Here is a 111,739-nt window from a genome sequence, read left to right as displayed (position 1 = left end):
CGGCGCCTTCGTGCTCGGCCTGCTGCTCGAGCGGCTGCTGCGCGCCGGCCCCGACGACGGCGCTCGCCGACGGGCCCGACTGTTCGTCGGCACCGGCGTGCTCGGCGGGTTCACCACCTACAGCTCGCTCGCCACCGAGACCGCGCAGCTCGTCGGGGCGGGCGGAGGCGACCTCGCCGTCGCCGGGCTCTACGGGCTGCTGAGCCTGGTGTTCGGGGTGCTCGCCGCGGCGGCCGGCATCCGGGCCGGCGCCCGTCTCGCCGGACGGGCCTCGTGAGCCCGCTGCTCGTCGTCGCCGTCGCGGTGGCCGGCGGGATCGGTGCCGCCGTCCGCTTCGTCGTCGACGGGCTCGTCAAGGACCGCCTGGGCGCGGCCTACCCGTGGGGAACGACCGTCATCAACGTGTCGGGCTCGTTCGCGCTGGGGCTGCTGACCGGCCTCGCCCTGCAGGGGGTCGTCGCGCCCGAGTGGAAGGCCGTCCTCGGCACCGGCCTGCTCGGCGGGTACACGACGTTCAGCACCGCGAGCGTCGAGACGGTGCGACTGCTGGCCACGGGGCGACGCGGGGCCGCGGTCGCGAACGGCCTGGGCATGCTCGTCGCGTGCGTCGGCGTCGCGTCCCTCGGCCTGTGGCTCGGCTCGCTGGCCTGAGCGGGCCCCGGCTGGCCCTGCCCACTCGACCCGCGCCTCCCGGGGGAGGCGCGGCACGAGTCAGGCGTGCGTCTCGCGTTCGTGCCCGGCGTGGTCGGCCGGCTCGAGCTGGAACGTCGCGTGCTCGACCGAGAAGTGGGCGGCGAGGCAGCGGTCGAGGGCGTCGAGCGTCTCGTCGACCTTCATGTCGCAGAACACCTCGCGTTCGACGACGACGTGCGCCGAGAACACGGTCGCCCCGCTGGTGATCTGCCAGGCGTGGACGTCGTGCGCAGAGACGACACCCGGGGTGTCGCCGATGTGCGTGCGGACGGACTCGAGGTCGATGTCGCCGGGTGCCGAGCCGAACAGCACGCGGATCGCCTCGCGCAGCAGCGACCACGCCCGCGGCACGATCATCGCGGCGATGATCAGCGACCCGACCGAGTCGGCCTGCGTGAAGCCCGTGGTCAGCACGACGACGGCCGCGACCACGACGGCCGCCGAGCCGAGCAGGTCGCCGAGCACCTCGAGGTACGCGCCACGCATGTTGATCGAGTGCGTCGCCCCGCCGCGCAGCACGAGCAGCGCGGCGACGTTGGTCGCGCCGCCGACCAGGCCGACGACCAGCATGGGCAGGCCGAGCACCTCGTGCTCGCCGACCGCGACCAGCCGGGACACCGCCGCGACGGCGACCGAGAGCGAGACGGCGAGCAGCACGAGCCCGTTGACGAACGCGGCGAACACCTCGGCGCGTCGGTAGCCGTAGGTCTGGCGCCCGCTCGCGGGCCGGGCGGCGACGATCGTCGCGACCAGGGCGATGACCAGCCCGGCGAGGTCGGACAGCATGTGCCCCGAGTCGGCCAGCAGCGCGAGCGAACCCGAGAGCCAGGCACCGACCAGCTGGGCGACGAGGCCGAGCGCGACGATCGCGATGGCGAGGCGCAGGCGACGCCCGTCGGCGGCGACGTGTCCGTGACCGTGGTCGTGGCCCATGGGCGCCTTTCGTCGGGTGGTGGCCCGGGGTGCCGGACCGGCGTCGAATCTACCGTCGCCCAGCGACCTCCGCCGTCGATCCGCCCAGTCGATAACGAGTCTCGATCCCTGCAACGGCGGCGATCCGACCCCCGCGTGCCGCGGTCGACCACCCCGGACGCCGGACGAGGAGGCGCGGGTCGACCCCGCCTGGGAACTCGCGCCCCCTGCATGGTTCAGTGAGGCATGACCGACTCGACCGAGACCTCGTCCGCCCGCGTGGGGGACCCCGCCCGCGCCTCCTCGTCGCTCGTCGCCGTCACGGGCGCGACGGGTGCCGTCGGCGGGATCGTGGCCGCGCACCTGTCCGAGCGCGGCGTCCCGCTGCGACTCGTCGTGCGCGACGCCGCGCGGGCACCTCGACTCGACGGGGCCGAGGCCGAGGTCGCCGTGGCGACCTACGGCGACCGCGAGGCGTCGGTCGAGGCCCTGCGCGGCGTCGAGACGCTCTTCATGGTGTCGGCCGCCGAAGCCCCCGACCGGGTCGACCAGCACCGCGCGTTCGTCGACGCGGCCGTCGAGGCGGGCGTGCGGCACGTGGTCTACACGTCGTTCGCCGGGGCGTCGGCCGAGTCGGTGTTCACGCTGGGACGCGACCACTTCGCGACCGAGCAGCACATCCGCGCCTCGGGCCTCGGCTTCACCTTCTTGCGCGACAACTTCTACCTCGACTTCGTCCCGTTGTTCGCGGACGAGCAGGGCGTCATCCGCGGCCCGGCCGGTGACGGGCGCGTCGCGGCCGTGGCCCGGGCCGACGTCGCGGCCGTCGCGGCGGTGGTGCTGCTCGACCACGAGTCGCACACGGGCGCGACCTACGACCTGACCGGGTCCGAGGCGTTCACCCTGACCGAGGCCGCCGCACGGCTGACGGCCCTGGGCGGACGCTCGTTCACCTTCGTCGACGAGACCGTCGACGAGGCGTACGAGTCGCGACGCGTCTTCGAGCCCGAGCCGTTCCAGGCCGACGCCTGGGTCAGCACCTACACGTCGATGGCCTCGGGCGAGGTGGCGACGGTGACGACCGCCGTGCGCGACCTCACCGGCCGCGACCCGCTGACGCTCGAGGTGCTCTTCGCCGGGGGAGTGCGGGGTTGAGTCGGGAGGCGGCAGGCGTCAGGGCACCCGCCGCGACGACAGTACGCCGCTGACCCCGAGCACGACGACGGCCGCGGCGACGCCGATCATCGGGATCTGCCAGTTGCCGCTGACGTCGTGCAGTCCGCCGATCGCGAGCGGGCCGAGGGCCGCGATCGCGTAACCGCCGCCCTGCACGAGGGCCGACAGGCGCCGCGCCTCGACGTCGGTCGACGCCATGCGCACGATGACGATGAAGATGATCGTGATGCCCCCGCCCTGGGCCGCCCCGCCGAAGACCGACCACAGCAGCCAGTGCTCGGGGGCGAAGAGCAGGCCGAGCGGCATCGCGGACCAGAACACGGCGATCAGGCCGATGACCACGGCCGGCCGCACCCGCAGTGCCAGGAACGGCACGCCGAGGGCGCCGACGACGGCCAGGATCTGGAAGACCGACGAACTCGCGCCCGCGGCCTCGCGCGTCAGCCCGACCTCGTCGCGCAGCAGCGTGGGCATCCAGGCCGTCAGCCCGTAGTAGCCGAAGGCCTGGCCGGCGAACGCGAGCGTCAGCCCCCACGTCGTCGCGCGACGCAGCAGCGGGGTGGCGGTGCGACGGCGCTCTCGGGCGTCGGCCTCGGCCTCGCCCGGATCGACGACGTCGATGCCGCCGGTGAACACGTCGGTGGCCGAGGAGGCGCGGTGCCGGTCGTCGACGTCGGCCTGCGACCCCGGCACCACGGCCACGCTGCCGCCGAGCACCGCCACGCGGGGCCCGACCGCGACCGACCAGACCACGGCGGCGAGGACGGCCAGGAGCCCCCACGTGACGAGGGCCAGGGGCCAGCCCACGACCGAGGCGATCGGCGCCGTGGCGAGCGAGGTGATCATCGACCCGACGTTGAGGGCCGAGGTGTAGATGCCCGTGACGAAGCCGGCGCGTTCGGGGCTGAAGTCGCGGCGGATGACGACGGGCAGCACGACGTTGCCGATCGTGATGGCGATGCCGATGACGACGGTGCCGACGTAGAGCCACACCGTGCCGCCGGCCGTCCGCAGCAGCGTGCCGAGCAGCACGCCGGCCAGGCCCAGGGTGACGGCCCGTTCGGCACCGATGCGGCCGATCAGGGCCGAGGCGAACGGGCTCGCCACGGCGAAGCAGAGCACGGGGATGCTCGTGAGCAGCCCGGCCACGACCGCGGTGAGCCCGAGGTCGGCACTCATCTGGTCGAGAACGGGGGCCGGGGCCACGATGGGCCCGCGCATGTTCAGCGCGATCAGGACGATCGCCAGGGTGAGCAGCCAGGCGGCCGGCGACCGGACGACGGTCGCGGCGCGGGTCACGCGGCGCCGCGCAGCAGCGTGACGCCGAGCAGCTCGGCCAGCTGGTCGACGTCGTCGACGACGGCGATCGCCCCGACGTGCTCGTCGGGCTCGCCGTAGCCCCAGCCGACGATGATCGTGGGCACGCCGTGGACGGCGGCGCCCTCGACGTCGTGGTGGCGGTCGCCGATCAGCACGGGCCGCGAGACGTCGGCGCCCCGCGCTCGCAGTCTCGTCAGGGCCTCGGCGACGACGTCGGCCTTGGTGTTGCGCACCTCGTCGTCGGAGGCGCCGGTGATGACGTCGAGGTAGCGGTCGAGGCCGTGGGCCCGGAGGATCGCCGTGGCCGGCGTCTCGGGCTTCGAGGTCGCGGTCGAGGTCGGGATGCCGGCGGCGTGGACGGCCGCCATGAGGTCGGGGACCCCCGGGAAGACCTCGCCCTCGAGGGCGCCGTTCGCCAGGTAGTGCGAACGGTAGAGGCGCATCGCCTCGACCAGGCGGTCGCCGTCGAGGCCGAGGCGCACCTCGAAGCTCTGGGGCAACGGCGGGCCGACCCAGGCCATGAGGTCGTCGGCCGAGGGGACCGCGAGGCCGAGACGGTCGATGGTGTGCGCGAGGCTGGCGGTGATCGCGGGCGCCGAGTCGGCGATGGTGCCGTCGAGGTCGTAGAGGACGGCCGTGTAGGGGAGAGTCATCGCCCTCAGCTTACGGAACCGCGTCAGCAGGTGATCGTCCGCAGCGGCCACGTCGCGACGTCGGTCACCGCGGAGCGGCTCGAGGTCTGGCGGCGCACCGCGGCCTCGCGAGTCGGCGTGCCCCGGGTCGGGTCGTCGCGGGTCGGGTCGCCGTCGGCCCGGCTGCCCCGGGTCGACGGCGGCGCCATCGTCTCGAACGACCACATCGGGTCGTCGAGGCCTCGGGTCAGGGACTCGAACACGGGTGTCGCCTCGCGCTCGGCGGAGAGGGTGTCGAAGATGGGTGAGGTCACGGGTTGCTCCTGCGGTCGATTCGTCGTAGGAGAAATATAACCCTGATATGTGACGCTCACAAGGGTTCGTGCCGACCGATCAGAAGAGGCGCGAGTGCGAGTCGTCCAGTCCGCGCATGGCGTCGTAGTCGAGCAGCAGGGTGCGGATGCCCCGGTCGTGAGCCAGCGTCCGCGCCTGCGGCTTGATCTCTTGGGCCGCGAAGACGCCGGTCACCGGGGCGAGGTGCGGGTCGCGGTTCATCAGCTCGAGGTAGCGCGTGAGCTGCTCGACCCCGTCGATGTCGCCCCGTCGCTTCAACTCGACCGCCACCGCCGCACCCTTCGCGTCGCGCGCGAGGATGTCGACCGGGCCGATGGCCGTCATGTACTCGCGCCGGACCAGCGTGTGGCCCTCGCCGAGCAGGTCGATCTGCTCGGCGAGCAGCTTCTGCAGGTCGGCCTCGACGCCGTCCTTGGTCAGGCCCGGGTCGACCCCCATCTCGTGCGACGAGTCGTGCAGCACCTCGTGGATCGACACCGCCAGGATGTCGGCGGTCTTCGCCTGGGTGACCTTCCACAGCTCGACGACGCCGGCGGCGCGCTGGTCGTCGTCGGGTTCGACCGAGCGGATCGTGCACGGCGGGCTCATCCAGTTGAGGGGCTTGTAGCTGCCCCCGTCCGAGTGCACGAGCAGGCTGCCGTCGCTCTTGATCATGAGGAGGCGCGTGGCCAGGGGCAGGTGGGCGGAGAGCCGACCGGCGTAGTCGACCGAGCAGCGGGCAATGACGAGGCGCACCCGACGATCCTAGGGCGCGGTAGCACCCGACGAGATGACGCTTGACGAACATGCAAATGTGAAATACGTTCATTCCAGATGGTCGGCAGGACGACCTCACCCCGAACTCGACCCGGAGGAACGATGAGCACCCCGATGCACTCCACCAGCACCAGCACCAGCACCCGCACCGCGACCCGCACGCCCGTCCTCCACGACGCGGGCGAGCTCGTGCTCGTGGACATCGCCCGCGGTCGGTACGCCCCCGGCGACACCCTCGACCTCGCCACGATCGTCCGAGAGCACGGCGTCACCCCCGGCGACGTCCAGCTCGCCTTCTACGAGCTGCGGCGGATGCGCGTGGTCGTCCGGGCGCCGTTCAGCCACGCCCACGTCGTCGTCTGGCACCGTCGCTTCAACGAGGTGCTGCTCGACGATCTCGTCCGCATGATCGCGATCGCGGCGACGCGGGCCCCGTCGTTCGAGCAGCTCGACGAGCCGGCGCACCGGGTGCCCGCCTGCGTCGCCCACGGCCTCGAGCTCGAGCCCGACGTCGCGCACTTCCTCGACCTGGCCCGCTCGATCGTCCAGGTGCTGTCGCCCTCGGCCCGACAGCACGTCCTCGACGACGTGCTGCTGCCGCTCGAGATCCTCTGCAGCACGAGCGCCGTCGTCGCCCACGGCATGACCCCCGCCCTCGGCGCGACCGTGCGGGGCGCGATCGTCGACCTGATGGAGGTCGCGGCCCACTACGGCGACTGGGCCCAGGTGCCCGCGCTCGCGGCGGACTACGTCACGGCGCTCGGCCTCGACGAACCGCGCGTCACCCAGCACGACTGAGGCGATCCGGCCCCCGAGGCGTCGTCGGCTAGGCTGCGGCACCATGAGCCGGGCAGAGGGCGACGACGCCAGACCGACCCTCGCGTCGGTGGCGCGGGCCGCCGGCGTCAGCGCGAGCACCGCCTCCTTGGCCTTCAGCGGCACCGGCCCCGTGTCGGACGAGACCCGCGCGCGGGTGCTCGCCGCGGCCGACGCCCTCGGCTACGCCGGCCCCGACCCGCGGGCGAGGTCGCTGCGCCGAGGTCGGTCCGGCATCGTCGGCGCCGTCCTCGAGTCGACCCTCAGCACGGCGTTCCGCGACCCGATCAACGTCGCGATGCTCGACGGCATCGCCGACGTCACCGGGCCGGCCGACGCCTCGCTGCTGCTGCTCACCGAGACCGCGGGCGAGCGCTCGCGGCTGCTCGACGCCCCCGTCGACGCCGTCGTCCTCTTCGGCTGCAGCACCCGCCTCGACGAGTCGGTGTCGATCATGCGTCGCCGGGGCATCCCCGTGGTGTCGATCGAGGCCCCGCCGACCGAGGGCGTGCTCGACATCGCCGAGGACAACGTCGGGTCGTCCCGCCTCCTGGCGCAGCACCTGCACGACCTCGGCCACCGCCGCGTCGCCGTCGTCGCCCTCGAGCTCGGCCCCGGTCGGTCGACCGGCGACACGGACGACGAGCTGACCGACGAGCGCGTGGCCCGGGGCACCTCGTGGCCGACGCTCGAACGGCTGCGCGGCACCCGCCAGGTCTTCCCCGGCGTGCGCGGACTGGCGACGCGCGGCAGCTGGACGAGCGAGGGGCACCGGGCGGGACTGCGCCTGCTCGACGTGCCCGAGGCCGAGCGGCCCACGGCGATCGTCGCCCAGAGCGACCTGCTCGCCTCGGGCGTCATCGCGGCGGCGCACGAGCTGGGCCTGTCGGTGCCGGGCGACCTCAGCGTCGTGGGCTACGACGGCGTGCGCCTCGACGACCCGCGCGCCGCGGACCTCACCACGGTCGTGCAGCCCGCCGTCGAGAAGGGCCGCGCGGCCGGTCGCGCCGTACTCGCCCTGCTGGCCGGCGAGGCCGCTGCGGGCACGACCTTCACGAGCGTGTTCCGGTCCGGCTCGACGACGGCGCCACCCCGGCGCTGACGACGGGCCCGGTGGGTCGCACCGGCCCGTCCGCGCCGGCCCGGCTCAGTCCTTCCCGACGACCATCCACCGGTCCGACCGCGCCCGCAGCCCGAGCGTCACGGCGCGGACGCCGATGTACCCGAGGCCGAAGGCCAGCCACAGGGCGACCGTGCCCTGCGCGCCCGGCTCGATCCGCGCCTCCAGCGGGATCAGGATCGCGAGGTACACGACGGTGTTGAGGACTCCGGCCAGCGCCAGGTAGCGGGCGTCGCCCGCGCCGAGCAGCACGCCGTCGAGCACGAAGACGAACCCGGCCAGCGGGATGCCGACGGCCATCGCCAGCACGACCCGCGGCAGCAGCTCGCGGACCGCGTCGTCTCCGCTGAAGACGGGGGCGAGCAGGGGCGAGACCGCCGCCAGCAGCACGCCGAGCAGCAGGCCGCCGCCGACGCCGAACAGCATGAGTCGGCGGGTGATCGCCCGCACCGCGTCGCGGTCGCCCCGACCGAGCGAGTGACCGACGAGCGCCTGACCGGCCACGGCCAGCGCGTCGAGGGCGAACGCCAGCGTGCTGAACAGCGTGAGTGCCACCTGGATCGTGGCGAGCCCCGTCACCCCCGAGGAGGCGGCGGCCCAGACGGTCGCGATCATCGCGACCCGGAGCGACGCGTTGCGCACGAGCAGCCACGCCCCCGAGCGGGCCGTCCGGCCGACGCCGGCCAGCCCCGGGCGCAGCGGAGCCCCGACCGCCCGTGCGGCCCGGACGGCGATCACGACGTAGACGGCCGCCATGCCCCATTGCGCGACGACGGTGCCGGCGGCCGAGCCGGCGACGCCCCAGCCGAAGACGTAGAGGAAGACCGCGTTGAGGCCGGCGTTCGCCGCGAAGCCGACGGTGGCGACGACGAGGGGCGTCCTCGTGTCCTGCAGCCCGCGCAGCAGCCCCGTCGCGGCGATCACGAGCAGCATGCCCGGCAGGCCGATCATCGACACGGTCAGGTACGTCGCGGCGGCGTCGACGACCGCGGGGTCGGTGCCGAAGAGACCGACGAGGGGGCGGGCGACGACGGCCCCGACGCCGGCCAGGACGACGCCGATCAGCAGCGCGAACCACAGGCCGTCGACGCCCGCCCGGATCGCCCCGGGGCGGTCGCCTGCACCGAGCCGCCGGGCCACGGTCGGCGTCGTCGCGTACGCCAGGAAGATCAGCAACCCGAGGGCGGTCTGCAGCACCACGCTCGCGATGCCGAGCCCGGCGAGCGGGACGGTGCCGAGGTGCCCGATCATCGCCGTGTCGGTCAGCAGGAACAGCGGCTCGGCGATCAGCGCGCCGAGCGCCGGCCCCGCGAGGCCGACGATGCGGCGGTCCCAGGGCGAACGGAGGCGCGAGGTCGTCGTCGACGACGGCTCGGCGGGGTCGGGCGCCACCGTCAGTCGGTGCCCCGGGCCCGACCCACGGCCGACATGAGGTGGTAGACGACGATGGCCGCGACGGTGCCGAGGATGATGCCGCCGAACGTCGCGCCGCCGAGGGCGAGGGTGAAGTCGGCGATGCCCATGATGAGGGCGATGCCGGCGGTCAGCTGGTTCTTCGGGCGGCTGAAGTCGACTTTGTTCTCGACCCAGATGCGGATGCCGATGACGCCGATCAGGCCGTAGAGCGCGGTCGTGACGCCGCCGAGCACGCCGGGCGGGATGGTGAAGATCACGGCGCCGATCTTCGGCGACAGGCCGAGCACGATGGCGACGACGCCGGCGACCCAGTACGCGGCGGTCGAGAAGACGCGGGTGGCGCTCATCACGCCGATGTTCTCGCCGTAGGTGGTCGTCGCCGAGCCCCCGCCGAGGCCGGCCAGCACCGTGCTGAGGCCGTCGGCGAAGAGGGCGCGACCGGTGAGCGGGTCGAGGTTGCGCCCGGTCAGCTGGCCGACGCCCTTGACGTGGCCGACGTTCTCGGCGATCAGGGCGAGCACCACCGGCAGGAATCCCAGGTAGACCGGCAGCGCGCCCGGGTCGAAGGCGGGGGCCGTGAAGGTCGGCAGGCCCACCCAGGCCGCGTCGCCCACCGCACCGAAGTCGACCTCGCCGAGCAGCAGCGCGGCGACGTAGCCGACGACGACTCCCACGAAGATCGACAGGCGGCCGAGGAGGCCCCGGAACAGCACGGCGCTGAGCACGACGGCGGCGAGCGTGATGATCGCGGTGAGCGGGGCCTCCGCGAAGTTGTCGCGGGCGGCCGGGGCCAGGTTGAAGCCGATCAGCGCGACGATGGCGCCGCTGACGACCGGCGGCAGCAGCGCGTCGATCCACCGGGTGCCGGCCAGGTTGACGATCACGCCGACGATCGCGAGCAGCACGCCGACCACCACGATGCCGCTGAGCGCGAGGGGCATGCCGCCGACGTCCTGCGCCGCCGCGATCGGTGCGAGGAACGCGAACGACGACCCGAGGTAGCTCGGCAGCCGGTTCTTCGTGATGATCAGGAAGAGCAGGGTGCCGATGCCCGAGAAGAGCAGGGTCGTGCTCGGCGGGAACCCCGTGATGATCGGCACCAGGAAGGTCGCACCGAACATCGCGACGACGTGCTGGCCGCCCAACCCGATGGTGCGCGGCCAGGTGAGTCGTTCTTCGGGGGCGACGATCTCGGTTGCGTCGACCGTTCGTCCGTCGCCGTGCAGCGACCAGGGGAGTGCCATGCCCAGAACTGTAGCGGCGGGGCCGCCGTAGGCTGGCGGGCATGACGAGCGACGCACTGAGCAGCGGAATCCAGACCGACGAACTCGACCCTGCGGTCCGCCCGCAGGACGACCTCTTCCGGCACGTCAACGGGAAATGGATCGACCGCACCGAGATCCCCGAGGACAAGGCGCGCTACGGCTCCTTCTACCTGCTCGCCGAAGAGGCCGAGAAGGCCGTCCACGAGATCGTCGTCGAGTCGCAGTCGGCCGAGCCCGGCACCGAGGCCCGCAAGGTCGGCGACCTCTTCACCAGCTTCACCGACGAGGAGCACGTCGAGGCGCTCGGCGCCGCACCCCTCGAACCACTGCTGGCCCAGGTCGACGAGGTGACCGACGTGACCTCGTTCACGCGCCTCCTCGGCTCGCTCGAGAAGCAGGGCGTGCCGAGCGTCGTGCAGCTCTTCGTCGACAACGACCCCGGCGACCCCGAGCGCTACGTCGTGTTCGCCGAGCAGGGCGGGCTCGGGCTGCCCGACGAGTCGTACTACCGCGAGGAGAAGTTCGAGTCGGTGCGCACCGCGTACCGCGCCTTCGTCGAGCAGATGCTCGACCTGGCCGGGCTCGACGAGGCGAGCGCACGGGCCGACCGCGTGGTCGCCCTCGAGACCGACCTGGCCTCGCACCACTGGAGCAACGTCGCCACGCGCGACAGCGACAAGACCTACAACCTGATGCCGTGGGCCGAGTTCGACGCGCTCGCCGAGGGCGTCGACCTGACGGTCTGGCGGGACGCCGTCGGCGGGCCGGCCGGCGTCTTCGACGAGCTCGTCGTGCGCGAGCCCTCGTTCGTGACCGGCCTGGCCACGCTGCTGACCGACGACCGCGTCGACGTCTGGCGCGACTGGCTGCGCTGGCAGATCGTCCGCTCGACGGCGGCCTACCTGTCGACGCCCTTCGTCCAGGCCAACTTCGGCTTCTACGGTCGCACCCTGACCGGCACCCCCGTGCAGCGCGCCCGCTGGAAGCGCGGCGTCTCGCTCGTCGAGGGCGCGCTCGGCGAGGCCGTGGGCCGCATCTACGTCGAGCGGCACTTCGCGAACGAGGCCAAGGCCGCGATGGACGTGCTCGTCGCCCACCTCGTCGAGGCCTACCGGCAGAGCATCTCGCAGCTCGCCTGGATGACCGACGAGACCCGCGCCCGCGCCCTTGACAAGCTCGAGAAGTTCACGCCCAAGATCGGGTTCCCCGAGAGGTGGCGCGACTACTCGGCGCTCGAGATCGACCCGACTGACCTCGTCGGCAACGTGCGGGCGACCGCCGCGTTCGGGTTCGACCGCGAGCTGGGCAAGATCGGCAAGCCCCTCGACCGCGACGAGTGGTTCATGACGCCGCAGACCATCAACGCGTACTACAACCCCGGCATGAACGAGATCGTGTTCCCGGCGGCGATCCTGCAGTTCCCGTTCTTCGACGAGACCCGCGACGCGGCCGCCAACTACGGGGCGATCGGCGCCGTCATCGGCCACGAGATCGGCCACGGCTTCGACGACCAGGGCTCGAAGTACGACGGCGACGGCAAGCTGACCGACTGGTGGACCCCCGCCGACCGCGAGGCCTTCGAGGAGCTGACCTCGTCGCTCATCGCGCAGTACGACGCGCTCGCCCCGAAGCAGGTGCCCGACCACCACGTCAACGGCGCCCTGACCATCGGCGAGAACATCGGCGACCTCGGCGGCCTCTCGATCGCCTGGAAGGCCTACCTGATCTCGCTCGACGGCACCGAGCCGCCCGTGATCGACGGCCTGACCGGCGCCGAGCGGTTCTTCCTCAGCTGGGCCCAGGCCTGGCAGATCACGCTGCGCGACGAGGAGGCCGTCCGGCTGATCTCGATCGACCCGCACTCGCCGAACGAGTTCCGGTGCAACCAGATCGTCCGCAACATCGACGAGTTCTACGACACCTTCGGCGTGACCGAGACCGACGCGCTGTGGCTGCCGACCGAGGAGCGCGTCACGATTTGGTAGACCCCGGGCCCGGCCGCCGCGCCCGACGCGGGGGCGACGACGGAGACCACGAACCGCGTCACGGCGGCGGTCGCGCGCTCGAGTCGTTCGCCTCGTCGTTCGCGGCGCTCGGCGACCTGGCGCTCGCGGGCGGGCAGGTCTCGGCGTCGGTCAGCGACCTCGACTCGGGCGACGACCTGCTGAGCGTCGACGAGCACCTCGCGTTGCCGGTCGGACAGCTCGGCGCCGTGCTGCTGCTGATCGAGGTGTCGGCCCGCATCGAGGACGGCACGCTGCGTCCGCTCGACGAGCTCGAGCGCCCCGGAGCCCCCGGCGACCAGGGCCCCGGCGGCCTCTGGCCCTACCTGCGGCGCTCGCGCCTGCCGGTGACCGACGCGGCCACCCTCGTGGGGGCGTTTCGCGACGCGGCCGCGATCGACGCCCTCATCGGCCTGGTGGGCCTGGCCGCCGTCCGCGCCCGGGGCGAGTCGCTCGGCCTGACGAAGACCGCGTTGCTCGACGTGACGCGGTCGACGCGCGGCCCGGACGACGCACCGGCCCTGGCCGTCGGCACCGCCCACGAGCTCGCCGGGCTGGCGGTCTCGCTGGCCCGCGGCGAGGTCGTCGACCGCGCCGTGTCGAACCGGGTGCTCGGCTGGTTGTCGCTCGGCGCCGACACCTCGCTCGTCGCGGCACCGTTCGGCCTCGACCCGCTCGGGCACCGGCGGCTCGACCACGACCTCCAGATCGTCCACGCGACCGGTGGTGACGCGGGCGTGCGGGCCGAGCTGGGCGTGCTGCGCGGGCCCCGGCGCAGCGTCGCCTACTGCGTCGTCGTGACGTTCGACGACCTCACCCTCGCCCACCGCCTCCGGGCCCTCGAGGCGCTCCGCGCGGTGGGGACCGATGCGCTCGAGTACGTGCACTGACCCGCCTCGGGCCCTCCGCGACCCTGCCCTGCCCTGCGCGGTCGGCCACCCCGGCGACCCGTGCCCGGGTCAGTCGACCAGGTCCAGCGCCCGCAGGCGGTCGAGCGTGGCGACGCCCGCCGGGGGGCAGCGGTCGGCGTCGGCCGACGTCACCCAGTGCACCGCGCCCACCTCGGCCGCGGGTGCCGGCTCGGGGCTGGTCGGGGCGAGGTCGGCCGCGAAGACCGTCATCGCCACCTGACGCCCCTCCGGCTCGCCGTGCGCCTGCGTCACGACGGTGAACAGCTCGGCCACGGTCGCCGGGTCGAGCTCGACGCCGACCTCCTCGCGCGACTCGCGGACGAGGGCCTCGGCCGCCGTCTCGCCGGGCTCGAGCTTGCCGCCCGGCAGGTACAGCACGTCGCGGCCGCGAGCGGTGACCATGAGCATCCGCCGGTCGCGGACGAGGGCGAGCGCGCTGACGACGATGGTGTCCATCAGGCCATCTTCGGGCACGACGACGACGGGCCGGCGCACGGCCGACCGGCGGGCGGTCAGCCCGCCGAGGCCTGACGGTCGTCGTCGACGGCACGCAGGCTCGAGGACGAGGAGGCGCGGCGCGCGTCGGTCACGCCGAACAGCGCCTCGAGGCCGTCGCGGAACTCGTCGCCGCGGCCCTCGCGGGCCAGCTCGCGCGCCCGGACGGACGGGGTGTGCAGCAGGACGCCGGCGAGGTGGCGGAGCGCCGACTCGGTGCGCTCGGACGAGTCGCCGCGCGACCGGGCCCGCTCGATCTCGGCGTCGAGCAGGTCGAAGACGTGCTTGCGCAGCGCGACGACCGAGGGGGTGAGCGACTGTTCGGCGGCGACGGCCTGGAACTCGGCGGCCGCCGACGACACGAGGGCGCGGGCGTCGTCGGCCGCACTGAGCTGGGGCAGCGGGGCGTGCAGGCTGATGGTCTCGAGGTCGAGCAGCTCGACGCCCTCGACGCTCGAGACGAGCGGGTCGACGTTGCGGGGCAGGCCGAGGTCGATGACCAGGCGGCGGCCGCCGGGGTGCACGACGTCGCGGGTGACGACCGGCTCGGTGGTCGAGGTGCAGGTGATCAGCACGTCGCTCCAGGCGACGGCGGTCGCGAGGTCGTCGTAGGGCGTCGCGGCGTGCTTGAGTCCGAACCACTCGGCGCGACCCGAGCCCGAGTAGACGGCGAGCTGGTCGGCGCCCCGGTCGCGGAGGGCCGCGACGGTGGTGGCCGCGTACTGGCCGGTGCCCACGATGAGGACGCGCGCCTCGGACCAGTCGGTCACGCGCGAGGACGCCAGCTCGAGGGCGAGGCGGACGAGGGACCGACCCGCGCCTCCGACGTTCGTCTGGTTCTTGATGCCGCGCGAGGTCTGCGACGCCTTCTGGAAGAGCCGCTCGAGGTCGCGCGAGGTGGTGCCGTCGTGACGGGCGCGCTCGAGCGAGCGTCGCACCTGGCCCGAGATCTCGTCCTCGCCGACGACGACCGACTCGAGGCCGGTGCTGACGGCGAACAGGTGCTCGACGACCTCGTCGCCCGTGATGACCCGGACGCTGTCGCGCAGGTCGTCGGCCTCGACGCCGCTGGCGGTGCTCATCGTCTCGATGGTCGCCTCGACGGCGAGGGCGCTGCCGGCGGTGAGGGGCTCGTCGACGTCGAGGTAGGCCTCGAAGCGGTTGCAGGTCGCGAGCACGACGGCGCCGCTGACGAAGTCGCTGCCGTCGACCAGGGTGCCCACCGCCGAGGGTGCGCCGATGCTCAGCCTCTCGAGGAGGTCGAAGCTGGCGTTCCGGTGGGACGCCGTGAGGCAGATGAGCACTGGGTGATCCTAACTCTGATCGGCGTTTTCGGCTGGGCGTTGACTCGACGTCGAGTGGCCGGGAATGCCGCACGACGGTTGCAGCTTGCAACACGAGGGCCCGGCCTCGCATTCCGACCGGGCCCGCCCCGCACCGACCAAGGAGACACCATGACCTCGACCACCAGCATCCAGTGGCAGCTCGTCGCCCGCCCGCACGGCGAACCGACCCCCGACGACGTCGCCCGCGTCGAGGTGACGCTGCCCGAGCTCGCCGACGGCGAGGTGCGCGTGCAGAACGAGTACCTCTCGGTCGACCCCTACATGCGCGGTCGCATGAACGACGTGAAGTCGTACGTGCCGCCGTTCGCCCTCGGCGAGACCATGACCGGCGGTGCCGTGGGGCGCGTCGTCGAGTCGCGCTCGGACGACCTGGCCGTCGGCACGGTCGTGCTGCACGAGCAGGGCTGGCGTGACGTGGCCCAGGGAGGCGCGGCCGCGTTCCGTGCCGTGCAGCCCGTCGACGGCGTGCCCCTGTCGGCGTACCTGGGCGTGCTCGGCCTCACCGGGCTCACGGCGTACGTCGGCCTGACCGAGATCGCCGGCATCCGCGAGGGCGACGTCGTCTTCGTCTCGGGCGCCGCCGGGGCCGTCGGTACGATGGTCGGCCAGATCGCCCGGCTCAAGGGCGCCTCGCGCGTCGTGGGCAGCGCCGGCTCGGCCGAGAAGGTCGACCTGCTCACCTCGAAGTACGGCTTCGACGCCGCCTTCAACTACCGCGACGGCGACGTCACCGAGCTGCTCGCCGAGGCCGCGCCCGACGGCATCGACCTCTACTTCGACAACGTCGGCGGCGACCACCTCTCGGCCGCCCTCGCCTCGTTCCGCACCGGCGGTCGCGCCGCGCTCTGCGGTTCGATCGCGAACTACAACTCGACCGGTGCCCCGGTCGGCATCACCGGCCTGACGAACATGGTCACCCGCGGTCTGACCATGAAGGGCTTCACGCTCGGCGACTACCGCCACCTCGCCCCGGCGTTCCAGGCCGAGATGGGCCCGTGGCTCGCCGCCGGCGACGTCGTGTACGACGAGACCGTCGTCGAGGGCGTCGACAAGGCGTTCGACGCCTTCACCGGTCTGATGCGCGGTGACAACGTCGGGAAGATGGTCGTCAAGGTCTCGTGACCCGCGCCTCCTCGACGCGACGCGCCTCGTCGACTCGGCGCCCAGCGGGCGATGGGAAGATCGTCCCCGTGACCCAGAACCCCGCCCTGCCCGATCAGCACCCCCTGGCCACCGGCCTCACGACCCGGTCGCCGCTCGTCCGCGCGCTACGGGGCGACCGGCCCGAGACCCTGCCGGTGTGGTTCATGCGCCAGGCGGGGCGCTCGCTGCCCGAATACCGCGAGCTGCGCGTCGGCACCAAGATGCTCGACGCCTGCCTCACCCCCGACCTGGCGAGCGAGATCACGATGCAGCCGGTGCGCCGCCACGGAGTCGACGCGGGCATCTTCTTCAGCGACATCGTCGTGCCGATCAAGCTGGCGGGCGTCGCGGTCGACATCGTGCCCGGTCGCGGGCCGGTGCTCGAGACGCCGATCCGCACGGCGGCCGACGTCGCGGCCCTCCGGCCGATCGACCAGGAGGCGCTGGCGCCGATCGCCGCGGGCGTCGCCCAGACCGTCGCGCAGCTCGGCAGCACGCCGCTGATCGGGTTCGCCGGCGCCCCCTTCACCCTCGCCGCGTACCTCGTCGAGGGCGGCCCGTCGAAGGACCACATCCGGGCCCGCGCCCTGATGCACGGCGACCCCGAGACCTGGGACGCCCTGCTCACCTGGGCGGCCGACGTGACGGGTGCGTTCTTGCGCGCGCAGGTGCTCGCCGGCGCCAGCGCCGCCCAGCTCTTCGACTCGTGGGTCGGCTCGCTGTCGCTGGCCGACTACACCGCGCACGTCGCCCGCCACTCGGCCCGCGCCCTGTCGCACGTGGCCGACCTCGACGTGCCGCGCATCCACTTCGGCGTCGGCAGCGGCGAGGTGCTCGCCGCCATGCGCGACGTGGGCACCGACGCCGTGGGCGTCGACTGGCGCATCCCGCTCGACGAGGCCTCGCGCCGGCTGGACGGGGCGACCCCCGTGCAGGGCAACGTCGACCCGGCGATGCTGCAGGCGCCCTGGCCCGTGCTCGAGGCCCACGTGCGCGACGTCGTCGAGCGCGGTCGGGCGGCCCCCGCCCATGTGCTCAACCTCGGCCACGGCGTCAGCCCCGAGACCGACCCCGACGTGCTGACCCGCATCGTCGAGCTCGCCCACACGCTGTGACCGCGCCCGTCGCCACCCCGGGCGGCGCCGTCGACGTCGCCGTGGTGGGCGGCGGCATGGGTGGCATCGTGCTCGCCCGCGACCTGGCCGCCGCCGGGCTGGGCGTCGTGCTCTTCGAGGCGTCCGACCGGCTCGGCGGCGAGGTCTCGCGCCACGTGGTCGCCGGCATCGCCCTCGACGCCGGGGCCGAGAGCTTCGCGACCCGTGGCGGCACCGTCGCCGGCTTCGCGACCGAGCTCGGCCTGGGCGACGACATCGTCCTGCCCGACCCGCGCGGCGCCTGGCTGCACGAGGCCGACGGCGAGTCGTTCCCCATCCCGCGCACGGGGCTGCTCGGCATCCCCGGCGACCCGACGGCGCCCGACGTCCGGGCCGTGGTCGGCGAGGCCGGGGTGCGGCGTGCGCTCGCCGACGCCGAGCTGCCCGCCGAGGTCGGCTCCGAAGAAACCACGCTGGGGGGTCTCGTGCGCGCCCGTATGGGCGACGCCGTCGTCGACCGGCTCGTCAGCCCCATCGTCTCGGGGGTCCACTCGCTGCACCCCGACCTGCTCGCCGCCGACCGGGTCGCCCCGGGGCTGCGCTCGGCCCTGCAGCGCGAGGGCAGCCTCGCCGCCGCCGTGCTCGGGTTGCGCGCGCTCGCCCCGGCCGGTTCGGCGGTGGCCGGCATCCGGGGCGGCCTGGCCCGGTTGGTCGACCCGATCGTCGCCGACCTCGAACGCCTCGGAGTCGACGTCCGCCTCGGCACCCGGGTCCGGTCGATCGACGAGACGGGCGTCGAGACCGTCGGCGGTGCGCACGTCCGGGCGCGACGGGTCGTGCTGGCCGTCGGAGACCACGACGCGGTGGCCCTGACGACCCGCGCCTCCTCGGTGCCGCCCGGCGCGATCACGCTCGCGACCCTGGTCGTCGAGCGCCCCGAGCTCGACGCGGCCCCCCGCGGCACGGGCGTCCTCGTCGCCCCCGGCTCGACCGGCCTGCGCGCCAAGGCGCTCACCCACGCCACGGTCAAGTGGAGCTGGCTCGCCGATCTCGCCGAAGGGCGCCACGTGCTGCGGCTCAGCTTCGACTCGCCCGTCGTCGACCGGGGCACACCCGACGCCGAGGTGCGCGACGCGGCGCTCGCCGACGCCTCGACCCTGCTCGGCGTCGACCTCGCCGACCGCCACCTGGTCGGCTTCGGCCGCGCCACCTGGGACTCCCCGCGCCGGGCCGAGGCGGCGGCCGCGACTGCACCCGTGGTCGAGGTCGTGCAGGCAGGAGGCGCGGTGGCGGGCCGCGGGCTCGCCGCGATCGTCGCCCACTCGCGTCGTCAGGCCGCCACCCTCGTGGCGTCTCTCACGTCGCCCCCGCCGCGCGACTGATGCCTCGGGGTCGGTCGGGTTCGGTCCGGCGCGGGCGTCCGGCAGCCCGCTCGGGCTACATTGGACGGACGTGTGCGGCACATGCCGTCGCGCGTACGACCACGAATGGAGTCCCCGTGCGAGGCAAACTGATCTTCGTCGCCGGAGCCGCTGTCGGATTCGTGCTCGGCGCCCGCGCCGGTCACGACCGGTACGAGCAGATCACCGAGAGGGCGTCCAAGGTCTGGAACAGCCGGGCGGTGCAGCGTCAGGTCGTCAAGGGCCAGGACTTCGCCGGCGCCAAGACGGCCGACGGCGTCGACGCCGTCGTCACGGGCATCACCCGCGGCATCTCCAAGCTCTTCGGCGGCGGTCGCAAGAAGTGACCGACTCGACGCGCAGCGACAAGGTGCGGCACAAGACGAAGCCGCGGTCGCTCTTCGCCCTCGTGCAAGACGTCCCGTCTCTGGTCACCGACCTCGTCAAGGGCGAACTGGCCCTGCTCAAGTACGAGGTCATCGGCACGCTCAAGGCGTTCGGCATCGGCGCGGGGTTCCTCGTCGGGGCCCTGGTCTTCGTCTTCGCGATGCTCGGCGTGCTGCTGACCGGCATCGTCCTGCTGCTCGCCATCTGGCTGCCCGGCTGGGCCTCGGCGCTCATCGTCGCGGGCGTGCTGCTGCTCGTGGCCGCCCTGCTCGCGTTCCTCGGGTACAAGGCGATCAAGAAGGGGCTGCCTGCCGTCCCCGAGAAGACCATCGCCAGCCTCAAGGCCGACCTGAAGGCCGTCAAGGGCGTGGGCTCGATCCCCGGCGCCCGCCTCGACGAGCGCTGACGCGCCTCCTCGACCCTCCCGCCTTCCCCGTTCCCGACAGGAGCCCCATGAGCGACAGCAGCGAAATCCAGGCCAACATCGACCGCACGCGCGCCGAGCTCGCGGCCACTCTCAACGAGCTCGAAGACAAGCTGAACGTGCCCAAGCAGCTCGGCATCGCCGGCCACCGGGCCAAGTCGTCGTTCGACCGCGACAAGACCCCGTGGCTCGCCGCCGCCGGGGCGGGTGCGCTGGCCGTGGCCGGCGTCGTCGTCGCGGTCGTCAAGCGACGCTGACCGGCTGCTCGGCTCGTCCCCAGCCCGGGCCCCGGCCCCGTTCGCTCGACCGGGAGCAACCTGGTTGGGCTCCCAGCGAGCCGAGAGGGAGAATGACTGCATGAGTTCCAGCGCCGACGCGGCAGCGCCCGTACTGCCGACGTCCGAATCACCCGCAGCACCCGCACAGACCGACGCCGACGAGGCCTCGTCGAGCACGCCGCCCCCGGCCGAGCGACTCGGCTACACACTCTGGGCCGTGCTGCGTCGCGACCCCCAGAACCCCTACGCCCCCGAGCTCGACGACGTGCCGCAGCTCGACGCGGTCGTCGACGCCCTCGCCGGCCTCGGCGTCACCGTGCGCGGCTTCTACGACGTCAGCGCGCTGCGTGCCGACGCCGACATCATGATCTGGCTGCACGGCGAGGTGCCCGAGGCCGTCCAGTCGGCCTACCGGCAGTTGCTGCGCACCGACGTGCTCGGCGGCCTGCTGCCCACCTGGAACGCCATGGGCATGCACCGCGAGGCCGAGTTCTCGCGCAACCACAGCCCGGCCTTCATGCGCGGCAAGGCGCCAGAGACCTGGCTCACGGTGTACCCGTTCGTCCGCAGCTACGAGTGGTACCTGCTGCCCGAGGCCGAGCGGCGTCAGATGCTCGCCGAGCACGGCAAGCAGGGCTCCGAGCACCGCGCGGTGCTGACCAACACGGTCGCCAGCTTCTCGCTCGGCGACTACGAGTGGATCCTCGCGCTCGAGGCTCCCGAGCTCGTCCAACTCGTCGACCTCATGCGCGACCTGCGCTACACCGAGGCCCGCCGCCACGTCCGCGAAGAGATCCCGTTCTACACGGGCCGACGCATCCCCACCACCGACATCATCGAGGTCTTGTCGTGACCGACACCAGCCACATCACCAACGGGCAGCTCGTCCGCAACGCCACCCCGGCCGCGGCCGCAGGCCCCGAGCACGTCTCCGAGCCGACCGACTACGACGCCATCCTGCTCGCGGGCTTCGGCGGCCCCGAGGGGCAGGACGACGTCATCCCGTTCCTGCGCAACGTCACGCGCGGTCGGGGCATCCCCGAAGAGCGGCTCGAAGAGGTCGCCACCCACTACCGCCACTTCGGCGGCGTCAGCCCGATCAACGAGCACAACCGCGAGCTCAAGGCCGCCCTCGAGGCCGAGCTGGCGAGCCGCGGCATCGACCTGCCGGTGATCTGGGGCAACCGCAACTGGCAGCCGTACATGGCCGACGCCGTGCGCGAGGCCGACGAGCGCGGGTTCCGCAAGCTGATCGCCGTCGCGACCAGCGCCTACTCGTCGTACAGCTCGTGCCGCCAGTACCGCGAGGACTTCGCGATGGCGCTCGACGCCACCGGCCTCGAGGGCACGATGCAGATCGACAAGGTGCGCCAGTTCTTCGACCACCCCGGGTTCGTGCAGCCGTTCATCGACGGCGTCCGTGACGCCCTCGTCAAGGCCCGCGCCGAGAACGAGGGCCTCGACCTGTCGACCGAGGTGCAGGTGCTGTTCGCGACGCACTCGATCCCGTCGACCGACGCGGCCAAGAGCGGCCCCGAGGCGCGCGGCTTCGACGCCGACGGCGCTTACGCGGCGCAGCACAAGGCGGTCGCCGAGGTCGTCATGGCCGCGGCCGAGGCGGCCCTCGACCTCGACCTGCCCGAGGGTGGCGGCACGACCGTGCCCTGGCAGCTCGTCTACCAGTCGCGCAGCGGCCCGCCGTCGATGCCCTGGCTCGAACCCGACATCAACGACGCCATCGACGACCTGGCCGGCGGGCCCACTCGTGCCGTCGTCATCGTGCCGCTCGGCTTCGTCAGCGACCACATGGAGGTCATGTGGGACTTGGACAACGAGGCGATGGAGACCAGCGAGAAGAACGGCTTCTGGGCGACGCGCACCCCCACGCCCGGCATCGACCCGACCTACGTCGCCGGGCTCGTCGACCTCGTGCTCGAACGTCGTGACGGGGTCCCGGCCGAAGACCGGCCGCACGTGACCGACCTCGGCCCCTGGTACGACGTGTGCCGCCCGGGCTGCTGCGAGAACGTGCGACTCGGGTTCAAGCCGGCCCTGTCCGGTCTGGCCCCCTGACCCGTGGCGACCATCCGCATCGGCACCCGGGGCAGCGCGTTGGCCGTCGCCCAGTCGACGACCGTGGCCGACCGCATCGCGGCCGCGACGGGGCGTGACGTCGAACTCGTCCGCATCAAGACCGAGGGCGACCGGTCGCAGGGTTCCGGCGAGTCGCTCGCCTCGCTCGGTGGCACCGGGGTCTTCGCCAGCGCCTTGCGCGAGGCCCTGCTGGCCGACGAGTGCGACGCGCTCGTCCACTCGCTGAAAGACCTGCCCACCGCAAACCACCCCGGTCTCGTCATCGGGGCGACCCCCGCCCGGGCAGACGCCCGCGACGCCCTGTGCGCGCGTGACGGCCTCACCCTCGAGGGGCTGCCCGAGGGCGCCCGGGTCGGCACCGGCTCGCCCCGGCGGGCCGCCCAGCTGCGGTCCCGCCGCCCCGACCTCGAGGTGGTCGACATCCGGGGCAACGTCGACACGCGCCTCGGGCGGGTCGGAGACGACCTCGACGCCGTGCTGCTGAGTGCCGCCGGTCTCGGCCGGCTCGGCCGTCTCGACGCCGCGACCGAACTGTTGGGGCTCGGCTTCTGGCCCAGCGCGCCCGGTCAGGGCTCCCTGGCCGTCGAGGTGCGCGAAGGCGACCCGAACGAGTCGCTCGCCCGAGGGCTGGCCGCCGTCGAAGACGTGGACACCCGGCTCGTGGTCACGGCCGAGCGTGCCGTGCTGGCCGGTCTCGAGGCCGGTTGTGCCGCACCCGTGGGCGCCAGCGCGGTCGTCGACGCCGGGCTGCTGTTGCTCAGCGCGACGGTCTACAGCCCCGATGGCAGCAGGCGACTCAGCTCGTCGCACGCCGTCTCGCTCGACGACGGTCCGCTCGTCGCCCGCCTGGCCGACGTGCACGAGGTCGCCGGCCGCGTGGTCGACGAGCTGCTCGACTCCGGTGCCGCCGAGTTCGCCCCGCTCGGGGGCGGACCGTCCGGCGGTGACCCCCTGGGCAGCGCCTCGTGACGGCCGACAAGCCCCTGAAGGGCGTCCGCGTCCTCGTGCCGCGCGGCGGCAAATGGGGCGACGGAGTCGCGGCCTCGCTCCGATCGCGCGGTGCGGCACCGGTCATCGCCCCGCTCATCAACTTCGCCCCGGCCGAGACCCCCGAGCTGCTGGCCGCGGCGCTCGCCCGTCTCGAGGCCGGCGTCTACGAATGGCTCGTCGTCACCAGCGCCACGACGGTCGACGTGCTGGTCGGCAGCGGCATCCGGCCCCCGGCGTCGACCCGCGTCGCCGCCGTCGGCGAGACCACGGCCTCGGCCCTGGGCCTCGCGGGCGTCCGCGTCGACTTCGTGCCCGAGGGTGACAACTCCGCCCGCGGGCTGGTCAAGGAGTGGCCGGCCGACGAGGTCACCGGTCGCGTGCTCGTGCCCCAGTCCGACCTGGCCGAACCGACGCTCGTCGCCGGGCTGTCGGCCCGGGGGTTCGACGCCGAGTTCGTGTCGGCGTACCGCACGGTCGGCGTGCCCGTGTCGGACGAGGTGCGCGACGGCGTCGCCGACGGCTCGATCGGCGTGCTGCTCGTCACCTCGGGCAGCGTCGCCCGCCAGATCGCCGCCCAACTGGCCCCCCTGCCCGCGGCCACGCTCGTCGCGTGCATCGGCCCGCGCACCGCCTTCGACGCCCGTGCCGCGGGACTGCCCGTGCACCTGATCGCCGAGACCCGATCGGCGGCCGCCCTCGTCGAGGCCGTGGTCGACCACGCCCTCGACGGCCCGACCGCCGGAACGCCCCCCACCGAGAAGGACTGATGTCCGATTTCCCCCGCGTGCGGCCCCGCCGCCTGCGCGCAACGCCTGCCCTGCGCCGCCTGACCGCCGAGACCCGCCTGCACCCCGCCGACCTCGTGCTGCCGATGTTCGTCCGTGAGGGCATCGACCAGCCCAGCCCGATCTCGTCCATGCCGGGCGTCGTGCACCACAGCCTGTCGAGCCTGCCCCGGGCGATCGAACAGGCGGCCGAGGCCGGCGTCGGCGGCGTCATGCTGTTCGGCGTGCCGCTCGAGAAAGACGCCGTCGGCTCGGGGGCGACCGACCCCGAGGGCATCCTCAACGTGGCCACCCGCGTGGCGGTCGACGCCGCCCAGGGTGCTCTGGTCGTGCAGACCGACCTCTGCCTCGACGAGTTCACCGACCACGGCCACTGCGGCGTGCTCGCCGCCGACGGCTCGGTCGACAACGACGCCACCCTCGTGCGCTACGACGAGATGGCCGTCGTGCAGGCCGAGGCCGGCTCGCAGCTGATCGGCATGAGCGGCATGATGGACGGCCAGATCGGCTCGGCCCGCGACGCCCTCGACGAGGCCGGATTCGGTGGCACGGCACTGCTCGCCTACGCGGCGAAGTACGCGTCCGCCTTCTACGGCCCCTTCCGCGAGGCCGTGCAGTCCACCCTCGTCGGCGACCGCCGCACGTACCAGATGGACGCCGCCAACGGGCGCGAGGGCCTCCGCGAGGTCGACCTCGACATCGCCGAGGGTGCCGACGTCGTCATGGTCAAGCCCGCCATGAGCTACCTCGACGTCCTCGCCGAGACCGCCGCGACCAGCACCGTGCCGGTCTGGGCGTACCAGATCAGCGGTGAGTACGCGATGATCCACGCGGCCGCCGCGAACGGCTGGATCGACCTCGACGCCGCGTCCTACGAGAGCGTGCTCTCGATCAAGCGGGCCGGTGCCGACGCGATCCTGACGTACTGGGCCACCGAACTGGCCACGCGCCTCCAGAAAGAGCGGTTCTGATGACCGAGCAGAGCAACGACACCTACTTCGCCCGCGCGAAGCGGTCGATCCCCGGCGGGGTCAACTCGCCCGTCCGCGCCTACGGTTCGGTCGGCGGCACGCCGCGGTTCCTCGTCGGAGCGAAGGGCGCGTACGTCACCGACGCCGAGGGGCGCGAGTACGTCGACCTCGTCGCGTCGTGGGGCCCGGCCATCCTCGGCCACACACACCCCGAGGTGCTCGAGGCCGTGCAGCAGGCCGCCGCACGCGGCCTGTCGTTCGGGGCCTCGACGCCTGCCGAGACCGAGCTCGCCGAACTCGTGCGCGAACGCGTCGCCGTCGACGACCAGCGCCCGATCGGCAAGCTGCGCATGGTCTCGACCGGCACCGAGGCGACCATGACGGCCATCCGGCTCGCTCGCGGCTACACCGGCCGCGACCTGCTCGTGAAGTTCGCCGGCCACTACCACGGCCACTCCGACTCGCTGCTGGCCGAGGCCGGCTCGGGCGTCGCGACCCTGTCGTTGCCCGGGTCCGCCGGCATCACGGCCGAGACCGCCGCCCAGACGCTGGTGCTGCCCTACAACGACCTCGACGCGGTCCGCGCGGCGTTCGACGAACACGGCCCGCGCATCGCCGCCGTCATCGTCGAGGCGGCCGCCGCCAACATGGGCGTGCTGGCGCCGCACCGCGGCTTCAACCGCAGCCTCTCCGAGATCACGCGTCGCCACGGTTCGCTGCTGATCGTCGATGAGGTGCTCACGGGGTTCCGGGTCGGCCGAGCGGGGTGGTGGGGCCTCGAGGCCTCGCAGGTCGTGCCCGACGGCGCCGGCTGGCAGCCCGACCTCGTCACGTTCGGCAAGGTCGTCGGCGGTGGCCTGCCGCTCGCCGCGCTCGGTGGTCGGGCCGAGGTCATGGACTTCCTGGCACCGCTCGGCCCGGTGTACCAGGCGGGCACCCTGAGCGGAAACCCGGTCGCCGTGGCCGCCGGGCTCGCCACCCTGCGGCTCGCGACGCCCGAGGTCTACGCCCACCTCGACGCGGTGTCCGACACCCTGTCGCGAGCCGTCTCCGAGGCCCTGTCGGCCGAGGGCGTCGAGCACACCGTGCAGCGCGCCGGTTCGCTGTTCTCGTTCGCCTTCACGGCGACCCCACCCACGAACTACGACGACGTGCGGGCACAAGAGACCTGGCGCTACCCGCCGTTCTTCCATGCCATGCTCGACGCCGGGGTCAACCTGCCACCGTCGGTCTTCGAGGCGTGGTTCGTGACGGCCGCGCACGACGACGAGGCCGTGTCGCGCATCGTCGAGGCCCTGCCTGCCGCGGCTCGCGCGGCGGCTCGCGCCGTCGTCCCCGGCTGAGCTCGACCGACGACGGCTCGGCCCGGCTCCCCTCGGCCGCGCCCGGCTCCCGTAGGCCTCGCGATGGCTAGGCCGCGTGGCCGCGTGGCCGCGTGGCCGCGTGGCCGCTGGACCCGCTGGACCTGCTGGACCTGCTGGACCTGCTGGACCTGCTGGACCCGCTGGACCCGCTCGACCCGCTCGGCCCGCAGCGTCTTGCACGACGAACGACGCCGCCACCTCTCGGGTAGCGGCGTCGTTCCCGTCTCGGGCCACCGTCGCGGGTCGGCCGTGATCGACCCGCGAGGGTCTCAGGCGGGGAAGGTGCCCTGCTCGCGCAGGCCGTCGAGCAGCTGCATGGCGTAGTCCTGCGTCTCGGGACCGACGAGCACGGTCGCCGCGGCCTCGCCGTCGCCCTGGTCGATCGCCCCGACGAGCGAGTCGGTGAAGGCGACGGCGTTCTCGACCGAGAACGCCGGGCCGGAGAGTCGCAGGATCAGCGCCGTGCGCGCACCCACCGTCTCTTCCATCCGGGTGAGCGAGGGGCTCGCGGCGTAGCCCACGAGTCCGTCGATCAGACGCTTGAACTCGAAGGCGTGGTCGGACTTCTTCGCCTTGAGGGCGGACGTGACCGACTTGGCCAGCGCCCGGAACTCCTTGCGCTGGGCGTCGTCCATCGTGACGGCGGCCCGTCGGGCGGCGAGGCTCCAGACGCCCAGCGCGGCGTGGAGGGTGTCGTCGACCTCGGTCATCGACGGCTGCACGACCCGCGTGTAGCGGTTCGCCTCGATGTCGACCAGGCCGAAGTCGCTGAGCTTGGCGATGGCCTCGCGCACGGGGGTGCGCGAGACGCCGAGCCAGCTGACCAGCTCGTCGTCGTTGAGTCGTTCGCCCAGCTCGAGCGTGCCGTCGCCGATGGCGGCCAGCAGCTTGTCGAAGACGACGTCGCGCAGCAGTCGGCGCGGTGCCGGGGTGGTCTCGGGGGTGGGGATGGGCATGGGCTCCCTCTCGGATGCTCGGTCGTGGGCTGCGGCCGTCGTCGGGGCGGCCGCTCGGGTCAGGGGCGTCGGGACTCGACCGGGTAGAGGCCGGAGGCCTCGACGTCGCTGAAGAACTCGGTCCAGCTCTCGGGCTGGGTGCGGATGAGGCGTCCCACCTCGGTGGCGTCGCGGTCGGCGAAGGCCGTCCGCAGGTCGCGGCTGAAGGTGAGAGCCGCGTCCCAGGGGAAGAACCCGGCGGCGAAGGCCCGGCGCACGAGCAGCAGCAGTCGCGGTCCGCTCGCCAGCGACAGGCGCACGAGCGAGGGGCTGCCCGCAGCCGAGAGCAGCAGCTCGTTCATGGCGTCGAGCGCCACGGCGTCTTCGGGCTCGCGCTTCTCGAAGGCGGCCACCCGGGCGTCGAGCACCCCGAGCACCGTCGAGAGCTGCTGGTCGGTCAGGGCGGGGGTCGCGCGCTCGGCCGACATCGCCCAGACCTGATAACCGATCTCGACGGTGTCGACGAACTCGGCCATCGTGGGGGCGACGATGCGCGTGTAGCGGTTGGCCTCGATGTCGACGATGGCCTGGTCGGCCAGCTTGGCGATGGCCTCGCGCACGGGGGTGCGGGAGACACCCAGCCAGGCGACCAGCTCGTCGTCGTTCAGCCGTTCGCCCAGTTCGACCGTGCCGTCCATGATGGCGACGAAGAGCTTGTCGTAGACGACGTCGCGCAGCAGGCGACGAGGGGCGGGAGGCGCGTCTGAGGTCTGGGGGATGGGCATCGGGGCTCCTGAGCTCGGGTCGTCGACGGCTCCCTACGCCGCCTGGGGGTGCATGTCGCACCTTCCATGCCCGACAATCTATCGCGTATCCGGTACTTCAGGCGAGAGGTCCCGGCAGGCTCGGAGCAACGGGTCAGGCACCGACCCTGACCACGGTGCGCCCGCGGGTCTCGCCGGCGAGCACCCGTCGACCGGCGTCGACGACGTCGGCCAGGTCGACCTCGGTCGTCGCGGTGTCGAGCAGGTCGAGGTCGAGGTCGGTGGCCAGGCGCCGCCAGGCCGTGCGCCGGAGGGCAGGAGGCGCGTCCACCGAGTTCACGCCGGCGAGCGTCACGCCGCGCAGGATGAACGGCAGCACCGTCGTCGGCAGGTCGGACCCCTGGGCCAGGCCGCACGCCGTGACGACGCCGCCCCACGAGGTCTGGGCGAGGAGGGTGGCGAGGGTGCTGCTGCCGACGCCGTCGATCGCCCCCGCCCATCGCGCCCGTTGGAGGGGTCGCCCCTCGCTCGCGAGCTCGGCGCGGTCGATCACCGACGTCGCCCCGAGCGACCGCAGGTAGTCGGACTCGGTCTCGAGCCTGCCCGACGAGGCCGTCACCGAGTAGCCCAGACGGCTCAGCAGCATGACGGCCACCGAGCCGACGCCCCCCGCCGCCCCCGTGACGACGATCTCGCCGTCGCCCGGTGCCACGTCGCGTTCGAGTCGCAGCACGCTGAGCATCGCCGTGAAGCCCGCCGTGCCGACGGCCGCCGCCCGACGGGGCGAGACGTTCTCGGGCAGCACCACGAGCGACTCCGCGGCCACGACGACGCGGTCGGCGTAACCACCGTCACGGGTCTCGCCGAGACCCGCCCCGTTGACGACGACCAGGTCACCCTGCGCGACTTCACCGGAGGCCGCGACGACGCGCCCCACCACGTCGATGCCCGGGACGAGGGGGTCGATCTTGGCCACCCCGGGGTCGCCGCGCAGGGCGAGGCCGTCTTTGTAGTTCACCCCCGACCAGAGAACCTCGACGAGGACCTCGCCGTCGTGGGGTTCGGGCTCAGGACGGTCGAGCAGGGCCGGGCCCCGGCCCTGCTCGACGACGACGGCACGCATGGCTGGAGGCTACGCGCCCTCGGTGGTGCGGGGGCGCGAGGCCGGGACGCCGTCGGCGGACCCGGTGCGGGCACCGAGGAACCCGCCGAGCGCGCTGACCAGGTCGAGCCCGGTCGTGGCCTTCACGACGTCTTGCAACTGCGTCATGTTGTTCGCCACCGACTTCGTCAGTTCGTTCGCGCCGTCGGTCGAGACGACCGTGAGGGCGTCGATGTTGCCCATCGGGGCCGCCATCTCGCGAGCGATCTCGGGCAGGCGCGAGATGACCTGCGAGGCGAGGGCGGCCTGCCCGAACTTGCCCTGGGCCTCGGCCAGGGCGTCGACGGCCTCGGCCTCGGCCAGACCCTTGGCCTTGATGGCGGCGGCCTCGGCGCGACCGGCCGCCTCGACGGCGGCCGCCTCGTTCTCGGCCGCGTTGCGGGCGGCGTCGGCGAGCTGCGTGCGACGGAAGGCCTCGGCCTCGACGGCGGCGTTGGCGGCGTCGCGCTCGGCCTCGGCGTTCTGCACCGACGCGTAGGCCGCGGCCTCGGCCGGCTGACGGACCTCGATGTTCAGGCGTTCTTGGTTGACCTTGGCCTGCTCGGCGACGGCGATGCTCTCTTGCTCGGCGACGAGCTTGTCTTGCATGGCCCGGGCGAGCTCGCCCGCCGCGGCGGCCTCGGCCTGGGCCCGGTCGGTCTCGGCCTTGATCTGCGCCTGGCGGACGTCGAGCTGCAGCTGGCGCTCGGCCGTCTGCTGTGTGTTGCCGATGCGGGCCAGGGCGGCGATGCGCTCGGCCTCGGCTTCGGCGACGTCGGCGTTCTGCTTCGCGACGGCGGCCTCGGCTCGACCGCGGTCGGCGAGGTAGGTGCTGCCGGGCGTCTCGATCTCGCGGATGTTCATGGTCTCGATCTGGAGGCCGAGTTCGGCGAGCTCGCCCTTGGTCTCGTTGACCGCGTCGGCCGCGAGCCGCGAGAAGTTCTTCACCAGGTCGTCGACCGGCTGCCCGCCGATCAGGCCGCGGATCGAGCCCTCGAGCGACTGCTGCACGATGACGGGCAGCTGCTGCTGCTGCAGCAGGTAGCGCTGGGCCGCGCGGCGGACGCCGTCCTCGGTGCCGGTGACCTTGAAGTTGACCGTCGCCTTGACCGCGGTGCGGATGTAGTTGGCGTCGATCGCCTGCACCTCGACCGGGGTCTGGTACTGCTCGAGCGAGAGCTTGAACCCCTCTTGGAAGATCGGCCAGACGAACGTGCGGCCGCCGATGATGACCTTCTGGGGGCTCGAGATGCCGCCGCCCTCGGAGCGTTCGGCACCACGGCCGACGACGATGAGCGCCTCGTTCGGCGGGACGCGGCGGACCCGACTGGCGACGAACGACAGCAGGGCGAGCACGATGACGACGGCGACGACGATGGCGACGACGCTGACGTTGGAGGAGATGAAGTCCACGGGGCTTCCTTTCAGTTGGTCTGGGGATCACCGGGTGCCGGGTCGCCGAGCGGCGCGACCTCGACCCGCGGGCCGTTCTCGGCCACCACGCGGACCCGGACGCCGCGCTCGATGCGCTCGGCGCTGGTGGCCAGTCGGCGCTCGAGTTCGCGGACGCCGTCGAGGCGCACCTCGCCCCCGCCGGGGCCGGTGGCCTCGGTCGTGACGCCGACGAAGCCGACCGGCGACCAGTGGCCACCGCTCTCGCGACGGGTCACCCGACGCACGACGAGCTGGATCAGCACGAGCGCGGCGAGGGCCATGCCGACCGCGACGGCGTACGTCCACCCCGGCGCGAGGTCGGTCTGCGACGTGACGACGCCCGCGAGCCCGAAGATGGCCAGGGCTGCGCCCAGGGCGACGCCCGACACGAGCCCGTCACCGACGTCGAACACGTCGAGCAGGTCGCCCACGACGATGCTGACGAGCAGGAGCAGGAGCCCGATCGCCCCCACCACGATGAACGTGATCATGCGTCGAGACTGTCAGAGTCCGGCCGCGAGCACATCGGCTGCGCGACGGACCCGGGAGCGGTGAGGGGGTCGCCGGGCCTGGGGACGAGCCGTCGGCCCGCCCGGCGCCGCCCGGCCCCACCTCACCCGAAGAGGATCGCGGCCTCGTCGTAGCGGTTCTGCGGCACGACCTTGAGGCTGTCGAGCGCCTCCTCGAACGACACGTGCACGATCTCGGTGCCGCGCAGGGCGACCATTCGGCCCCAGCGCCCCTCGACGACCGCGTCGCTCGCGGCCATGCCGAGGCGGGTCGCGAGCACACGGTCGTACGAGGTGGGCGTGCCGCCGCGCTGGATGTGGCCCAGCGTCGTGGCGCGGGTCTCGATGCCGGTGCGCTCCTCGATGACGGGGGCGAGGCGCTCGCCGATGCCGCCGAGTCGCGGCCGCCCGAACGCGTCGAGGCCGCGCTCGGAGTGCACGTCGCTCTCGTGGTCGGGCACGAAGCCCTCGGCCACGACGACGAGCGGGGCGCGCCCCCGGTCGTAGGCAGACTGCACCCACTCGACGATCTGGTCCATGCTCGTCGCCTGCTCGGGGATGAGGATGGCGTGGGCGCCCGCGGCCATCCCCGAGTGCAGGGCGATCCAGCCCACGTGGCGGCCCATGACCTCGGCGACCATGCACCGGCTGTGCGAGTCGCCGGTCGTCCGCAGACGGTCCATGGCGTCGGTCGCGATCTGCACCGCGGTGTCGAAGCCGAACGTGTAGTCGGTGGCGCCGAGGTCGTTGTCGACGGTCTTGGGCACGCCGACGATCTTGAGCCCGGCGTCGGTCAGGCGCTTGGCGGCGGCCAGGGTGCCTTCTCCGCCGATCGCGACCATGGCGTCGATGCCGAAGCGCTCCATGTTCTCGGCGATGCGGTCCACGCCGCCGTCGCCCTCGAAGGGGTTGGTGCGGCTCGTGCCGAGGATCGTGCCGCCCTGCTTGGCGATGCCCTGGATCTCCTTGCGGGTGAGGGGCATGACGTCGCCGTCGACGACGCCGCGCCAGCCGTCGCGGAACCCGACGAACTCTTGTCCGTGGATCTGCGTGCCCTTGAGCACGGCTCCGCGGATGACCGCGTTGAGACCGGGGCAGTCGCCGCCGCTGGTGAGAATGCCGATTCGCATCGAGGGGCTCCATCGCATCAAGGGGCCCTGTCGACGGGCCGAGGTCGAGTCCCATCATGGACCACGAGGAGGCGCGGCACCCGTCCGCGACGCCGGTCGCCTCGCGGCCGGGGCGCGCAGGCGGTCGTACTACCCTCGCCTGCATGAGCAACGAGCAGCCGGCGCGCCCGCCGTCGCCGTGGGCGCGCTTCGCCCGACCCGCGTCGGGCGAGCCCGAGCGCCGCGAGTTCCCGTTCGGTCCGCCTCGGCCGGTGCACCCCGAGGCGACCCCGACCGACCACGGCTGGCCGCTCGACGCCCCCGTCGCCCCGCAGCCTCCCGGCGCGCAGCAGCCGTTCCCGTCGCCGCCCGTCGGGCAGCTCTCGGGCTCGCCCACCTGGGGCCCCGACGGCCGCCAGGCGTGGACGCCCACGGCGGAGCCCGCGTCGGCCACCGGCGTCGCGACCGACGCCCGCCCCGAGAACGCAGGCCTGGGTTCGTACTTCTTCCCCGCGGACGACGACTGGTCGTCGTCGCCGCCCCGGTCCGACGACGGGGGGCGAGGCCTCGCCGTCGCGGCGGTCGTCTTCGGCGTCTTCTTCGCGCCGCTCGGCCTGGTCTTCGGCATCGTGGCCGCCCGCCGGGCACGGGCCGCAGGCCGCCCGGCCACCCTGGCCCTCGTCGGCGTCGTCGTCGCCTCGGTCGTCATCGTGCTGAGCATCGCCTGGGCCGTCTCGGCCCTCGACTACTACTCGCAGCTCGCGACCGCGTGCGCGCAGCTCGGTCCGGGCGACTACGTCAACGACGACGGCCAGACCGTCACCTGCGGCTGACCCGGCGGGGCAGGCGCGCGAGCCGTCCCGGACGACCCGCGCGCGCCTCCTCGGCTACAGCGTGACGGTGCCGGTGTCGGCGACGTTCTTCGGGTGCCCGCCGGTCACGGCGGCCTTGGCGTACTTGAAGAGGGTGACGGCCTTGGGCTCGTTGCTGACCCAGTACTCGGCCGTGTCGACGTCGACCTCGAGCAGCGCCACGCCCGGGTCGTCGCGGCCCTCGTCGAACCAGGCCTCGGCGCCGGGCGTCCACAGCTCGTCGATGAGGGCGGGGTCCTTGACGACCGACGCCGTGCCGGCCAGCGAGAGGTAGCCCTTGCCGGTCTCGACGGCGACGTTCACCTGAGGGTGCGCCGTGACGTCGTCGACCTTGGGGGAGGGGTCGCGCGTGAAGAAGTACACCTTGCCGTCGAAGTCCCGGTCGACCAGGGCGAGCGGACGGCTCACGAGGTGGCCGTTGCTGCTCTGGGTGGTGAGGATGCCGATGCGGCCCGCGTCGAGGACCTCGCCGATCTTGCTGCTGTCGTTGGTCTCAGTCATGCCGCGGACCCTACGCCCGGGGCGTGGCCGTGGTCCCAGACCGCCGCGTGCACGCGTCACGGGGTACGCCGGGTAGGGCATGTATGCCCTATGCTTTCATGCGACATGTGACACACGCCGACGAGGAGAGGTCGACATGCCCGTCCCCACCACCGCCGAACACGCCATCCCGCGACGTCTGCACAAGGACGCCGTCTTCGACCACCTCGTGGCGGCGATCCTCGACGGGTCGCTGGCCCCGGGCGAGCGCCTCCGCGACGTCGACCTCGAACGCTGGTTGGGCGTCTCGCGGACTCCCATCCGCGTGGCGCTGGCGAGACTCGCCGGCCTGGGGCTCGTCGAGACCGGCTCCACGCGCGAGACCCGGGTGGTGCGACGTGGCGCCGGGGCTGCCGCCGACGTGCTGGCGACGGGCTGCGTCCTGGCCGGCCTCGCGGTCGTCGACGCCTCCGCCACCCGGGGGCGCGCCGTCATGGCCGACCTGACCGAGGCCCTCGACGGCCTGCCCGACGGCACGCTCGACGGCCTGCCCGACGGGCTGCAGGCGGCATCCCGCCTGACGGGCGTCGCCGGGTCGAACGAGCTGCTGCGGCGGCGGCTCGAGACGACCGGACTCGTCCTGCGCCACCACCTGCCCGCCCTCGACCGCGAGGCGGGCGACGCCGTGCTCGAGGCCCTCGGCGACCTGCGCGCGGTCCTCTCCGCGCCTTCGCCGATCGACGCGGCGACACGTTCCGGCGACACCACGGGCGGCGCCACCGACGGCACCACCGACGACACCGCCGGGGCCGACGTCGCGGCCGTGCTGGCCGGGCTCGCCACCCGCCTGACCGCGACGGCGGGCCCCCGCCCCGTCGCACCGGACCCGACGTCGCCCACCGTGATCGGGCCGGGCCGCCCCACGTTGAGCTCGGGCGTCCACGCCGTCCTCTCGCGGGCCGTGCTCGACGGGGTTCTCTCGCCGGGCGAACGCCTGGTCGACGACGAGCTCATCGCGTGGCTGGGCGTCTCGCGGACACCCATCCGCACCGCCCTCGAACGCCTCGGCGACGGGGGGCTGGTCCAGCTCGCGGCGAACCGGTACACGCGGGTGGCCCTGCCCGACGCCGACGCCCTCGACGACGCCCGGGCGCTCTACGCGCACCTGCTGGCCTGGTCGATCAACCGTCCGGCGGCCGACGGCGGCCCCGACCCCGCCGAGGTCGACCGGCTGTTGACGAGGGTGCGCCCCTGGGCCCGGCGCGTCGAGGGCCGTCCGCTGACCGCGGTCTCGCTGCGTCCCGCGTCGACCGTCCTGCGCCTCCTGGCGGCGGTGCCGGCGTCGGGTGCCCTGGCGCGGACCCTCGACGACGTCGGGCCCCGTCTCGGCCACGCGGTCGTCAGCCTGGGTCTCGAGTCGCCCGTGGGTGCGTGGCAGGCCTTCGAGACCAGCGTCCGCGCGGGGCTGACGCGCTCCGACGGCACCCGCGGCCGGGCCGTGACCGCGCTGCTCGACGCGCTCGCACCCACCGCCGCCGCGACGCCGACGAGCGAACCGTGAGCGTCGGCGGGCCGGGTTATCATCACGGCGTGCCCTCGTCCGTCCACGCTCCCGTCGCCGACCCCCGCCCGGTCCGGCGCGTCGACGACGTCTACCGACCCGAGGCTCCTGTCGACGTGCGCGCCGCGCTCCGGCCGTTGGGCCGGGGCAGTGGCGACCCGACGTTCCGCGTCGACGGCGACCGCGTGTGGCGGGCGTTGCGGACGCCCGAGGGGGTCGCGAGCCTCGTCGTGTCGGCGAGCCGCGCCTCCTCGTCCGTGGCGATCAGTGCGTGGGGGCCGGGCGCCGAGTGGGCCGTCCACCACGCCCCCGAGATGCTCGGGCGGGGCGACGACTGGTCGGCGCTCGACGTCTCGGGCAACGCGTTCCTGGCGGCGGCGCGGCACCGCTCGCCCGGCCTCCGGCTCACCCGCACCAACCAGGTGCTGCAGATGCTCGTCCCCGCCGTCCTCGAGCAGAAGGTCACGAGCGTCGAGGCCTGGCGTGCGTGGCGCGAGCTCGTCCGACGGCACGGCGAACCCGCGCCCGGCCCGGTGCCCGAGGGGCTGGTCGCCCCGCCCGACGCCGAGGGCTGGAGGCGCGTGCCCAGTTGGGAGTGGCACCGCGCGGGGGTGGGCCCCCAGCGCTCGGCCACCGTCATGCGGGTCTGCGCAGTGGCACCGGCCCTCGAGCGCACCCTCGCCCTCGGCCGCGGGGGCGACGAGGTCTCGCGGCGCCTGCGCTCGATCCCCGGGGTCGGCGTGTGGACGGCGGCCGAGACGACCCAGCGCGCCCACGGCGACCCCGACAGCCCGAGCGTCGGCGACTACCACCTGCCGGCCCTCGTGGGGTGGGCGCTGATCGGCCGCCCGGTCGACGACGACGGGATGCTCGAGTTGCTCGAGCCGTGGCGCGGTCAGCGCGAACGGGTCATGCGACTGATCACCGGCAGTGGTTTCGCGAAGCCGCGCTTCGGCCCGCGCATGACCATCCAGGACCACCGCTTCCACTGAACGGGGCCCGGCCCACGCGACCTCGGTCAGACGGCGGAGCGGGCGCAGTCGCTGGTGTCGGCGTCGTCGGCGGCCCCGACCTGCTGGTCGAGGCGGCTCGTGCGGTCGCCGGTGCCCGGGCCGACGACCCCGTCGGGCGACGCGTCGGTGCCGATCGCCTCGAGCACCCGGTGCGAGAAGTCACGCACGACGTCGTCGTCGCCGGCCAGCACGTCGGTGAAGTAGCGCTTGATCGCGGCCGTGTGGCCCCGGGTCGCCGCGAGCATGGCCCGGCGGCCGTCGGGGGTCAGCTCGACCCACGTGCCGCGGGCGTCCGACGAGCACTCGGTCCGACGCACGAGGCCCCGACGTTCCATGCGGGTCACCTGGTGGCTCACCCGGCTCTTCTCCCAGCCGATCTGCTCGGCGATGTCGCGGACGCGTGAGCGCCGGTCGCTGCTGCGACCCAGCCCGACGAGGATCTCGTACTCGGGTGCCGAGACCCCGGAGTCGCTCTGCAGGCGCACCTCGAGCGCGCGGTCGAGTCGCCGTCTCATGACGTAGAAGGAGTCCCAGACGACCCACTCCTCGTCGGTGAGTTCGTCGGCCATTCGCCCAGTGTAGGGACGGTGGTGCGGCATATCCTCGACCCATGTCCGATGTCCAGGCCGACGAGGTCACGCAGCAGACCGTCGAGACAGCCCGCCGTTGGTGGGACGCCGCCCGCGCCGTCCCGGTGCAGGGCTCCGCCGCCCGGCTGGCCGAGGTGCTGCGCGACCCCGAGGGCCTCGACTTCGCGCGGGGGTTCGCCGACCGCGTGGTGCGCCCCGAAGACGACCGGGTGGCCGCCGCCGCACTCGACGCGCTGAGCCGCCGGACCCCGGCCCTGCTGCCCTGGCACCTGCGGGCGGCGATCTCGTTCGGCGGGGGCTTCGGCCCCATCGCGCCTCGACCGATCATGCCGGTCGCCCGCCGGGCGCTCCGCCACATGGTCGGCCACCTGCTCGTCGACGCGCCACCCGAGAAGCTCGGGCAGGCCCTGGGCGCACTGCGACGTGACGGCGTCCGGCTCGACGTCACGGCCTGGGGGCCCACGGTGTCGGGCCCGGCCGAGGCCGACCGACGGCTCGCCGCCACCACGGCGCTCGTCGAACGGCCCGACGTCGAGCGCGTCACGACGACCGTGCGCGAACTCGTGGGGCCCACGTCGCCGTGGGCGTTCGACGAGACGAGCGACCTGGCGGTCTCGAGGCTCGGGCCCCTCGTCGACCTCGCCGCGACCTCGGGCACCCTCCTCACGTTCGGCGTCGACCGTCACGCCGACGTCGACCTGACCATCGACGTCTTCACGCGCCTCCTCGACCGGCCGGGTCACGAGTCCGACACGGCGGGCATCGTCGTGCAGTCGTACGTCCCCGAGGCGCTCGACTCGCTGCGGCTGCTGACCGACTGGGCCCGGGCGCGCGTCGACGGTGGCGGCGCCCCGATCACGGTGCGGCTGGTGAAGGGCGGGTCTCGGCTCGACGAGATCGTCGACGCCCGCCTGAACGACTGGCCCGTCGTCACCTTCGACGCCAAGCACGAGACCGACGCGAGCCACCTCCGGCTGGTCGACTTCGCCCTCCGACCCGAGAACGCGGCCGTCGCGCGCGTAGGGCTCGCGGGGCACGACGTCTTCGACGTGGCCCACGCGGTCACGCTCGCGCGTCGCCAGGGCACCGAGCACCTGCTCGACGTCGAGCTGTGGTCGGGGCTGACGCCCGGCCTCGCCGAGGTCCTGCGGTCCGAGCTGCCCGGCCTCGTCCTGCAGGTGCCGGTGATCGACCCCGACCGGTTCGACTCCGCGGTGCGGCACCTCGTCGGCCGGCTCGACGCGCTCGCCGACCCCGCCGGGTTCCTGGTGAGCACCCTCGACGTCGACCACGAGGCGGCCTTCGCGCGAGAGACCCGTCGGCACGAGCGGGCCCTGGGGGCGGTCGACGAGCTGACGACCACCCCACGTCGTCGACGTGACCGCTCCGGCCCGCTCGACGAGGGCGCCGACCACGTCGTCGACTTCGTGGCCGAGGCCGACACCGACCCGTCGCTCGACGGCAACCGGCGCTGGGCCCGCGGCGTGCTCGGGCGGGCCCGTCGGTCGACCGCCGGCGTCGACACCGCCGACGCGGCGCCCACCCTCGAGGCCGACGCCGTCGAGGCCCTGACGACCCGCGCCTCCCAGGCGGGCGCGGCCTGGGGCGGGCAAGAACCGGCCACGCGGGCCGAGCTGCTCGACCTCGCGGGCCGCGAGCTCGCGCTCCGTCGCTCGCGACTGATCGAGGTGTCGATCAGCGAGTCGGGCGCGACCCTGTCCGAGGCCGACCACGAGGTCGGTGCCGCCGTCGACGCCGCGCACCGGCTGGCCGGCCTGACCCGCGACCTGGCGACAATCGTCACCGCCGAGCACCGGCCTCCGCGCCTCACGGTCGTGCTGCCCGACCCCGTCACCCCCGTGGCCAGCACGGTCGAGGCGACGCTCGCCGCGTTCGGGGCGGGCAGCGCGGTCGTCCTCCGGCCGCCACGCAGCCGCCGGCGGACGGTCGCCGTCGTCGCCGAGGCGCTCTGGGCCGTCGGCGTGCCCGACTCGCTGTTGGCACTCGTCGAGGCCGACGACGCCGACGACCCCGACGGCTCCGACGGCTCCGTCGACGACCGCGCGCTGCTCGTGCACCCGTCGGTCGACCGGGTCGTGGGGCACTCGACGGTCGCCGCCGTCGTCGCCCTCCGCGAGGCGCGCCCCGAGCTCGACCTCGCGCTGCGGACGACGGGGGTCACCTCGATCGTCGTCACCCCGGCCGCCGACCTCGAGCGCGCCGCCGCCGACGTCGTCACGAGCGTCGTCGACCACGCCGGTCGCGGCCACGGAGCGCTCGACCTCGTGATCGCCGTCGGTTCGGTGGGCCACGGCACGACGTTCCCGCGACTGCTGCGCGAGGCGTTCGAGGCGGTCGCCGTCGGCCCGGCCGACCTCGTCACGACCACGGTCGGCCCGCTCGGGGCCACGCCCACGGGCACCGACCTCGACGCCCTGACCGTGCTCGGCCCCGGCGAGTCGTGGCTGATCGAGCCCCGGCCGCTCGACGAGACGGGGTCCCTGTGCTCGCCCGGGGTGCGCCTCGTCGTCGACCCCCGGGGCGCCTTCGCCCTGACGCCGCACGCCGTGCCCGTCGTGGGTCTCGTCGTGGTCGAGACGTTGGCCGAGGCCGTCGCCCTGCAGAACGCCGAGAACGGGGGCGACGTGGCGGGCCTGCACACGCTCGACGTCGACGAGGTCGACGAGTGGCTGCACACGGTGCGCGCCGGCGACCTGGTGGTCGGCCGCCCGACCACCGCGGCCCGGGTCCGTCGTCGCCCAACCGGGGGCTGGGGCCGGCGCGCCCTGGGCCGAGGGCTCAAGCCGGTCGGCCCCCACGCCCTCGTCGGCCAGGGCTCGTGGCGCCACCTGCCGCACGAGCCCCGTCCGTCGCTGCGGCTGCACGACGTCTCCGAGGGCGTGACCCGTCTCGTCGACGCCGCCCGCCCGACCCTGTCGTTCGAACAGTTCGACTCGCTCCGCACGGCCGTCGAGAGCGACCAGCACGCCTGGGAGGCCGAATTCGGCCTGGCGCGCGACGTGTCGGGGCTCGTGGTCGAACGCAACGTCCTGCGCTACCGCCCGCACCCGGTCACCGTGCGACTCTCGGCCGACGCCGACCCGGCCGGGCTGATCCGTCTCGTGGCCGCCGCGGCACGAGCGGGGGCGGCCCTGACGATCAGCTCGGCCGTGCCGCTGCCGGCCGGGCTCGTGCACCTGTGGCGCGCCTCCTCGTCCCCGGTCCGGGTGCGCGACGTCGTGGTCGAGAGCGACGCCGCGTTCGTCGCCCGCGCCGCGGCGGGGGCCCTGCAGGGCGAGGCGGCCGACCCGGCCGGCCCCGACGTCCTCGACCTGCTGGCCGAGGCCGCCGGCGGCGAACCCGCGTCGCGCGAGGAGGCGCGGGTCGACGACTCGAGGCCCGTCGCGTCGCCCGAGGCGGTGCGGGCCTACCGCGGGCTGCGCATCCGCCTGGTCGGCGGTGACCCGGCGGCCCTGGCCCGGGCGGTGCAGGGCAGCCCCGACGTGACCATCGTGTCGGGCGAGGTCACCGAAGAGGGCCGCATCGAGCTGCTGACCTTCGTCCGAGAGCAGTCCGTCTCGATCACGGCCCACCGCTACGGCCGACTCGAGCCCGCGCTGGCCGACCTCCGTCTCTGAGGTGCGGCCCGGCGGGCGACGGAGAGCGGGTGCTACCGGGTGCGGCCCGGCGGCGTCCGGCGCGGCCCGGCGTGGCCGACGGCGGCCGGCGTCAGGCCGAGCGGCGGCTGATCAGCTTCGACAGGACGATGGCGCTGCGGGTGTGGTCGACGTTCGGGGCGTTGCGGACGCGCTCGAGGGCCTCTTCGAGCGAGGGGATGTCGCGGCTGCGCATGTGGACGATGGCGTCGGCGCTGCCGGTCACCGTGCCGGCGTCGACGACCTCGGGCACCGTGCCGAGGATGCGCTGCAGTTCTTGGGGCGAGACAGTCCCCCGGCAGAAGAGCTCGACGTAGGCCTCGGTGCCGAGCCCGTCGACGGCCGGGTCGACCTGGACGGTGAAGCCCTTGATGACCCCGTCGGCCACGAGCCGGTCGACGCGACGCTTCACGGCCGAGGCGCTGAGGCCGACCGAGGCGCCGATGTCGCCGTACCCGGCGCGGGCGTTCTGGCGCAGCAGGTCGATGATGCCGTAGTCGAGGTTGTCCACCCGACCACGATACGCCCGAAAACTGCATGAAGGCTTACAAATACGCAAGAATAGTGCGTCGGAGCCCGGCATCGTGCGCGCCAGCGATGTGACACTGATCCGGTGAGCCTGACGATCGAACCCACCGACCTGCCCGACGCGACAGCCCGACGGGACGCCGCCCGCGTGGCGAGCCACCGCACCGTCCTGATGTGCCGACCGGAGCACTTCACCGTCAGCTACAAGATCAACCCGTGGATGGACCCGGCCCAGCCTACCGACACGGCACGGGCCCTGGAGCAGTGGCAGACGCTCTACGACACCTACGTCGGCCTCGGCTTCGACGTCGAGCTGATCGAACCCGAACCGGGTCTCCCCGACATGGTCTACTCGGCCAACGGCGGCTTCGTCCTCGACGGCGTCGCCTACGGCGCGCGGTTCACCTTCCCCGAACGGCAGGCCGAGGGCCCGGCGTACATGCGATGGTTCGCCGCGGCCGGCTTCGAGGTGGCCGAGCCCGCCGAGACCAACGAGGGCGAGGGGGACTTCCTGCTCGTGGGCGACGTGATCCTCGCCGGCACCGGGTTCCGCAGCGACTCGAGCTCGCACGACGAGATCGGCCGCGTCTACGGCCGCGAGGTGGTCAGCCTCACCCTCGTGAACCCGAGCTTCTACCACCTCGACACCGCGATCGCCGTGCTCGACCCCGAGCCCGTCGACGGCCGGCACACCATCGCCTACCTCGAGAGCGCCTTCGACGACGCGTCGCTCGCGATCCTGCGCACGCGGTTCCCCGACGCGATCCTCGTCAGCGAGGAGGACGCGGCCATCCTGGGCCTCAACTCGTACTCCGACGGCCTCAACGTCGTGATCGCCGCCCGCGCGAAGGGCTTCGAGCGCCAGCTGCGTGAGCGCGGCTACAACCCGATCGGCGTCGACCTCTCCGAGCTGCTGCTCGGCGGCGGTGGCGTCAAGTGCTGCACCCTCGAACTTCGGCGCTGACGACCGGGCCGGGCGATCGGCAGGGCTCGCGGTCGGGCGACCGGATCGGACGCCCGGCGTCGCCCCGCCGTGCTCGACGGTGTCGTTAGGCCTGCGGCCGGACGAACAGGTAGACGACGCTGCGACCCGTGCGGTGCTCTTGTCGGATCTCGTAGCCCTGGTCGCGCAGCTGACGCAGGTCGGCCTCGCTGAGCACGTCGACCGACAGCCGCGCGATCCACAGCCGGTCGACCGACGACAGGCGGTCGGCGAGTTCGGCGGCGTCGTCCTCGTCGTCGAGTCGCAGCGTGACGTCCGAGTACGAGCCCGAGGGCAGCCCCGAGCGGACGAAGGCGACGTCGTCGAGTTCGGCGAAGCGGCCGGGGTAGGCGTAGACCGCCTGGCGGGGGCGGGTCGAGACCGTGCCGGTCGCGTCGAGCAAGAACGCGTCGCCCGGTCGGGCCTGGCTCTCGATGTAGCTCGAGAGCTGCGAGAGGTCGCTGCCGCCGCCCTTGCCGGTCGGCAGGCGCTGCAGCACGTACGTCGGGGCGGAGGCGACGACCAGCAGGGCGACGAGGGCGATGCTGATCCACCGGCGACGGAAGCCCGTGACGGCGACGGCCAGCAGCAGGCACATGCCCGGGGCCGAGAACGTGACCAGCCGCGACGTGAACACGGGCGAGAGGGCGAGCCCCAGGGCGAGCAGCATCCCCGCGGGCAGGGCCACCCAGAGCGCGCCCAGCAGGACGACGCTGCCGGGCGTCCGCGACCGGTCGCGCAGGCGCGTCCCGAGCAGGATCAGCAGCGCCGCCGAGATCACGGCGAACGCCAGTCCGGTGACGAACCAGGGCTCGACCAGCATCGTGAACCACGTGATGTCGGCGCCCGTCGACGGGTCGGCCTCGCCGAGGAGGCGCGATCGCTCGGCGAGGACCGTCCCGATGACCGGGGCGGTCGCGAACAACGCGGCCCCGGTCGAGACCGACCAGCCGAGGAGGCGGTGGCGGGCTCCGCGACGCCGGCGCTGTGCCGGCGCCAGCAGCAGGAACACCCCGTGCACGACGATGATCAGGCCGAGAGGCACGAACGTGGCGATCGAGCCGGCGAGGACGGCGCCGTAGCCGATCCACCACCGCCGTCGGTGCCGCCGGGACGCGACGAGCAGCAGGACGGTCACCCACACGGCCAGGGCGGCCGAGAGGGCGTAGGGCCGGGCCTCGGCCGCCTCGAGCGTGAACCGCGGCAGCACGGCGAAGAGGGCGGCGGCGATCAGGGCCGTGCGACGCGTCGTCAGCATCCGAGTCAGGACGAGCACCCCCGCGGCACCGGCCCCGACGAAGACGGCCGAGGGCAACCTCGTCACCACCTCGGCCTCGCCGAAGGCACCGATCCAGAAGTGCATGATCAGGTAGTAGACGGTGTGCACCGCGTCGCGCTGGTCGACGAAGGCCAGCAGCTGACCGAGGGGCAACCGCGCGACCTGCAGCGTCGTCGCCTCGTCGCTCCAGTACGAGGGCACCCAGCTGGCCGCCGCACCGAGCAGCAGCGCCGCGAGGCCGGCCACCAGGGGGTCGAGCCAGCGGCTGCGCGGCGGGACGACGGCGGGGTCGTGGCCGATGCTCACGCGACCGCCCGGCGACGAACCGTGGTGGCTGCCCCGTTGAACGAGCCAGGCCCGTGAGACGAGTAAGCCCCGTTGAACGAGCCAGCCCCGTTAAACGAGTCAGGCCCCGCCTGAGCGGGGCCTTCTGTGGCTGGACACGGCATCGATCCGTGGACCTTTCGATTTTCAGTCGAACGCTCTACCAACTGAGCTACCCAGCCGTGAGGGCGAGAAGCCCCCAGGCGATGAACTCGCCTTGGCGACCCTGACCGGACTTGAACCGGCGACCTCCGCCGTGACAGGGCGGCGCGCTAACCAACTGCGCTACAGGGCCAAACTTGCTGCTGTGAGACAGCGTACTCGATGTTCTCTTGTGGTTGGTGCAGGTGGTGCGGTGTCATGGTGCTCGGCGCTGGTGACCCCAACGGGATTCGAACCCGTGCTGCCGCCGTGAAAGGGCGGTGTCCTAGGCCACTAAACGATGGGGCCGTGTCCGAGGACGTCATAGCAACCGATCACAGAGCATACGGATGATCGGGGCCAAAAGCAAAACGGGGCGACGCCGGGTCGGCGGACGCGCCTCCTCGTCCCCCGTTCTGGTCACGCGACTCGCCCGCCACTCCGCCGCGATTGCCCGGGGACGGCCCACCCGGCGGCTAGTTTCAAGTCGTTCTTGAGAGTTCGGGCCCGCCCTCGGGTCGGCCCGCCCGCGCGCGCCGTCCACCCGGTGCTGTACGGGACCGCCCGCCCGGGTTAGCGTGTGACCACACGGCGACCACCGGCACGACGGACTCGACGCCGTCACGACGAATCGGACCCATTCGATGCCCCACACCCGCCGACCCGGCCGAGCCCGCCTGGCGAGCCTCACGTCGGGCCCCCTCGCGCCGTCCTCGCGACTGGCCCGGGTGGTCGTCTCGATCGCCGCCGCGTCGCTGCTGCTCACCGCCGGAGTCGTCGGCCTGCCCGCGTCGTCGGCCAGCGCCGCGACCTACCCCTCGTGGGAGGACGTCCAGAAGGCCCGGGGCGACGAGGCCGCGAAGCAGTCCGAGATCACCAACCTCGAGGGCATCCTCACGCAGATGCAGTCCGACCTCGACGCGAAGAACACCGAGGCCGAGAAGCGCGGCGACGAGCTGCAGAAGGCCCAGTCCGCCTACGACGACGCCCAGTACAAGACGGCACAACTGCAGTCGCAGGCCGACGCGGCCGACACGGTCGCCGCCGCGAGCGAAGAGCGCGCCGGCCAGCTGGCCGCACAGCTCGGGCGCTCGGGCGGCACGAACGGCGTCAGCGGCAGCCTGATCGCCGACCCGGGCGAGGCGGGGCAGCTGCTCTACAAGCTCGGCGCGATGAGCAAGCTCACCGAGCAGGCCGACGGAATCTACGCGCAGGCCACACAGGACCGCAACACCGCCCAGGGGCTGAGCGACCAGGCCGCCGTCGCCGAGGCCGCCCTTGCCGTGCTGGCCGACAAGGCCCAGCAGGCGCTGGCCGACGCGAACGACGCCGCCCAGGCTGCCAGCGACGCGCTCGACGCGCAGCAGGAGAACCAGGCGCGGCTGCAGGCCCAGCTCGAGACCCTGAAGACGAACGTCGACCACACCGAGGCCGAGTATCAGAAGGGCGTCGAGGAGTCGCGTGCCGCCGCCGCGGCCGCCGCGGCGGCGACCAACGGCACGGCCCTCGGCGTCGTCTCGCCCCAGGGGTGGACCCGCCCCGCCGGCGGCAACATCTCGAGCGGCTTCGGCATGCGGGTCAACCCCGTCACGCACGCGTACATCCTGCACGCCGGCACCGACCTCGCCGCGGGCTGCAACACCCCCATCTACGCGGCCACCGCGGGCGTCGTCACCTACGCCGGCTGGTACGGCGGCTACGGCAACTTCGTGCTCGTCGACCACGGCAACGGCGTCACCACCGGGTACGGCCACCAGCCGAACGGCGGCATCATGGTGAGCGTCGGGCAGGCCGTCGGAACCGGCCAGCAGATCGGCCACGTCGGGTCGACCGGCAACTCGACCGGCTGCCACCTGCACTTCGAGACCCGCGTCGGCGGCGTCGCGCAGAACCCGCAGCCGTTCATGTCCGACCGGGGCATCCGCCTGTAGGCGTCGTCCGCGGCCGGCGGCACGACGAAGGGCCCGACACCACGTGGTGTCGGGCCCTTCGTCGTGCCGGGGTGCGAGAGGTCAGTGACCCTCGTCGGCGAGCTTCTTGATGCCCGCCTCGACGATGGCCTCGGCCTCGGCGGCGTCGCCCCAGCCCTCGGTCTTGACCCACTTGCCGGGCTCGAGGTCCTTGTAGTGCTCGAAGAAGTGCTCGATCTCCTTCCGGAGGTGCTCGGGCACGTCGGTGACGTCCTGGATGTGCTCCCAGCGCGGGTCCTTCGCAGGGACGGCGATGACCTTGGCGTCGCTGCCGCCGTCGTCGGTCATGTTGAAGACGCCGACCGGGCGGACCTTCACGCCCACGCCCGGGAACAGCGGGTAGTCGAGCAGCACGAGCACGTCGACGGGGTCGCCGTCGAGGCCCAGGGTGTTCTCGAAGAAGCCGTAGTCGGTCGGGTAGACGAACCCGGTGAACAGGACGCGGTCGAGGTAGACGCGACCGGTCTCGTGGTCGACCTCGTACTTGTTGCGGCTGCCTTTGGGGATCTCGATCACGGCGTCGTACGCGGCCATGGGTGTGCTCCTTGCGATGCGTCGTTGGGGTCCGACCCGACGGGTCGGCGGTGTCGCTAACGTTACAAGATGCCCGACAGACCCCGCCTGACTCCCGCGACGGCCGACGTCCGACGTGCCGTGCGCGCCTCCTTGTCCGGTCACCGCGAGGGCGACCTCGTGCTCGTGGCGCTCAGCGGCGGGCCCGACTCGCTGGCGCTCGCGGCGGGCGTGGCGTTCGAGGCGCCCCGTGCGGGGCTCCGCGCGGGGGCGGTGGTCGTCGACCACGACCTGCAGGGCGACTCGCGCACCGTCGCGGCCCGCGCGGCCGAGCAGGCCCGTGGCCTCGGGCTCGACCCCGTCGTCGTCGTGCGGGTGTCGGTCGGCACCGAAGGAGGCCCCGAGGCCGCGGCCCGCACGGCCCGGTACGCCGCCCTGGCCTCGACCGCCGCCGAGCACGGGGCCCGCACCGTGCTGCTCGGCCACACCCGTGACGACCAGGCCGAGACGGTGCTGCTCGGCCTGACCCGCGGCAGCGGCGCGACCAGCCTGAGCGGCATGGAGGCGCGGTCCGGCCTCTACGCCCGGCCCCTGCTCGGCGTCGGTCGCTCGACCACGGCGGCCGCGTGCTCCGACGCCGGCCTCGAGGCGTGGGCCGATCCGCACAACGACGACCCCGCCTTCACACGGGTGCGGTTGCGGCAGACCGTCCTGCCGATGCTCGAGCGCGAGCTCGGGCCGGGCATCACCGAGGCGCTCGCCCGGACCGCCGACGCCCTTCGCGAGGACTCCGCCGCCCTCGACCACTTCGCCGACGAACTGGCCGAAGAGCTGGCGGACCACGCCGAGGCCGGCATCTCGCTCGACGTCCGAGGCCTCGCCGCGAACCCCGCGGCCCTGCGGCAACGGCTGATCCGGCTCGCGGTGCAGGGCGAGTTCGGCGTCTCCCTCTCGCGGGCGCAGACCCTCGAGGTCGCCCGGCTCGTGACCGACTGGCACGGCCAGGGGGCCGTGTCGCTGCCGGGCATTACAGTTGTACGCACCGGAGGCGCGCTGCACTTCTCGGCGACCGGCGCCTCCTGAGATCCCCCCCTCGGCACCCCACGACCCCTGGAGCACGACACCACCATGGAACTCAGCGACATCGAGGCCGACCTGACCAGCGTGCTCTACACCGAAGAGCAGATCCACGCCAAGATCGCCGAGGTCGCCCGGCAGGTCGAGGCCGACTACGCCGGCCGCGAGCCGCTGCTGGTGGGCGTGCTCAAGGGCGCGGTCATGGTCATGGCCGACTTCTCGCGCGAGCTCAAGCTGGCCGCCTCGATGGACTGGATGGCCGTCTCCTCGTACGGCTCGGGCACCAAGTCGTCGGGCGTCGTTCGCATCCTCAAAGACCTCGACAGCGACCTGCACGGTCGCGACGTCATCATCGTCGAGGACATCATCGACTCGGGCCTGACCCTGTCGTGGCTGCTCGAGAACCTGCAGAAGCGCGGCGCGGCCTCGGTCGAGATCTTCGCGCTCTTCCGCAAGCCGGCCGCCGCCAAGGTCGCCGTCGACGTCCGGTACGTCGGCTTCGAGATCCCCAACGACTTCGTCATCGGCTACGGCCTCGACTACGACGAGAAGTACCGCAACCTGCGCGGCGTCGGGGTGCTCGCGCCCCACGTCTACAGCTAGCGGTCCGCCCCTCGGCGGGGCGGATCAAGCCCTCGGCGAACACCCATCCGGCGCATAGCGGCTCCGATGTACCCTTTTGCTCACGTTCTTCCTGCAGAAAGGTGTCGGGCGTCGCCCGTACTGACATGGACTTCAAGAAACTCTTCCGCGGTCCGATCATCTACATCGTGATCGCGGTCATCGGCATCGGCATCGGGTGGAGCCTGATCAGCGGTGCCGGCACGACCCAGATCTCGACCCAGAAGGGCCTCGAGGCCATCCAGGGCGACCAGGTCAAGTCCGCCACGATCTTCAGCAACGAGCAGCGCGTCGACCTCGTCCTGAAAGACGGCGACAAGGCCGAGCAGTTCTACTACGCGACGCCGCGTGGCTCCGAGGTGGTCGACGCGATCAACGACGCGAACCTCGAGAACTTCGACGACACCGTCACGCAGACCAGCTGGTTCATGTCGCTGCTCGGCATCCTGCTGCCGTTCTTGATCATCGGCGTCATCTTCTGGTTCTTGCTCTCGTCCATGCAGGGCGGCGGCAGCAAGGTCATGCAGTTCGGCAAGTCCAAGGCCAAGCTCGCGTCGAAGGAGACGCCGCAGGTCATGTTCACCGACGTCGCCGGCGCCGACGAGGCCATCGAAGAGCTCGAAGAGATCAAGGAGTTCTTGAAGGAGCCCGCCAAGTTCCAGGCCGTCGGGGCGCGCATCCCCAAGGGCGTGCTGCTCTACGGCCCTCCCGGCACCGGCAAGACCCTGCTCGCCCGTGCCGTCGCCGGCGAGGCAGGCGTCCCGTTCTTCTCGATCTCGGGGTCGGACTTCGTCGAGATGTTCGTCGGCGTCGGCGCCAGCCGCGTCCGCGACCTGTTCGAGCAGGCCAAGCAGAACAGCCCGGCGATCATCTTCGTCGACGAGATCGACGCCGTCGGCCGCCACCGCGGTGCCGGCATCGGCGGCGGCAACGACGAGCGCGAGCAGACCCTGAACCAGTTGCTGGTCGAGATGGACGGCTTCGACGTCAAGACCAACGTCATCCTGATCGCGGCGACCAACCGTCCCGACGTGCTCGACCCGGCCCTGCTGCGTCCCGGTCGCTTCGACCGCCAGATCGGCGTCGACGCCCCCGGCCTCGACGGTCGCAAGCAGATCCTCGAGGTGCACGGCAAGGGCAAGCCGCTCGCGGCCTCGGTCAACCTCGAGGTGCTGGCCCGCAAGACGCCCGGCTTCACCGGTGCCGACCTGGCCAACGTCCTCAACGAGGCCGCCCTGCTGACCGCACGGTCGAACGCCCAGCTGATCGACAACCGCGCCCTAGACGAGGCGGTCGACCGCGTGATGGCCGGCCCGCAGCGCCGCAGCCGCATCATGAACGACCACGAGAAGCTCATCACCGCGTACCACGAGGGTGGTCACGCCCTCGCGGCGTCGGCGATGCGGCACACCGACCCGGTGACCAAGATCACGATCCTGCCCCGCGGCCGTGCCCTCGGCTACACGATGGTCCTGCCCCTCGAGGACAAGTACTCGGTCACCCGCAACGAGCTGCTCGACCAGCTGACCTACGCCATGGGCGGCCGGGTGGCCGAAGAGCTCGTCTTCCACGACCCGACCACGGGCGCCTCGAACGACATCGAGAAGGCCACGGCCACCGCTCGCAAGATGGTGACCGAGTACGGCATGAGCAACAAGGTCGGCTCGGTGAAGCTCGGGCAGGCCTCGGGCGAGATGATGATGGGCCGCGACGGCAGCTCGCGCGACTACTCGGAGAACATCGCCGAGACGGTCGACGCCGAGGTGCGCGTCCTGCTCGAGCAGGCGCACGACGAGGCGTGGCAGGTCATCAACGACAACCGCGACGTGCTCGACTTCCTCGCCCGTGAGCTGCTCGAGAAAGAGACGCTCGACCACGACGAGCTCGCCGTCATCTTCAAGGACGTCAAGAAGCTGCCCGAGCGCCCGCAGTGGCTCTCGAGCGACAAGCGCCCGGTGTCCGACCGTCCGGCGATCCCCATGCCGACGAAGTCCCCGGTCGACGCCGAGGCCGTCGACGGTGGCGTCGACTCCGAGCCGACCACCAAGCCGGCCCGCACGCGCCCGCCCCGCACGACGCCGGGCATCGCCACGGCCTGACGCACGATCGGCCCGACCGGCTGCGCCACGGCGCAGCCGGTCGCTAGCCTGAGGGCTCGTCCCCAGCACCGAACGGAGGTACCGCCCCGTGACCGACCAGTCCGGCGGAACCCCCGCCGCACCCTCCGAGGCACCGCTCCGGCGGCCCCGGGGTCGCGAGCGTTACCCGGCCGACGTGGTGGTCGACGCACCCCCGGCGTCGGCCCGGGTCACCGACGACGAGACGGCCGAGGGGATCGTCACGCAGGGGCGACTCGTCCTGGCCCTCGACGAGACCGCGGCCGTCCGCCCGCCCGCCCAGTTGCCGCCCGTGACGCACACTCCCGCGACCACGCCGGCGTCCGGTTTGCCGTCCGGGACGCCCACGACGCGTTCGGCGGATGCCGGCTCCGAGATGTCAGAGACGGCGACGGGCGAGGCTGCCGCGTCGCCTGCGACGTCCGCGGCGGAGACCCCGGCCGTGGCCGCCGTGACCGCTGCGCCCGGCCCGACCGCGATCGCCGACCCCGAGTCCGTGCCAGTCCCCGACCGAGTCGCCGCGACCCGGTCCGGGCGTCGGCTCGTGGCCGGCGGCCGGTTCGAGGGGCCGTTGCACGAGCGGTCGTTCGACGACGTCGGCCCCGCGGTCGAGGCCCGGGCACGACCCGAGCGGCAGCGCGAGGCGTCGCACGCGGCACCGGTGGTGCGTGATCGGGGCGCGACCGGCCCGGGGTCGCACGCCGCGCCTCCTGCGTCCGAGCTCCGGCGATCGCGCGACCGCGCGGTGCGGCGCCGACCGGGGCCCGTCGTGATGGGGGTGCTCAACGTGACGCCCGACTCGTTCAGTGACGGCGGACGGCACCTCGATGTCGACGCCGCCCTCGCCCACGCGCGGACGCTCGTCGCCCAGGGCGCCGACGTCGTCGACGTGGGCGGCGAGTCGACCCGGCCCGGTGCGGCCCGCGTCGAACCGGCCGACGAACTGCGACGGGTGCTGCCCGTGGTCCGCCGGCTCGCGTCCGAGGGTGTGCGCGTCAGCATCGACACGATGAACGCGTCGACCGCGGCCGCCGCGGTCGAGGCCGGTGCCGAGATCGTCAACGACGTGTCGGGCGGTCTCGCCGACGTCGACATGGCGCGGGTCGTGGCCGAGAGCGGGCGCACCTTCGTGGTCATGCACTGGCGCGGGCGCCTCGACGGCTCGGGTCACGCACCCTCCGCCGCGTCGCGCGACTACGACGGCGACGTCGTCGGCACGGTCGTCGACGAGCTCGCCGCCCGCGTGGACGCCCTCGTCGCCCAGGGCGTCGACCCCGCCTCGATCGTGCTCGACCCGGGCCTCGGCTTCTCGAAGGTCGGCGCGCAGAACTGGCAGCTGCTGGCGCACCTCGACGTGCTCGGCCGGCTCGGGTTGCCCGTGCTCGTGGCGGCGTCGCGCAAGCGCTTCCTGGCCGACCTCGTGCCCGAGGGCGCACCGCCCGCCGACCGCGACCCCGCGACCGCCGTCGTCAGCGTGCTGGCCGCGCAGGCCGACGTCTGGGGCGTGCGCGTGCACGACGTCGCCGGCACCCGGGCCGCCCTCGACGTGCTGCAGGCCTGGACCGAGGGTGCCGCCGCACCCCGTCGACCGGCGAGGCACGCGTGAGCGGCCGCGCGACCGGACCCGACGGGCTGCCCGACGCCTCGCCCGAGGACGACGGCGTCGAAACGCCCGAGAGCGCCTCGAGCGACGTGCCCGGCTCGGCGAGGGGGCCGGTCGCCCTGCGGGCGCGGGGCCTCGACGTCCTCCGCCTCGAGGGCGTCCGGGCCACCGGACACCACGGCGTCTTCGACCACGAGCGTCGCGACGGGCAGGAGTTCGTCGTCGACGTCGTCGTGCACCTCGACACGGCCCCCGCGGCCTCGGGTGACGACCTCGGCGAGACCGTGCACTACGGGGTGCTGGCCGAAGAGCTGGTCGCCGCCGTCGAACGCGACCCCGTCGACTTGATCGAGACCCTCGCCGAGCGGTTGGCCGCCGTCGTCCTCGCCCACCGGGCGGCCGTCGCGACCGAGGTCACGGTGCACAAGCCGGGCGCCCCGATCACGGTGCCGTTCGGCGACGTGTCGATCACGATCAGCCGGGAGCGCGCGTGACCGGGCCGGTGCCGATCGGCCAGCACGCGGCCGTGCAGCACTCCACCGGGCCGGTCCCGGCGCCTCGCGAGACCGAGCCGCGCGTCCGGCGGGCCGTGATCGCCCTCGGCTCGAACCTGGGCGACCGCGACACCCTGCTGCGCGAGGCTGTGCGGGCCGTCGACGCGACCCCGGGCGTGACGGTCGTCGCGGCCTCGGCCCCGGTGTCGTCCACCGCCGTGACGCTCGACGGCCCCGACCCGACCAAGCCCACCTACCTCAACGCGGTGCTGCTGGCCGACGTCACGCTCGACGACGACGCCCTGCTCGACGCCCTGCAGGCGATCGAGGCGACGCACGGACGCACCCGCGACGTGCGCTGGGGCGACCGGACCCTCGACCTCGACGTCGTCGCCCTCGACGACGAGCGCATCGACACCGAGCGCCTGCAGGTGCCGCACCCCCGCGCCGCCGAGCGCGCGTTCGTGCTCGAGCCCTGGCTGCAGCTGGACCCGGAGGCGCGGCTCGCGGGAGCAGGGCGCGTCGCCGACCTCGCGTCCCGCCTCACCGAGCACAGCCGCCCCGTGCCCGGGGCGACCTCGCTGCTCGGCCCCGCCCCCGACCCCGAGCCCGTCGGCGCCCCCGATCCTGCCGGCGCCCCCGACCCCGCCGACGTCCCCGACCCCGCCGACGTCCCCGACCCCACCCCCGACCCCAGCCCAGGAGCCCCGTGAAGCACACCCGCCCCTCGACCCTGGTCGGCCTGGTCATCGTGGCCGTGGCGGCCGGGTTCGTCCTCGACTCGGTGCTCGTGGCCATGCGGCAGCCGTCGATCGTCCTGCCCGCCGCCACCGGCCTCGTGCTGCTCGGCATCGGAGCCGTCGTCGTCTCGATGGCCGTGCCGGTGCGACGGGTGGCCCAGGGCTCGATCAAGGAGCGCGTCGACCCCTACTACGCGACGCGCGTGCTGCTGCTGGCCAAGGCGAGCAGCCTGGCCGGCGCCCTGTTCGGCGGCTTCGCCGGGGGAGTGCTGCTGTTCGTCCTGTCACGGGGCGTGGGGCTCGCTGTAGGCTCCCTCGTGCCCACGATCGTCGCCGTCGTCGGCGGCGCCGGGTTGCTCGCGGCCGGCATCGTCGCCGAGCGGATGTGCACCGTCCCGCCCGCCGACGACGAGCGCGGCTCGGGCTCGGGCACCCAGGCGGTCTGACCGGCCGCGGCCACGCCACCGCACGACACCGACGCCGACCGGAAGAGACGCCGACATGGACCGACTCGACATCCCCGACGCCCAGTGGACCGGCGTCTCGCCGAAGTACGTCTGGCCCGAGCTGATCGGCTACCTCGTCACCGGCCTGATCGTGGCCGCCGCGACTGCCCCGCTCTGGCTGATCGGCCAGTGGTGGACCTACGCGATCACCGCAGTCGTCGTGGTCGTCACGATCGTCGTGGCCGCCCTCACACCCCGCCGCGTCCGGGCGATCGGCTACCAGCTGCGCGAGGACGACCTGCTGCTGCGCAAGGGCATCCTCTTCTTGCGGGTCGTGGCCGTGCCGTACGGCCGCATGCAGCTGATCGACATCAACCGCGGGCCCGTCGTGCGCGCGCTCGGCCTCAGCGACCTCAAGTTCGTCACCGCGGCCGCGGCGTCGGCCGTCACGATCCCCGGCGTGCCCGCCGACGAGGCCGAGCGGCTGCGCGACCGCCTCGTCGAGCTGGCCGAGTCGCGTCGGGCCGGCCTGTGAGCGACCCCCGCACCGGGTCGGACGGGAGCGGGGCCCGACCCGCGCCTCCCGAGGTCGCCGCCCTCACCGACGGCGAGTGGCACCGCCTGCACCCGGCGACCCCGCTGCTCAAGGGCGGCATCGCGCTCGTCGCGGTGATGGTGATCCTGTTCAACAACGCGCGCGAGTACGTCGTCGAGTTGTTCGTGCCCGGCGGCCGGCGCGGCGACGAGGGCGACCCGTTCGCCTACGTCGTCGACCAGGGGTGGCTGGGGTTGCTGCTGCTCGCCGTGTTCGTCGTCATCGCGCTCTTCGTCGGCGGGGCCTGGCTGTCGTGGCGGATGAACACCTTCCGGGTCGGTGACGACGTCGTCGAGGTGCGCAGCGGCATCGTGTTCCGCACGAACCGCCGGGCCCGCCTCGACCGCATCCAGGGCATCAACATCCAGCGCCCGCTGCTCGCCCGGGTCTTCGGCGCCGCCAAGCTCGAGGTGAACCAGGCCGGGCAGGACGCCAACGTGAACCTCGCCTACCTGCGCTCGGCCTCGGCCGACGACCTGCGCCGCGAGATCCTGCGGAGGGCAGGAGGCGCGCAGCAGAAGCACGCGCCGGTCACGACCGAGGGCGGCCCGGCCGACGCGACGACCGCCTCGCACGCCGGTCCGACGGCATCGGCCACCCTCGACCCGGCCTCGGCCTCGGCCGGCCCCGGCACGCACGCCCCGCACCGCCCGGGCTTCGGCGGTCTCGTCGAGCAGCGCGCGAACGAGTTCCTCGCGCCCGAGCTCGACCCTGACGAAGCGCCGCCGCAGTCCGTCGTCGAGCTGTCGCCCGGGCGGCTGATCGGGTCGATCGTGCTGAGCGGGTACACGCTCTTCCTCGTGGCGGCGGTGGTCGCGATCGCCGTCAGCGTGATCACGACGGGCGAGTGGTTCCTGCTCTTCGCCCTCTTGCCCGCGGTGCTCGGCTCGGGCGGGTTCTACGTCAACCGCATCACGAAGTCGTTGCGCTACACGATCGCCGGCACGCGCGACGGCGTCCGCATCGGCTACGGGCTCTTCTCGACCTCGAACGAGACGCTGCCGCCCGGACGCATCCACTCGGTCAAGGTCAGTCAGCCGCTGCTCTGGCGCCCGTTCGGCTGGTGGGACGTCAAGATCAACCGGGCCTCGCGCTCCAGCACCAAGGGCGCCGCCGGGCAGGAGAACACGACGATCCTGCCGGTCGGCGACGAGGAGGACGTCCGCCGCGTCCTCGAACTGATCCTGCCCGAGCTGGTCGGCGTGGCCGCCGTCGGCGTCGCCGCCGAGGAGGCGCGGGTCGACTCGACCGCGCCGGCGGGCGTCCCCGAAGCGGTCGCCTCGTCGACCGAGCACACCCTCTCGCTCGTCGAGGGGGGCCTCCGGTCGAGCGGCACCGACGGCGGCTTCACGGTGTCACCCCGGCGGGCCGCCGTGCTGCGCTGGTTCTCGTGGCGGCGCAACGGGTTCCGCTCGGCGCCGGGCGCCCTGCTGCTGCGCAAGGGTGCGATCTGGCGTCAGCTCGTCATCGTGCCGCTGCCCCGCGTGCAGAGCGTCGGGCTGGTGCAGGGCCCGCTGCGTCGCCGGCTGCGGCTCGCGACCGTGCACCTGCACACCGTCCAGGGGCCGATCGTCGCCGAGATCGGCGCCCTCGACCAGGACGACGCCCTCGGCTTCTTCACCACCGCCAGCCGCGAGGCCATCGCCGCCGCCCGCGCCGACCGCAGCCACCGCTGGAGCGAGGAGACGCCGTGACCGACCCCCGCAGCTCCGACCCCCGCGCCCCATCGCGCGGCGGCGACCGACGCAGCGGCCGCCTGGGCGTCGGCATCGTCGGTGCCGGGCGGGTCGGTCCGGTGCTGGGCGCCGCGCTCGCCGCCGCGGGGCACGCGATCGTCGGCATCTCGGCCGTGTCCGAGCGCAGCCGCGACCGGGCCGAGGCGATCCTGCCGGGCGTGCCCGTGCTGACCGTCCCCGAGATCGTCGAGCGGTCGGAGCTCGTGCTGCTCGCGGTGCCCGACGACCAGCTCGCCGACCTCGTGCAGGGCCTGGCCGCGACGGGCACCTGGCAGCCGGGCCAGCTCGTCGTGCACACCTCGCCCCGTCACGGGCTCGAGGTGCTGCGGCCCGCGCTCGCCGCCGGGGCGATCCCGCTCGCGATCCACCCCGCGCTCGCCTTCACCGGCACGACCATCGACCTCGTGCGGTTGCGCGACGCCTGGTGCGCCGTCACCGCCCCCACCCCCGTGCAGCCGATCGGGCAGGCGCTCGTCGTCGAGATGGGCGCCGAACCCGTCGTCGTCGCCGAGGCCGACCGGGAGCGCTACGCCGAGGCGATCGCGACCGCCACCGAGTTCTCGGCCGCGATCGTCCAGCAGTCGGTCGGGCTGCTGACCGAGCTGGGCCTGCCCGAGCCCGGCCGCCTGCTCGCCCCGCTGATGCGGTCGGCCATGGACGCCGCCCTCGGCGAGGCCGGCGGCTCGGCCGGCCCCGGTACCATCGACATGGCCTCGTTCGACGACGGCCCCACCGCGTTCGGTGACCCGCGCGCCTGACCCGGCCCGCGCCTCCCGCCCCCTCCACCACCCCAGGAGCACCTGACACATGACCGCCGCGCCCGATCCGACCACCACCCCCGACGACGAGGCCGCCACCGCCGCCCGCGAGGCGTCGGAGCAGAAGCAGGTGCGGCTCGACAAGCGCGCCCGCCTGCTCGAGTCCGGTGTCGAGGCGTACCCGGTCGGGGTGCCGATCACCGACACGATCGGCGCCGTGCGGGCCCGGTACGCCGAGCTCGAGACCGACAGCCGCTCGGGCGACGTCGTCGGCCTGGCCGGTCGCGTCGTGCACGCCCGCAACACGGGCAAGCTCTGCTTCGCCGCTCTGCAGGCGGGCGACGGCAGCCGCATCCAGGCCATGGTGTCGCTCGCCGAGGTGGGCGAGCAGCGCCTCGCCGACTGGAAAGATCTCGTCGACCTCGGCGACCACGTCTTCGTGCAGGGCGAGGTCATCTCGTCGCGTCGCGGCGAGCTGTCGATCATGGTGTCGGAGTGGTCGATCGCGGCCAAGGCCATCCTGCCGCTGCCGAACCTGCACTCCGAGCTCAGCGAAGAGACCCGCGTGCGTCAGCGCTACCTCGACCTCATCGTGCGCGACCAGGCCCGCGCCACCGTGCGCGCCCGGGCGGCGGCGGTCTCGTCGCTGCGCCGCACCTTCGACTCGTACGAGTACCTCGAGGTCGAGACGCCCATGCTGCAGACGATGCACGGCGGCGCCGCGGCCAGGCCGTTCCAGACGCACAGCAACGCCTTCGACACCGAGCTCTACCTGCGCATCGCGCCCGAGCTGTTCTTGAAGCGCGCCGTCGTGGGCGGCATCGACCGCGTCTTCGAGATCAACCGCAACTTCCGCAACGAGGGCGCCGACTCGACGCACTCGCCCGAGTTCGCGATGGTCGAGGCGTACCAGGCCTACGGCGACTACGACCAGATGGCCCGCCTGACCCAAGAGCTCGTGCAGAACGCCGCGATGGCGGTCGCCGGGTCGCACCTCGTCACCCTGGCCGACGGCACCGAGTACGACCTCGGCGGCGAGTGGGCCCGGGTGCCCATGTACGAGTCGCTCAGCGAGGCCGCCGGCGTCGAGATCACGCCGTCGACGACCGTGGCCGACCTGCAGGCCCTGGCCGCCACGGTCGACCTCGTCGTGCCGCACGAGACGCACGGCAAGCTCGTCGAAGAGCTCTGGGAGCACTTCGTCAAGCCGTCGCTCGACCGGCCGACCTTCGTGGTCGACTTCCCCGTCGACACGAGTCCGCTCGTCCGCCAGCACCGCTCGACGCCCGGCGTGGTCGAGAAGTGGGACCTCTACGTCCGCGGCTTCGAACTCGCGACGGCGTACTCCGAGCTGGTCGACCCGGTGATCCAGCGCGAACGGTTCGTCGAGCAGGCCGCCCTGTCGGCCCGCGGCGACGCCGAGGCCATGCGCCTCGACGAGGACTTCCTCACCGCGCTCGAGCACGGCATGCCGCCGAGCGGCGGCATGGGCATGGGCATCGACCGCCTCCTGATGGCGATCACCGGCCTCGGCATCCGCGAGACGATCCTCTTCCCGCTCGTCAAGTAGCCCCGACGGTCGGCCCGCGTCGGGCGACCGCCTCGAGCGCAGGAGGCGCGGTGCCGGTCGGGCACCGCGCCTCCGTCGTGTCGGCGTCCGTGTCGTCTGCGTGGCTGTGTCGTCTCGGCGTCGAGAGGTGCCCGTGGTGTTCCCCAGCCGGGCGACGTACCCTGGGCGGGTGCCTGAGTCCCTCGCCGGAGCCATCGTCTTCTCCGTGACGCCCACCATCGTCGTGGGCCTCATCTTCTGGTTCATCGTCCGGGCCCTGCTGCGCTCCGACCGCACCGAGCGTGCCGTCTACGCCAAGGTCGAGGCCGAAGAACGCGCCAAGGCCGAGGCCGACGAGCGCGGCGAGTCGCGCCGCGAGGCCGGCTTCGGCGCCACCGACCGCGGCGCCACCGACCGCAGCGCGGTCTAGCCCCGCTTCATCGCTCCTGCCGAGCCGCCTCGCCGACGCGGGCGTCCTCGGGTCACGGCACCGCGCCTCCTGGGATCGCGGTGCCGTCGTGCGTACCCCCGACAGATCTGCGGCCGAGTTTCCGGTGAGCGACCTGAGAATGTGTACCCCCGCCCTGCTAGTGGCCGCCTATACCCGTTTCGAGCTGCTGTCAAACGTCGTCCGTCTTCGTACCCCGTCGGCGTCGAAACTCTGGACGTGCGCTCCGAGATGGCCCGCGAGGGGCTGCACCGACTTCTGGCCCGACGGTGGTGCACGCCAGACTTGAACCACGCCGAAGAGCTTCACGAACTAATCGACGCGACATCAGGTCAGTACTTCGAGCAGGGAGAGAACGATGACGACCACTTCCGTCACCACGCGCAACACCACCACGGCCACCGACGACACCGAGGTCGAGGTCTTGTCGCAGGTCCGCGGGGCCTCCACCGACCAGGTCGGCGACTACCTCCGCCACATCGGTCGCATGCCGCTGCTCGACGCAGCGGAAGAGACCGAGATCGCCCGCCGCATCGAGGTCGGCCTCTTCGCCGGCGAGAAGCTCAAAGAGCTCCAGGCGGCCGACGCGGTCAAGAAGAACCGCACCAAGGCGCACGCCGAGATGATGCGTGACCTCCGCTGGCTGCAGCACGACGGCGAGCGTGCGAAGGACCGCATGATCACCGCGAACCTGCGCCTCGTCGTCAGCATCGCGAAGCGCTACACGCAGCGCGGCCTGCCCTTCATGGACGTCATCCAAGAGGGCAACCTCGGCCTCGTCCGCGCCGTCGAGAAGTTCGACTACACGCAGGGCTACAAGTTCTCGACCTACGCCACGTGGTGGATCCGCCAGGCGATCGCCCGCGGCCTCGCCGACAAGGCCCGTGCCATCCGCATCCCGGTGCACACGGTCGAGCGCATCAACCGCATCTCGCGTGCCGAGCGTGACCTCACCGTCGACCTGGGCCGCGCGCCCACCGTCGACGAGGTCGCCGAAGAGGTCGCCATGGAGGTCGCCGACCTCATCGAGCTCAAGTCCCGCTCGCACGAGCCGGTGTCGATCCACACGGTCGTCGGCGACGCAGAAGACAGCGAGCTCGGCGACTTCATCGAGGACGAAGAGACCCCTTCGCCCACGCAGGCCACCGAGAGCTCGCTGTTGAACCGCGACATGCACGCCCTCGTGGCGACGCTGCCCGAAGACGAGGCCCGCGTCATCCGCATGCGCTTCGGCCTCGACGACGACCAGCCGATGACCCTCGACGAGATCTCGAAGCGCGTCCACTCGTCGCGTCAGGCCGTCTCGCGCGTCGAGAGCCGTGCCCGCCTCCGCATGTTCGCCAAGGCCGTCAGCCAGGACCTGCAGCTCTACCTGCAGTAGGACCTCGCGGCGCTCGCCGCAGCACGCACCACGTCAGGGCCGCCGCCCGGGATCGCCCGGGTGGCGGCCCTTCGTCGTGCCCGGGCTCGATCGGGCGGCTCCCCTCGCTGCCGCTCCGCACCTCCTCGGCACCGGGCGTCGCCCGGCCTGCCGAGTGGGCAGAAGGTGCTCTGTTTGCGTTGACGAGCAGCATCTTCTGCCCTCTCGAGAGCGCCGTCGTCTCGCCCCCAAAGCCGAGGTGCGAGCATCCGTCCCCAGGGTCACGGCATCAGGAGGTGCGGTTGTGGCCTCGACGACAGTCTCGTCAGATGTCGCGCATCACCGTCCCCGATCCTTTCGCCGACCGTCCGTTCACCGTCGCCGAGGCTCGTCGTGCAGGTCTCGGGGTCGGTCGCCTCCGGGGGGCTGACCTCGAGGCCCCGTACCGTGGCGTCCGGCGTCTCGTCGACCCGGGCCGTGACCGGCACGGTCTCGCCCTCGACTTGATCGAGGCGGCCCGGTCGCTGCGTCCGCTGATGCTGGACGACTGGCGTTTCTCCCACGTGACGGCTCTCGGTCTCTGGGGTCTCCCGGTCCCGTGGCGGGTCCGCGACGGCAGAGAACCCCTGCACGTGACCTCGACCGACGGACGGGGCCCACGACGGCCCGGTGTCGTGACGCACCGGGTCCGGTCGATCACCGACGTCTCGGACGCGAACGACGTCGGTGCCGCGCGGTTCGAGCCAGGCCGTCGGCGACTGCTCGTCGACGGTCTCTCGGTGGACGATCCGGTCACGGCGTGGGTGGAGAGCGGGTCGTTGCTGACGCTCGACGACCTCGTCCGTGCCGGGGACGCGATCGTCGGCTCCTGGTCCCGGTACGGTCCGGCACGCGAGCGCACCGTCGACGAGCTCGAACGTGCGGTTCGATCCGCTCGGGGTCGGCGTGGCGTCAGCCGGGTCCGCGAGGCCCTCGAGCTCGTGCGACCCGGGGTCGAGTCGCCGAAGGAGACCGAGCTCCGCTTGCTGCTCGCGCGGGCTGGGCTACCCGAGCCCGAGATCAACGCCGAGACGTACGACGACAGCGGGCGTTACCTCGGCAAGCCCGACCTCCGGTACCTGTGGTGCAAGGTGGCCGTCGAGTACGAGGGCGACGAGCACCGTCGTGACCCCTGGCGGTTCCGCACCGACATCCTGCGGAGAGAACGTTTCGCCGACGCAGGCTGGAGGACCATCCGCTCCACCGACGACGACCTGCACGGGCGTCGTGCCGACGAACTCGTCGCCCGGGTGCGTCGATGCCTCGCGTGAAGCGCTCGAGTGGGCAGAAGTTGCTCCTCCGTCCCGGTTCACGAGCATGTTCTGCCCACTCGCGTCTTCGCGAAGCGGGACCCGCCATCGACAGGGGAGGCGCGGGGCGGTACCGTGGGCGGACCCGGGCACCAGGTGGCCGGGCCACGAGACGCTCCACGAGAGGGGTGATGAGCATGACTGCCGTCAACGCACACCACGCGTACCCCACTCACCCCGAGACCCTCCGCTCGTAGCCGGCCCCCGCCGCGTCGAAGCCCGTCGCCCCCGTGCGACGGAGCCCGCGCCCCCGTGCCCTCCGCCGGGCAGGTCTCACGTTCCCCTGGAGCACAGCTTGACCTTCTCCGACGACTTCGTCGTTCCCACCTTCTCCACCGTCGACCCCGACGTCGACGCCGACCAGCGCTGGTCCACCTGGCCGGCCGCCACCCCCACCGAGCGAGGGCCCCGGCCCTGGCCCGCGTGGGTCGTCACCTCCGCTGCCGCGATCGACACCGAGCTCGGCGTCGTCAAGACCGGCAAGGAGGCCGACGTCCACCTGATCGACCGAGCCGTGCCGACGGACGTCGTGCTGGGCCCCGGTGACGGTGCCCGCGCCTCCTTGCTCGCCGCGAAGCGGTACCGGGGCGCCGAGCAGAGCGACTTCCACCGCTCGTCCGAGTACCGCGAGGGCCGACGCGTCCGCAACACACGCGACGGCCGGGCGATGGCCCGCGGTTCGCGGCACGGCCGGCGCGTGCAGGCCGGGCTCTGGGCCGCGGCCGAGTTCGACGCTCTGTGCCGCATGCACTCCCTCGGCGTCGCGGTGCCGTACCCGGTGCAGATCAGCGGCACCGAGATCCTCATGGAGTTCGTCGGTCACGGTGCCGAGGCCGCTCCGCGACTGGCGCAGGTCCAGGCCGACGGCGCCGAGTTGTGGCCGCTGTTCGAGCAGGTACGCGAGATCGTGCTCGGCTTCGCCCGGGCCGGCTTCGCCCACGGCGACCTCTCGCCGTACAACCTGCTCGTCCACGACGGACGGGTCGTCGCCATCGACGTGCCCCAGCTCGTCGACGTCGCCAGCAACCCGAACGGAGTCGACCTACTCGAACGCGACTGCCGCAACGTCTGCGCGTGGTTCGCCCGCCGCGGGTTCGTCCGTGACCCCGAGCAGGTCTTCGCCGAGGCGCTGGGCGAGGTGTTCTAGCCGGGGCCGGGCACGAGTCGGCGCCGGGCCCGGCACGAGTCGGCGCCGGGCCCGGCACGAGACGGCGCCCGACCCGGCACGAGACGGCGCCCGACCCGGCACGAGACGGCGCCCGACCCGGCACGAGCCGGCGCCGGGCCCGGGCCCCCGCCGGCGGCAGACCGCAGGAGGCGCGGTGCGCGACCACAGCGCACCGCGCCTCCTGCGGGCGGTCGCGTCAGCGCACGGGGCTGATGCCGGTGACGGCGGTGTCGTCGTCGTGCGGGACCCCCGCGATGCCGCCCGCACGTTCGGCGCGCTCACGGAAACGGGCCCGCACGTCGGTCGGGACGAGCTCGAGCAGCTGGTCCTCGCGGAGCGGCAGGTCGAGCAGGCTGAGCTTGAGGCGGCCCTTGCGACCGTGCCGGTCGGCGTCGAGGCGGATCACCTGGCCCGCGTCGCGCCGCAGCACGAGCCTGATGACGCAGCCCTCGCTGACGTCGGCGACGACGCGTCCGTCGACCTCGAGCGCCGCCGAGTGCGTGCCGTCGCCGATCTCGAATCGCAGCCGCTCGCGCGGGCCGAGCACCACCGAGCGGTCGATGCCCGACATCGGCGCCACCGGCGTGACGACGACGGCGGCGATGGCGGGCGACAGGATGGGCCCGCCCGCGGCGTAGTTGTAGGCGGTCGACCCGGCGGGGGTCGCCGCGACGATCGCGTCGGCCTTGTAGTAGCCGTAGGGCGTCTCGTCGAGCACGAGGTCGGCCGTCACGACGCCCTCGCCCGGGCGGCGGGCGACCGAGGCGTCGTTGAAGGCGAGGTAGGTGTTCTCGAAGCCGGTCGTGGTGTGCGTGACCTCGAGGGCGTGGTGCGGTTCGAGCGAGAACTGCTTGTCGCCGATGCGGTCGAGGGCCTCGGGCAGGTCGCGCGGCTCGACCTCGACCAAGAAGCCCACGTTGCCGTAGTTGACGCCCAGCACGGGCACGGGCCGCTCGGCCACCAGGCGCATCGCGCCGAGCATCGTGCCGTCGCCGCCCAGCGCGACCACGACCGAGACGCGGTCGCGGAAGGCCCGCTCGTCGACCAGCTCGACGCCGTCGCCGACGCGCGTGGCGTCCGACGTCATGGCGAGCAGGTGTGCCTCCGACCGGGTCGTCCAGTCGCGGATGATGTCGACGCTGTCGAGCACCGACTTCGTGGGGTGCGGAACGAGACCGACCGTGAACTTGCCCATGTGCGCGAGGCTAGCCGCCACCCCTGTCAGCGCGCCCCGTCGGCCCGCCCGCGCACTGCTCTATGCCCCCAGCGAACAGGGGCAGATTAAGCCGCGGGCCCTGGTTACTCTCTCTGTAAACCGGTGCCGTACCCTGCGGGCGCCAGATGCACATTCGGTGGCGACAACCACCCCGCCACCTAGGGAGCAAAGAAGATGTTCGAGAGATTCACCGACCGTGCCCGTCGCGTCGTCGTCCTCGCCCAAGAAGAGGCGAAGATGCTCAACCACAACTACATCGGCACCGAGCACATCCTGCTCGGCCTCATCCACGAGGGCGAAGGCGTCGCCGCCAAGGCCCTCGAGTCGCTCGGCATCTCGCTCGACGCGGTGCGCGAGCAGGTGCAAGACATCATCGGCCAGGGCCAGCAGCAGCCCACCGGCCACATCCCCTTCACGCCCCGGGCGAAGAAGGTCCTCGAGTTGAGCCTGCGCGAAGCGCTGCAGCTCGGCCACAACTACATCGGCACCGAGCACATCCTGCTCGGCCTCATCCGCGAGGGTGAGGGTGTCGCCGCCCAGGTGCTCGTGAAGCTCGGCGCCGACCTCAACCGGGTCCGCCAGCAGGTCATCCAGCTCCTCTCCGGCTATCAGGGGAAAGAGGCGGTGGCCGTGGGCGGCGAACAGACCCAGGGCGCGCAGGGTGGCAGCCAGGTGCTCGACCAGTTCGGTCGCAACCTGACGCAGGCCGCGCGCGACAACAAGCTCGACCCGGTCATCGGGCGCGAGAAAGAGATGGAGCGGGTCATGCAGATCCTCTCCCGTCGTTCGAAGAACAACCCCGTGCTGATCGGTGAGCCCGGCGTCGGCAAGACCGCCGTCGTCGAGGGCCTGGCCCAGGCGATCGTCAAGAACGAGGTCCCCGAGACGCTGAAGGACAAGCAGCTCTACTCGCTCGACCTCGGTTCGCTCATCGCCGGCAGCCGTTACCGCGGTGACTTCGAAGAGCGCCTCAAGAAGGTCACGAAAGAGATCCGCACGCGCGGCGACATCATCGTCTTCATCGACGAGATCCACACCCTCGTGGGTGCGGGTGCCGCCGAGGGCGCGATCGACGCCGCCTCGATCCTCAAGCCGCTGCTCGCCCGTGGTGAGCTGCAGACGATCGGTGCGACGACGCTCGACGAGTACCGCAAGCACTTCGAGAAGGACGCCGCCCTCGAGCGTCGCTTCCAGCCCGTCCAGGTCAACGAGCCCTCGCTGCCGCACGCGATCAACATCCTCAAGGGGCTGCGCGACAAGTACGAGGCCTTCCACAAGGTGTCCATCACCGACGGCGCCATCGTCGCGGCGGCGAACCTCGCCGACCGCTACGTCAGCGACCGCTTCCTGCCCGACAAGGCCATCGACCTGATCGACGAGGCCGGCGCCCGCCTGCGCCTCTCGATCCTGTCCGCACCGCCCGAGCTGCGAGAGTTCGACGAGCGCATCGCCGGCGTCCGCGGCCAGAAAGAGGGCGCGATCGAGGACCAGGACTTCGAGAAGGCCGCCTCGCTCCGCGACGAAGAGAAGAAGCTGCTCGGTGAGCGCCTCCGTCTCGAGAAGCAGTGGCGTTCGGGTGAGGCCGGTGCCGGTGGCACCGTCGACGAGGGCATCATCGCCGAGGTGCTGGCCCAGGCCACGGGCATCCCCGTGTTCAAGCTCACCGAAGAAGAGACCTCGCGCCTCGTCTTCATGGAGAAGGCCCTGCACCAGCGCGTCATCGGTCAAGAGCAGGCCATCGCGGCCCTCTCGAAGACCATCCGCCGCACGCGTGCCGGCCTGAAGGACCCCAAGCGTCCCTCGGGTTCGTTCATCTTCGCCGGGCCCACGGGCGTCGGCAAGACCGAGCTGGCCAAGGCGCTCGCCGAGTTCCTGTTCGACGACGAGGGCGCGCTGATCTCGCTCGACATGTCCGAGTACGGCGAGAAGCACACCGTCTCGCGGCTGTTCGGTGCCCCTCCCGGGTTCGTCGGCTTCGAAGAGGGCGGGCAGCTGACCGAGAAGGTCCGCCGCAAGCCGTTCTCGGTGGTGCTGTTCGACGAGATCGAGAAGGCCCACCCCGACATCTTCAACTCGCTGTTGCAGGTGCTCGAAGAGGGGCGTCTCACCGACGGTCAGGGTCGCGTCGTCGACTTCAAGAACACGGTCATCATCATGACGACCAACCTCGGCACGAAAGACATCACGGGTGGCCCCGTGGGCTTCCAGATCGAGGGCGACACGGCGACGTCCTACGAGCGCATGCGCTCGAAGGTCACCGAAGAGCTCAAGAAGCACTTCAAGCCCGAGTTCTTGAACCGCGTCGACGAGACGATCGTGTTCCCGCAGCTCAACCAAGAAGAGCTGCTGCAGATCGTCGACCTCTTCATCAAGCGCCTGTCCGACCGTCTGCTCGACCGCGACATGACGGCCGTGCTCTCGCAGTCCGCGAAGGAGCGCCTCATCGAGATCGGGTTCGACCCGTCGCTCGGTGCTCGCCCCCTGCGTCGTGCCATCCAGCACGAGGTCGAAGACCGGCTCTCCGAGCGCATCCTGCAGGGTGAGCTCAACGCGGGCGACCACGTCCAGGTCGACTTCGTCGACGGTGAGTTCACCTTCGCCACCTCGCGTCAGCCGGGTCGCGAAGAGGTGCTCGTGGGCGACGCCCCCGAGATCGAGAGCTAGGCGCGAACGCATCACCAGCACGACAGCAACACCGTAGGAGGCGCGGGTCGCCTTCGACGCCCGGGGCGGTCTCTCAGCAGAGAGGCCGCCCTTCGGCGTACCCGGGGCCGGGTCGCGACCGCGTCGCTAGGCTGGGCGGCGACCCGCGCCTCCTCGGGTCGTGTGCTTGAGGGAGCCTGATGTCTGACGCCGCCGACGCGACGACCGCTGCCGATGCGACGGGTGCCGCCGACCGGGTCGGGCGTGCGGGCGGGGGCGGCGATGCCGGCCAGCTCAGGGGTGCGGGCGGGCGTGCGGGTGCGGACCGGCACGGCATCACGGTGCGCGACGCCGTCGTGAGCGACGTGCCGCATATCCAGCGGCTGTGCGAGCCGTTCGTGCAGAAGCGCATCCTGCTCGGCAAGGACCTCGTCACCCTGTACGGCGACGTGCAGGAGTTCCAGATCGCCGTCGGGCCCGACGGGGTGCCGATCGGTTGCGGTGCGCTGCACGTCATGTGGGACGACCTCGCCGAGGTGCGCACGCTCGCCCTCGACCCCGCGTGGATCCGCAAGGGCGTCGGGCACCGCCTGCTCGAGTCGCTCGAGGGCGCGGCCCGCCGACTCGAGATCGGCCGGCTGTTCTGCCTGACGTTCGAGGTCGACTTCTTCGAGAAGCACGGGTACCTCAACGTGGGCGACGAGGGGCTCGTGCCTCCGGACGTCTACGGAGAGCTCGTGCGCTCGACCGACGAGGGCGTCGCGGAGTTCCTCGACCTGGCGCGCGTCAAGCCGAACACGCTCGGCAACTCGCGCATGCTGAAGGCGTTGCCGGCGCTCTAGTCGTTCCGGCTGGGCTCAGGCCCGCGTTCGGGCCCGACCTCGATCCCACGTCCACCGTGGCCGGTCGAGTGGTCCCGTATCGTCCCTCGACCCGCGGGGAGGGACGATTCGGGACCACTCGACCCGCGCCTCCTGGGCTCGGTGCCCGGGGCTGCCCGGGGGTGCTGCTAGCCGAGGGCCTTGAGGAGGTCGTCGGGGTTGGCGGCCATGGTGTGGGGGCCGGCGATGTCGAAGAAGACCTGCTCGATGACGTCGAGGTGGGCCTCGAGGAACGCCCGGAGCGAGAGGGCGTCGTAGAGCATGACCTGGCGGTTCGGGTCGTCGGGGACCATCGCGGCGTAGGTGTCGTCCGACGAGAAGAGCAGCAGGATGCGCTTGTCGGTGTTCTCGCGGCCGAAGACGCGCACCTGGTCGCCTTCGTCGGGGACGGCTCCGTCGTCGGGGCCGCCGGTCGAGGGGGCGCCGGTCGGTTCGTTCGGCAGCACGAGCTTCGGCACCACGACGACGTCGTGCCGGAGGGCGAAGGCGACGGCGGCGACGTCCTGGGCGGCGAGGGCGTGCTCGAGCGACTCGGACCGGAAGGTGCCGTTGCGGTCGGCCGGGTCGACGGGGTCGGAGGGCGTGGGGGCAGCAGGGGTGGCGTTCACGGGTGGGTCACTGTCAGTTCAGGATCATCTGGGCGGTGTCGGCGGAGGTGATGTCGCCGACCGAGACGGAGAGCCGGTAGGTGGCGCCGCCCGCGGTGACGGGGGTGCGCGAGGCCGACTCGCACGTCTCGGCGGACGAGCGGGTGCGGTCCCAGGCGATCGCCGGGGTGCTCAGCGTCTGGCCGGCGGTGAGCGTGACGACCTGGTTGGTGCCGTTGACCTGGCAGTCCTTCGACGACCAGTACTGCTCTTCGCCACTCGAGACGACGAGCGTCTGCTGCGCCGAGCCCAGGTCGATCGAGCAGTCGGAGCGACCCGAGTTGGTGATCGTCATCGAGATCTGCGGCAGCTCGGTGGCGGCGTAGTTCGTCTTGTCGGTGACCGGCTTGAGGTCGATGTCGCGGGCCGAGCAGGTCGGGGCGTCGGAGGCGCCGGCCGCGGCGTCGTCGGTCGGGTCGTCGGCTGGGTCGGCGGTGGCGTCGGCCGCGGGGGCGGTCTCGCTGGGCGCGGGCGAGGGGGTGGCCGCGTCGCCTGCGGGTGCGGAGGTCGTCGCGGCGGCACCGGGTTCGGCCGAGCCTGATCCGGGACGGACGACGATCAACACGATGATGACCACGACCGCGATCAGACCGAGCGCGAGCACCGCGCGACGACGCCAGTAGACCGAGGGCGGTTGCGGCCCGACCGGGTTCTTGAACGTCGACATGGGCACAGGTTAAGGGCCGGTCAGGGGGTTGGCCGGGACCACCGCGGCGTGTGGGCTGAGAATCCCCGTGGAGCGGGGTGCACGCGCCGGCGGTGGCGCCGAGCCGGGCGTACCCCGGTGCGGGGGATGTCGGGCGGGGCGGGGTGCTCGGGTGGTCGGGAGGTGGAGGCCGAGTGGGCAGAAGATGCTCGTCGCGTGCGTGGGAGGAGCATCTTCTGCCCACTCGTGCCCTGGTCTCGTGCGGGCCGGGCAGGTGTGGGCAACTCGCCTTCTGGAGGCGCGGGTCGAGTGGTCGCAGATCGTCTTTCGGGTGGGTCGGAAGGACGGTTCGTGACCACTCGACGGGCTGATGCTCGTGGACGCGGGGGTGCAGGCGTCGAGCGGGTAGAAGGTGCTCGTCGGGTACGAGGGAGGAGCATCTTCTGCCCACTCGCGCCCGGTGTCGTCCGTGCCAGACCGTGCGCCCGGCCCCGACCCCAGCCCTGGCTCAGGAGGCGCGGGTCGCTTCGGCCTAGAAGGCCCGGTCGAGCTCGCGGTCGCGTTCGGAGCCGGCGGCGCTGAACGCCCGGCGGAGCGCTTCGCGCAGGTTGCCCGCTTCGGCGTCGACGAGCTGGGTGAAGCCGAGGCGTCGGGCTTCGGAGGCGCGCTGCTTGGGCGAGGAGACGGGTCGGATCTCGCCGGCGAGGCTGATCTCGCCGACGGCGGCCATGGTCTGGGGGAAGGGCTTCTCGCGGCTGGCGCTGGCGAGGGCGAGCGCGATGGCGAGGTCGGCGCCGGGTTCGGTGATCTTGATGCCGCCTACGGTGCTGACGTAGACGTCGGCGTCGCCGAGGCGGATGCCGGCGCGGCGTTCGAGCACGGCGAGCAGCATGGCGACGCGCGACGAGTCGACGCCGTTGACGACGCGGCGGGGCTGGGGCGTCGAGCTGGCGACGATGAGCGCCTGGACCTCGACGGGCAGGGCGCGGCGGCCTTCCATGGCGACGGTGATGCAGGTGCCGCTGACGGGGGTGCCGTTGCGTGACATGAAGAGGCCGCTGGGGTCGGCGACCTCGGCGATGCCGTCGCCGGTCATCTCGAAGCAGCCGACCTCGTCGGTGGGGCCGAAGCGGTTCTTGTGGGCGCGGATGAAGCGGAGCGCGGTCTGGCGGTCGCCCTCGAACTGGCAGACGACGTCGACGAGGTGTTCGAGCAGGCGGGGCCCGGCGATGGTGCCGTCTTTGGTGACGTGGCCGACGAGCAGCACGGGCAGGTTGCGGTCTTTGCTGACGCGGATGAGGGTCGAGGCGACCTCGCGCACCTGGGAGGTGCCGCCGGCGATGCCGTCGATGGTCGAGGACGAGACGGTCTGAACCGAGTCGACGATGACGAGTTGGGGGTCGACCTGGTCGATCTGGCCGAGGATGACCGAGAGGTCGACCTCGGCGGCGAGGAAGAGGTTGTCGTGCATGGCGCCGGTGCGTTGGGCGCGGAGGCGCACCTGCGAGGCGCTCTCTTCGGCGGTGACGTAGAGGACGCGGGCGCCGGTGGCGGCGGCGCGAGAGGCGACTTCGAGCAGCAGGGTCGACTTGCCGACGCCGGGTTCGCCGCTGAGCAGGATGGCCGCGCCCGGGACGATGCCGCCGCCGAGCACGCGGTCGAACTCGGCGATGCCGCTCGGCCAGTAGGCGACGCTGTTGGCCTCGACCTGGGTGATGGGTCGCGCGACCCGGTCGCCGTCGACGCGGACCGAGGCGGTGCCACGGGCGCTGACGAGGGCCGAGGTGACGTCGACGACGGTGCCCCACTGCTGGCACTCGCCGCAGCGGCCGGCCCACTTGAGCGACGTCCACCCGCACTCGGTGCAGCGGAACGGGGGAGTGGTGGGGCGAGCCATGCTGTCAGCCTAGGAGGCGCCTCCGACATCCGACGGGGCGCCTGTCGGGGACGTGGTCGCGCCTCCTGCGGTGTCTGCCTTCGAGGTGTCGCTGCTGCTGCCAGCAGCCGGGGCGGCGGACGCGGCGGCGCTGTGCGCGGCGACCGCTTCGGCTTCGCGGGCTTCGTGAGCGGTGGCGGCTTCGTCGGCGGCGATGCGGGCGAGGCGGGCGGTGATGGCGGGTGCGAAGGCCGAGGCCCAGACGCGGTAGCCGCGGTCGTTCGGGTGGAAGAGGTCTCCGGCCGAGTTGCGGTACGTGCGGAAGAAGCCCTGCTTGCGGGTGGTCTCGTAGAGCGGGGCGACGGTGAGACCGAACTCGCCGGCGACGCGGCGGACGATGGCGTTGGCCTCGACGAGCTTCTTCTCGCGGTCGGGAATCCACATGGCGGGCAGGTCGCCGACGATGGCATGCGAGGGCAGGGCGCCGTAGATGACGCGGAGGTTCTTCTCGAACGACTCGGGGTTGAACTGGATGATGTCGTTGGCGCCGATGGCGACGGTGACGACGTCGGGTTCGTACTTCTCGAACTTCGGCAGCTGGTCCTTTCGGCAGAGCCAGGTGGTCGAGCCGCTGACGCTGAGGTTGACGACGCGCAGCGAGGTGTGGCTCTGGCGGCGGATCGAGGCCGAGATGCGGCCGACGTAGCTGCGGGCCGGGCTCGAGGCACCGATGCCCTGGGCGGCGGAGTCGCCCATCGCAACGTAGAGCAGCTTGCCCTTGCGGTCGAAGCGGTCGCGCCACCAGGCGGAGTGGACGGGCAGCAGCGCGTTCAGTTCGGAGGCGGCTGCGTTGCGGCGCTGCATGAAGCGGGTGACGCCGGCGCCGGCGGCGGCCGTGGAGGCGAGGGTGACGCCGACGCCCGAGACGAAGGCGAGGACGGTGTGGCGTGAGGGCATGGGCCGAGGTTACGCCGGGCTCCGATGCCCGTGCCGGGCGTCTGTGCGCCCTGTGCACAACCCCGAGGAGGCGCGCGCCTGTGGGCGACGAATCGCCCGGTTTCGTCCCTGCCGCCGGATGTACTAAACTTGTCCTCGGTACCGTGTCCGAGCGGCCGAAGGATCATGTCTCGAAAACATGTGTGGGGGTTAACTCCACCGTGGGTTCAAATCCCACCGGTACCGCCAGAGGGTTGTTTGCGCATCAATCGGAATCCGTTTGCGGAACGCAGCCCAAGAAGAAAGCCCCCGAGTAGTTCGGGGGCTTTCTTCCGTTTGAGGGCCGAGAATCGCTTCCCGGCGAGGGGTTCGGGATCTCTTGGCAGCTCCTTCGGGGCCACCGGCTGCACAGTCGGCTTAAACGACGAAGCGGCCCGCCCGTCTGGGCGCGCCGAATTGACTCGTGAGCGTTGGGGGAGAGCAGGAAGCTCGCGTGTCGTGTCTTGGAACGGGCGTGGGCCTACGTTCGCGGAGGCGGATCGACAGCGGGTCCACTCGTCGGGAACGGGGACAGTTCGGGCCGAACGTAGTCGGCGCGGTAGTTGCTCATGCCTTCGGCATCACGACGGCGGGTGCGCTGTGCAGGCACCGGCGTCAGGCCCTTCGCGACGCGGCGGTCGCGGTCCTTCGGCGCTCGGTGCTTGGCGGCGAGGAAGGTGACGATCTTGCGGATGTTCGCGGCCGTCGTGAGCATGGCGAGAAGGAACTGCTGAGCGGCGAGACCGCGCAGGCGCCGTGCGCTGGAGTCGGCGATGCGCTCGGGACCGGTCTTGATGAAGGCGTTGAAGCTCTCGATGCTGTTGCGGTCGCGGCGGTAGGTCTTGGACCACTCCTTGCTGCCATAAGGCAGCATCTGGTTCATCTTCTCGCCGTCCTCCGGGCGCACCGTGATCGAGGTCTGGCAGCAGACCTTGTCTGTCTGCTTGGGGACGTTGGCGCGCAGCACCTGCCGGCGTTCCTTGTCAGGCGATGCACGCTTGTCGAGCTTGCGGAGCGGGCACTCGGCCGTCGCACTCGGGCCGAGGGCTGGGCAGCGCATCTTCACGTTGCCGTTGGCGTCGGGACCCTCCTTCTTGTGAAGTCGGTATGCGTCACGCTCGTCGATCTGCTGGGACCACTCGACGTTGTCGATCTCCTTGTTGTTGCGCCGCACCGTTGCATCGAGGAGCCGCTTCGGTGTACCGGGGCAGAACTGACCGCCTTCGACGAGCTTGGCTCCGCCGACCTGGCCCCGCACACCGGTCTGGTTCGCGCGGTTGTAGTCGAAGACGAGGCCGACGCCGAGCTCTCTCATCGGACGGTGGAAGTCCTCCATCGTGAGACCCGCGGAGTACCCAAGGTCGGACGACAGGCGCGCGATGTCGTAGCCGCGTTCCTGGATGTTCTTCACGAGCTCGACGGTGTGGAAGCCGATGCCCTTGTTGGGCGTCGTCAGGCTCGCCCCGCGGATCAGCTGCGGTGCTTCGGTGGGGTCACCTGTCGGGTCCTCGTTGACGTCGATGATGAGGTTAGCCGTGTAGGCGAGCAGCCACCGGCTCCGTGCCTGCTTGACGCTCGCCTTGCCGTTCTCCTTGGTGTGCTTGCTGAAGACGCGTTCCTTCTCTCCCTTGTCGATCGGGTAGAGGTCAGCTTCGAGTTCCATCGCGTACTTCGGCTGTTCCTTGTCCGTGCCCGCGATGAACATGGGCTGCTCGACGCCGTTCTCCCGCGGCCAACGGTTCTTCTGGCTCGGTGCACGCAGCACTGTCTGGTCGACGGAGAGCGCGAGACGCTGACGTCGCACGGCTCGAGGCAGGTTCTGGGCCGTGGCTTCCAGCAGCGTGTTCGTGAAGGTCATGCTGCGCTCGTGTGCCCGGCGTTCGATGTTCTTGTCCCGGAGCGCGTCAAGGCTGCTCCGCTCGTCGCGGGTGAGCAGGCGGCGGGGCGCCGGCCAGGCATCCCAGAGGTCGATGATGCGGTGCATCGCCCGCCATGCCAGGAAGTACCAGTCGTTGGGCTTGTCGTTGTCGTACAGGTGAGCGATGCCGAGCTCGCGACGGGCTTCATCGTCGAGACGGTGTTCGAAGACGCGGCCCATCTCGCGCACGAAGATCATGGACTGCTCCGATAGGAGCATCATCACCACGGTCAGGATGGCCAGGTCGTCGATCTTCGGTTTGACACCGCCCGGGGCTTTCTTCTCGCGGTCCTCCGCGCGCCAGGTCGCGAGGAGCTCGATGACGCCCGATGAACGGAGGAAGGTCATCCACTCACGGGCGTCGGCGCCGCGGAACCTGGTGGTCTTGGTCGACCCGCTGACGATCCGGTCGGCTGTGTAGATGCCGTTGAAGAACTCCTCGTCGTGGAACGAGGGCTTGCCGGTCACTGAGTCGCTCCCGTTGAGCGGAGAAGCGTGTGAAGCTCAACCTCGGGCATGACCTTGGCCAAGGGCGCGTAGCGAAGGAGGGACGAGACGTTCTTGAAGCCAGCCGCGTAGACGATGCTCGCCAGGGGCAAAACGTTGATCTGGTCCACGATCCAGGTGATGCGGAGGCGGCGAATAGCAGGACCGTCGTATCGGGCGCCGTAGTGCATGAGCGCGATCTCCCGGGAGGACTCCTTGCGGTGGGGGATGACCGCGTAGTCATCGTCGCCGAGTCCCTCGAAGGCGATGTCTGCGTACGAATCCCACCCGACACGGATGGGGATGCTTCGCGGCGCCTTTCCGGTCACACGGACGACCCAGCCAGCCGGAGTGCGCGTCAAGTCGCGGCCACGGACCGCGGCGATCTCGGTTGCGCCGAGGCCTGCACCACCGGCAAGCGCGAGAAGCCCGTAAGAATCCCGGCGGGCTCGGTCGGTGGACCTCGACGCGGCCCAGCTCTCGAAAGCGGGAAGCTCGGCGTGCGAGAAGGGTCGTATCTCCCGGCTCTGCTTGTTGAGGCGGTGAGGAGACGGTTCGTAACCGAGCGCTTCAGCGAGGTTCAGGAGTCTGGTCTCGGCAAGCTGCTGCGTCTTGGCACTGGGGTAGGTGCGGGCGAAGCGGTAGATCATGGACGGGTAGAAGAGGTCATCGCGGCGCAGCTCCGCACCGGCGTCGTGGAACGCCCACACGACGTACCGACTCGCGAAGGTCAAGAGGATCCTCGTGTAGAGCATGTCGTGGGGTTTGGCGTCGAGGATGCACGCGAGCGTGAAGTCCCGCACAGGCAACCACTTGGTCGGGGCGATACGGCGCGGGTGGTAGCGCAAGATCGCCTCCTGAAGCTCCAGCGTGGCGTGGTCATTAGATTGACCAAAGTGTGCTACGGCACGCTCGAGTTGGGAAGAGGGGGAGGTCGGAGGTTGTGTCTCGTCAGGGGTGGTCACGAGAGATGGACATGCGACAAGACAAGGCCATCACGCGGTCTGGTGCGCTTTCAGCGCACATCTAGACTGCGGAGGTGCCTGATCCACGTTTCGAGCCGCGCTCCTACCTACGTGAGCCAGGCCGCTTCGGTCGCGACCCCGAAGCTCAGTGGGTCTCGGCGGTGTCGTTCTCGTCAGGCCAGCTCGACCAGTGGGGTGCTGCACGCATTCAGCATCGGCTGGCGTGCAGCATCCGAGTCGAGATAGCGAGACGGTTCCGCTCGGTCGGGACGTACGCGGCTGCCTCTGGGCAGAGTCCTGAGCGGCTGGGGCGTCTGCTCAGGGGTGAGGTCGTGATGCGTCTGGAAGACGTGGCAAATGCCCGTCGCCATTTGGGCGTCTGAGGGAACCTGGCCGACGCGGGAAGTGATCGTCCTGTCCCTATACGGACGTCATGGCCGCAGCCTCGGCTCGCGCCGGGGTGGTAGCTATCACCGAAGTGAGTCCCGCCGGGGGTCGTCGTCCGCTCTGGCGACGTAGGGCAAGAGCCGGTCGAGCGCTTCGGCTGACTGCAAGCCGGCGACCTCCAGCAATAGGTCGAGGGGCGTCCCCCGCCGGAGGTGTTCCACGATCCAGGTCGCTCGCATGCGTCGGGACTGCAGCTCGACCGTGGGGCGCGGATTCCGACTGACGAAGTCAGTGACGAGATTGATGTTCCCGCCTCGCTGACCGCTCCGGAATGCCCACCGGGAGGCTGCCTTGGACGCCGTTCGGCACTGCAGGAGGGGGGCCCACTGGGCAAGAACCGGGACGTCTCTCGCATCGTCACCCGACACGCGCACCATGACGCCCCGACTATCTGAGGTGATGTCCACGAGTTCTAGATCGATGATCTCCCGCCCCGTCAGTCCTGCCCCGAGTCCGAGCGCGAGGAGTGCGCCGGCGCTGGTCGTCCGTTCCTCGTCGTGCTGGCTACCGGCCCACGACAACAACGAAGCCACCTCGCTCGGGGTGTACGGACGTGACGCCTCAGCCTTGCCCAGGGCCCGGAATGTACCCGCAGCTTCGTCGCCCAGGAGCGCCTCCGACGTGCGTCTCAACCGAGCGCGCAGGGTGTTCTTGCCGGCCCTGCTGTACTGCCCGAGGTGATGTTGCACGAAGCGGTTGATGAACCGCGGGTCGAAGACGTTGTCATCTTCGAGGGGAACGCTCGCTGTCGCCCAGGCGAATAAAGCGAGACGGGAAACGGCCGGGTAGAGCTCCTTCTCGGAGTACGGCGTTCTGTGGGCTGTTTCTCGGACGACGCGCTGCACGTAGGGGCGGATGGCGGCCCACTGATCAGCAGGCATCTTCGGCGTGTACTGGTAATGAGCCGCAGCCGGCACCTCAGGCTCCCTCTCGGCCATGCGCCTCACCGCGTCGAGCTGCCGTTCGCGGCGTTCGTCAGCTTCATCGCTCACCAGCGCTCATCTCCAAGCTCGAAGGTGGTCATTACAATGACCAATTTGTGATACGTTCGACGGGGCGGCCGTGCGTGCGAGCTGGCGCGCCTAGCCTTGCGGCATGGGTAGAACTGCGCGCGCGAAACCAGCCGCGTTGGCCCCGTCCCCGTGGCCAGACGTTCGCTCGAACGACCCGATCGGGGAAGTGGCTCGCAGATTCGCGCAGAACCTTCGTCAGGCCGTCGGCAGTCGCAGCATCCGGTCGGTAGCCGAAGCTTCAGGTGTCACCCATACGACCCTGCTGAGCGTCCTTGCGGGCCAGGTGTGGCCGGACCTCGAAACGATCGCGAAGCTCGAGCGGGGGCTCGGCGTATCCCTCTGGCCGCGCCACAGCTGATCGTTCCAACGTGGCGGTCTCGGTCATGTCGATTCATCAGGCCTTTGCCCGCCCCCGGGGGCTGTCTGCGGCGAGGCTCTGTCGGGAACGTCCACCATGGTCACCTCGTCGGCCCTGGGGATTGGTGCGAACCGTTGCTGGTCGGCAGTGGGAAGTTCGTCGAGCCAGACTGCTCCTCGCTCTACCAGCCGGGCTCGAAGTGACGTTCCGGTGATGTTCTCTGCGGCGTCAGTGACCGGAGTTGCCTCGAGTTGGAACTCGCCGAGCCTGAGGCACAGCTCGAGATAGGTCAGATAGGTCTGTCGCACATGGGCCAAGAGCTCGTCGGGGGCATCTTCGGTACTCGTCTCGCGGAGCACGTCCGACGTCGGTGCCCAGCTGATCGACGCCTCGTGCTCATCTGTGGCTGCTGTGAGGCCCGAGAGTGGGCCGGCAGGATGAGCTCTCCATGTGACGCTGCTGCTTGGCCGGGCTAGGAGCGAGTCGCTCAGGTCCAGGACTAGCCCTTGAATGGTGATGATGCCGAAGGCCTTGCGCTGCCCCGAGGTCGGCTTCGCTTGTTTGCTTGCATTCATGGTCATTACTATTACCACCATCCATGCGAAGGGTCCAGGATCACGAAAAGTTAGAAGGTGGCGGGGTGGCCGAGGGCGAGCAGGCTGGAGGGCAACACGCGATTGTCGGATTAGGCGCGAGCCCGCCGCGCGTGGTCGTGTGGGGGGCGGATGTCTCGCGCGAGGCTCCAGGCTGGCGACTTGTTGGAGTCGATCTGGGAATGAGGGACGGGAGGCCCTTCGGGTCTCTCCACTTCGAGGCGGTTGACGGATCGCGCCGCGCTCGGGTCGCTGTCCGGTGGGACCACGTGTACGACCAGTTGCAGTGCTTCGTCACGGATCGGAGCTTTGCGGCGGAGGGTGAGCGCCTCGAGCGAGATGCTCGGCACCGTGTCGGCACGCTGATGGCCGCGTACGCGCAGATCGGGCTTGCAATCGTCGCTGGAACTGTCGCAGAAGGCTCACTGAGGGCCGCTTCGAACCTCGTGCCGATCGGTCCGAGGCATCCCGATTGATTGCCACTCGGGGGGTGGCGCGGTGAGCCCAGAACCCTTCGCAGAGCATCGGCCCAAGGTGATCACTCCTCGTAGTCGACTGCGCCTTCGATGACGAGAAACAGCATGAATAGCTGTTCTGCGAGCACTGCCAGGTCATAGGCGACGTCTTCCACCTGTGCCACGGTCAATGGGCGGTCCACCGTCCCTTTGGCCCTGACCCGGCTCGCCGAAGCTGGTCCTTTACCCGGTGTGGTCCACGCCCCGTGCAGCAGGTGGTTCCGGCTCTCCATCGCAACCCTCGAGTCGGCGGACAATCGCGTGAACATGTCGCGGACCTGCCCCTCGAAGCGGTGCAGCTTCACGAGCTTTGCGCCCAACTCGAGCAGGCCGCTGAAGGAGGCTCCCCGAGTCACCACAATTCCTATTTCGTTTGTCTCGCGGTCATCGTCGCTGACGAGGGCCATGACTGTGAACGCCAGCGTGCGCTCCAATCGAGCAGACCAGTACGCGACCTCGCCCATCGCGACCAGGTGCTCTCGATCGAGGCTGGTGGCGCGTACTCGGGCACGGTGTTCGGGAGAGGGGCGCTCGATCATGCATCAGCTCCGAGGGAGGCGGGCACCGATGCTAACGGGGTGACCGTCAACGGCTTGACTGGCGATAGGTGCCCAGGAGCCGACCGGGTGGCCAGGTTTCTTCCTGGCCCGCCCTCGCTTTTCTGCATCGGCTGGGCCGACCCTCCAAGACCTGCCTGGGCGTCATGCGGGGCTGTGAGGTAGGGAGCGACGATCGGCGAACAGGCGCATTCGAGGAGGGGCGACGAGGTCATTTCGGCAGTGTCACATAGGGGCCCGTCACCGGAATCTGTTTCGGACCACCTATCTGCGACAGTCGGATCAGTGCAGCTCTGAGGAAATGGTCGAGGTTGGCGATCGTCCGGTTGACGATCGCTAAGCCGCTTCTCTACTCGTTCTGCTTGAGCGTCAAAGGCACGGGGGTCCAGGTGCGGCCGTTGTCGTGACTGACGACAATGGCTCGATCATCGACGGCGAATTGAACGGTCTTGTCGCCTATGTCGATGATGTCGAAGGCTTGCGGTTGGCCTTCGAGCTGTCCGACCTGTGACCAGGTTGCGCTCCCTGGATCGAGAGACCATACGGTGCCGTCAATGGTTGCGCCAGCGATCGAATATGCAGATGAGGCGACGTGCACAAGTGGCGGCGCCTCGGGGCTAGGGGTCAGGGTGGCGCCGCGGTCGGTGCTGCGTTCCAGACCATCGGGACCTGCGGCCCAAAGGATCTCGGGGTTGGCCGAGTCGACGGCCAGTGACAGGGCCGTTGTTGTTGCTTCCGTTGTCCAGGTCGCACCGTCATCGTCGCTCCGAAGGATGGCCTGGGTGGTCGAGTTCAGCCCAAGGACGCTATCGGCGGCCGTCGTCAGGTCGTGAAAGTCGGCTTTGCCCTCCAGGCTGATGGTCTGCCACGTTGTCCCCGAGTCCTCACTGCGAAGCAGCCCCCGGTTGGACGGCGCTGTCGTCGGAGCGGTGACTGCGGGGTGGCCTGAGGCGATGAGTACGTCTTGCGGCGTGGTCGTGAGCCCCATGACGTCGAACCGGTCGTCACCGACCGGGATCAACGGTGCCTCTCGGGGGCGATCAGGGTCGACCGCGGTCAGGGCGAACTTCCACAGGCCGGTGTGTGTGCCCACGAGGACAACGGGGGAGTTGTCCACGTGAGCAAACGCGTGGACGTGTTCCAGGGATGCGTCAGCCGTCGGAGGGGCGGTGGTGGCGTTCGTGCACGCGGCCATGCCGAGGATCACTGCAGTCGTAGCGGCGAGTCCGGCGAGGGCTTTCGTGGGGCGCATGTGTGACGTGGTGATGGTGATTTCCTGTCGGGCGGGCGGTCAGCCGAGTCGAATGCCGCGGGCGGACATGAAGGGCGCGGGGTCCGTGGAGGTACCTCCTGGTCGCACTTCGTAGTGCAGATGGCAGCCGGTGGACCCGCCTGTCGAACCGGCACGAGCGATCAGTTGCCCGGCTTCGACCCGCTGGCCGCGGCTGACGAGCAGCCCACCGTTTTCGATGTGGGCGTAGCCGGTCTGAATGCCGTTAGCGTGTTCGAGGAGGATCCAGTTGCCGTAGCTGCCGTAGACCCCTGAGTAGGCCACGGTGCCGGCCGAAGCGGCGTAGATCGGTACCCCGCATCCCCCAGCGATGTCGATCCCGGAGTGCAACTTCCAGACCCGTTGAATGGGGTGAATTCGGTACCCGTAGGCGCTGACCATTCGACCGGTGGTGGGGTTGGCCCATCCGCTCCCGGCTACTTGACCGGCAGACGTTGCAGCCGCGGCCGCAGCGGCAGCCCGGGCGGCTGCTTCCGCCTGGATGCGTGCCCGTTCTGCGGCGCGGGCAGCTTCGCCGGCGGCGAAGTCCTGCTCGGTCGCGGCACGCTGATCCGTGAGCACGGCAAGCTGCGCTTGCAGCTCAGCTTGCTTGTCGACTTGCACTGCCAGTGCCTCATCGGCTGCCGCGGAGGCAGCCTCGGCGTCCCGGCGGGCGTCATCGGCTTCCTGGCGGAGAGCGTCGCGGGCGTCCCGGGCGAGGGCCGCCTGATCGCCGAGGCCCTGAGCGATGTTCTGATCCTGGCTTGCGTCGACGTAGATGCCTTGGCTTGTTTCAGCGAGCTTGTCGGCAAACCCCAGCTGAGAGAGAAAATCGTCCGGGTCCTGGGCGCCGGTGAGCAGGGTGCTGGTCAAGTCCTGGCCGCCGCTGCGTGCTTGCGACGCGATGATCTGAGCTGCCCGGTCTCGAGACTGGGTGGCGGTGGCCTCGGCTGTGCGGGCCTGCTCCTGGAGTGTGTCTGCTTGGTACGCCGCGTCGAGGAACTGAGCGTCTGCTTCCTCGTACTCGGCGCCACGGGTCAGAGCGAGCTCAGCGCTGGCAGTGGCCGCGGAGTCGAGTTCTGCGATCTGCGTCGTGATCTGCGCCACGAGGGCCTGGCCTTCCGTTTCGGAGGCACGAGCTGCTTCGACCTCGGCCCACGTCGGGTACTCAACTGCGGACGCCTGCCCCACCGGGGTGAGGACGGCAACAACCATCGCCACCACCGTGATGCTCCCCAGAACGAGCCTCACCCGGAAGGGACGGATGATGTGGCCACGACCGGGTGGCTGTTGTGCGGGCGTCATGTCAGAGCACCCGGCCGGCGTTGGTTTCGAGCCACAGCTGCGGGTCGATCTGAAGTGTGCCGCCAAGCAAGATGCTCAGGTGCAGGTGCGCACCGGTGCTGACCCCGCTGTTGCCTACCCGGCCCACCAGGTCCCCGACATTGACACGGTCTCCGACCCGCAGGGGGCTGGAACCGAGGACCATGTGGGCGTAGAGGCTGCTGACGGTCTGGCCATCGATCTGGTGGTCGATGATGGCGTACTGCCCGTACGCCCCGCCCATCCCCGACACACGAACGGTGCCGGCAGCGATCGCCCCGATGGGGGTGTTCTTGCCCGGGACCATGTCGATTCCCTCGTGCATGGCCGAACACGCACCGCACGGCCGCGCCCGGGGCCCGAAGTCCGAGCTGAGGGGGGTTACCCCAGGGAAGGGCCACCGAATGTCCCCGGTCCCGGTATTGACCTGGGCTGCTGCTCCGGCACCTCCCGAGGTAGCACTTTGTGTGGTGGCGAGTGCTTGCTCGGTCACGGCGTAGCCGTCTCGACCGTCAACGGACAATGCCACCACGGAGGCGGCAAGGGATTGTCCACTGATCGGGGCAACAACACTCGTCGGGGTGGCCCCGCCCGCCAGATCAGAGGCAGTAGCCGGGGTCGTGTTTGCGGTGAAGAACATCGCCACCGCCAGCGCCCCGATAACAGGACCCAGGGTGCGGAGCTTGCGGGGACGAGCCGGTACCGACCAGGCGCTCTCGGGGAGCTGCTCCACAGCCCACGGCCGGGCTCGAGGTGCTGCTCCGGGAAGTGTTGCTCGAAGCTTGGTTCGGGCGGTGGATGGGAGCGGTTCTGCTGCTTGGTAGGTGCGTCGGCGGGGGGCCGACGGTGAGGAGGAGGGGCCGGCGGTGCGTTCGCGGGCGAGCGCTTCCCGGCGAGTGAGGGCGGCAGGAGGCACGGGGGCAGAAAGATTTTGGGGCACCAGGAAGCTTTCGATGGTGTGAGAAGTACGACGGGTGCGCGGGCACAGGGCACCGCCCAGGGGCAAGGCACCGGCTGGGTGCCTCGCCCCGTGGAAGGGTCAGAGGGAGCTGAGAAGGCTGTCCATCTGGTCGATCTGTGCCGTCTGAGATTCGACGATGTTCTTCGCCATCTCGACTGCGTCGGGGTTTTCCCCGCCGTCGACTTCCTGCTGCGCCATGTCCACGGCGCCCTTGTGGTGCTCGGTCATCTGCTCCAAGAACAGGCGTGACGCCTCCGTGCCCGAGGCATCCTCGAGGGAGGTCATGTCGGATTCGCTCATCATGCCGTCCATGGAGTGATCCATCGACGCAGACGTGTCCTGACCCCAGTCACCCAGCCACGTGGTGAGCTGATCGATCTCAGGCCCCTGCTCGTCCTTGATGGTTTCTGCCAGCGCGAGGACGTCGGAGTCGACGGTGTCGCCCTTGCTGATGAGGGTGTCGCTCATCTCGACGGCCTGCTCGTGGTGGGGCAGCATCATCTGGGCGAACATGACGTCCTGGTCGTTGAACACCGCCGCCTCAGAGGCAGCGGACGATCCCGAGGACGTGTCGGAGGTGGAAGTGTCGGCGCAGCCAGCGAGGGCCAGCGCGGCGATGACGGCGGTGGCGCCAACGAAGAAAGTTTTGGTGCGGTTCATGGTGTGTGTCCCTTGGGGTGAGAAAGTGTGCGGCACGCTGAACGGCCGCGGGTCTCGTATCGGGGAGCTGGTCCCCAAGGGGCAGGTTTAGACGCGGAGAATGCTGAGCTGCGCCAGATTCGGAGCAGGGCGCAGGACGGTGATTGTCGGCAGTGCCGGCATCGCGCCCAGGGTCTTAGACAGGATGAACAAGGCGCGGGCTCCCCGGCGTCGCAGGAGCGCCCAGGTGGACACGATCAACACCATCAGGCAGGCCATGCCCATGATCGCGCAGAGCATCGCGCAGAGCCCGCCGCAATCATCAGCGCCCGCCACGGTGACGTCGCCTGTGCCCGCAGGCGCAGCCGAGAACGCCGTGGTGGTCGCGGTGGTGTCGTGGGCTGTTGCGGCGTCGTGTTCGTGACTGGCGGTTGTGGTGGCCGTGTGGGTTCCGGTGTGACCGGCGAGCGTGTGCATTAACAGGGCACTACCGACCAGAAGAAGAATCAGCACCACCGCGGTCGCCAGACGCCCCAACCCCGTAGGGATGCGCGTCGGGTGGCCGGTCATGACTCTCCTTTGGTGTAGTCGGTCAGAGTGTACAAGTCGAAGACGAGTGCACCCAGTGGGTTCCGGGCGTCGCGAGCTGGGGTGAGACGCCGGTCAGCGGTGGCGGTGCAGGACCGTCTCGACGCTCGCTTTGGGGCTGAGATCCAAGCGTCGAAGCAGTTGAGCATTGAGGGCGACAACGATCGTGGACACCGACATCAGGAGCGCGCCGATCGACATGGGGAGGATGAACCCGACAGGGGCGAGCACCCCGGCAGCGAGAGGCACGGAGAGCAAGTTGTAGCCAGCAGCCCACCAGAGGTTCTGGGTCATCTTCCGATAGCTGCTGCGGGACAGTTCGATGACGGACAGCACCGACCGTGGGTCATCCGAGGCCAGGATCACCCCTGCGGAGGCAATGGCGACGTCTGTTCCCGCACCGATTGCAATCCCGACGTCGGCCTGCGCGAGGGCCGGGGCATCGTTCACCCCGTCACCCACCATCGCCACTTTGTGACCCTCCGTCTGGAGCTGTTTGACCTTGGAGGATTTGTCCTCGGGGCGGACGCCGGCGAAGTACCGGCTGATGCCCAGCTCCCGGGCAACGGTCGAGGCGACAGCGTCGGCGTCGCCGGTGATCATCACCGGCTCCACACCGAGCGCTTTTAGCGCGTCGATCGCGTCGCGGGACTCCGGGCGCACCTCATCAGCCAGCGCAAGCGCGCCCGCCACATGCCCGTCGATCACGATGTGCAGAATGATCGAACCGTCCTCCCGCCACGTGTTCGCGATCTCAAGTTCGGTCCCGTGTTCCTGGGTCAGCAGGGCAGGGCCACCCACCTGCACGTGCCGGCCGGTCACCGTGGCGCTGACACCGACCGCGGGGGAGGAGGTGAAGTCAGTTGCCGGCGCCAGGGCCAGGTGTCGTTCGCGGGCGGCAGTCACGATCGCTTTCGCGAGGGGATGCTCGGAATCGTTCTCCGCGGACGCCGCGAGGGCGAGGAGTTCGTCCGCGGACATCGTGCCAACAGGTTCGATGGCGGTCACGGCCGGGGTGCCTCGGGTCAGGGTGCCGGTCTTGTCGAACAGGACAACGCTGACGGTCCGCATGCTCTCCAACGCCAGGCGGTCCTTGACGAGTACCCCGCCCCGGGCGGCGCGCTCGGTCGCGATCGACACGACCAGGGGAATCGCCAATCCCAACGCGTGAGGGCACGCGATCACCAGCACGGTGATCGTCCGAATGACGGCCTCGTCGGGTTGTCCCACCAAGCTCCACACGATCGCGGTGATGATTCCCGCACCCAGGGCTAACCAGAACAACCAGCCCGCCGCGGTGTCGGCGATCCTCTGCGCGCGGGAGGAAGAGTTCTGTGCGTCTGTGACGAGGCGTTGAATGCCGGCCAGGGCGGTGTCGTGCCCGACTGCGGCGACGGTGACTCGGATACCGGAATCGGTGGCCACGGTTCCCGCGATGACCTGGTCGCCAGCCGCCCGGCGAACGGGGCGAGATTCCCCGGTGATCATCGACTCATCCATGCTCGCCGATCCGTCCGTGATGACCCCGTCAGCGGGCACTCGGCCCCCAGGACGGACGACGATCACATCCCCTACGACAAGAGATTCCGGCGGCACGGTTTCGGTGGTGTCCCCAGTGACACGTTCGGCTTCGTCGGGGAGGAGGGCGGCGAGAGAGTCAAGGGCTGACGTGGTCTGGGCAAGGGAGCGCATCTCGACCCAGTGACCCAGGAGCATGATCACGATCAGGAGCGCCAGCTCCCACCAGAAATCGAGCGCCGCATCCAGAAGCGACAGGCTTGCCCCAAGGGATGCGATGAACGCCACCGTGATCGCCAACCCGATGAGGAGCATCATCCCCGGTTTCCGTGCCCGCAGCTCCGACACTGCCCCGACGAGGAACGGCTTCCCGCCCCACACGTACATCACGGCTCCCAGGAGCGGCGAGACCCAGGGAACCCAACCTGCGTCGGGGAGGCCATAGCCCAAGAGCATCGAGAACATGCTCGAGAACCCCACGACTGGGACTGCGATGACGAGCATGATCCAGAACAGTCGGCGGAACTGCGCCACATGGTCGCCGTGCCCACCATGACCTGAGCCGTGGTCATGACCGGAGGTGTGCCCCGACTCCTCGGAACCTGCATCGTTGGCCTCGAGAGTGCCGTGAGTGTGCTGGTGTTTGGACTGCGCCATGAGCGTGCCTCCCTGCGTGCCCACAGATGGGCACTCGCGGCCTACCACCATGCCATTTGCATGGCCATCACCGGACCCAACCATATACCCCCCCAGGGTATATTCCCGTTTTACTAGGTTCGATTCGTGATGGGCGAGCAATTGATGAATGCACCGGTGAGCGACCGTCTCGTTAGACGGTCGTTCACCGGGACACCCTCTGGCCCTTTGGGTTGAGTGTCCCGACCCTGGAATCACGTGAGAATCACGTTCCCATTAGACCGGTCCGCAAATAAGCCCGGTGAAGGTGCCTTATTCGCTACAGTGACGCCATGCTCATCGGATACGCCCGCGTCTCGACCTCTGGACAGGACGTCGCAGCGCAGCGTGACGGCCTGCTCGCCCTTGGTGTCGCCGATCGGGACATCTACGTCGATCACGGCATGACCGGAACCAACCGGGCGCGCCCGGGTCTCCGAGAGGCATTGGCCGCGTGCCGTCAGGGGGACACTCTCGTCGTGACGAAGCTCGACCGCCTCGCGCGGTCGCTGCGAGACGCGACCGACATTGCTGACGAGCTCACAACGAAGGGCGTCGCGCTCAACCTCGGGGGAGCCGTGCATGACCCGACCGACCCCGTCGGCCGGCTGCTCTTTAACGTGCTCGGCATGGTTGCCGAGTTCGAAGCCGACCTCATTCGGTCTCGGACCCGCGAGGGCATGGCGATCGCGAAGGCCGCAGGCAAGCTCCGTGGACGGAAGCCCAAGCTGAACCTGTCGCAGGAGAAGCACATGGTCGACCTCTACCGAGCCGGCGCGCACACCACGAGTGAGATTGCGGCTCTCTTCGACGTCGCTCGTTCGACGGTCTACCGGGCTCTGCAACGCGCCGACCAGCAGTAGCTCGCCACGCGATCTGGCCCAATTCCCGGTGAACCATCGTCTATCGAGACAGTAAAAGCACATCGACGGCAAGGGATATCATCGGCTTGTGCCGATCATAGAAGAACTAGCTGCAGCGGTCTCGCTGTTCCATTCGCTGGCTGACCCGAGCCGTTTGCTCATCCTGCGCCGACTCGGCCAAAGCGAAGCGCGTGTCCGGGATCTCACTGACGAACTCGGGTTAGCCCAGTCCACTGTTTCTGAGCATGTCGCCTGTCTTCGAGACTGCGGCCTTGTCACCGCTCGCGCCGAGGGGCGGCAGAACTTCTACTCAGTGGCCACGCCGGAAGTCCTTGACGTCCTCGAATCCGCCCAGCAGCTCCTTGCCTCTACCGGGCACAAGGTCGACTTGTGCACGACTTACGGAAGCCAGACCCGATGATCGGCACCATCGTCGCTGCGGTCGGTCTTTTCGCGGCCACCAACATCGACGACATCGTCGTCCTGACCGTTCTCTTCGTTGCCTCGGCACGAGGCTCTCTGCCCGCGTGGAAGGTCGTTGCCGGCCAATACGCCGGGTTCGTGACCCTCGTCGCCATCAGCGTGGTGGCCGCCGCCGGGCTCACCATCGTTCCGGATAAATGGGTCGGATTCCTCGGCCTCATTCCACTCGCCATCGGCATCTACGGTCTCGGTCGCACCCTTCGGCGCCGAGGCGATGATGACGACGACAATGACGCAATTTCCGCAGTTGGTCTCCTAGGAGTCGCCGGCATCACAATCGCCAACGGTGCCGACAACATCTCGCTCTACACGCCCGTGTTCCGGACAAATCCTGTGCAGGACACCGTCGTCACAATCATCGTGTTCCTTGTCCTGGTGGCGGTATGGTGCCTCATCGCTCGGTTCATCGGAACGAGCAAAACCGTCAGTGAGCTGCTCGAAAGAGTCGAGCACTGGCTCGTGCCTGCAGTGTTCATCGGCCTCGGGCTTTACATCCTGATCGACTCCGGCGTGCTTATTCGGCTCGTCGAGGCCTTGTCGTGACGGCCGGGGGGCGGGTCGCCGGTGCAGCCGTGATCGCTGCGGCTGCGTTCGTTCTTGATCAGGTGTCGAAGGCGTGGGCGCTGTCGTATCTCGGCGCAGAACGTCAAATCGATTTAGGACTCGGCGCAAGTCTCCGGCTCGTGTTCAACCCCGGTGTCGCGTTTGGTCTCGGGGGCGAGTTCGGCCCAGCCCTGACAGTTGGCATCATCGCGATCGTTGCGGCCCTCGCCGCCTGGGTCATTGTTCGGGCAGTGAAGGGAAGAGGGACGTTTGCGACGTTCCTTCTCGCCGTCGTTCTCGGCGGAGCCATGGGCAACCTTTGGGACCGCATCTCGCGAGCGGACAGAGGCCCATTGTCCGGTGAGGTCGTCGATTTCATTGCGATCGACTGGTTTGCCATCTTCAATGTCGCGGACATCTTCACCACGGTCGGTCTCATCAGCTTTGCCCTCGTATCCGCTGTGTCTGGTTCAAAGCCCACCTCTCATCGAGCGTCTGGCACGCCTCCGACGGTCTAAGAGGCAGGCGAGCACACGGTGACCATCTGCAATGCGCGAAGAGCAGCACGAGTCACCGGGCGAGGTGTGGTCGCGACTATGCGTCAGCCTTAGCATCCAGGCGTCGCTGTACCGATCGGGAACCTCCCCTTGTGCCAGGTGCCAAATGCCGCCAGGGCCAGGGCCAGGCGAACCCCGGAGACTGCCACCAAGACTTTCAACGCTTCCAGGTTTCCCAAAGCAGGAAGCACACGACTTGTAAACTCGCGAACGACCTAACCTCAGGAGATCGCATGCCCGCCACCCACGCCCGACCCCCGCTGGGTCTTGGGCGTTTGGGCATGGCTGTCCTCTTGATTCTTGTGCTCACCGGTAGCGCATTCCTGATGCATACGCTTGCGGGCCCTGCCGAGGGGTGCCCTCCTTCCATGGCCGGCCATCACACCGAGACCGAGAGCGCGCATACTGCCTATGCAGAAGCTGTCCCCGTCGCTTCCTCTGCGATGCAGGACGACTGCGCGATGCTTTGCGCAATCATGGGCATGGCCTGCCTCATGGTCCTCGTCCTGTTCGCTTGGTCAGCAACTTGGCGACGTCGGACACGTGCGTTGTTCACCCTGTCCAAGACCCTCAACACACGCCCGATTGCCCCGTCCTTCACGCTCCCACGTCTGACACCAGACTTGACACAGCTGAACATTCTCCGCATCTAAACGACCCTTGAGGATCGCTCCCCGCATGAGACCCGCGATCGCGTCACCGCGTCGTCACTTTTCTCACCCCAAGGGACAACTATGAACCGCACCAAAACACTGCTCACCAGCGCCACCGCCATCGTCAGCGCCCTCACGTTGGCTGGCTGCGCCGACACTGCCGGCAATACCTCATCCGATAGCTCTTCGTCGTCGGAGTCAGCGGTCTTCAACAACCAGGACGTCACCTTCGCTCAGATGATGCTCCCGCACCACGAGCAGGCCGTGGAGATGAGCGACATGTTCATCACCAAGGGCGACGCCGTCGACTCCGACGTTCTCGCTTTGGCGGAAACCATCAAGGACGAGCAAGGCCCCGAGATTGACCAGCTCACCACATGGCTAGATGACTGGGGTCAGGACACGTCCGCGTCGATGGATCACTCCATGGACGGCATGATGAGCGAATCTGACATGACAGCCCTGGACAACGCCGAGGGTGCTGAGGCGTCACGCCTGTTCCTGGAGCAGATGACCGAGCACCACAAGGGCGCAGTGGACATGGCGCAGCAGGAAGTCGACGGCGGGGAGAACCCCGACGCAGTCGAGATGGCGAAGAACATCGTCGAGTCCCAGACGGCGCAGCTCGAGGAGATGGATGCCCTCCTCAGCTTTCGTTGAACCCGGCAGATATACGGCGCACTAGGCGACTCACATGGCGACCGCATACGTGGCTTACGAGCCTCCAAGAAGCGGTTCGTTGAACTTGTGCAGGTTTGACAAAGCCCTCATTTGTCCGTGCCTTGGCGCGTGATCTTTGAGGCATCCCTAATCCTCACCCCCTTACAGAAAGACCTTTTAGTCATGAATGGTGACATGTCCTCTATGGATCCCCTTTTCCCCGCCTGGGTGACACCCGTTTCCTGGTTCTTCGTTGGCCTCGGGGTGATCAGCGCAGCCGTTGTGCTGCTGCAGATCATCACCCGAGGGCGCCACCAGCGAAAGCAAGACTTAGCCATGAACGTCGTCTGGCCGGTAGCTGCTCTGTTCTTGGGCCCAGTTGCAATCTGGGCCTATGACCGATGGGGTACAACCAACCCTGGGCGGCCGAACTCAGGGCCGAGCGATGACCAAGAGGCCGCACAAACGATTGCAGGTAGCGCACCTGGGGGAGCAGCAGCAACTGTCGGTCACTTCATTGGCGTGCCACTCGTGGTCGCTAGCGGCCTCACCATTGCCGGCACCAACCTCTGGGTACTCATCATCGTCATCGCCGCCCTAGCGATCAGCCTCCTCTTCGTTTTCGAATACGCCGTTGGCTCCAGTGCTTCCGGAGGAGCCAGGAAGAGAAACATCGGCGTCATGCTCATCACCGCCACCCTCACCGTTTTGGCATTCGACATCGGAATGGGGGGATGGATGCTTTTCATGCACTTCGGAAACTTCATGCCTTCTCCTACCGACGTCCGGTTCTTTTTCCTCATGCAGGTCGGTTTGGTCCTCGGACTTGTCACCGCCTACCCAATGGTCAAAGCGCTCCTCCGTCGACGGGCGGCAGCCACCTCATAACTCCGGGACGAAACTGACGGCCCACCAGGAGCTGTCACAGGAAACGCAACCGTTGCTCACGGATAGACACCTTGGTGTGTTTAGGGCACGTTTCTGTGGCAGCTCCGCGAGGTCAAGCGCGGTCTGTGGAGCACGAGAAACGCGCCGATAAGTGACCCAAAGCCCAGAACGGCAAGAGCCGTTTCGATTTCTCCACCCCAGCGTGCGGCGGGTGTTACCGAGTTTGCAAGCGGCACATCAGCGATGAGGGCGCCAGAAGCGTGCCACGGCAACTCCTTCGAGATTGACCCGTCGGGAGCGATTACCGCGCTGCGCCCCACGGTGGAGATGTTGACGATGCTTCGCCCCAGTTCGATGGCTCGAATCTGGGCGATGGCGAGCTGTTGGGCGCTCTGGTCGGAGCGTCCGAAGTCGGCGTTGTTGGACGACGAGAACAGCACCTGGGCCCCTTCAGTGACGGACTGACGGAGTACGTCGTCGTCGACGATGTCGAAGCAAATGCTGATGCCCACTGGGACCCCGGAGATGTCGAAGATGGGGTCGGTTGTCCCTGGGGTGTAGTCGCGAGCGACCATGTCGACCAGGTCAGGTGCCAGGGAACGCCAGAACGCCCGGTCGGGGACATACTCCCCGAACGGGACGGGGTGCTTCTTGTCGTAGAAATCGACAGGGCCACGGCCTGGCTCCCACTGGATCTCCGTGTTGTAGGTCCGTCCGTCACGTTCCGTGATGGCCCACCCGATGAGGGGCGCCGCCGTCGCTCGAGCGATCGCGTCAAATGTTGCCGCGGTGTCGGCGTCAGTAAGGGGACTTCGATCCGTGGCACCTTCGGGCCAGAGAACAGCATCGAGACGTTCATCGAGAAGGGGCGTGGTGGCGTCGACTTGGGCCTGGGTGAGGTCCCCGGGGTTGCTGTCGTCGAAGTAGCCCGCTGGACCATTCCCTTGCACAGCGCCCACCCGCATCGTCCCTGTCTGCGCGATCGGCCACGCCGGCAGACCCACGAGCACTGTCGCGGCGGCCACCGGTGCAATCCACCGGCTGGGGTGTCGCAGTCCTCTGGTGCTGACGATCTGCAAAATCATCGCGACAACGAGGACCATGACGAACCCGACACCAGACATCCCTAGCCACGCGAAGGCTTCTCGGAGAGGGCTGATGGATTGTGACATCGCGGCCCGGCCCCAGGAGAACCCGCCGTACGGCCAGGTGCTCGACACCGCCTCACGCGCGCACCACACTGCCGCCGCCACGGCCGGGACCCCGAGGCAGGCTCCCCACGGGCCTGGCCACAGCCGGGGGAGCCACCGATACGCCAGGGTGATTGCCGTGCATCCGGCCGCGAACAGCAACGCCTGCAAGAGAACTAGCGCTGCAATCGGGACGGGCCCGAGGAAGAGCGCTACCCACTGAATGTGGAAACCGTAGAACGAAACGCCCGCGACAAGCCCGACAGCGAACGCTGCCCCTGCGCGTCGTCCGGGGAGGGCCGCCAGGATCACCCCGATCCCCAGGAAGGCTAAAGGCCACCAGTTCTTGTCGGGAAAGGCGCCATCAAGAATGGCTCCACCTGCTGCCGCGGCCGCGAAAGCAGCAGGCAGCGGCATGACCGCGAGAGGCGTCGATACCTCAACTGGCGGCCTCATGTACCGTCGGGGTTTTCTGGCGCGTCGCCACGTTGGTGCGCGGCCCGCTCGCGTTCTTCTTTATCGATCGCGGCGTAGGCCTGCCGTTCGTTGCGGTCGGCGCGCACGAGCGCCCGGACGACGAACCAGAAGATGAGCCCCACAACCAGGCTCGGGACGACGGAGAAGATAGCTGAGCCCCAAAACGATTCAGGCATGAGTGGCGTCCTTCGTTGCGACGGGTGGCTGAGGGAGACCTGTGGCCCGTGCCGGTGGCCGACGTGTCCTAGTCATTTCGGCCGCCATGGTTGATGTTCCTGAGGTAGGCGTTGTAGTCGTCGAGTTCGGTGTCGCCTTCGACGTCGGCACGCCTCGCCGCTCTTGCGGCTTTTCGGGTGTCCTGTCGCTGCCAGCGGGCGAGGCTGACGAGGAGGATCACCACGACGGGGAGTTCCCCGTACGTCCACACCAGGGCACCGGCGAGCTGCTGATCGCGGAGGGCATCAATGCCAAGGCTGGGGGAAGGGGAGCTGAACGCTGCAACGAGGGGGCTGCTGCTGAAGATGAGGGTGAGGCCGAAGGCGGCGTGGATCTGCATCTCGAGGAACGCGTCGAAGACCCGAATGACGTAGGACGTCTGTCGAGGCAGCGGGTCTGTGGACACCAGGGGAACCATGATCACCACGCCCACAGCGACGAAGCCGATTTGCAGGGCCGCTCGTCCCACTTCCGTGGCGAGGAGCGCGTCGATGGCGCCGGTCAGGTAGAGCCCGAACAGCGGAACCAGCAGCAGAGGGAACACGGCGATCGGGTTCACGACTGCACGGGCGAAGCTCGATCTGAGCGACCCGACAGCTGCCCGAAGTGCGACAAGTCCTACGCCGTGCCGGGGCAGGCCGCGCAGGAGCACCGTTCCTGGTCGTCCGAGGATGAGCAGCGGCGGCACGATCATCAGCAGCGTCAGCTGCTGGAACATGAACGCCGAGAACAGTTCCAGGCTGTAGGTCTGCACCCCCGTTGCGGTGACCAGGACGATGAGTACGCAACCCAGAACGAACACCGCTGCCTGTCCGACACCAGGGCCACGCCGGCCAGGAGCAAGGGCCCGGTCTCGGCGTCGAGCCCGGCGAAATAGGAGCACGTAGCCGGCTGCCAACAGGGCGGCGCCGATCGCGACAGGGGACACCGGCCCCTGGGCCCAGCCCAGCAGAACGGCGAGGTCAAGTGCCGGCATCTCAGGCGCCCTCCTTCGAGCGGGTCACCGTGGCCAGGGCTGCCGCGAGTTCGTCGGGGTGCCGGGTGGACACAAGCCAGTACGGTGCCGGGTCTGTCTCGTCGAGAAGCTCGATCTTCACCACGGGATGCACCCACCCCCGGAACAGCGTCCACGCCCGGGCGTCCAAGCGGGGCCCGCGTTGTTGTGTGGCGTCTCCGCCGGTGTAGGTGGTGATGGTCCCGATCTCGTCGGGTGTGAGGCGGGCGGGACCGGCGAAGAACCCATCTGGCGTGACCTGGACGACGGGCGAGGTGCCGATGAAGGCTGCGACAGAGCCGAGGTAGAGCACGGCCGCGACGATGATCCCGGCGGTGACGTTGATGGGCAGGAACACCAAGAAGGTGGCGGGGATCACGAGCACGATCGCGAGGTAAAACGCCGGCGAGGGGGTGAGTCGTTCGCGGTGCAGAGGGAGGGAAGTCATAGGTTCCTGGTCGGTCAGAGGGGCAGGACGAAGCCGTTGATGAGGCCCTGGAGCTGGTAGATCAGGGCGGTCCAGATGCCGGTGGCCATGGCGATGCCGACGGCGATGAGGACGGCGCCGCCGGCGAGGTTGATGGCGCGGATGTGGCGTTTGACGAACGCCACAGATCCGGTCACCCAGGACAGGCCCAGGGCGACCAGCACGAAGGGCAGCCCGAGACCTATGCAGTACGCCAACCCGAGGAGGGCCCCGCGTCCTGCGGAGCCACTGCTGAGGCTGAGAGCGGAGATCGCGGCAAGGGTCGGCCCGAAGCAGGGGGTCCATCCCAGGCCGAAGACGACTCCGAGAAGCGGTGCGCCGGCAAGGCCGGTGACGGGCCGCCACCGCGGAGTCAGGGAGCGTTGCAGGAAGCTGACCTGCCCGATGAATACCAGCCCCATCAGGATCACGACGATACCGAGGATGCGGGTGACGAGGCCCTGCCACTGGATCAGCCACACGCTCAGCGCCCCGAACAGGGCCCCGTAAGCGATGAACACCGCAGCGAACCCCGCCACGAACAAGCCCACTCCGATCAGGAGACGTCTTTTGCCTGTCTTCGCGGTGGGGTCGGCAAGACCCCCGACGTAACCGAGGTAGCCGGGGACCAGGGGTAGAACGCAGGGGCTCACGAAAGAGACCAGCCCGGCCAGGAGGGCGATCGGGACGGCAAGGAGGAGCTGGCCGTCGAAGACGGTGTCGGCGAGGTTCACGGGGTCTCGTCGAGGACGGTGGTGATGAGGGAGTTGAGGATGGATTTCTCGGCTCGGCCGGTAATCCGGGCGGCTGCCCGGCCCTCTCGGTCGACGACGATCGTGGTGGGAACGGCGTTCGGGGACACCTGGCCGGCGAAGGCCAGCTGCACGGCGCCGTCGTTCGCGTCGATAACGGACGGGTAGGTGATGTCGAACCGCTTGGCAAAAGCAACCGCGGTGTCCGCTTGATCGCGGATGTTCACTCCGATGAAGGAGACGTCTTGGTCCTGGTACTGCTGGTGCAACACTTCAAGATCGGGTGCTTCGGCTCGGCACGGGGGGCAAGCGGCGTACCAGAAATTGACCACCATCACGTCGCCGTCGTAGTCGGCTGAGTCCAGCGGTTCGCCGAGATCCGTGGTGCTGGTGAAGGAGATCGGTTCACCCCTGTTGGCCGGAGGGATCTCCACCACGGTGCCGTCGCCGCCGATGTAGTTCTTCGTGGACCCGTCCGCGTACTGTTCCGCGACAGAATCGCTCGAGCCGCAACCCGACGTGACGATGGCCACCGTGGCGACCAGCGCGGCGGCGACAAAGGTTCGGATGGTGTGATGTGTCATGAATGTGAGTCCTCCGAAGTAAGGGACGGGGTGGCGGCGCGGGGCCCGGTGAGCGCACGGAGGGCCAGGACTGCCGCGGTGAGAGCCGTGGCGGCGGCGCTGATGAGGAGGATGACGCTCCCGAGGCGCTGATCGGCGTCGGCGGCGGGGTGTCCGCCGGGGTTCATCGTCTTAAACCAGTCGAGCATCACGGTCGACCCCAAAAGAGTCACCGCGGTACCCGCAAGAGCACAGGCGGCGAGGCCGCCGATCAGGGCGATGTCGCCAGCTCTGCGGCCGGTCAGTGCCCGTCGGAGAGCGGACCCCATCACGGCGCCAGCGACAACGACAGCCGTCAGGACGACGACACGTCCGAGGGGCTCGGTCACCGCCCAGCGCATGCCCGCCGGGATCATGGCCAGCACCACGGTCACCAGCACGACCAGGCCGACCCCGAGCGGGCTGTCGTCGAACAGACCCAGGGGCCGGCGAAGGAGGAACGTGGCCCACTCTCGGGGGCCTCTCGTCCCGTCTTCTCTGAGTCTGAGGGTCGCTAGAGCAAGATGCCCCGGGCGTCCCTGAGCGATGCAGGCCCCCGCGAGCAGAAGCGCCACGATCGTCACCACGTAGGAGCTGAGGAGGTACGTGGCGTAGATCGACAGCGGCCCACACGTCACCCACAGGACGACGAGCAGGCCCGCTAGGAAGGGCGCACTGCGATGCCACGACCAGGGCGTCCCGGCCCGGCGTTGCGCACGGGTGGCGAGGAGGTAGGTCGCTGCGGAGAAGATGATGAGGAGGAGCCAGAAGGGATCTGGTTGACCTTGGAACACGGTGACCCAGCTCGGCGGCGGTGCAGGGAAGACCGACCCGGTGAGGGATTCAGCCGCGGTCACTGGACCCGTCTCGTAGATCTCTTGCTCAGCGCCAGGAGGCGCGGTGCGGGCGAGGACGCCGGCAAGACCGGACGCGACACCCATGAACGTGACCTCCACGGCAGCTAGAGCCCAGAAGAGACGCGTTCGGCCGGTGTGGATGTGCGGCAGCAGCCACGTGCGGAAGAGGGCAGCGAGGATGCCGGCGAGGACCAACACAACGACCTTGCCGAGGACGATGAGGCCGTAGGAGGTGGTGGTGAGCGTTGCGGGGTCGGTGATGCGGATGGTGGCACTGACGAGGCCCGAGAGTGCCACGGCGACGAAGGCCGCGAACGCGATTGCCGAGTAGCGGCGGAGGACGACGGGGAACAGGTGGCCGGGGAGGGTTCGTCTGAGCCAGACGAGGGCGACGAGGCCGCCGACCCAGATCGAGGCGAACAGGACGTGCATCAGGATCGACACAACCGCGAGGTTGTGGGACGCCGAACCCGCTGCATGCCCTTGCTGGGCCAGAGGTATCAGGGCCAAGGCGCTCACCCCCGCGAGGGCTGCTGCGTGTCCGGGGGAGTGGGTGAGTGACGCCCACACGGTGACGAGGACTGCTGCGGCAATGGTGGTCGTCCACGCCTGGCCGAGCTCGATGCCGGTGCTGTAGAAGGAGAATTGCGACCAGAAAGCGGCAGTTCCTGCTTCGTTGAGGGGAACGCCGCTGATGTTGGCGAACGTGAACACGCTGGCAACGAAGCCCGCGATGGCCCAGACAGCAGCTGAGCTGCGCAGCAGGCGGAACAGGCTTCGCCGTGAGGGCTCGTGAACGGGGACGGCGGCGGCCAGGAGGAACGCAGTACCCAACGCGATCGCGGCCGCACTGTTGCTGATGGTCTTGCTGACCGCATACCCAGACCTGACGATTTCTCCTGGGTCCACGATCAGCACGATTTCGCTTGATTTCACCGCCACCAGCAAAACCGCGACGGTCGCCAGGGCCGCAATCGCGGCCACAACCAGGGTGATTCCTGGTCGGGGATTGCTCGTGATGCGGCGAGCATGAAGTGGCGTGCTCACTCCTCAGTGCCAGCTGTCTCCGGGGCCGCCATCTCGGCCTTCTTCCGGCGGCGGGCTCGAAGGAGGCGGACCACGATCAAGGGAATCAACATCAACGCAGCGAATGTCGTCACCCCAATGATGAGTGGAATGCTGTTGGTCGAGGCGGGCCCAGCGGCCGTCTGAGTCGGATCTGGTGCCGTCGGTTCTGCCGTGGCGGAGGGCGAAGCGGCGGGTGTGCTCGCGGCGGGGGCCGGTGTCGTAGGGGCAGCTGCGGCGACGGGGCCGGCGTAGGTAAAGGTGTAGGTGCCGGAGATGGTGTGTCCGTCACTCGACACGCTCTGCCACGTCACGGTGTGCAGACCTGCCTCGCTGACCTCGACGGGAACAGAGAGGGTTGTTCCTTCCGCCACGGGGGCGCCTGTGGTGACGGAGGCCCCGGTGGGGTCGGTGACGTTCAACGCGATGGCGTTGGCGAACTCCGCCAACGGTGTCTCCGAGAACGTCAGGGTCACCGAGGACAGTTCGGTCGTCACGGTCTCATCAGCCGCGGGAACTGCTCGGGCGAGGGCGTCATGGGCGGCGGCAGGGCGAGCGTCCAGGACAGCGAGGCCAGCAGCGAGGGCGAGCATGACGAACAGTGCCGTCACGAGGTTTCGAAGAGGGGGGAAGGTCATGGGCTTTCTCAGTTCTCGGGGCAGGTGAAGGTGCCGAAGGCGCCGTCGTGGTCGCCGGGGCCGAGCTCGGCGCAGACACCGGTCTGGCCGGCGAAGACGGCTTGGAAGTAGATGACCCCAGCGACGAACGCCGCAGTCGTGGCCAGGCCAACGATCATCCCGACCAAAGCGACCGTGTTCTTTTCACCTGCTCGACGCGAGCGGATGAACGCGACAAGGCTGACGACGAAACCGACGGGGCCTGCGATGCAGGCCAGCAGCAGCCCGAGGACGGCCAGCGTGCGGAGGTTCGGCGGGGGAGCAGCGACGGGTTGCGCTTTCCGGGCGCGCCCGCGGTTCCTAGCCACCGGCGACTGCGCTCTCCACGGCCTTGTCGAGGTCGTCGACGGCGGTGAGTTCGATCATCTGACCGTCGACGAAGAACGTCGGGGTGCCGGTAACTCCGAGGGCGGTGCCCTCCGCCCGGTCGGCCACCACACGCTCGAGGGTCACCGGGTCGGCCACCGCCTCGTCGAACGCCGCCATATCGAGCCCAAGGTCCTCGGCGAACGTGCGGAACAGGGCTGCCTCGGACTCCTGCTTCTCGCCCCACTCAGCCTGGGTCTCGTACATGCGCGCGTACATCGCCTCGAGCTGGCCCTGCTCGGCAGCAGCCTCGACGGCCACGGCCGCGTTCTCCGAGTTCCGGTGCGACGGAATCGGGAAGTAGCGGACCGCGACGTTGATCTGCCCGGCGTACTTCTCCCGAACCTGCTCCACGTAAGGGTACATGGCCGCGCACGACTCGCACTCGAAGTCCAGGAACTCGACGACGGTGACGGCGTCACTTTCGACTTGGTCGAGGTAGCGGGTGTCGTCACGAACGACCTCCGCACTGGCCGGTGCGACGGTGGGGTCGGCGGCGAGGGGCTGGGCGGTGTCGGTGCGGGTGCCGTTGTAGATGATGACCGCGACGACCACGGCGGCGGTGACGATCAGCGCGATGACGGCGACAATGAACTGGTTCTTGACCATGGTCAGACTCCCTTGGTTCTGAGGTAGGCGATGGGGTCGGTGGCAGCTCCGCCCTGGCGGAGCTCGAAGTGGAGGTGGCAGCCCGTCGAGAGGCCGGCGTTGCCGACCTGGGCGATCTGCTGACCGGCGGTGACCTGCTGGCCGACACGGACTTGAACGCCAGAGGAATACATGTGGCCATAGTTGGTGGAAACCCCGCCGGCAGACGTAACCGTGATGAGGTTCCCGAATCCGCCGTAGGCGCCGGCATAGGTGACGGTGCCGGCGGTGGCGGCGTAGATCGCGTTTCCGCAGGAGGCCCCGAAGTCCGCCCCAGCATGCAGTTTCGGGTAGCCCAGGACTGGGTGGATGCGCATGCCGTAGGCCTGGTAGCTCGAGTACGCCGTGATCGGCATCGTCCATCCCGAAGGCGACACGGCGGAGGATGTGGGGGCTGCAGGAGCCGAGGTCGCCGCGGCTGCTGAGCGGGCGGCTGCGGCGCGAGCTGCCGCCTCGGCGGCCGCCTTGGCTCGCGCGGCTTCGGCCGCTGCGTACCCTTGTTCGGCGGTGGCAGTCTCTTGCTTCAACACGGCCAACTGAGCCTCGAGCTCGATGCTCCGTGTCTCTTGTTCCGCGACGGCGGCTTGCGCGGTGGTCGCCGCGGCAAGCGCGTCGTCGCGGGCTGTCTGCGCGAGACCCTGGAGTCGGTCCCGTTCGGTCGTTGCGACTTGAGCTTGATCGCGAAGGCTGCTGACGGTGTTCGCTTTCGCGGTCGCGTTTTCTAGCATCCGGTTCGAGGTTTTCGTCAGCTGCGAGGCCGTTCCGAGCCGGGAAAGCAGGTCATCGGCGTCGCCGCCGGCGACGGCGATGTTCATCGACACATCGGTCCCGCCGGCACGGCTCAGCGACGCAGCCCACTGGCTGATCTGCCGTTCTGCATTGTCGGCGTCCTGCTCGGCGCGGGCGACGTCGTCAGAAAGGGAACGAAGGGCTTCCGTTGCGGCGTCAGCGGCATCCTGAGCCTCTTGAAGCTCAAGGCCACGCTGATCGGCTGCAGTGGTCAGCGTCTCGGCTTGTTGCCGGAGGCCATCCAGTAGGCCGGTCAATTCGGTGATCTTGTCGGCGGTCGCCGCCTCGTTTGAGCGGGCGGCGATGACGTCATCCCAGGTTGGATAGGCCGCAGCGCGAGAAGGGGTGGCGGTAAGAAAGGTGGCGGCGAGAACGGCTACAAGGGCCGGCGCAGTCACCCTGACGATGCGAAGCATGTAAGGGGTGTCCTCGGTCTCGAAGGAGCACGCCGAACGCCTGATGACTGATCGTCATCGTCCGCCGACGCGCAGGTCGCGATCGGGGAGTGTCTAGATTCGGGAGATGCCCAGCACGGTAAGGCTCACGATCGCCGGGCGTCGCGCATCCGGGACGGAGGGCACTGTTGAGTCGGGGCCGGCGAGTGGATCGAGCGTTCGGGCGGCTGCGCCCCGCATCCGCACCAGGGCAACAGCGAGAGTCACCACGCAGAGGAGGGCCAGGAGGGTACAGGCCAGAACTCCACCGCTGTCAGTGAGCCCGGTCATGGCCTCGTCGCCGACTGACAGTGGAGGGAGGGAAGAGTCTCGAGGGGCCGGGTCGTCGACCGACACGGCCTGCGTCACGCTCGACGCGGCTTGCACCCCGCCGGAGAAGGCGTTGTCGCCGAGGGTGTGGATGCCCAGAACTGCTGCGAGGGTCGCGGCTGTGATGGACAGCAACAGTGCCCAGACCCCGACGGACCACCGTGAACGGGAGGCGCCGGACGTAGTTCTGAACATCACGCCTCCTTCCAGGGCTAGGTCTGATCAAAGGCTAATCAACAACAGGGGTACGTCGCTGCAGAACTGCCCCAAGACTCTAGACATCGAGGCAACGTCGTGTGACCATCTTCGCATGCACGAAGATACGCATCAAGAGGAGCTTCACCCGGATGACGCGTTCGTGGAACTCGCCGTCGAAGTGTTCTCCATGCTTGCCGACGCAACCCGTGTCCGGATGATCCTTGCTCTCCGCGACGAAGAGCTATCGGTGAACCACTTGGCCGACATCGTCGACAAGTCGCCGACGGCTGTATCTCAGCACCTCGCCAAGCTCCGGATGGCCCGGATGGTCTCGACGCGTCAGGCCGGCAACCGTGTCTTCTACAGGCTCGTCAACGATCACGCCAGCAAGCTCGTGCAAGACGCCATCTTCCAAGCCGAGCACTCCGTCGGCGCCGCTTACCGTCACCACCACGAAGGACACTGACATGGGCGCAGGCCACGATCACGCGGCACCCGGCGGCACCGACCACCGCCGCCGCCTCGCCATCGCTTTCGGGATCACCACCTCGATCCTGATCGTCGAAGTCATCGGCTCGATCATCACGGGAAGCCTGTCGCTCCTGGTCGACGCAGCCCACATGCTCACCGATGCCGGCGGCCTCTTCATGGCGCTTCTCGCAGCCACCCTCATGAAGCGAGCCGCAACGTCCAAAAGAACATGGGGCTTTCAGCGAGCGGAAGTCCTCGCCGCTACGGCCCAAGCCACGGTGCTCCTTGCAGTCGGCCTCTTCGCTCTCGTTGAAGGCGTCCGGCGCCTGTTCGAGCCTCCTGCTGTGCCCTCTTCTGAGCTGCTGATCTTCGGCATCATCGGACTTGTGGGGAACATCGTGTCCATCACTGTTCTCACTGCCGGCCGCTCGGCCAACATGAACATGCGGGCAGCGTTCCTCGAGGTCGTCAACGACGCCCTCGGCTCAGTGGCCGTTATCGCCAGCGCCCTGATCATCATGACCACCGGATGGGGCCAAGCCGACGCACTCGCCGGAATGCTCATCGCCGTGCTCATCATTCCCCGCACCATCAAGCTGCTCCGCGAGACAACGGGGGTGCTGATGGAATCGACCCCCATCGGCCTTGACCTCGACGACGTTCGGGCTCACATGCTCGAGCTGCCACACGTCACCGAGGTCCACGACCTGCACGCTTCGCTCGTGGCAACGGGGCTGCCGATCCTGAGTGCGCACGTCACCGTCGAGGATTCCTGCTTCCAAGACGGGCACGCACCTCAGATCCTCGACGACCTCCAGAAGTGCGTCGCTGAACACTTCTCGATCAAGGTCGAGCACTCGACCTTCCAGATCGAGCCCGCCCAGCACGCTCAGCACGAGCACCACACCCACGTCTGAGCTTCCCCAGGGTCAGCAGCAATCGCAGGCCTCGACCTGGCGCTCGCCCGTCAGGGCCGACACGGGTGTCTTGCACGCGTCACCGCGCCAAGCCTCGAGGCCCTCCCGGACGGCGAACACGACGATGACGAGTCCCGCCACTGGATCAGCCCAGGTCCAGCCGAACGCGAGGTTGAGCACGAGGCCGACGAGGACCGCCGCCGACAGGTACGAGCAGATCAGGGTCTGCTTCGAGTCGGCCACGGCGGACGCCGAGCCAAGCTCAGTGCCGGTGCGGCGCTCGACCAGGCTGAGGAACGGCATGATCGCGAGACTGACCGCGGCGAGCACGATGCCGACGGGGGAGTGGTCGGGCTCGCGGATGCCGGTGAGGGCCAGCACCGCGTCGACGGACACGTACGCGGCGAGGCCGAAGAACGACACGGCGATGACGCGCAGCGCGACCCGTTCCCGCTTCTCCGGGTCGGGGGCGGTGAATTGCCACGCGATCGCGGCGGCCGAGAGCACCTCCACGATCGAGTCGAGGCCGAACCCGATCAGGGCCGTCGAGGAGGCGACGGTGCCGGCGGCGATCGCGACGATCGCCTCGATCACGTTGTACGTGATCGTGATGGCGACGATGATCCGAATGCGGCGCTGCAGTAGGAGCCGGCGGGCCGGGGCGAGCAGGGCAGGAAGCGCGGCCGTGGTCATGCGCCGGTTCCGCAGCAGAGGGGGACGTCGCAGCTGTCGTCGGTGCAGGGCTCTCCGTCGTCGACAGCGAGCACAACGTCTACGAGCGCGGTGAGTGCTTTGGTGAGGTGAGCGTCAGCGATCTCGTAGCGGGTCGACCGGCCCTCGGGGACGGCAACGACGATGCCGCAACCGCGGAGGCACGACAGGTGGTTCGACACGTTGGACCGTGTGAGATCGAGCTGCTCTGCCAGAGCGCCGGGGTAGCCGGGCTGGTTAAGGAGGTGCAGCAGGATGCGCGATCGCGTCGGATCGGCCATGGCCCGCCCGAGGCGGTTCATGACGTCGACACGCGAAGAAAGAGTCAGCATGCACTGACTATACAGTCACTGCTGACGCGATGGTTTGGCCACTCATCGTTTGCCAGGCAGTGGGTCTCGGTGCGCTAACTACCAGCCGTGCGCGCGAATGAAGAGATGGCAGCGCGAAGCTGATCAGAAGAGGGAGAACCAGCAAGCCCGTCGGGCGTGAGGTAGACCCGGCACGCTAAGCCGGGTGGGGCATCCGGGACAGGGAAAAGTGGCGTGCCGTCGATGAGTACTGTCGGTGATCCGCGGAAGTCTGACGCTTCTGCGTCCGCCTGTGTCTCGATGACCTGCCGGATCACGGTCAAGTCCTCCCGTTCGGACTCGATGGCGGCGAGCCGTTCGGCTGTGGTTTCCCAGTTCGGGCACCCATCGAAAAACTGCAAGGTGATCTGCATTCCTAGACGATAAACGCAGATCGAATATCCGGGACCTATGTCACCGACGTGCTCGTTCCTGCGGGGGTGGATGACGTCGGCTTGGCACGAGGCGAGGGATGAGTCGGACGAAGATCACCATGCCGATGAGTTCGACGAGTGTCTGCGTCACGACAACCACCGGAGCAAGCGATAGTGACGCCGGCAGGGCCAGTGCGAGCGGCAAGACCACGAGCGAGTTCCTGGTCGCACCGCTGAACACGAGGGCTCGGGTGGCTGGCACGTCGAGTCGGAAGATGCGGCCGGCGCCGATGCCGAGGCCTGCCATGACGACGAGGAACCCGGCGTAGATCGGCACCAGCACGAGCAGCTGCCCCAGGGAGTCTCCGACAGCTCCGGCTTGCGAGGCCACGACGGTGAACAGGGTCGCCATCATCAGCGGCACCATCAGGCCCAGCATCGTCCGCTCGATGACGACCCCGGATCGGTGTCGCCGGGCGAGTGCATGCACGAGTGCGGCCGCGGTGAGCGGGACGACGATCAAGAGGAGGAACGCGCGGGCGAAGGGGCCGATCTCGACCGCGGCGACGCCCTGGGGGCCGATGAACAACAGCAGGTACAACGGCAGGAGCAGGATCTGCGCCAGCATCAGCAGCGGTGCAGCGGCGAGGAGTCGTTCTGACGCGCCGCCGGCAAGGCCGGCGAACACGATCACGTAATCGATGCATGGGGTCAGCAGCACCAGCAGCACCCCGAACAGCAGTGCCGGCTCGTGCGCGACGAACCGGGACAGCCCGTACGCGACGAGGGGGACGACGACGAAGTTCAGCACCCCTACCGCGGCGAGGAACCGTCCGTCGCGGAGGGACTTCCCGATCGCGGCGAACGGGACCCCGAGGAACGTCGCGAACAGCAGCAGCGCGAGCACGGGCTCGATCGCTCCTTCTAGGTGGTGTGCTCCCGGCACGGTGAGGCCGACGACGCCGGCAGCCAGGATCGCCACCAGGTAGAGGCCGATCTGCCGGTGTTCGAGCCAGGAGACGATGGCGTTCACAGCTGGACTGGTGTGGAGGAGGAAGGCACGTCAGTGACCGTAGAGGTTCGAGCCGCTCGAAGGCCAAGCGGCGCCAGCAGCTCTAGGGTCGCGGTGTGCGAATCTCCGAGGTCAGCAAGCGCAGCGGCGTCCCCGCCACGGCGCTCCGCTACTACGAGTCCATCGGGCTTTTGACCCCTGCCAGGGCCCACAACGGGTACCGCGACTACAGCCCGGACGTTCTCAGTCGGCTCGACCTGATCGAAGCCAGCAAAGAACTCGGCCTGCCCCTCGACCAGATCGGCGCGCACCTCAACACCATGGAATCGACGTCCTGCACCGACGTCCGAGAAGCGCTGCGCCCACTTCTGGCTGAGCAGGTGCGTCAGATCGAGGAGAAGCAGGCCCGGCTCGACCGGCTCCGGTCGCGCCTTGCTCGTGCCGAGCACGACCTGGCCGAGTGTCCCGACCGGGAGGCGCGTTGCTCAACTGAGTGCGTTCTCCGCGGTATGAGGTGATCGGGGACTCACGCAGTCGCGTGTAGTCCCAGGCGAACGCGGCGACGGCCGGTCAGTGACTGGCAGCTGTCAATCGCGAGAGGAGGTGGAGCTTAGGAGGCCTGCAAGGGAATCGAGCGCGCCAGGATTCAAAGAGAAATATGCCCGTGTGCCACGCTTCTCACGGTGGAGCGTGCCCGCATCGACAAAAACCTTGAGATGGTGCGAGACGGTGGGTTGGGAAGGTCCGAGTGGATCCATCAAGTCGCACACGCACGCCTCCGCGCCGGGTTGAGATGCCACCATCGAGAGCAGTCTGAGCGGCGCCGGGTCAGCGACAGCTTTGAGGGCCTGGACGACTGATGCGGTCCGTCCGCTCCGAGGGGCCGTGGATGCTCGAATCGCCTCGGAGCCCCTCACTTGCTAGGAGTTGCTCTGGTCCAGCTGTCGGCATCCGAGGAATTTTCAGGCTGCGTGATAAGTTAGATCACACGAACGGTCAAGAGGCCACGGGGACAACGCCAGGTTTGCTGTCAAACCCTTCTGGACATCCAGTTGAGGTGCCCCGGGCTCCTTGGCCGTTCGTCGTCTTACAGACCTCCAGCGGGCCACCAGGGGTAGCTCTGCAGGGTCACCTGCTGTGTCATGGTCTTGAAGCCGTAGCCCGCGTTCGAGCCCGACGAGGATCGTCGGATCTGCGGTCTGATGGACAGCAAGTGCTGCGCCTCGTAGCCGCCGAATCGGTCCACGTTCATGGCGGCACTGAGCATGCCGGCGTACTGGTCGGCCGCTTGCATCCCGGAGTTCGTCGACATCGCGAGGAACCTCGGAGTCCCCTCCAGGAGCGACCACCGGGCCGGGCCCTGGCCTTGCTCCTTCTTGATGCGGAAGTAGTCGAGTGTCTTGTCGTGATCGAAACCTCGGACGTGACCGAACGAGACGCGAACATCCCGAGTCTGGCCGGGCCAATACTGGCCAGTGAGCAGCAGTCGCTCCATCATCAGCCCTGCCGTGTAGTTGTAGAACGTCGACTGATCCGAGCGCATGCCGGCCGTGTGGGGGATGGCGGCCTTCTCGAAGATGACGTAGTTGACGATGAGCCCTGGGATGCTGCTCAGCTCACGCGTGACGAACTGGCGGCGATCGAAGGTCTTGACGTGATCTTTCCAGTGGAGGGGCTTGGCCTTCTCGACCCCGAAGCGGGCTTTGATCCCGATGATGGCCGCTGACAGGGCTGCGTAGTCCTCCTCGGCTACGACCACGCCGGCCATGCTGAAGAACCGTGATGCGTTCGGTCCGGTGCCACGGTCACCTGTCTCGTCGACGAACGCGAGCGCCTTCTTGCGCGGTGTCGCCGGCGCTGTCCTAGGCGTGAATGAGTGCGGCATCGATCTCCCCGGTCGGTCGTAGAACCAACCCCCGGGGCAGCTCCAAGCAGATCGATTTTACTTGAAGGGTTGTCACTTGCGTGGCGGACGTCCCTCGTGTCGGCGTCTCAGTCAAGGTGTGCCACGAGTTCACGCAGGTCTCCGCAGTCGAGCCGCGCATGGCATGGCCATGAACAGGAGCAAGCACGAGGCGGGAGTTGCGTTGACACACGACGGGACCTTCAGCGCGGGCAGGCCCGAACTCGACGCCAACACGGTCGCCCGCGGGCGACGCGTTCAGCAGGCCTCAGAGCGACGCAGTACCTGGCCGGGGGAAAATGGCGAGGTGCTCGGGGGAAACTCAGCCTGCCGCTTCGCGAGCAAGCCCGAGTTCAGAGGGATCGCGAGGTTGTGCAAACAACCCGCCAGAGCGAAAGCCCTGAGAACCCTGCCTTTTCAGGGGCCTCGGGGCTTTTCTCATTCCGCGCAGATCGCGCCGGCACCCGGTGCGGCAAGGTTCCGACGGGTCGCTCTCGGTTCTCAGAGGACGGCATAGGCGATGGTGGCGGCCGCGACGGCGCCGGCCGCGCAGAACGTCACGAGCGTGCGACGAGACAGGGAGCGCTCAGCACGGATGTCCCTCACCGCGAGCACGATCGCCACGACGGCGATGACGACCATCACGCCGACGCCCACGAGGATCACGATTCGCATCATCACTGGTCGACCGTAGCGGAGGACTCGCTGCGCCACGCTCGTTGTCGCCCCGAGGCATCTCGACGTCGTGGGGCCTTGGAGGAGCGGTCGCTGCGCTCACTCATGGCTGCCGGACGTCGGGCCGTGGCCCAGTGGATTCCGAGCATGAATGCCGCCAACGCCGTCCTGATCGTCATCGGAGCAGCACTCCTCGCAGCAGGTCTCGGTCGAGCGCTCGCGCTTCGCCGCCGCGCCACCCGGAGCTAGGGCAGCGGTTTGGACGACTTCCGGAGGTGCAATACCCCTAGGAAGGTGTTCACGACCCCCAATGCCAGGACGAACCAACCGAAGGCCGGACCTGAGCCGAGCACGATCCCCAATCCTGCGAACACCGTCACGAGCGCGCAGACGATGAAGAACTGGGCCTGTCGTCTGGTCACCTGAGCAGTATGGCGCTCAGAGGTGGCCGCTGTAGAGCAGATCAAGGCGACCGCACGTGGGTCAGCCTCCGGCCACGAAGTCCCTCACGATGCCTCGCAAGACGGGATTGGTGACTTCTTGCTGCGTCATGTGGGTCAGCCTCTGGGCGTGATGACGCACCAACGACGGGGCGCGCCGCCGGTGCATGGGGCAAAGACGGCCACCGGCTCACCTGCAGTGCCCTGCCGAACCTGGTCCCGACAGGGCCTGGCTGCCCCGAACCACCGACCGTAGGGTCGGACGCATGGACAACCGAGCCGAGGTCCGCGACTTCCTCGCCAGCCGCCGCGCACGCCTCTCGCCCGAACAGGCCGGCGTCGTCAGTGCCGGTGGCCAGCGACGCGTGCCGGGGCTCCGACGCGACGAAGTCGCACGCCTCGCTGGCGTCAGCGTGGACTACTACACGCGCCTCGAACGCGGCGCCCTCGGCGGCGTCTCCGACAGCGTCCTCGACGCCATCGCCCGCGCCCTCGGCCTGGACCAGGCCGAGACCGACCACCTCTACGACCTCGCCCGCGCCTCCGTTCCCTCACGCCGCAAGGCCCCGGTCACCAGCGAACAGAAGATCGCACAGTCCCCGGTGCAGCACATGCTCGACGCCATCACCGGCGCCATCGCGATGGTCACCAACACGCGCATGGACCTCGTCGCCGCCAACGCCCTCGGCTTCGCCCTGTACTCCGACATGTACCGCGGCACCCTGCGGCCCGCCAACCACTCGCGCTACATCTTCCTCGACCCGGGCTCCCACGACTTCTACCCCGACTGGGAGCGCGCCGCCAACGTCAACGTCGCCATCCTCCGACGCGACGCCGGCCGCAACCCCCACGACCCCGGCATCGCCGCCCTCGTCGGCGAACTGTCCATCCGCAGCGACGAGTTCCGCGCCCGCTGGGCCGCCCACGACGTCCGCCGCCACTACACCGGCGCCAAAGAGTTCCGGCACCCCGCCGTCGGCCTGCTCGAGCTGGACTTCCAGGTCATGGAACTGCAAGACACCCCCGGGCACTCGCTCACCGTCTACACGGCCGCCCCCGGCTCCGCGTCCGACGAGGGGCTGCGCCTCCTCGCCTCGTGGGCGGCGACCGAGGACGTCGTCGACCGCGCGCGGTCCGCCGGCCCCGTCACCTGACCCGCACCTCCCCGCTTCCTCCCGCACCCCTGGGCCCACCCCCAGGAGGCGCATCCCCGCGCCCGAAAGGACCTCACCATGTCGACAGCGCCCGTCCCCACCCGCGTGCCCCGCGCCTCCGTCGCCGGAGGGCCCGCCGAAAGGCTGCCGCTGTTCTCGCTGGTCGTGCTGGCGACGACGGGGTTCATCCTCGTCGCGATGGAGACGATGCCGGCCGGCCTGCTGCCCGTCATCGCGGGCGGCCTCGGCACGAGCGAGGGGGCCGTGGGGCTACTCATCAGCGCCTACGCACTCGGCACCGTGGTCGCGACCGTGCCCGCCATCACGCTCACCCGGGGGATGCGTCGCAAGCCGCTCCTCCTGATCGCGATCACCGGCCTGATCGTGGCGAACACCGTGACGGCCCTCTCGCCCGTCATCGCCCTCGCCCTGGTGTCGCGGTTCGTGGCCGGCGCGTTCTCGGGCGTCATATGGGGCATGCTCGCTGCCTACGGTCGGCGGATCAGCCCGCCCGACCGCGCCGGGCTGTCGCTCGCGATCGTGTCGGCGGGTGCGCCCGTCGGCTTCGCGTTCGGCACGCCGCTGGGCTCGTGGCTGGGGACGGCCTTCGACTGGCGGTGGTCGTTCGGCGGGCTGACCCTGCTCGGCGTGGTGGTCGTCGCACTCGTGGCGAGCGTCGTCCCCGACGCGGCGCCGGCGCCGGCGGGGGCGCGGCTCTCGCTCGGGCGGGTGTTCCGCATCCCGGGGATCGCGGTGATCCTGGCCGTCATCGCCGCGTGGATGCTCGCCCACAACACGATCTACACGTACGTCTCGCCGTACCTGCGGGCCGGTGGGTCGGGGCTCGGCGTCGACGTGACGCTGCTGGTCTACGGCGTCGCGTCCATCGGCGGGATCGTCGTCACCGGGGCGCTGCTCGACCGCCACCCGCGGGCCCTGCTGCACGGCAGCGTCGCCCTGTTCGTCGTCGCCGGGGTCGTCTTGCTCGTCGGCCACGCGTCGGTGCCGGCCGTGGTCGTCGCGGCGGTGCTCTGGGGCGTCACGTTCGGCGGTGCCTCGGCCCAGTTGCAGGCGGCCCTCACCACGGTCGGGGGCGACAACGCCGACGTCGCGAACGCCTTCCTGCCGGTGGCGTTCAACGTGGCGATCTTCTTCGCGGGGATCGTCGGGGCGGCCCTGCTGACCGTGGCCGACGGGCTCGTGCTGCCGGTGCTGATGATCGGGTTCGGGGTCGTGGCGCTGGCGCTGACCGTGTACGGGAGACGCAACGCGTTCCCGGCGGGGCTCTGACCGCGGCCGTCGCGCGCAGCCATGCCGAGGAGGCGCGGTGCCGGATCGAACGGCACCGCGCCTCCTCGGCGTTCACACCCCAGGAAGTCGCCGAGGCCCTAGCTCGCGAGTGGGGGTCTCGGCGGCTTCCGGGGGTCTCGGCCGACGTACGCCGACCTAGGGTGAGGGCGTGCCCTACGAACCGGACGCGACCGCAGCCGCGGCCCCTGACGCGTCGCCCTTCGCGCATCGGCTCGCCGATCGCTTCCTCGACGACTACGTGCCCGGCCTCACGCTGGAGCACGGCTCGTACCGCGTCACGGCGGAGGAGATCGTCGACTTCGGCCGCCGGTTCGACCCGCACGACATGCACGTCGACGCCGAGCGGGCCGAGGCGACGCCCCTGGGCGGACTCGTGGCCAGCGGCTGGCACACCACCGCCGTGATGATGCGCCTGATGGTGGAGTCCTACCTCAACCAGGCCGCCAGCGTCGCGTCACCCGGCGTCGACGAGCTGCGCTGGTCGGCTCCCGTCCACCCGGACGACGTGCTTCACGCCCGGTTCACCGTCGTCGACGCCCGGCCGTCCGCGTCCCGCCCCGACCGGGGCGTGGTGCGCACCCGGATCGAACTCGTCAACCAGCACGACCGAGCCGTCATGACACAGGTGATGACGAACCTGGTCCTGCGCCGACCCGACGCGGAGGCGCCGGGTGCGGAGAGGCGACCCGCGCCTCCTCGTCGCACCGCCGACTGAACGTCGCACCGTCTGATTCGGCGGTGCGATGTTCAGCTGGCGGTGCGATGTCCAGCCGGCGGTGCGACACGGGGCGTCACAGCCGGCTGCTCGGCGGTCAGGCGGCGGCGGTCAGGCCGCGGCGGTCAGCCGTCGGGGTGCAGGCTCGCGTCCGCCTCGGTCGAGCGCCACGAGGTGAAATGTACGGTGAGGTCGGCGCGCGAGGGGGCGCAGCAGAAGGGGCCGGCGCTGACGTCGGCGTCGGGGGCGAGCGGGGCGACCCGGACGAGGCGCCAGGGCTCGTCGTCGACCCGGGCCCGGATCGTGAGCGCGTCGCCCGAGCGGCTGGCGCGGATCGTCACGGTGCGGCCCGCCCACTCGACGGGGGAGAGCGACCAGTCGGACTGACCTCGCGTCACGACGGCTCCGAGGCTCTGCTCGCCGTCGCTCAACTCGACCCCGGCCTTGACCCAGGTCTCGGGGTCGACCGAGACGAAGACTCCGGCCTGGTCGAACTGGGCCGTGAAGTCGAGGACGAACGACACCTCCATCGCGGTGCCCTGGGGCAACGGCGCGACCAGGGCGTGCTCGGTGTCGTGCACGAAGCCGTACGACGTGATGCGCCAGGCGTCGCTGCCCTCGGCCGCCGTGACGCGCATGCCGTCGTCGGCGACGTCGACCGCGGTCGGCTCGGTGGTCCAGGTGCCGGTGGCCCAGGGGATGTCGGTCATGAGGTCCTCGTCGTCGGGGGTGGTGGCGGCGGTGGCGGCGCCGAGGGCACGGCCGCCGTCGACCGCCGTCGACCGCCGTCACCGGAGGATATCCCCGCTCTTCTACCCGTCGGACTCCTCGTCGGTGAAGAGGGCCTCGGCGACGCCCATCGCGGCCATCCCTCGGGGCCAGCCGGCGTAGAGGGTCACGTGCGTGATCGCCTCGACGAGCTCGTCCTGGGTGACTCCGTTCTCGACGGCGCGGCCGAGGTGGAACCGCAGCTGGTCGGTGTCGCCACCCGCGGTGAGGACCGCGACGGTGACGAGGCTGCGGTCGCGCGCCGACAGCTCGGGTCGGTTCCAGACGTCCGCGAAGAGGACGTCGTCCGTGAGCTCGGCGAGCTTGGGGGCGAACTCGCCGAAGAGGGCGCGCCCTCCGCCGACCTGGACGGGCTGATCTGACATGTCGTCACTCCTGGGGTGGTGGGTGTCGGGACCGGGACTCCCGGTGCCGGACGCCGGCTCGGGGCGAGAGGGTCGCCGCCCGATCGGGTCGTGCTCGACGCTAGGACGCCGCGGCCGGGGCAGGGAGGCCCGGCCAGGGACTCCCTGCCGCGTGACGGGCACCGCGCCTCCTTGGTTGTCTGGGGGCTGCGGCACGCGTGAGAGACGGTGCCCCGACCGAACGAGAGAAGAGACCACATGTCGACCTGGTTGATCACCGGATGCTCCACGGGGCTGGGGCGCGCCTTCGCCGAGGAGGCGCTGGCCCGCGGGCACGACGTCGTCGTCACCGCGCGCGACGCCTCCGCCGTGCAGGACCTCGCCGACGCGCACCCCGACCACGCCCTGGCCGTCGCCCTCGACGTGACCGACGCGGACCAGGTGACGGCCGCGGTCGCCGCCGCCACCGACCGCTTCGGCGGCGTCGACGTGCTCGTCAACAACGCCGGCTACGGGTACCGCTCGGCCGTCGAGGAGGGCGACGACGCCGACGTCGCCCGCCTGTTCGACACGCACTTCCACGGCAGTGTCCGCACGATCAAGGCCGTGCTGCCCGGCATGCGCGCCCGCCGCGGCGGCACGATCGTCAACCTGTCGTCGATCGGCGCCCGCCGCACCGGCCCCGGCTCGGGCTACTACGGCGCCGTCAAGGCCGCGATCGAGCAGATGACGATGGCCCTGCGCACCGAGCTCGCGCCCCTCGGCATCACCGCGACGGTTGTCGAACCGGGCTCGTTCCGCACCGACTTCTCGGGCCGGTCGCTCACGCAGTCCGCCACGCCGATCGCCGACTACGCCGAGACGGCCGGCAAGCGCCGCATCGAGGCCGACACCTCGGACGGCACCCAGCCCGGCGACCCGGCCGCGGGCGCACGCCTGCTCGTCGACGCGGTCGAGTCGGGCTCGTCGCCCTACCTGCTGCTGCTCGGGTCGGACGCCGTCGAGATCGTCACGGGCGCGCTCGACGACCTGCGGGGCGACATCGACTCCTGGGCGGAGCGCAGCCGCGGCACCGACTTCGACGCCTGAGGGGCGCCGCTGGCGTGAGGGCGTGCTGCGGTCGGTGGTCGGTGGTCGGCGTGCTGCGG

114 protein-coding genes and 4 tRNA genes (1 of these 118 running past the window's edge) are annotated in these 111,739 nt (G+C 70.4%); 58 read left to right on the top strand and 60 right to left on the bottom strand.

What is annotated here, in order from left to right:
• A protein-coding gene (locus ASG05_RS09840) for a CrcB family protein (RefSeq protein WP_235491455.1) crosses the window boundary here: on the top strand, nt 1-277 show its 3' portion. Its footprint begins 116 nt before the window's first position; 277 of the gene's 393 nt are visible here — the last part of the coding sequence; the start codon falls outside the window, past its left edge; its stop codon occupies nt 275-277.
• Nucleotides 274-651 carry a fluoride efflux transporter CrcB gene (gene crcB / locus ASG05_RS09835; protein WP_056260189.1) on the top strand — a complete coding sequence of 126 codons (378 nt, stop codon included), beginning with the start codon at nt 274-276 and terminating at the stop codon, nt 649-651. Before ASG05_RS09840 ends, crcB begins: the two co-directional genes overlap by 4 nt.
• Before the next feature lie 60 nt (nt 652-711).
• Here the strand turns inward: crcB and ASG05_RS09830 are convergent, their stop codons facing one another.
• Nucleotides 712-1,626 (bottom strand): cation diffusion facilitator family transporter, encoded by a 915-nt coding sequence (locus ASG05_RS09830; RefSeq protein ID WP_056260187.1) that lies wholly within the window; start codon nt 1,624-1,626, stop codon nt 712-714.
• Between the two features lie 225 nt (nt 1,627-1,851).
• On the opposite strand from ASG05_RS09830, the gene ASG05_RS09825 reads away from it, so the two are divergent.
• Nucleotides 1,852-2,760 carry an SDR family oxidoreductase gene (locus ASG05_RS09825; RefSeq protein ID WP_056260185.1) on the top strand — a complete coding sequence of 303 codons (909 nt, stop codon included), beginning with the start codon at nt 1,852-1,854 and terminating at the stop codon, nt 2,758-2,760.
• Between the two features lie 18 nt (nt 2,761-2,778).
• Here ASG05_RS09825 and ASG05_RS09820 read toward each other — a convergent pair whose 3' ends face one another.
• The 4 genes from ASG05_RS09820 to nucS all read right to left on the bottom strand — a co-directional run bounded on the left by ASG05_RS09820 (nt 2,779) and on the right by nucS (nt 5,822).
• On the bottom strand, nt 2,779-4,080 hold the full coding sequence (locus tag ASG05_RS09820) for a CynX/NimT family MFS transporter (protein WP_056260183.1): 1,302 nt from the start codon (nt 4,078-4,080) through the stop codon (nt 2,779-2,781).
• Nucleotides 4,077-4,754 (bottom strand): HAD hydrolase-like protein, encoded by a 678-nt coding sequence (locus ASG05_RS09815; protein ID WP_056260182.1) that lies wholly within the window; start codon nt 4,752-4,754, stop codon nt 4,077-4,079. The genes ASG05_RS09820 and ASG05_RS09815 overlap by 4 nt, the downstream gene beginning before the upstream one ends.
• Before the next feature lie 23 nt (nt 4,755-4,777).
• Complete coding sequence (locus ASG05_RS09810; protein WP_056260179.1) at nt 4,778-5,047, bottom strand: hypothetical protein; 270 nt, start codon at nt 5,045-5,047, stop codon at nt 4,778-4,780.
• Between the two features lie 79 nt (nt 5,048-5,126).
• Nucleotides 5,127-5,822, bottom strand: coding sequence for an endonuclease NucS (nucS, locus tag ASG05_RS09805; protein ID WP_056260177.1), 696 nt, complete (start codon nt 5,820-5,822; stop codon nt 5,127-5,129).
• A 135-nt stretch (nt 5,823-5,957) separates the two neighbouring features.
• Here nucS and ASG05_RS09800 point away from each other — a divergent pair, with 135 nt between their 5' ends.
• The gene (locus tag ASG05_RS09800) at nt 5,958-6,641 is read left to right on the top strand and encodes a hypothetical protein (protein ID WP_157490159.1); all 684 of its coding nucleotides are present in this window, start codon (nt 5,958-5,960) and stop codon (nt 6,639-6,641) included.
• Nucleotides 6,642-6,684: 43 nt separating this feature from the next.
• Nucleotides 6,685-7,761 carry a LacI family DNA-binding transcriptional regulator gene (locus tag ASG05_RS09795; RefSeq protein ID WP_056260173.1) on the top strand — a complete coding sequence of 359 codons (1,077 nt, stop codon included), beginning with the start codon at nt 6,685-6,687 and terminating at the stop codon, nt 7,759-7,761.
• Nucleotides 7,762-7,806: 45 nt separating this feature from the next.
• On the opposite strand, the gene ASG05_RS09790 is transcribed toward ASG05_RS09795, so the two are convergent.
• Complete coding sequence (locus tag ASG05_RS09790; RefSeq protein WP_056260171.1) at nt 7,807-9,171, bottom strand: MATE family efflux transporter; 1,365 nt, start codon at nt 9,169-9,171, stop codon at nt 7,807-7,809.
• A gap of 2 nt (nt 9,172-9,173) precedes the next feature.
• Nucleotides 9,174-10,439, bottom strand: a complete 1,266-nt coding sequence (locus ASG05_RS09785; RefSeq protein WP_056260169.1) for a uracil-xanthine permease family protein — start codon at nt 10,437-10,439, stop codon at nt 9,174-9,176.
• A 41-nt stretch (nt 10,440-10,480) separates the two neighbouring features.
• On the opposite strand from ASG05_RS09785, the gene ASG05_RS09780 reads away from it, so the two are divergent.
• Together ASG05_RS09780 and ASG05_RS09775 are read left to right on the top strand one after the other, a co-directional pair.
• Nucleotides 10,481-12,445, top strand: a complete 1,965-nt coding sequence (locus tag ASG05_RS09780; protein WP_056260167.1) for a M13 family metallopeptidase — start codon at nt 10,481-10,483, stop codon at nt 12,443-12,445.
• On the top strand, nt 12,439-13,353 hold the full coding sequence (locus tag ASG05_RS09775; RefSeq protein ID WP_056260165.1) for a serine hydrolase: 915 nt from the start codon (nt 12,439-12,441) through the stop codon (nt 13,351-13,353). Before ASG05_RS09780 ends, ASG05_RS09775 begins: the two co-directional genes overlap by 7 nt.
• A gap of 69 nt (nt 13,354-13,422) precedes the next feature.
• On the opposite strand, the gene ASG05_RS09770 is transcribed toward ASG05_RS09775, so the two are convergent.
• On the bottom strand, nt 13,423-13,830 hold the full coding sequence (locus ASG05_RS09770; RefSeq protein WP_056260810.1) for an NUDIX domain-containing protein: 408 nt from the start codon (nt 13,828-13,830) through the stop codon (nt 13,423-13,425).
• Nucleotides 13,831-13,886: 56 nt separating this feature from the next.
• Nucleotides 13,887-15,173: a glutamyl-tRNA reductase gene (locus ASG05_RS09765; protein WP_056260162.1), complete on the bottom strand. Its 1,287-nt coding sequence runs from the start codon at nt 15,171-15,173 to the stop codon at nt 13,887-13,889.
• A gap of 150 nt (nt 15,174-15,323) precedes the next feature.
• Between ASG05_RS09765 and ASG05_RS09760 the strand changes: the two genes are divergently transcribed.
• From ASG05_RS09760 to ASG05_RS15895, 13 genes are all read left to right on the top strand, one after another.
• On the top strand, nt 15,324-16,337 hold the full coding sequence (locus tag ASG05_RS09760; RefSeq protein WP_056260159.1) for an NADP-dependent oxidoreductase: 1,014 nt from the start codon (nt 15,324-15,326) through the stop codon (nt 16,335-16,337).
• Nucleotides 16,338-16,405: 68 nt separating this feature from the next.
• Complete coding sequence (gene hemE / locus ASG05_RS09755; RefSeq protein ID WP_056260158.1) at nt 16,406-17,473, top strand: uroporphyrinogen decarboxylase; 1,068 nt, start codon at nt 16,406-16,408, stop codon at nt 17,471-17,473.
• On the top strand, nt 17,470-18,834 hold the full coding sequence (locus ASG05_RS09750) for an NAD(P)/FAD-dependent oxidoreductase (protein ID WP_235491454.1): 1,365 nt from the start codon (nt 17,470-17,472) through the stop codon (nt 18,832-18,834). Before hemE ends, ASG05_RS09750 begins: the two co-directional genes overlap by 4 nt.
• A 116-nt stretch (nt 18,835-18,950) precedes the next feature.
• A complete protein-coding gene (locus tag ASG05_RS16340; protein ID WP_056260155.1) occupies nt 18,951-19,199 on the top strand; it encodes a hypothetical protein in 249 nt (82 codons plus the stop codon).
• The gene (locus ASG05_RS16335) at nt 19,196-19,645 is read left to right on the top strand and encodes a phage holin family protein (RefSeq protein ID WP_056260154.1); all 450 of its coding nucleotides are present in this window, start codon (nt 19,196-19,198) and stop codon (nt 19,643-19,645) included. Before ASG05_RS16340 ends, ASG05_RS16335 begins: the two co-directional genes overlap by 4 nt.
• A 47-nt stretch (nt 19,646-19,692) precedes the next feature.
• Nucleotides 19,693-19,920, top strand: a complete 228-nt coding sequence (locus tag ASG05_RS09735; RefSeq protein WP_056260152.1) for a DUF3618 domain-containing protein — start codon at nt 19,693-19,695, stop codon at nt 19,918-19,920.
• A 100-nt stretch (nt 19,921-20,020) separates the two neighbouring features.
• Nucleotides 20,021-20,794: a hydrogen peroxide-dependent heme synthase gene (hemQ, locus tag ASG05_RS09730; RefSeq protein WP_082486608.1), complete on the top strand. Its 774-nt coding sequence runs from the start codon at nt 20,021-20,023 to the stop codon at nt 20,792-20,794.
• Entirely contained in the window at nt 20,791-22,014 is a 1,224-nt protein-coding gene (locus ASG05_RS09725; RefSeq protein ID WP_082486607.1) for a ferrochelatase, read from the top strand. Before hemQ ends, ASG05_RS09725 begins: the two co-directional genes overlap by 4 nt.
• A gap of 3 nt (nt 22,015-22,017) precedes the next feature.
• A complete protein-coding gene (hemC, locus tag ASG05_RS09720; RefSeq protein WP_056260150.1) occupies nt 22,018-23,004 on the top strand; it encodes a hydroxymethylbilane synthase in 987 nt (328 codons plus the stop codon).
• Nucleotides 23,001-23,792: a uroporphyrinogen-III synthase gene (locus ASG05_RS09715; RefSeq protein WP_056260148.1), complete on the top strand. Its 792-nt coding sequence runs from the start codon at nt 23,001-23,003 to the stop codon at nt 23,790-23,792. Before hemC ends, ASG05_RS09715 begins: the two co-directional genes overlap by 4 nt.
• Nucleotides 23,792-24,781 carry a porphobilinogen synthase gene (gene hemB / locus ASG05_RS09710; RefSeq protein WP_056260146.1) on the top strand — a complete coding sequence of 330 codons (990 nt, stop codon included), beginning with the start codon at nt 23,792-23,794 and terminating at the stop codon, nt 24,779-24,781. Before ASG05_RS09715 ends, hemB begins: the two co-directional genes overlap by 1 nt.
• Nucleotides 24,781-26,124, top strand: a complete 1,344-nt coding sequence (gene hemL / locus ASG05_RS09705; protein ID WP_056260144.1) for a glutamate-1-semialdehyde 2,1-aminomutase — start codon at nt 24,781-24,783, stop codon at nt 26,122-26,124. Before hemB ends, hemL begins: the two co-directional genes overlap by 1 nt.
• Before the next feature lie 92 nt (nt 26,125-26,216).
• On the top strand, nt 26,217-26,354 hold the full coding sequence (locus ASG05_RS15895; RefSeq protein WP_162240637.1) for a hypothetical protein: 138 nt from the start codon (nt 26,217-26,219) through the stop codon (nt 26,352-26,354).
• 60 nt (nt 26,355-26,414) lie between these two features.
• On the opposite strand, the gene ASG05_RS09700 is transcribed toward ASG05_RS15895, so the two are convergent.
• The 6 genes from ASG05_RS09700 to ASG05_RS09675 all read right to left on the bottom strand — a co-directional run bounded on the left by ASG05_RS09700 (nt 26,415) and on the right by ASG05_RS09675 (nt 32,058).
• A complete protein-coding gene (locus tag ASG05_RS09700) occupies nt 26,415-27,101 on the bottom strand; it encodes a GntR family transcriptional regulator (RefSeq protein WP_056260142.1) in 687 nt (228 codons plus the stop codon).
• 59 nt (nt 27,102-27,160) lie between these two features.
• Complete coding sequence (locus ASG05_RS09695; RefSeq protein WP_056260140.1) at nt 27,161-27,865, bottom strand: GntR family transcriptional regulator; 705 nt, start codon at nt 27,863-27,865, stop codon at nt 27,161-27,163.
• Between the two features lie 133 nt (nt 27,866-27,998).
• A complete protein-coding gene (locus ASG05_RS09690; protein ID WP_056260139.1) occupies nt 27,999-28,967 on the bottom strand; it encodes an MDR family oxidoreductase in 969 nt (322 codons plus the stop codon).
• 9 nt (nt 28,968-28,976) lie between these two features.
• The gene (locus tag ASG05_RS17010; RefSeq protein WP_056260137.1) at nt 28,977-30,398 is read right to left on the bottom strand and encodes an SPFH domain-containing protein; all 1,422 of its coding nucleotides are present in this window, start codon (nt 30,396-30,398) and stop codon (nt 28,977-28,979) included.
• 11 nt (nt 30,399-30,409) lie between these two features.
• Nucleotides 30,410-30,910, bottom strand: a complete 501-nt coding sequence (locus ASG05_RS09680) for an NfeD family protein (RefSeq protein WP_056260135.1) — start codon at nt 30,908-30,910, stop codon at nt 30,410-30,412.
• Nucleotides 30,911-31,032: 122 nt separating this feature from the next.
• Entirely contained in the window at nt 31,033-32,058 is a 1,026-nt protein-coding gene (locus tag ASG05_RS09675) for a 6-phosphofructokinase (RefSeq protein ID WP_056260133.1), read from the bottom strand.
• 143 nt (nt 32,059-32,201) lie between these two features.
• Between ASG05_RS09675 and ASG05_RS09670 the strand changes: the two genes are divergently transcribed.
• Nucleotides 32,202-32,870, top strand: coding sequence for a hypothetical protein (locus ASG05_RS09670; protein WP_056260130.1), 669 nt, complete (start codon nt 32,202-32,204; stop codon nt 32,868-32,870).
• Nucleotides 32,871-32,924: 54 nt separating this feature from the next.
• Here the strand turns inward: ASG05_RS09670 and ASG05_RS09665 are convergent, their stop codons facing one another.
• Entirely contained in the window at nt 32,925-33,410 is a 486-nt protein-coding gene (locus ASG05_RS09665; RefSeq protein WP_056260128.1) for a pyridoxamine 5'-phosphate oxidase family protein, read from the bottom strand.
• A 136-nt stretch (nt 33,411-33,546) separates the two neighbouring features.
• Between ASG05_RS09665 and ASG05_RS16870 the strand changes: the two genes are divergently transcribed.
• Nucleotides 33,547-34,950, top strand: a complete 1,404-nt coding sequence (locus ASG05_RS16870) for a GntR family transcriptional regulator (RefSeq protein ID WP_056260126.1) — start codon at nt 33,547-33,549, stop codon at nt 34,948-34,950.
• Nucleotides 34,951-34,979: 29 nt separating this feature from the next.
• Complete coding sequence (locus tag ASG05_RS09655) at nt 34,980-35,942, top strand: 3-methyladenine DNA glycosylase (protein ID WP_082486605.1); 963 nt, start codon at nt 34,980-34,982, stop codon at nt 35,940-35,942.
• Between the two features lie 26 nt (nt 35,943-35,968).
• On the opposite strand, the gene ASG05_RS09650 is transcribed toward ASG05_RS09655, so the two are convergent.
• Nucleotides 35,969-36,532 carry a MarR family winged helix-turn-helix transcriptional regulator gene (locus ASG05_RS09650; protein ID WP_056260125.1) on the bottom strand — a complete coding sequence of 188 codons (564 nt, stop codon included), beginning with the start codon at nt 36,530-36,532 and terminating at the stop codon, nt 35,969-35,971.
• 41 nt (nt 36,533-36,573) lie between these two features.
• Between ASG05_RS09650 and ASG05_RS09645 the strand changes: the two genes are divergently transcribed.
• Nucleotides 36,574-40,191 (top strand): proline dehydrogenase family protein, encoded by a 3,618-nt coding sequence (locus tag ASG05_RS09645; protein WP_056260123.1) that lies wholly within the window; start codon nt 36,574-36,576, stop codon nt 40,189-40,191.
• Between the two features lie 91 nt (nt 40,192-40,282).
• Here ASG05_RS09645 and ASG05_RS09640 read toward each other — a convergent pair whose 3' ends face one another.
• Nucleotides 40,283-40,720, bottom strand: a complete 438-nt coding sequence (locus tag ASG05_RS09640) for an Lrp/AsnC family transcriptional regulator (RefSeq protein WP_043593232.1) — start codon at nt 40,718-40,720, stop codon at nt 40,283-40,285.
• Between the two features lie 102 nt (nt 40,721-40,822).
• Between ASG05_RS09640 and ddaH the strand changes: the two genes are divergently transcribed.
• Nucleotides 40,823-41,701, top strand: a complete 879-nt coding sequence (gene ddaH, locus ASG05_RS09635) for a dimethylargininase (RefSeq protein WP_369814050.1) — start codon at nt 40,823-40,825, stop codon at nt 41,699-41,701.
• Nucleotides 41,702-41,786: 85 nt separating this feature from the next.
• Here the strand turns inward: ddaH and ASG05_RS09630 are convergent, their stop codons facing one another.
• The 4 genes from ASG05_RS09630 to ASG05_RS09615 all read right to left on the bottom strand — a co-directional run bounded on the left by ASG05_RS09630 (nt 41,787) and on the right by ASG05_RS09615 (nt 43,772).
• Nucleotides 41,787-43,304, bottom strand: a complete 1,518-nt coding sequence (locus ASG05_RS09630; protein WP_056260122.1) for a glycosyltransferase family 39 protein — start codon at nt 43,302-43,304, stop codon at nt 41,787-41,789.
• A gap of 127 nt (nt 43,305-43,431) precedes the next feature.
• A tRNA-Phe gene (locus ASG05_RS09625) sits at nt 43,432-43,504 on the bottom strand.
• 36 nt (nt 43,505-43,540) lie between these two features.
• Nucleotides 43,541-43,617, bottom strand: a tRNA-Asp gene (locus ASG05_RS09620).
• A 79-nt stretch (nt 43,618-43,696) separates the two neighbouring features.
• Nucleotides 43,697-43,772 (bottom strand) — tRNA-Glu (locus ASG05_RS09615).
• Nucleotides 43,773-44,107: 335 nt separating this feature from the next.
• Between ASG05_RS09615 and ASG05_RS09610 the strand changes: the two genes are divergently transcribed.
• Nucleotides 44,108-45,394: a M23 family metallopeptidase gene (locus ASG05_RS09610; protein WP_056260120.1), complete on the top strand. Its 1,287-nt coding sequence runs from the start codon at nt 44,108-44,110 to the stop codon at nt 45,392-45,394.
• An 81-nt stretch (nt 45,395-45,475) separates the two neighbouring features.
• On the opposite strand, the gene ppa is transcribed toward ASG05_RS09610, so the two are convergent.
• On the bottom strand, nt 45,476-45,967 hold the full coding sequence (ppa, locus tag ASG05_RS09605; RefSeq protein WP_056260118.1) for an inorganic diphosphatase: 492 nt from the start codon (nt 45,965-45,967) through the stop codon (nt 45,476-45,478).
• Between the two features lie 69 nt (nt 45,968-46,036).
• On the opposite strand from ppa, the gene tilS reads away from it, so the two are divergent.
• From tilS to ASG05_RS09530, 15 genes are all read left to right on the top strand, one after another.
• Nucleotides 46,037-47,029: a tRNA lysidine(34) synthetase TilS gene (gene tilS / locus ASG05_RS09600; protein ID WP_056260116.1), complete on the top strand. Its 993-nt coding sequence runs from the start codon at nt 46,037-46,039 to the stop codon at nt 47,027-47,029.
• Nucleotides 47,030-47,074: 45 nt separating this feature from the next.
• Entirely contained in the window at nt 47,075-47,626 is a 552-nt protein-coding gene (hpt, locus tag ASG05_RS09595) for a hypoxanthine phosphoribosyltransferase (protein ID WP_056260114.1), read from the top strand.
• A 125-nt stretch (nt 47,627-47,751) separates the two neighbouring features.
• Nucleotides 47,752-49,743 carry an ATP-dependent zinc metalloprotease FtsH gene (gene ftsH / locus ASG05_RS09590; protein ID WP_056260111.1) on the top strand — a complete coding sequence of 664 codons (1,992 nt, stop codon included), beginning with the start codon at nt 47,752-47,754 and terminating at the stop codon, nt 49,741-49,743.
• Nucleotides 49,744-50,533: 790 nt separating this feature from the next.
• The gene (gene folP / locus ASG05_RS09585; protein WP_056260796.1) at nt 50,534-51,367 is read left to right on the top strand and encodes a dihydropteroate synthase; all 834 of its coding nucleotides are present in this window, start codon (nt 50,534-50,536) and stop codon (nt 51,365-51,367) included.
• The gene (gene folB, locus ASG05_RS09580) at nt 51,364-51,858 is read left to right on the top strand and encodes a dihydroneopterin aldolase (RefSeq protein WP_235491453.1); all 495 of its coding nucleotides are present in this window, start codon (nt 51,364-51,366) and stop codon (nt 51,856-51,858) included. The genes folP and folB overlap by 4 nt, the downstream gene beginning before the upstream one ends.
• Complete coding sequence (folK, locus tag ASG05_RS09575) at nt 51,855-52,571, top strand: 2-amino-4-hydroxy-6-hydroxymethyldihydropteridine diphosphokinase (protein ID WP_235491452.1); 717 nt, start codon at nt 51,855-51,857, stop codon at nt 52,569-52,571. Before folB ends, folK begins: the two co-directional genes overlap by 4 nt.
• Nucleotides 52,568-53,044, top strand: coding sequence for a DUF3180 domain-containing protein (locus ASG05_RS09570; protein ID WP_056260110.1), 477 nt, complete (start codon nt 52,568-52,570; stop codon nt 53,042-53,044). The genes folK and ASG05_RS09570 overlap by 4 nt, the downstream gene beginning before the upstream one ends.
• A 55-nt stretch (nt 53,045-53,099) precedes the next feature.
• The gene (locus ASG05_RS09565) at nt 53,100-53,579 is read left to right on the top strand and encodes a PH domain-containing protein (RefSeq protein ID WP_056260108.1); all 480 of its coding nucleotides are present in this window, start codon (nt 53,100-53,102) and stop codon (nt 53,577-53,579) included.
• Complete coding sequence (locus ASG05_RS09560) at nt 53,576-55,333, top strand: PH domain-containing protein (RefSeq protein WP_056260106.1); 1,758 nt, start codon at nt 53,576-53,578, stop codon at nt 55,331-55,333. Before ASG05_RS09565 ends, ASG05_RS09560 begins: the two co-directional genes overlap by 4 nt.
• Entirely contained in the window at nt 55,330-56,133 is an 804-nt protein-coding gene (locus ASG05_RS09555; protein ID WP_056260104.1) for a Rossmann-like and DUF2520 domain-containing protein, read from the top strand. The genes ASG05_RS09560 and ASG05_RS09555 overlap by 4 nt, the downstream gene beginning before the upstream one ends.
• Nucleotides 56,134-56,182: 49 nt before the next feature.
• Nucleotides 56,183-57,703, top strand: a complete 1,521-nt coding sequence (gene lysS, locus ASG05_RS09550; RefSeq protein ID WP_056260102.1) for a lysine--tRNA ligase — start codon at nt 56,183-56,185, stop codon at nt 57,701-57,703.
• A 169-nt stretch (nt 57,704-57,872) separates the two neighbouring features.
• On the top strand, nt 57,873-58,112 hold the full coding sequence (locus ASG05_RS15885; RefSeq protein ID WP_157490158.1) for a hypothetical protein: 240 nt from the start codon (nt 57,873-57,875) through the stop codon (nt 58,110-58,112).
• Nucleotides 58,113-58,488: 376 nt separating this feature from the next.
• Entirely contained in the window at nt 58,489-59,511 is a 1,023-nt protein-coding gene (locus ASG05_RS09540) for a sigma-70 family RNA polymerase sigma factor (RefSeq protein WP_056260100.1), read from the top strand.
• 308 nt (nt 59,512-59,819) lie between these two features.
• Nucleotides 59,820-60,800 carry a hypothetical protein gene (locus ASG05_RS09535; RefSeq protein ID WP_056260098.1) on the top strand — a complete coding sequence of 327 codons (981 nt, stop codon included), beginning with the start codon at nt 59,820-59,822 and terminating at the stop codon, nt 60,798-60,800.
• 334 nt (nt 60,801-61,134) lie between these two features.
• A complete protein-coding gene (locus ASG05_RS09530; protein ID WP_056260097.1) occupies nt 61,135-61,986 on the top strand; it encodes a serine protein kinase RIO in 852 nt (283 codons plus the stop codon).
• Nucleotides 61,987-62,203: 217 nt separating this feature from the next.
• On the opposite strand, the gene ASG05_RS09525 is transcribed toward ASG05_RS09530, so the two are convergent.
• A complete protein-coding gene (locus ASG05_RS09525) occupies nt 62,204-63,202 on the bottom strand; it encodes an NAD(+)/NADH kinase (protein WP_082486599.1) in 999 nt (332 codons plus the stop codon).
• 195 nt (nt 63,203-63,397) lie between these two features.
• Between ASG05_RS09525 and ASG05_RS09520 the strand changes: the two genes are divergently transcribed.
• Both ASG05_RS09520 and ASG05_RS09515 read left to right on the top strand, forming a co-directional pair.
• Nucleotides 63,398-65,887, top strand: a complete 2,490-nt coding sequence (locus tag ASG05_RS09520) for an ATP-dependent Clp protease ATP-binding subunit (protein ID WP_056260094.1) — start codon at nt 63,398-63,400, stop codon at nt 65,885-65,887.
• Between the two features lie 179 nt (nt 65,888-66,066).
• The gene (locus ASG05_RS09515) at nt 66,067-66,708 is read left to right on the top strand and encodes an amino-acid N-acetyltransferase (RefSeq protein ID WP_082486598.1); all 642 of its coding nucleotides are present in this window, start codon (nt 66,067-66,069) and stop codon (nt 66,706-66,708) included.
• Between the two features lie 167 nt (nt 66,709-66,875).
• Here the strand turns inward: ASG05_RS09515 and ASG05_RS09510 are convergent, their stop codons facing one another.
• The 4 genes from ASG05_RS09510 to ASG05_RS09495 all read right to left on the bottom strand — a co-directional run bounded on the left by ASG05_RS09510 (nt 66,876) and on the right by ASG05_RS09495 (nt 70,873).
• A complete protein-coding gene (locus tag ASG05_RS09510; protein WP_056260092.1) occupies nt 66,876-67,355 on the bottom strand; it encodes a hypothetical protein in 480 nt (159 codons plus the stop codon).
• Between the two features lie 13 nt (nt 67,356-67,368).
• On the bottom strand, nt 67,369-68,061 hold the full coding sequence (locus ASG05_RS09505; RefSeq protein ID WP_056260090.1) for a hypothetical protein: 693 nt from the start codon (nt 68,059-68,061) through the stop codon (nt 67,369-67,371).
• Between the two features lie 511 nt (nt 68,062-68,572).
• A complete protein-coding gene (gene radA / locus ASG05_RS09500; protein ID WP_056260088.1) occupies nt 68,573-69,937 on the bottom strand; it encodes a DNA repair protein RadA in 1,365 nt (454 codons plus the stop codon).
• A 9-nt stretch (nt 69,938-69,946) separates the two neighbouring features.
• Nucleotides 69,947-70,873: an SGNH/GDSL hydrolase family protein gene (locus ASG05_RS09495; RefSeq protein ID WP_082486597.1), complete on the bottom strand. Its 927-nt coding sequence runs from the start codon at nt 70,871-70,873 to the stop codon at nt 69,947-69,949.
• 137 nt (nt 70,874-71,010) lie between these two features.
• Between ASG05_RS09495 and ASG05_RS09490 the strand changes: the two genes are divergently transcribed.
• Nucleotides 71,011-71,101, top strand: a tRNA-Ser gene (locus ASG05_RS09490).
• A 271-nt stretch (nt 71,102-71,372) separates the two neighbouring features.
• Here the strand turns inward: ASG05_RS09490 and ASG05_RS09485 are convergent.
• The 3 genes from ASG05_RS09485 to ASG05_RS09475 all read right to left on the bottom strand — a co-directional run bounded on the left by ASG05_RS09485 (nt 71,373) and on the right by ASG05_RS09475 (nt 75,699).
• A complete protein-coding gene (locus ASG05_RS09485) occupies nt 71,373-73,277 on the bottom strand; it encodes a hypothetical protein (protein ID WP_056260086.1) in 1,905 nt (634 codons plus the stop codon).
• Nucleotides 73,274-74,260 carry a hypothetical protein gene (locus ASG05_RS09480; RefSeq protein ID WP_157490157.1) on the bottom strand — a complete coding sequence of 329 codons (987 nt, stop codon included), beginning with the start codon at nt 74,258-74,260 and terminating at the stop codon, nt 73,274-73,276. The genes ASG05_RS09485 and ASG05_RS09480 overlap by 4 nt, the downstream gene beginning before the upstream one ends.
• Before the next feature lie 470 nt (nt 74,261-74,730).
• Nucleotides 74,731-75,699, bottom strand: coding sequence for a hypothetical protein (locus ASG05_RS09475; protein ID WP_056260082.1), 969 nt, complete (start codon nt 75,697-75,699; stop codon nt 74,731-74,733).
• A gap of 103 nt (nt 75,700-75,802) precedes the next feature.
• Here ASG05_RS09475 and ASG05_RS17045 point away from each other — a divergent pair, with 103 nt between their 5' ends.
• Nucleotides 75,803-76,078 (top strand): helix-turn-helix transcriptional regulator, encoded by a 276-nt coding sequence (locus ASG05_RS17045; protein WP_082486596.1) that lies wholly within the window; start codon nt 75,803-75,805, stop codon nt 76,076-76,078.
• A 23-nt stretch (nt 76,079-76,101) separates the two neighbouring features.
• Here ASG05_RS17045 and ASG05_RS16320 read toward each other — a convergent pair whose 3' ends face one another.
• The 8 genes from ASG05_RS16320 to ASG05_RS09425 form a co-directional block, all read right to left on the bottom strand.
• On the bottom strand, nt 76,102-76,653 hold the full coding sequence (locus ASG05_RS16320; RefSeq protein WP_137846766.1) for a hypothetical protein: 552 nt from the start codon (nt 76,651-76,653) through the stop codon (nt 76,102-76,104).
• A 556-nt stretch (nt 76,654-77,209) separates the two neighbouring features.
• Nucleotides 77,210-77,725 carry a hypothetical protein gene (locus ASG05_RS09455; RefSeq protein ID WP_137846767.1) on the bottom strand — a complete coding sequence of 172 codons (516 nt, stop codon included), beginning with the start codon at nt 77,723-77,725 and terminating at the stop codon, nt 77,210-77,212.
• A 367-nt stretch (nt 77,726-78,092) separates the two neighbouring features.
• Nucleotides 78,093-78,995, bottom strand: coding sequence for a F510_1955 family glycosylhydrolase (locus ASG05_RS09450; RefSeq protein WP_133739130.1), 903 nt, complete (start codon nt 78,993-78,995; stop codon nt 78,093-78,095).
• A gap of 39 nt (nt 78,996-79,034) precedes the next feature.
• The gene (locus tag ASG05_RS09445) at nt 79,035-80,318 is read right to left on the bottom strand and encodes a peptidoglycan DD-metalloendopeptidase family protein (protein WP_082486595.1); all 1,284 of its coding nucleotides are present in this window, start codon (nt 80,316-80,318) and stop codon (nt 79,035-79,037) included.
• Between the two features lies 1 nt (nt 80,319).
• Entirely contained in the window at nt 80,320-80,661 is a 342-nt protein-coding gene (locus tag ASG05_RS16600) for a M23 family metallopeptidase (RefSeq protein WP_223269462.1), read from the bottom strand.
• A gap of 714 nt (nt 80,662-81,375) precedes the next feature.
• A complete protein-coding gene (locus tag ASG05_RS09435; protein ID WP_056260071.1) occupies nt 81,376-81,957 on the bottom strand; it encodes a DUF305 domain-containing protein in 582 nt (193 codons plus the stop codon).
• 87 nt (nt 81,958-82,044) lie between these two features.
• Nucleotides 82,045-82,506, bottom strand: a complete 462-nt coding sequence (locus tag ASG05_RS09430; protein ID WP_056260069.1) for a hypothetical protein — start codon at nt 82,504-82,506, stop codon at nt 82,045-82,047.
• 93 nt (nt 82,507-82,599) lie between these two features.
• Complete coding sequence (locus tag ASG05_RS09425) at nt 82,600-84,699, bottom strand: heavy metal translocating P-type ATPase (RefSeq protein ID WP_082486701.1); 2,100 nt, start codon at nt 84,697-84,699, stop codon at nt 82,600-82,602.
• Between the two features lie 311 nt (nt 84,700-85,010).
• On the opposite strand from ASG05_RS09425, the gene ASG05_RS09420 reads away from it, so the two are divergent.
• The 6 genes from ASG05_RS09420 to ASG05_RS15875 all read left to right on the top strand — a co-directional run bounded on the left by ASG05_RS09420 (nt 85,011) and on the right by ASG05_RS15875 (nt 89,364).
• Nucleotides 85,011-85,580 (top strand): recombinase family protein, encoded by a 570-nt coding sequence (locus tag ASG05_RS09420; protein WP_056260067.1) that lies wholly within the window; start codon nt 85,011-85,013, stop codon nt 85,578-85,580.
• 88 nt (nt 85,581-85,668) lie between these two features.
• Entirely contained in the window at nt 85,669-86,001 is a 333-nt protein-coding gene (locus tag ASG05_RS09415; protein ID WP_056260064.1) for a helix-turn-helix transcriptional regulator, read from the top strand.
• Nucleotides 85,998-86,606: a cadmium resistance transporter gene (locus tag ASG05_RS09410; RefSeq protein WP_056260062.1), complete on the top strand. Its 609-nt coding sequence runs from the start codon at nt 85,998-86,000 to the stop codon at nt 86,604-86,606. The genes ASG05_RS09415 and ASG05_RS09410 overlap by 4 nt, the downstream gene beginning before the upstream one ends.
• 29 nt (nt 86,607-86,635) lie before the next feature.
• The gene (locus tag ASG05_RS09405; protein WP_162240644.1) at nt 86,636-87,124 is read left to right on the top strand and encodes a signal peptidase II; all 489 of its coding nucleotides are present in this window, start codon (nt 86,636-86,638) and stop codon (nt 87,122-87,124) included.
• Nucleotides 87,125-87,897: 773 nt separating this feature from the next.
• Nucleotides 87,898-88,476, top strand: coding sequence for a DUF305 domain-containing protein (locus tag ASG05_RS09395; protein ID WP_056260058.1), 579 nt, complete (start codon nt 87,898-87,900; stop codon nt 88,474-88,476).
• Between the two features lie 129 nt (nt 88,477-88,605).
• On the top strand, nt 88,606-89,364 hold the full coding sequence (locus tag ASG05_RS15875) for a DUF4396 domain-containing protein (protein WP_082486592.1): 759 nt from the start codon (nt 88,606-88,608) through the stop codon (nt 89,362-89,364).
• Nucleotides 89,365-89,444: 80 nt separating this feature from the next.
• Here the strand turns inward: ASG05_RS15875 and lnt are convergent, their stop codons facing one another.
• The 11 genes from lnt to ASG05_RS09340 all read right to left on the bottom strand — a co-directional run bounded on the left by lnt (nt 89,445) and on the right by ASG05_RS09340 (nt 98,879).
• Nucleotides 89,445-90,971 (bottom strand): apolipoprotein N-acyltransferase, encoded by a 1,527-nt coding sequence (gene lnt / locus ASG05_RS09385; RefSeq protein ID WP_157490156.1) that lies wholly within the window; start codon nt 90,969-90,971, stop codon nt 89,445-89,447.
• A 35-nt stretch (nt 90,972-91,006) separates the two neighbouring features.
• Nucleotides 91,007-91,207, bottom strand: coding sequence for a hypothetical protein (locus ASG05_RS09380; RefSeq protein ID WP_056260052.1), 201 nt, complete (start codon nt 91,205-91,207; stop codon nt 91,007-91,009).
• Between the two features lie 68 nt (nt 91,208-91,275).
• Nucleotides 91,276-92,223, bottom strand: a complete 948-nt coding sequence (locus ASG05_RS09375) for a cytochrome c oxidase assembly protein (RefSeq protein ID WP_056260050.1) — start codon at nt 92,221-92,223, stop codon at nt 91,276-91,278.
• Between the two features lies 1 nt (nt 92,224).
• Nucleotides 92,225-92,689 carry a DUF3093 domain-containing protein gene (locus tag ASG05_RS09370; RefSeq protein WP_056260048.1) on the bottom strand — a complete coding sequence of 155 codons (465 nt, stop codon included), beginning with the start codon at nt 92,687-92,689 and terminating at the stop codon, nt 92,225-92,227.
• 14 nt (nt 92,690-92,703) lie between these two features.
• On the bottom strand, nt 92,704-93,441 hold the full coding sequence (locus tag ASG05_RS09365; protein WP_056260046.1) for a cytochrome c biogenesis CcdA family protein: 738 nt from the start codon (nt 93,439-93,441) through the stop codon (nt 92,704-92,706).
• Nucleotides 93,438-94,043, bottom strand: a complete 606-nt coding sequence (locus ASG05_RS09360; RefSeq protein WP_056260044.1) for a TlpA disulfide reductase family protein — start codon at nt 94,041-94,043, stop codon at nt 93,438-93,440. The genes ASG05_RS09365 and ASG05_RS09360 overlap by 4 nt, the downstream gene beginning before the upstream one ends.
• On the bottom strand, nt 94,040-95,965 hold the full coding sequence (locus ASG05_RS09355) for a cytochrome c oxidase assembly protein (RefSeq protein ID WP_157490155.1): 1,926 nt from the start codon (nt 95,963-95,965) through the stop codon (nt 94,040-94,042). The genes ASG05_RS09360 and ASG05_RS09355 overlap by 4 nt, the downstream gene beginning before the upstream one ends.
• Nucleotides 95,962-96,621: a copper resistance CopC family protein gene (locus tag ASG05_RS09350; protein ID WP_082486591.1), complete on the bottom strand. Its 660-nt coding sequence runs from the start codon at nt 96,619-96,621 to the stop codon at nt 95,962-95,964. The genes ASG05_RS09355 and ASG05_RS09350 overlap by 4 nt, the downstream gene beginning before the upstream one ends.
• Before the next feature lie 8 nt (nt 96,622-96,629).
• Complete coding sequence (locus tag ASG05_RS16315) at nt 96,630-96,968, bottom strand: hypothetical protein (RefSeq protein ID WP_123571445.1); 339 nt, start codon at nt 96,966-96,968, stop codon at nt 96,630-96,632.
• On the bottom strand, nt 96,961-97,635 hold the full coding sequence (locus ASG05_RS09345; protein WP_056260039.1) for a thioredoxin domain-containing protein: 675 nt from the start codon (nt 97,633-97,635) through the stop codon (nt 96,961-96,963). Before ASG05_RS09345 ends, ASG05_RS16315 begins: the two co-directional genes overlap by 8 nt.
• 2 nt (nt 97,636-97,637) lie before the next feature.
• A complete protein-coding gene (locus tag ASG05_RS09340; RefSeq protein ID WP_056260037.1) occupies nt 97,638-98,879 on the bottom strand; it encodes a M23 family metallopeptidase in 1,242 nt (413 codons plus the stop codon).
• A gap of 658 nt (nt 98,880-99,537) precedes the next feature.
• On the opposite strand from ASG05_RS09340, the gene ASG05_RS09330 reads away from it, so the two are divergent.
• Nucleotides 99,538-99,891 carry a metalloregulator ArsR/SmtB family transcription factor gene (locus tag ASG05_RS09330; protein WP_191330333.1) on the top strand — a complete coding sequence of 118 codons (354 nt, stop codon included), beginning with the start codon at nt 99,538-99,540 and terminating at the stop codon, nt 99,889-99,891.
• A 1-nt stretch (nt 99,892) separates the two neighbouring features.
• Nucleotides 99,893-100,813 (top strand): cation diffusion facilitator family transporter, encoded by a 921-nt coding sequence (locus ASG05_RS09325; RefSeq protein ID WP_056260032.1) that lies wholly within the window; start codon nt 99,893-99,895, stop codon nt 100,811-100,813.
• 12 nt (nt 100,814-100,825) lie between these two features.
• Here the strand turns inward: ASG05_RS09325 and ASG05_RS09320 are convergent, their stop codons facing one another.
• The 4 genes from ASG05_RS09320 to ASG05_RS09310 form a co-directional block, all read right to left on the bottom strand.
• Complete coding sequence (locus tag ASG05_RS09320; protein WP_056260030.1) at nt 100,826-101,506, bottom strand: cation diffusion facilitator family transporter; 681 nt, start codon at nt 101,504-101,506, stop codon at nt 100,826-100,828.
• Nucleotides 101,503-101,856, bottom strand: coding sequence for a helix-turn-helix transcriptional regulator (locus ASG05_RS09315; protein ID WP_056260029.1), 354 nt, complete (start codon nt 101,854-101,856; stop codon nt 101,503-101,505). The genes ASG05_RS09320 and ASG05_RS09315 overlap by 4 nt, the downstream gene beginning before the upstream one ends.
• Before the next feature lie 74 nt (nt 101,857-101,930).
• Nucleotides 101,931-102,248 carry a thioredoxin family protein gene (locus ASG05_RS15870; RefSeq protein WP_082486590.1) on the bottom strand — a complete coding sequence of 106 codons (318 nt, stop codon included), beginning with the start codon at nt 102,246-102,248 and terminating at the stop codon, nt 101,931-101,933.
• Between the two features lie 40 nt (nt 102,249-102,288).
• The gene (locus tag ASG05_RS09310; protein ID WP_056260027.1) at nt 102,289-103,281 is read right to left on the bottom strand and encodes an arsenic resistance protein; all 993 of its coding nucleotides are present in this window, start codon (nt 103,279-103,281) and stop codon (nt 102,289-102,291) included.
• Between the two features lie 95 nt (nt 103,282-103,376).
• Here ASG05_RS09310 and ASG05_RS09305 point away from each other — a divergent pair, with 95 nt between their 5' ends.
• Nucleotides 103,377-103,778, top strand: coding sequence for a MerR family transcriptional regulator (locus ASG05_RS09305; RefSeq protein ID WP_056260024.1), 402 nt, complete (start codon nt 103,377-103,379; stop codon nt 103,776-103,778).
• A 69-nt stretch (nt 103,779-103,847) separates the two neighbouring features.
• Here ASG05_RS09305 and ASG05_RS15865 read toward each other — a convergent pair whose 3' ends face one another.
• From ASG05_RS15865 to ASG05_RS16305, 4 genes are all read right to left on the bottom strand, one after another.
• A complete protein-coding gene (locus ASG05_RS15865) occupies nt 103,848-104,159 on the bottom strand; it encodes a metalloregulator ArsR/SmtB family transcription factor (protein ID WP_235491489.1) in 312 nt (103 codons plus the stop codon).
• A 188-nt stretch (nt 104,160-104,347) separates the two neighbouring features.
• Nucleotides 104,348-105,145 carry a DUF3800 domain-containing protein gene (locus ASG05_RS09300; RefSeq protein WP_082486588.1) on the bottom strand — a complete coding sequence of 266 codons (798 nt, stop codon included), beginning with the start codon at nt 105,143-105,145 and terminating at the stop codon, nt 104,348-104,350.
• 519 nt (nt 105,146-105,664) lie between these two features.
• The gene (locus ASG05_RS16310) at nt 105,665-105,844 is read right to left on the bottom strand and encodes a twin-arginine translocation signal domain-containing protein (RefSeq protein WP_157490154.1); all 180 of its coding nucleotides are present in this window, start codon (nt 105,842-105,844) and stop codon (nt 105,665-105,667) included.
• Between the two features lie 239 nt (nt 105,845-106,083).
• A complete protein-coding gene (locus tag ASG05_RS16305; RefSeq protein ID WP_157490153.1) occupies nt 106,084-106,260 on the bottom strand; it encodes a hypothetical protein in 177 nt (58 codons plus the stop codon).
• 284 nt (nt 106,261-106,544) lie between these two features.
• On the opposite strand from ASG05_RS16305, the gene ASG05_RS09295 reads away from it, so the two are divergent.
• The 3 genes from ASG05_RS09295 to ASG05_RS09285 all read left to right on the top strand — a co-directional run bounded on the left by ASG05_RS09295 (nt 106,545) and on the right by ASG05_RS09285 (nt 109,458).
• Nucleotides 106,545-107,432: a helix-turn-helix transcriptional regulator gene (locus ASG05_RS09295; RefSeq protein WP_056260021.1), complete on the top strand. Its 888-nt coding sequence runs from the start codon at nt 106,545-106,547 to the stop codon at nt 107,430-107,432.
• Between the two features lie 78 nt (nt 107,433-107,510).
• The gene (locus ASG05_RS09290; RefSeq protein ID WP_056260020.1) at nt 107,511-108,722 is read left to right on the top strand and encodes an MFS transporter; all 1,212 of its coding nucleotides are present in this window, start codon (nt 107,511-107,513) and stop codon (nt 108,720-108,722) included.
• A gap of 169 nt (nt 108,723-108,891) precedes the next feature.
• A complete protein-coding gene (locus tag ASG05_RS09285; RefSeq protein WP_056260017.1) occupies nt 108,892-109,458 on the top strand; it encodes a MaoC family dehydratase in 567 nt (188 codons plus the stop codon).
• A gap of 125 nt (nt 109,459-109,583) precedes the next feature.
• Here the strand turns inward: ASG05_RS09285 and ASG05_RS09280 are convergent, their stop codons facing one another.
• Together ASG05_RS09280 and ASG05_RS09275 are read right to left on the bottom strand one after the other, a co-directional pair.
• On the bottom strand, nt 109,584-110,168 hold the full coding sequence (locus ASG05_RS09280; protein WP_056260015.1) for a DUF1349 domain-containing protein: 585 nt from the start codon (nt 110,166-110,168) through the stop codon (nt 109,584-109,586).
• Between the two features lie 102 nt (nt 110,169-110,270).
• The gene (locus ASG05_RS09275; protein WP_056260013.1) at nt 110,271-110,612 is read right to left on the bottom strand and encodes a carboxymuconolactone decarboxylase family protein; all 342 of its coding nucleotides are present in this window, start codon (nt 110,610-110,612) and stop codon (nt 110,271-110,273) included.
• A gap of 237 nt (nt 110,613-110,849) precedes the next feature.
• Here ASG05_RS09275 and ASG05_RS09270 point away from each other — a divergent pair, with 237 nt between their 5' ends.
• The gene (locus tag ASG05_RS09270; protein WP_056260011.1) at nt 110,850-111,680 is read left to right on the top strand and encodes an oxidoreductase; all 831 of its coding nucleotides are present in this window, start codon (nt 110,850-110,852) and stop codon (nt 111,678-111,680) included.
• The last annotated feature ends 59 nt before the right edge of the window (nt 111,681-111,739 follow it).

It is taken from the genome of Frigoribacterium sp. Leaf186 (assembly GCF_001423905.1).
GTDB lineage: Bacteria > Actinomycetota > Actinomycetes > Actinomycetales > Microbacteriaceae > Frigoribacterium.
Note: the sequence above shows the minus strand (reverse complement) of the source record. Positions and strands in the feature narration are given on the sequence as shown.

Excerpts from the sequence above, each read along its gene's own strand:
- ASG05_RS09830 (WP_056260187.1), bottom strand. The coding sequence starts at position 1,626 with ATGGGCCACGACCACGGTCACGGACACGTCGCCGCCGACGGGCGTCGC.
- ASG05_RS09825 (WP_056260185.1), top strand. The coding sequence starts at position 1,852 with ATGACCGACTCGACCGAGACCTCGTCCGCCCGCGTGGGGGACCCCGCC.
- ASG05_RS09815 (WP_056260182.1), bottom strand. The coding sequence starts at position 4,754 with ATGACTCTCCCCTACACGGCCGTCCTCTACGACCTCGACGGCACCATC.
- ASG05_RS09800 (WP_157490159.1), top strand. The coding sequence starts at position 5,958 with ATGCACTCCACCAGCACCAGCACCAGCACCCGCACCGCGACCCGCACG.
- ASG05_RS09795 (WP_056260173.1), top strand. The coding sequence starts at position 6,685 with ATGAGCCGGGCAGAGGGCGACGACGCCAGACCGACCCTCGCGTCGGTG.
- ASG05_RS09785 (WP_056260169.1), bottom strand. The coding sequence starts at position 10,439 with ATGGCACTCCCCTGGTCGCTGCACGGCGACGGACGAACGGTCGACGCA.
- ASG05_RS09780 (WP_056260167.1), top strand. The coding sequence starts at position 10,481 with ATGACGAGCGACGCACTGAGCAGCGGAATCCAGACCGACGAACTCGAC.
- ASG05_RS09770 (WP_056260810.1), bottom strand. The coding sequence starts at position 13,830 with ATGGACACCATCGTCGTCAGCGCGCTCGCCCTCGTCCGCGACCGGCGG.
- ASG05_RS09760 (WP_056260159.1), top strand. The coding sequence starts at position 15,324 with ATGACCTCGACCACCAGCATCCAGTGGCAGCTCGTCGCCCGCCCGCAC.
- ASG05_RS09735 (WP_056260152.1), top strand. The coding sequence starts at position 19,693 with ATGAGCGACAGCAGCGAAATCCAGGCCAACATCGACCGCACGCGCGCC.
- hemQ (WP_082486608.1), top strand. The coding sequence starts at position 20,021 with ATGAGTTCCAGCGCCGACGCGGCAGCGCCCGTACTGCCGACGTCCGAA.
- hemB (WP_056260146.1), top strand. The coding sequence starts at position 23,792 with ATGTCCGATTTCCCCCGCGTGCGGCCCCGCCGCCTGCGCGCAACGCCT.
- hemL (WP_056260144.1), top strand. The coding sequence starts at position 24,781 with ATGACCGAGCAGAGCAACGACACCTACTTCGCCCGCGCGAAGCGGTCG.
- ASG05_RS09700 (WP_056260142.1), bottom strand. The coding sequence starts at position 27,101 with ATGCCCATCCCCACCCCCGAGACCACCCCGGCACCGCGCCGACTGCTG.
- ASG05_RS09695 (WP_056260140.1), bottom strand. The coding sequence starts at position 27,865 with ATGCCCATCCCCCAGACCTCAGACGCGCCTCCCGCCCCTCGTCGCCTG.
- ASG05_RS09690 (WP_056260139.1), bottom strand. The coding sequence starts at position 28,967 with ATGCGTGCCGTCGTCGTCGAGCAGGGCCGGGGCCCGGCCCTGCTCGAC.
- ASG05_RS09680 (WP_056260135.1), bottom strand. The coding sequence starts at position 30,910 with ATGATCACGTTCATCGTGGTGGGGGCGATCGGGCTCCTGCTCCTGCTC.
- ASG05_RS09675 (WP_056260133.1), bottom strand. The coding sequence starts at position 32,058 with ATGCGAATCGGCATTCTCACCAGCGGCGGCGACTGCCCCGGTCTCAAC.
- ASG05_RS09670 (WP_056260130.1), top strand. The coding sequence starts at position 32,202 with ATGAGCAACGAGCAGCCGGCGCGCCCGCCGTCGCCGTGGGCGCGCTTC.
- ASG05_RS09665 (WP_056260128.1), bottom strand. The coding sequence starts at position 33,410 with ATGACTGAGACCAACGACAGCAGCAAGATCGGCGAGGTCCTCGACGCG.
- ASG05_RS16870 (WP_056260126.1), top strand. The coding sequence starts at position 33,547 with ATGCCCGTCCCCACCACCGCCGAACACGCCATCCCGCGACGTCTGCAC.
- ASG05_RS09650 (WP_056260125.1), bottom strand. The coding sequence starts at position 36,532 with ATGGCCGACGAACTCACCGACGAGGAGTGGGTCGTCTGGGACTCCTTC.
- ASG05_RS09645 (WP_056260123.1), top strand. The coding sequence starts at position 36,574 with ATGTCCGATGTCCAGGCCGACGAGGTCACGCAGCAGACCGTCGAGACA.
- ASG05_RS09610 (WP_056260120.1), top strand. The coding sequence starts at position 44,108 with ATGCCCCACACCCGCCGACCCGGCCGAGCCCGCCTGGCGAGCCTCACG.
- ppa (WP_056260118.1), bottom strand. The coding sequence starts at position 45,967 with ATGGCCGCGTACGACGCCGTGATCGAGATCCCCAAAGGCAGCCGCAAC.
- tilS (WP_056260116.1), top strand. The coding sequence starts at position 46,037 with ATGCCCGACAGACCCCGCCTGACTCCCGCGACGGCCGACGTCCGACGT.
- hpt (WP_056260114.1), top strand. The coding sequence starts at position 47,075 with ATGGAACTCAGCGACATCGAGGCCGACCTGACCAGCGTGCTCTACACC.
- ftsH (WP_056260111.1), top strand. The coding sequence starts at position 47,752 with ATGGACTTCAAGAAACTCTTCCGCGGTCCGATCATCTACATCGTGATC.
- folP (WP_056260796.1), top strand. The coding sequence starts at position 50,534 with ATGGGGGTGCTCAACGTGACGCCCGACTCGTTCAGTGACGGCGGACGG.
- ASG05_RS09565 (WP_056260108.1), top strand. The coding sequence starts at position 53,100 with ATGGACCGACTCGACATCCCCGACGCCCAGTGGACCGGCGTCTCGCCG.
- lysS (WP_056260102.1), top strand. The coding sequence starts at position 56,183 with ATGACCGCCGCGCCCGATCCGACCACCACCCCCGACGACGAGGCCGCC.
- ASG05_RS09540 (WP_056260100.1), top strand. The coding sequence starts at position 58,489 with ATGACGACCACTTCCGTCACCACGCGCAACACCACCACGGCCACCGAC.
- ASG05_RS09535 (WP_056260098.1), top strand. The coding sequence starts at position 59,820 with ATGTCGCGCATCACCGTCCCCGATCCTTTCGCCGACCGTCCGTTCACC.
- ASG05_RS09525 (WP_082486599.1), bottom strand. The coding sequence starts at position 63,202 with ATGGGCAAGTTCACGGTCGGTCTCGTTCCGCACCCCACGAAGTCGGTG.
- ASG05_RS09520 (WP_056260094.1), top strand. The coding sequence starts at position 63,398 with ATGTTCGAGAGATTCACCGACCGTGCCCGTCGCGTCGTCGTCCTCGCC.
- ASG05_RS09515 (WP_082486598.1), top strand. The coding sequence starts at position 66,067 with ATGTCTGACGCCGCCGACGCGACGACCGCTGCCGATGCGACGGGTGCC.
- ASG05_RS09505 (WP_056260090.1), bottom strand. The coding sequence starts at position 68,061 with ATGTCGACGTTCAAGAACCCGGTCGGGCCGCAACCGCCCTCGGTCTAC.
- radA (WP_056260088.1), bottom strand. The coding sequence starts at position 69,937 with ATGGCTCGCCCCACCACTCCCCCGTTCCGCTGCACCGAGTGCGGGTGG.
- ASG05_RS09495 (WP_082486597.1), bottom strand. The coding sequence starts at position 70,873 with ATGCCCTCACGCCACACCGTCCTCGCCTTCGTCTCGGGCGTCGGCGTC.
- ASG05_RS17045 (WP_082486596.1), top strand. The coding sequence starts at position 75,803 with ATGGGTAGAACTGCGCGCGCGAAACCAGCCGCGTTGGCCCCGTCCCCG.
- ASG05_RS16320 (WP_137846766.1), bottom strand. The coding sequence starts at position 76,653 with ATGAATGCAAGCAAACAAGCGAAGCCGACCTCGGGGCAGCGCAAGGCC.
- ASG05_RS09455 (WP_137846767.1), bottom strand. The coding sequence starts at position 77,725 with ATGATCGAGCGCCCCTCTCCCGAACACCGTGCCCGAGTACGCGCCACC.
- ASG05_RS09450 (WP_133739130.1), bottom strand. The coding sequence starts at position 78,995 with ATGCGCCCCACGAAAGCCCTCGCCGGACTCGCCGCTACGACTGCAGTG.
- ASG05_RS09445 (WP_082486595.1), bottom strand. The coding sequence starts at position 80,318 with ATGACGCCCGCACAACAGCCACCCGGTCGTGGCCACATCATCCGTCCC.
- ASG05_RS16600 (WP_223269462.1), bottom strand. The coding sequence starts at position 80,661 with ATGCACGAGGGAATCGACATGGTCCCGGGCAAGAACACCCCCATCGGG.
- ASG05_RS09435 (WP_056260071.1), bottom strand. The coding sequence starts at position 81,957 with ATGAACCGCACCAAAACTTTCTTCGTTGGCGCCACCGCCGTCATCGCC.
- ASG05_RS09430 (WP_056260069.1), bottom strand. The coding sequence starts at position 82,506 with ATGACCGGCCACCCGACGCGCATCCCTACGGGGTTGGGGCGTCTGGCG.
- ASG05_RS09425 (WP_082486701.1), bottom strand. The coding sequence starts at position 84,699 with ATGGCGCAGTCCAAACACCAGCACACTCACGGCACTCTCGAGGCCAAC.
- ASG05_RS09420 (WP_056260067.1), top strand. The coding sequence starts at position 85,011 with ATGCTCATCGGATACGCCCGCGTCTCGACCTCTGGACAGGACGTCGCA.
- ASG05_RS09410 (WP_056260062.1), top strand. The coding sequence starts at position 85,998 with ATGATCGGCACCATCGTCGCTGCGGTCGGTCTTTTCGCGGCCACCAAC.
- ASG05_RS09395 (WP_056260058.1), top strand. The coding sequence starts at position 87,898 with ATGAACCGCACCAAAACACTGCTCACCAGCGCCACCGCCATCGTCAGC.
- lnt (WP_157490156.1), bottom strand. The coding sequence starts at position 90,971 with ATGCCGCTGCCTGCTGCTTTCGCGGCCGCGGCAGCAGGTGGAGCCATT.
- ASG05_RS09380 (WP_056260052.1), bottom strand. The coding sequence starts at position 91,207 with ATGCCTGAATCGTTTTGGGGCTCAGCTATCTTCTCCGTCGTCCCGAGC.
- ASG05_RS09375 (WP_056260050.1), bottom strand. The coding sequence starts at position 92,223 with ATGCCGGCACTTGACCTCGCCGTTCTGCTGGGCTGGGCCCAGGGGCCG.
- ASG05_RS09370 (WP_056260048.1), bottom strand. The coding sequence starts at position 92,689 with ATGACTTCCCTCCCTCTGCACCGCGAACGACTCACCCCCTCGCCGGCG.
- ASG05_RS09360 (WP_056260044.1), bottom strand. The coding sequence starts at position 94,043 with ATGACACATCACACCATCCGAACCTTTGTCGCCGCCGCGCTGGTCGCC.
- ASG05_RS09350 (WP_082486591.1), bottom strand. The coding sequence starts at position 96,621 with ATGACCTTCCCCCCTCTTCGAAACCTCGTGACGGCACTGTTCGTCATG.
- ASG05_RS09345 (WP_056260039.1), bottom strand. The coding sequence starts at position 97,635 with ATGGTCAAGAACCAGTTCATTGTCGCCGTCATCGCGCTGATCGTCACC.
- ASG05_RS09340 (WP_056260037.1), bottom strand. The coding sequence starts at position 98,879 with ATGCTTCGCATCGTCAGGGTGACTGCGCCGGCCCTTGTAGCCGTTCTC.
- ASG05_RS09330 (WP_191330333.1), top strand. The coding sequence starts at position 99,538 with ATGCACGAAGATACGCATCAAGAGGAGCTTCACCCGGATGACGCGTTC.
- ASG05_RS09325 (WP_056260032.1), top strand. The coding sequence starts at position 99,893 with ATGGGCGCAGGCCACGATCACGCGGCACCCGGCGGCACCGACCACCGC.
- ASG05_RS09320 (WP_056260030.1), bottom strand. The coding sequence starts at position 101,506 with ATGACCACGGCCGCGCTTCCTGCCCTGCTCGCCCCGGCCCGCCGGCTC.
- ASG05_RS09315 (WP_056260029.1), bottom strand. The coding sequence starts at position 101,856 with ATGCTGACTCTTTCTTCGCGTGTCGACGTCATGAACCGCCTCGGGCGG.
- ASG05_RS15870 (WP_082486590.1), bottom strand. The coding sequence starts at position 102,248 with ATGCAGATCACCTTGCAGTTTTTCGATGGGTGCCCGAACTGGGAAACC.
- ASG05_RS09300 (WP_082486588.1), bottom strand. The coding sequence starts at position 105,145 with ATGCCGCACTCATTCACGCCTAGGACAGCGCCGGCGACACCGCGCAAG.
- ASG05_RS09295 (WP_056260021.1), top strand. The coding sequence starts at position 106,545 with ATGGACAACCGAGCCGAGGTCCGCGACTTCCTCGCCAGCCGCCGCGCA.
- ASG05_RS09290 (WP_056260020.1), top strand. The coding sequence starts at position 107,511 with ATGTCGACAGCGCCCGTCCCCACCCGCGTGCCCCGCGCCTCCGTCGCC.
- ASG05_RS09280 (WP_056260015.1), bottom strand. The coding sequence starts at position 110,168 with ATGACCGACATCCCCTGGGCCACCGGCACCTGGACCACCGAGCCGACC.
- ASG05_RS09275 (WP_056260013.1), bottom strand. The coding sequence starts at position 110,612 with ATGTCAGATCAGCCCGTCCAGGTCGGCGGAGGGCGCGCCCTCTTCGGC.
- ASG05_RS09270 (WP_056260011.1), top strand. The coding sequence starts at position 110,850 with ATGTCGACCTGGTTGATCACCGGATGCTCCACGGGGCTGGGGCGCGCC.